A 115,343-nucleotide genomic window follows, 5' to 3' on the forward strand; every position below is an offset into this window, starting at 1 on the left:
CGGTTGCTGATCCTCCAGGTGGTTCCGAATCGCGCGCAGGGTCAGGCCACTGTCGACAATGTCGTCGACAACCACGACGTAGCGTCCGTGGACATCACGCGGCACGAGACTCCAGAGCACCTCGCCGGACGTAACGGTCCGATTCCCGTAGCTGGAGCAACGGACGAAATCAACCGTGACCGGCCTCGACAGCGCACGCACCAGATCGGCGAGAAACACGAACCCGCCGGTCAGCACTCCTACGAGATGGACGGTCTCGCCGGGAGGCGCGTCGTTTTCGATGGCCGTCGCGATCTCCCTCACGCGGTAGCGGATTTGATCCGCGGAGAAAAGAAGCGTGTGTGGCGCGGCTGCAGGAGCCATTGCGCGGGCAGGGTACTACATGGCGGGAGCGGGCCGTGCCGCTACATGCGTGGGGGGACTTCGCAACCCATCAGGGAGAGAGCCCTCGTCAACTGGTTGCGCACGTGAAGTACCGCGGCGGCGCGCCAGAGTCTGGTGGCTCGATCGGATTCGGCGACGACCGGAGCGCGGTGGTAGAAGGCGTTGAACTGCTGGGCCAGGTTGAATGCGTACTTCGCCAGTACCGACAGCTCGAGTGAGCGGATCGATTGATCGGCGACCTCGTCCAGTCGCGAGGCTTCGAGGATGAGCGACCAGGTCTCTGACTCCGGATCCGTAGTCAATGGCGTATCGGACAGATCGTTCAGGGCGGCAACCAGGGCCTTCTCGTCCGTCCCCTCCGCGTCGGCCAGCTTGCGCAGGATGTTCGTCGCGCGAACGGCAGCGTACTGCAGGTAGGGTCCGCTCTCTCCCTCGAAGCTCAGCGCTTCGTCGATGTCGAACGCGATCAGCTTGCCGCGCGAGTACTTGATCATGAAATAGCGGATCGCCGCGCAGGCAATGATGCCGGCGATCCGGTTCGTCTCGGCCGGATCCTGGGCCAGATCGTCGTGACGCGCCGCTACTTCGCTGCGTGCGGCGTCGGCAAGACGGTCGAGGAGATCGTCCGCTTTGACTCCTAGACCCTTGCGACCGGACACCTCGACGACACGCTGATTCGCATCGGCCCCGATCGCAAAACCGAGCGCCTCGGCGGTCTGTCGGGAAAGGGCGACCATTTCGTACGAGACGTGAGTCGAGCGCGCCGCCTCCTGCGGCCGCCCGGCGGCGTCGAGTGCCTGAGCGAGAAGCTGCTGCAGGTACGACTGGCGCGTATCGATCACGTTGTAGACGCTCGACGCGCTGCCGAAACGAATCTCCGGCTGTCGCGCGCCTCCAGCCGCGCCCGAGGCGTTGGATGTCGTTGTCCAGAGCGGATGGCCGGATCGCTGGATGCTGTGCGGCGCGTAGCGGAAGTCGCAGCCCAGGAGGCCGAATTTCCAGAACTGGTACGCGATGTCCTTGCCGACGTAGGTGACGGTGCTATTGGAGCGGACGATGACCTTCGTTGAGGACTTCGGTCCGCTTCGCTCTCCGGCCTCAGCGCCGTCTTCGATTGGCATCACCCAGCAGCCGGCCTGGGGCCCGGACTCTGCGAGGTGGATCGCCCCTGCCTTCTGCAGTACTTCGAATGCTCGCGCCCAGAAACGCAGGTGCAGGATGTCGCTTTCGCGGGTTAGCAGGTCGTACTCGATGTTCATCCGGGCCAGCGTCGCAAGGTGGCATCGGACGATCCGGTCGGCGATGAGTGCGCCGAGCGCGGCGGACGGGTCTGAGCCGTGCTCGAGGTCGTGCAGCGTGCGTGTGCGGTGTTCGAGGCGCGTCTCGTCCTCGTGGTACCAACGAGTCACGGCGGCGTAGAGGTCCCAGCAGTAGTGATCGAACCGCGGTTGATCGGCGAGCGCGGCGACGTCGTCGCAGGACATCCGCTCGAGCTGCTCGAAGCCGACCACGACGTCCGCTACCTGGACGCCGGTGTCATCGATGTAGTTCTGCACTTCCACGGGGAGGTCGAGGAAGCGGAGCACGCGAGCAAGTGTGTCGCCGAGGGCGGCATTGCGCAGATGACCGATGTGCGCCGCCTTGTTGGGGTTGATGGCGGTGTGTTCCACGATCGCTTTGCCCCGGGTCGGTGTCGAGACCACCGAGGCGCGGTCGGCGCCGGGGTCGGGCGAGAACAGGCGCCGGGTGAATGCCGCGCGGCGCAGGAAGATGTTGACGTAGCCGTTGGGTGCCGCAACGACATCCGAAATGCCGTCGATACTTCCCAAGGCGTCGATCAGCTCGGCCGCGATGGTCTTGGGCGCCTTGCGCAGGGTCCGCGCGAGTTCGAAGGCGACAGTGATCCCGAGGTCGCCCATCGCGCGCCGCGGCGGCGACTGGACAACGATGTCCGGCAGTTGGTCCGGCGCGAGTCCATAGAGCTTGACGAGCGCGTCGCGAACGCGTGACCGCAACTCCTGATGGACCGGGAGGATCATGCGAGGTGTCCCTGAACTCTAGCAGCCCGTGGTGAAACCCCGCGCATCGCCGCTAGAAGGTAGCGGGGGTCTCACCACGGGCTGTCAAGACTATCGGTGCGATAGGCGTCGATGGCCAGCGCCCGGGAATAGTCGGCCGGCGTATTGATGTTGAAGAGCAGCGCGCCATCCTCGTCGTAGGTTGCCAGTTCGACTTCCGTCAGAACGCGCGTCCGCAGGTCGTCCAGCAGAGCGCTCGTCTTGAGCGCACCGCGCTGGATGCGCTCTTCGATCCGGCCAAGGCACGATCTGCGGTAACAGCCACACAGTGGCTGCCATCCATCGCCGGTGCGGGGCACCACGGCATCGACCGCCGCGTCGCCCGTCCCCAGCGCGAGCAGGTGGGCGAGGAACGGGCCGGACAGGAACGGCATGTCGCCGGCCACAACCAGCGTGCAGGGTGAGGTCGACACCGACAACGCCGTGTGCAGGCCGCCAAGCGGGCCCGCGTGCGGGATGCGGTCGCTGACTACGCGGGCGTTGCCGGAAGAAAACGGCTCGGGTTCCGATGTGCCAAGAACAACGACGACATTGTCGGCGACAGAACCGAGAACCCGCAGCAGGCGGTCGATGATCCGTTGCCGTCCGAGCGGGAGCAGCGGCTTGACGTGGCCGCCGAACCGGCGCGCCTGCCCGCCGGCGAGAATGGCGGCCGTCGACATGGACGCGGCAAGTGTATGCGATAATCAAATGCCGTTTCAGGCGAGGGACAGCGCGCCAGCTTGCGCGATAATGGATCATGTCACTCAGGCATGCCCGCCGCCGAATCCGTCCGGGCCTTTGGCTAACCCTCATCAGTTGGGGCCTCCTGCTCGCGGGCGCCATCGCCCATCCCTTTCTGCAGGCGCAGGAACCAGAAGGGAATACGAGTGAAGGAAACGGTGACAGCGCTCGCCGTACCGACCGCGCGCTCGTTTACGCGGCTGACGTCGACGCGCTGATACATCCGGTCTCCGCCGAGTTCATCGCGCAGACGATCGAGAAGGCGGATGCCGATAGTGCCGACTTTGTTGTCCTGACGCTTCGCACACCAGGTGGCCTTGTCGACTCCACACGCGAGATCAATCAATCGATCATCGAGGCGGATACGCCGGTTGCCGTCTGGGTAGGTCCCAGCGGAGCGCGCGCCGCATCGGCGGGTTTCCTCATCACGATTGCGGCCGATATCGCGGCCATGGCGCCCGGCACACACATCGGCGCCGCACATCCGGTCTCCGGCACTGGCGAGGCGATGGACGAAACGGCGGCCGAGAAGGCAGCTTCCGATGTTGCCGCGTACGCCCGGTCCCTAGCCAGCCGTCGCGGACGGAATATCTCGCTGGCGGAGGAGGCGGTTACCGAGAGCCGGTCGTTCACGGAAGAAGAAGCGCTGGAGGCGGACCCACCGCTTATCGATCTGATCGCTGACGATGTCGACGATCTGATCGCTCAGCTCGAGGGCCGCGACATTCGCCGGTGGGATGGCACGTCCGTTGTAGTCCAGCTCGATGGCGCCGACATCCAGCCGGTCGAAATGACCTGGCGGCAGAGGCTCCTCAGCGCGGTGGCGCATCCGCAGATTGCCGTGCTGCTGTTCAGCCTCGGCAGCCTTGGCCTGACCATCGAGCTGTGGAATCCCGGCAGTATTGTGCCGGGTGTCGTGGGTGGTCTTTGTCTCTTGCTGGCGTTCTTCGCGTTTCAGATCCTGCCCACGAATTATGTCGGCCTCTTATTGATCGCATTCGGATTGCTGCTTCTCGTAGCCGAGATGTTTACGCCGACGTTCGGCATTCTCGCGACCGGCGGCCTCGTCAGCATGCTGATGGGGGGATTGCTGCTGTTCGACTCCGAACTGCCGGAGCTGCAGCTCGGATGGCCCTTCCTGTTGGGCACGATGCTGGCGCTGGGGTTCATAACCGCCGCGTTGGCGCACCTGGGGATTCGAGCCCACCGGATGCGCGCGGTGACGGGCCGCTCCGGTATGATCGACTCGCCGGGGCGGGCGCTCGGGCCTATCCCGGCTGGCGGGTCGGGTCGTGTGGAAACGCACGGCGAGATCTGGACGGCGGTTGCCGATGACCCGATAGGTGACGGTGATGCCGTGCGGGTTGTCGCGGTCGAGGGGATGACGTTGCGGGTCGAGCGGGCGGGAGCGAAGAAACCATGAACATCGGACCGGAACTGATCTTTCTTGTCGTCGTCCTGCTGTACCTGGCGAACTCGGTCAAGATCCTCAACGAGTACGAGCGGGCGGTCATCTTCCGGTTCGGCAAGCTCTATCCCAGGTCGAAGGGACCGGGCGTCATCCTGGTCTTTGCCCCTATCGATCGGATGGTGCGTGTCAGCCTGCGAACCATCGTCATGGATGTGCCGCCGCAGGACGTCATCACGAAGGACAACGTCTCGGTCAAGGTGAACGCGGTGGTCTACTTCCGCGTGATGGATCCGCAGCGTTCCGTCGTCGAGGTGGAGAACTTCCACTACGCGACTTCGCAGCTTGCCCAGACGACATTGCGCAGCGTGCTCGGCCAGGTCGAACTCGACGGACTGCTGTCGGAACGAGAATCGCTCAATCAGCAGCTGCAGCAGATTCTCGACACCCACACCGACCCATGGGGCGTAAAGGTGTCGTCGGTCGAAGTGAAGCATGTCGATCTGCCGGTTGACATGCAGCGCGCCATGGCCCGCCAGGCGGAGGCTGAGCGCGAGAAGCGGGCGAAGATCATCCACGCGGAGGGTGAGTACATCGCGTCGGAGAAGCTGTCGGAAGCGGCGGGGATCATGTCGCGCCAGCCGCTGGCGCCCGTCCTTCGCTACCTGCAGACACTGACCGAGATAGCGGGCGAAAAGAACTCTACGATCGTCTTCCCGATGCCGATGGACCTGCCAGGCATGCTGGGTAGCCTTGGCGGCGGCGCCGCTGGTGGCGCCAGGACGCCAGCCGAAGGCAAGACGGACAAGCCCGCGTGACGAGCGGACCACACGCCCAGGTTCGTCTCAGCCCCAAGCAGGTGGTTTTTCTCTTCGTGGTAACCGCCGTGGTTGGGGTACTCGTCTTCCTGTGCGGAGTATTGGTCGGTCGGGGAGTTCCGCTCGCGCAGATGCTGAGCGGCGAGCTTGACAATGTACGAACGGCCGCGTTCGACGCCAGCGAACCACCGGCTGTCGTCAGCACACCCCGACGGGAGCCCGCTACCGCGGCGCTGGCCGGCGCGGACCTGACGTACCCGGAGCGACTCGGCGGACCGTTCACAGCCGTCCGGGATGCGCTCGGCGCCTTGCCGGCTGCGTCCCGGGAACGGGCGCCAGCGGATGGTCCTTCTCCGACACAGCCGATCATTACCCCGGTACGGGAGAGTGGTTACGCGCTGCAGGTGTCGGCCTTACGGGATCGAACCGCCGCGGAGCAGCTGGCGAAGCGACTGACCGAGAGGGGCTACCCGGCGTTCGTCGCGATTCCATTGGAGTCCGCACCCATCGCGATGTTCACCGTGCGCGTTGGGCCGTTCGCCGACCGGCCGGAGGCCGAGCAGGTCCTTGAACGACTCGAAAGCGAGGACGCGTTCAGTCCCTGGATCACGCGCTAGGAGCCTGTGCTGGTTGGTGTAACGTTCGGACCTGCGCTGCTGGCTGCGTTCTCCGGCCTGCTGCTCGTCTTCAGTTTCCCGCATCTCGGCCACGGTACGGTGGCATGGGTGGCGCTGGCGCCGTTGCTCGTGGCGGTTGCGGGCGCCTCGCCGAGGCGGGCGCTGCGACTCGGTCTGCTGACCGGCATCGTCCATTTTGCCGGCACGGTCTACTGGATTCCCGCCGTAGTGGTCCACTTCGGTGGCCTACCGACGCCCGTGGCGTGGGGCGTACATGCGCTTCTGGTTCTGGTTCTTGCGATGTTTCCGGCGCTGTTTGCCGCCGGGTTGGCGAATCTCGTCGCACGCCATGGTCCGCTGGCGCTCTTCCTGGCGCCGGCCGTCTGGGTAACGACCGAATTGGGCCGCATGTACCTCTTCACCGGTTTCCCTTGGGCGCTGGTCGGTTACAGCCAGATGGACATGGTCATGCTTGCCCAGACCGCGAGCATCGCGGGCGTCCTGGGAGTGTCGGCGCTCGTGCTGTTGCTCAACGCGGCGGTGGCGTACCTGTTGGTCGCTGGCACGCGAGCGCGGATCGCTCCCCTCGCGGCCGTCGCACTGGTCTGGGTAGCCGCCGCCGGTTTCGGTGCCTGGCGTCTCGCCGACGGTGCACTGCTGACGGCTGGCGTGCCGCTCCGCGTTGCAGCGCTTCAAGGCAACATCGCGCAGGACGAGAAATGGGATCCGCAGAGCGCCGACGCAATCATCAACACGTATCTCGATCAGACGCGTGAGGCAGTGGAACGTGGCGCCACTCTTGTCGTTTGGCCGGAAGCGGCAACCCCGTATCCTTTCGACCGAGATCCACGCGCCGAGGACATTCGCGCGGCGGCGCGCAGCGGCGGCGCACACCTTCTGATCGGGACTACCGAGGTTTCACGGAACCAAGACGACGAAACGAACTACTACAACGCGGCGTACCTGCTGGATGCCGGCGGCGGAACGGCGGCCATCTACCGTAAACAACACCTAGTGCCGTTCGGCGAGTACGTACCGTTCAGGGACCTGCTTTTCTTCGTCTCACCTCTCGTCGAGACGGTCGGCGCCTTTACCCCGGGCCAGGACGCAACTACGCTGCCGGTGGAGGGACGGCCGATTGGCGCGGCGATCTGCTACGAGATGATCTATCCGGCGCTGGTACGCGAGTTAGTGCTCGCCGGGAGCCAACTGCTCACGACTGTCACGAACGATGCCTGGTACGGGCGCTCAGCCGCGCCGCACCAGCATTTTCAGCAGGCGGCAATGCGGGCGATCGAAGAGGGTCGATTTGTAGTTCGTGCCGCGAACACCGGCATCAGCGGCATTGTCGATCCCTATGGTCGCGTGTTGGTCCGATCAGCCTTGTTCCAGCCCGCCGTGCTGGCCGGCGAGGTCAGGCTGCTCGACGGCCTGACGGTCTATGGACGCATCGGCGATCTGCCGGCGTACGTGTTAGCGTTCACTTCGATCGCGGCTCTGGTCTGGCGCCGGCGCGAGCGTTAGCGGACAGGCACCAACCAGCGGGACGAACCGAACCACTCGTCAGCCGTGGCGAAAGAGTAGCGTGCGCCCCGTCCTCGCGATTACTATCCCATCCAAAGGAGACCCCGTCGTGGCCATCACGTTGGAAGAACAGACTCGCCGATACCAGAACCTCGTCAAGCGGGCGGCAGACCTGCGGAGCTATCTTTGACCCGGATGGGGTCGCAGATGAAATCGCCAGGCTGGAGCGGAGGGCGGGTGCCGCCGATTTCTGGAATGACCAGTCCGCCGCCCAACAAGTGCTGCAACGCCGGCGACGGCTTCAGGAAGATGCCGATCTGGCCACGTTGTTGAACACGCGTGTCGACGATCTGGCCGTCCTGATGGAATGGGCGGAACAGGGCGAAGATGTCGCATCCGATCTCGCCGGGGCCCTGGACGGATTTGCCGCCGAGGTAGAGGCGGGCGAGATCCGGAAGATGCTCGGCGGCGAACACGACCACCGCAACGCCATCGTGTCGTTCCAGCCAGGCGCCGGTGGCGTCGACTCGCAGGATTGGACCGAGATGCTGCTGCGGATGTATCTCCGCTGGGCCGAGAGGCGCGGTTTCACACGGGATGTCATAGAGGCGTCACCGGGGGAGGAGGCGGGACTGAAGAGCGCGACGGTTACCGTCAAGGGCGACTATGTCTACGGATTGCTCCTGGCCGAGGCCGGAGTCCATCGGCTGGTCCGGATCTCACCGTTCGACCAGGCGGCCCGGCGGCACACGTCCTTTGCCTCCGTCCTGGTCTGGCCGGAGCTGCCGGAAGATGTTGACGTAGAAATCGACGAGGGGGACCTCCGCATCGACACCTACCGGTCCAGCGGCGCCGGTGGCCAGCACGTCAATGTCACCGATTCCGCGGTGCGCATCACGCACCTGCCAACCGGGATCGTCGTGTCCTGCCAGAACGAACGATCACAGCATCGGAACCGGGATGCGGCGATGTCGGTGCTGCGCTCGCGGTTGTACGACCTCCGGAGGCAACAACAGCAGGATCGGTTGGAGCAACTGGGTGGAGAGAAGAAGGAGATCGCGTTCGGTAGCCAGATCCGCAGCTATGTGCTACAGCCCTATCGGATGGTCAAGGATCATCGGACAAAGCTGGAAGAAGGGAATGTCGACAAGGTCCTCGACGGAGATCTCGATCCGTTCATCAAGGCGTACCTGATGCAGAAAGCCCAGCCGGGCTAGCAGGCGCGCCGGCGCCAAGCTCTTGGCAGCTAGCGTCGAATGGCAGCGCCCGGCTCGGTGCCGGCGATGAACGCTTCCTGGATGGCGCCGCGCTGCCAGGGAGGGGCGATTGTGCCCGTGTCCGGCATCACCGAATGGAAGACGATGTTCTCGGGCGGAACGAAAGAAGGTCGAGCTTCCTGGCTTGCGACGTAGGCCTCCATGAAGTCGATCCAGATCGGTAGCGCGACGGCGGAAGCCTGCTCGCGATCGCCCAACGTCCGCTTCTCGTCGTAGCCGACCCAAACCCCAAGGGTGATGTCAGGGTCGAAGCCTACGAACCAGGCGTCCGTGTACTCGTCGACCGTCCCGGTCTTTCCGCCAAAGGGCCAATCGAACGCGAACGCAACGCGCCGGCCGGTGCCGCGCCGCACCACCCCCTGCATCAGGTTGGCGATGATGAACGCGGTGTCCTCGCGCAGTGCGTCACGCGATTGCGGCCGCCTTTCTTCGAGAAGATTCCCCTCGCGGTCCAACACCCGTTCCACCAGGAACGGCAACATCCGGCGTCCGGCGTTGGGGAAGACGGAATAGGCGCTCGTCACCTCGAGCAGCGTCGCCTCGGCGGACCCGAGAGCCACCGAAAGGAACGGCGGGATGGGAGAGCTGAAGCCCACACGGCGGGCGAAATCGACGACGGTGTCGGGCCCCACCTCGTTCATCAGCCAGACGGCGGGTATGTTGCGGGAATCCTCGAGGGCGCGGCGTATCGTGATCGGTCCCTCGTACTCGTTGTCGTAGTTGCTCGGCCTGTAGAGCGGCTGATTCGGCCCGGCCTCGAAGCTGACGGGTTCGTCCATCACGATGCTCGACGCGGTCCACCCCTGGTCGATCGCGGCGGCGTAGAGAATCCCCTTGAAGAGCGATCCGACCTGGCGCGCCGCCTGCGTCGCCCGGTTGAACCTGCTGCGCTGGAAGTCATAGCCGCCCACCATGGCGAGTATGTGTCCGGTCCGGTTGTCGATGGCCAGAAGCGACCCTTCGACCACCGGTTCCTGATCCAGAGTTGCCGCGCCGACACCGTTCGTCCCGGCCGGCAACTCGGTGAGGACGACATCCAGGAGATCCCCTGGCGCCGCCACGTCGGCGGGGGTGTCGCGCCGCGTCCAGGCGAACCCGTCGGCGTCGATCGCCAGCGCGTACGGCCCCGCGCGAACTTCGATCGCGTCGGCGGTGGTCCCGGTCACCACGGCCGGAACCATGTCGCCCGCGGCCATCGGGTAGAGCCAGCGCGTATGCCTGAACGCGTCGATGGAGTCGACGGCGTCCTCGCCCTCCAGGATATTCCGGCGCGGGCCGCGATACCCGTGCCGCTTGTCGAGGGCGCGCAGCCCCTCGGAGACGGCCTGATTGGCGGCGCGCTGCAGATCGAGATCCATCGTGGTACGGACGACAAGACCCGCTTCGTAGAGGTCGGTCGCGCCGTAGTTAGCTTCCAGATGCTGGCGGACTTCCTCGAGGAAGTACGGCGCGATGGTGTTTGCTCGCTCTCTGCGAGGCGCAATGACGATGGGCTTGGCCATCTCCGCTTCAGCCTCGGCCGTCGTGATGTAGTCCTCCTCGGCCATTCGCCGGAGTGCGTAATTGCGCCGCCGGGTTGCTGCTTCCATGTTCACCAGCGGGCTCTGCCGCGCGGGTGTCTGGAACAGGCCGGCGATCATGGCGGCCTCTCCGAGTTGGAGATCGCGAACGGACTTGCCGAAGTAGAGCTGTGATGCCGCCTCGACGCCGTCGGCCGCATGTGTCGCCGTGCCGAGAAACATCTGGTTGGCGTAGAGGGCGAGGATCTCGGGCTTCGTATAGCGCTTCTCGAGGTGGAACGTGTAGTAGGCCTCGCGCAGCTTCCGCTGCCAGGTCTTTTCGAGCCCGAGCCGGTCGCCGCCGACGGTAATGTTTCTCGCGACCTGTTGCGTCAGCGTGCTGGCGCCTGCCGCGCGGAGGTCGCCTTCCAGGATGTTGTTGAAGAGCGTGATCAGAATCCGCGGGATGTTCAGGCCGATATGGTTGAAAAACTCACCATCCTCCGCGGCAACGATGGCGTTCCGGAGCACCTCGGGTATGTCGTCGTAACCGAGGATTACGCGGCGCTGTGTTGCGAACTCCCCGATGAGCTCCCCGTTGCGCGCGTGAACCCGCGTGATCGTGCCGGGTGCGTAGTCGTCGAGGGCCGCTATTTCCGGCAGATCGGGCGAGTAGGCGAGGAGGACGCCGGTCGCTAGCCCGAAGAGGGCCACGGCGGCAAACGTCGCGAGAATCACGACGCGGCCGGCACGCCGCCTCGGGTGGGGCACGCCTGATTGTAGCAGGCTCATATGCGGCGCACTAACTGTTAGGCCCATGCAGTGACCGAATTCGCCCGATTGTGCCAATGTTGACATTACCATGCTCAACTTTTATTATTGATAACAACATAGAACTGGGTCGGATTGTGACCGGCCGTGGGTGAACACGGGGAGACGCAGTGAGCACGAACATGAGCAAGATAATCGGCATCGATCTTGGTACGACGAACTCGGTTGTCGCGGTCATCGAGGGAGGTGAGCCGACTGTCATCACCAACGCGGAGGGGCAGCGCGTGACACCGTCGGTCGTTGCCTTCGCGAAGTCGGGCGAGCGGCTGGTCGGTCAGGTGGCGAAACGGCAGGCGGTGACGAATCCGGAAAACACCGTCTTTTCGATCAAGCGTTTCATGGGACGCCGCTTCGGCGAGGTGACCGAGGAAATGACCATGGTCCCTTACGAGGTGGTTCGCGCCCAGAACGGCGACGCGCGCATCAAGGCCGGAGGTAAGGAGCTGTCGCCTCCCGAGTTGTCCGCGATGGTGCTCCAGAAGCTCAGGCAGTCGGCCGAGGAACATCTCGGTCAAAAGGTGAACCGGGCGGTCATCACGGTGCCGGCGTACTTCAACGACGCGCAGCGCCAGGCGACGAAAGATGCTGGCCAGATCGCGGGCCTGGAGGTGCTTCGCATCGTCAACGAGCCGACGGCGGCGGCGCTTGCCTACGGGCTGGACAAGAAGGCGGACGAGACCATCGCCGTCTACGATTTTGGCGGCGGCACGTTCGACATCTCCATTCTGGAGGTGGGTGAGGGAATCGTCGAGGTCAAGTCGACGAACGGCGACACGCACCTGGGCGGTGACAACCTGGATCAGCGGCTTATCGACTGGATTGTCGACGAATTCAGGAGCGACGAAGGCATCGACCTGAGCAAGGACCGTATGGCGTTGCAGCGGCTGAAGGAGGCCTCCGAAAAGGCGAAGATGGAGCTCTCCACCGTGATGGAGACGGAGATCAACCTGCCGTTCATCACCGCAGATCAATCGGGGCCGAAGCACCTGCAGAAGAAGCTGACGCGCGCGAAATTTGAGCAGCTCGTCGATGAACTGTTGCGCCGGACGGTTGAACCCGTCAAGCGCGCCCTGGCCGATGCCAGCCTCGAACCGTCACAGATCGACGAAGTGGTGCTGGTCGGTGGTTCGACGCGCGTGCCGAGGGTGCAGCAAATGGTCAAGGAACTCTTCGGCAAGGAGCCGCACCGCGGAGTCAATCCGGACGAAGTTGTGGCAATCGGAGCGGCGATCCAGGCGGGCGTGCTCGCTGGCGAGGTCAAGGACCTGTTGTTGCTTGACGTGACGCCGCTTTCGCTCGGAATCGAGACGCTGGGTGGCGTCATGACGAAACTGATCGAACGGAACACCACGATCCCGACCAAGAAGAGCGAGGTTTTTTCGACCGCGGCCGACAACCAGCCGAGTGTCGAGGTGCATGTTCTTCAGGGCGAACGGTCGATGGCGATCGACAACCGGACGCTCGGCAAGTTCCATCTCGACGGCATTCCACCGGCACCGCGGGGCATGCCGCAAGTCGAGGTGACGTTCGATATCGACGCGAACGGAATCGTCAACGTCAATGCGAAGGATCTGGGCACCGGCAAGGAGCAGCACATCACGATTACTGCTGAGAGTGGCCTCTCGAAGGACGAAGTCGAGGCCAAGGTCCGTGAAGCGGAATCGCACGCCACCGAGGACAAGACGCGCCGCGAAGCGGTGGAAATGAAGAACCAGGCGGACCAGGCGGTCTACCAGGCAGAGAAGTTGCTCGCCGACGCGGGCGACAAGCTTGGCGCCGATGAGAGGAAGCCGGTGGAGGAAGCGGTTGCGGCACTCAAGTCGGCATCAGAGAGGGACGACGTGTCTGCGATCAAGCCCGCCCTCGACTCGCTCATGGCCGTGATGCAGGGAGTCTCACAGAAGCTCTACGCGCAATCGGCGCAGGAGCAGAAGGACGCCGGTGCGACGAACGGGAAGGAGGACGGCCCCGGCACGCCTCCTGGCGCGAGCGGCGGTGACGACGATGTGATCGACGCCGAGGTGGTGGACGACCAAAAGACGTAGCTCCACGGAGCGCGCCGGATCGCGAGCCGGAGACGGACCATGGCACAGGTGGACTTCTACCTCGTACTTGGGGTGAAGCGGTCGGCAACGGTTGCCGAGTTGCGCCGGGCGTACAAGCGGCTTGCCCGGCGTTACCATCCCGACATTAATCCGGGTGATCGGGAAGCGGCGGCGTTCTACCGGGTGCTTACGGAAGCGTACGAGACACTGCGCGACCCGGACCGCCGGGAAGCGTACGATTTGCGCGGCGCGGACGCCATGGCACACTCGGATGCCGCTGCGCCCGCCACGGTGCAGTTCCGGGGATTCGACTTTTCTCCAGGTGGTCGCGGCGGAAGGCTGTCCGCCACGTTCACCGACCTGTTCGCGGAAGTGCTGCCGCACTCCGGGATTGAACCGGAGGCCCGGGATGGCGCGGGGGGACGGGGGAGCGACCTCTTCGCGGAGATCACGCTGACGTTCGAGGAGGCGATCCGGGGTGTCGAGCGACGACTGACGGTCAGGCGCCTCGACACGTGCGGCGGGTGCGGCGGCACCGGCCGTCGGCGAGGCGCGGAGGCGCGCTGCCCGACCTGTCGAGGGGACGGAACGCTTCAATGGCACCGCGGCCACATGATTTTCTCGACGCGCTGCGGAGACTGTGGCGGCGCCGGGCGTTTGCGGCACCGCGCCTGCGGTTCGTGCGACGGCAGAGGAGTCTCGGAAGTCGACGAGGAGATCACCGTGCAAGTGCCGCCGGGAGTCGACGACGGGACCCGCCTTCGGCTTCGCGCGAAGGGAAACGCCGGATTGCGAGGTGGTGCGTCGGGAGATCTCTACCTCGTGTCTCGTGTGCAGGCACATCCGCACTTTCGTCGCGACGGGACCGACCTCCGGCTCGATCTGCCGATTGCAATTCACGAGGCGGTGCTCGGCGCCGCGATCGAGGTGCCGGTGCTCGATGGCACGGCGATGCTCGAGGTGCCGGCCGGGACAACGTCGGGGCAGCAGTTCCGGATTCGCAACCACGGTGTGTCCGACCCGCAGGGCCAAGGCCGTCGTGGCGATCTGGTGGTCACGGTGAGTGTCGTTCTGCCCGCCGTTTCCGACGAGCGATCGAGAACACTGTTGCGTGAGTTCGGCGAGCTGCACAAGAACGACGTCCGGCAGGGCATGTACCGGAAGACGAGATAGGGCGCGGGAAGCGAACGCCCCGCGGGATTGCTGCGAGGCACCAAGAATGACGGAAAAGCCGACGCGCGAGGGGACGTACATGATCAGCGCCGTAGCGCGACGCTACGACATCCATCCGCAGACGCTTCGAATGTATGAGCGCGAGGGCCTGCTGACGCCGTCGCGGACCGACGGGAACACGCGCCTGTATGGCGAGGAAGACCTTGAACGTCTCGAGACGATCCTTTCCCTCACGCGAGAGCTGGGCGTCAACCTGGCTGGCGTCGAGATCATCCTCAACATGCGCGACAAGATGGACCGGATGCAGCGAGAGGTGAACGAGTTCGTCAACTACGTGAAGCAGGAACTTGCCCGCGGCGTCGGCGATTGGGAGCAGCGTCTCGACACCGCCCTCGTCAAGGTCGATCCCGGCAGCCGCGTCCGGCCCGCCAGTCCTGACGAAGAGCCCCCAAGACGCTAACGGGAAGGGGGGCTGCCGATTGTCCATTATGCTTGTCCCGAATGCCAGCTCCCTGCCCGGATTGCAACGGCACCCGGTGGCGCACCCGCGAGATCGATGGCGTGCGCCGTGCCGAACGATGCGGGTGTTGGCACGATGCGCTGACCCGAGACCTTCTGTCACGAGCGCGTATTCCAACGCGCTACGCGAAATGCGGCTTCGATACGTTCACGAGCTACCCGAACGACAGGCTCTTGAACGCCGTCGCCCGGGCCCGGGCATTTGCCCAGGCGTTCCCGGTAGTAGAGAAGGGACTGCTGTTCATCGGCCCGCCGGGGATCGGCAAGACCCACCTTGCGGTTTCGGCCTTGCGCGTCGTGGTGGAGAAGGGATGCCGCAGCGTCTACTATGACACCCGTTCGTTGCTGGCGGAAATCCGGGCGGCGTTCGACCCGGTTACCCGAGCGTCGCAGTCCGCGATACTGACCGGCGTGATGGAAGCGGACCTGCTCGTGCTGGATGATCTGGGGGCGGAGCGGCCAACAGAATGGGTGGAGGAGACGATGAACCTGATCGTGAACAGCCGCTACAACGAGCGGCGCCCGACGGTGTTCACGACCAACTACGAGGACGTGCCGGAGACTGACAACCTCGATTCGCTCCGTGTGCGCGTCGGCTTTCGCATGCACTCGCGGCTGCGCGAAATGTGCGAGTTTCTTGAGTTCGACGGCCCCGACTACCGCGGATTCGAACACCGCCCGACCTCGGACGACCTGGCGCAAGGCTGGAAGCATCGGCCCCGGCATCGATTGCCGGCCCGCGCCGGCAACGTGGTCAAGGCGCGATCCACCGGGCATGGTGGTCGCCGCAGGAAGCGTGCGGCGGGAGAGAACGAGCAGCTCGACCTCGGTTGGGGCGGAGGCCGCGCCGGGAACGGGTGAAGTGGGCCGGCATGCCTGATCGCACCCGACCCGAAGAGGTCGGGGCAGGTGCGCTCGGCCTCTATCTCCACATTCCTTTCTGCACGTCGATCTGCAACTACTGCAATTTCAACCGCGGTCTGCTCGACAAGGACCTGAAGCGGCACTACGTCGACGTGCTGCGGCGCGAGATCGGCTGCGCCGGAGATCAATCCCCGGTCGACTCCATCTTCTTCGGTGGCGGCACACCCTCGCTACTGGGCGCGGATGAGGTGGCGGCGCTGGTCTCGGCCTGCGGCGAGGCGTTCGACGTCGCGACCGACGCCGAGGTCACGCTTGAAATGAATCCGGAGTCGGCGTCGGAGACGTACGTTGCTGACCTGCTCGCCACTGGTGTCAACCGCATCAGTCTCGGCGTCCAGTCGTTCGATGACCGTGAACTTGCCCGCCTCAGCCGAATGCACGATGCCGACGGCGCACGTGAGGCGGTCGCCGCGATTCGACGCGCGGGGTGCGAGAACCTGAGCCTCGACCTCATGCTTTGGCTGCCTGCGCAGCGACCGGAAGATGTGGCGGCTTCGATCGACACGGCGATAGGGCTGACGCCGGATCATCTGTCGCTCTACCTGCTCGAGCTCTACCCGAACGCGCCGCTGCGCGAGGAGATGGCGCGGGCGAACTGGTCACTGGCGCCGGATGAGGAAGCGGCGACTATGTACCTCGAAGCGCTCGCCCGGACGGATGCGGCGGGCTACGAGCAGTACGAGATATCCAACGTCGCGCGCCCTGGCCACCGTGCACGCCACAACTTGAAGTACTGGCAGGATGGCGCGTGGCTCGGCTTCGGCTGCGGTGCGCATTCTACGCGTGACGGCGCACGGTGGCGGAACGTCTCCGCGATCGCCCGATACGCCGACGCCGTCGAACGGGGCGAGACGGTCATCGAGGAGCACAGAATGCTCTCTCGGGACGAGCGCCTGGGTGATGCTCTGTTTACCGGCCTGCGGCTCACGGAGGGAATCGACCTGATCAGTCTGGGTTGTCGCTACGGCGTCGACGTCGAGGCTCGGTTCGGATGTAGAGTGCGGCCCTACATCGACGCCGGCTTGCTCAGCGAGAACGAGGGCCGGTGGCGTCTGAGTCGACACGGCATGCTGGTTTCGAACGAAGTGCTGGGGGCTTTTGTCTAGTTGCCCCGGTACGGTAAAGTAGGCGGCTCTGCCGGAGAGCAGGGGATTCCGGAAGAGGACTTCGGGACAAGGTTCCAAGGAGGACAGGACATGCGGTGGTATCGCAAACAGTCGATGCGGCGGATTCTGCTGGGCGGCGCGTTCGCGGCGACCCTGGCCGTGGGCGTGGCGTTTGGTGCGCTGCTCACGACGAACGAGGCAGCGGCCCAGCCGTCGGTTACCTTCACCGGCCCGAATGCGGCTCTGATGTTTCATTTCGTGGATCCGGGTGCGCAGGGCGACTACGAAGGCGTGATGCAGAAGTTGAAGGACGCGCTACAGCAGAGCGAGAACACCGAAACGGATCGACAGGCGCAGGCCCGTGGCTGGCGAGTGTTCAAGGCGAACGCCGACTTCACCGGGCAAGGGGCGGTCCCCTATGTGTGGCATATCGATCCCGTGATGAATGGCGCGAATTACGCTGCCGCCACCATCATGAACGAGGTGTTCCCGGCCGACATCGAGGCGCTCTTCAACACCTACAACGGCTCGTTTACGCCCGGCCAGGTCAAGCAGCTTCCGGTCAATCTCGAACTGGTTATCGACTTCGGCAACTAGGCGCCGCACCTGTCGCGGCACCGCCAGTTCGTCCGCCCCGGCGGCTGCGTCGGGCCTGCTGCCGTGTACCCACACCTGATCGGGAGGTGACGCATGTCGTGTGTCGAGAATGGACCCGGTGCTGGCGGCTGGCGTGGGCTGAGACTCGGTGGCGCACTCTCGGTGGCCGTCGGCGTTGGCTTCGTCATTGGTCTCGCCATTCCGTTCGACGGCGAGGCGCAGGACCCGCAGACCTTCGAGGCGCCTGTCGGCCTGGTCATCAACTACATCCGGCCGGCCGGCACGGCTGATTTCGAGTCAATCATGCTGCAGCTGCAGCAGGCGCTCGTCGAGGCTGAAGACGAGGAACGCCGGGCGCAGGGCGAAGGCTGGGCTGTCTACAAGGCTCAGGAAACGGGCCCCAACAACCAGGCGGTCTACCTGTGGTTGCTCGATCCGGCGGTCTCGGGTGGGGATTACTCGGTTCCCCAGATTCTCGCGGAGGCTTTTCCTGCCGACGCCCAACAGCTCTACGAGACCTACAAGGAGTCCTTCGGCGCCGGCCAGATCTGGCTGAACCTCGAACCCCTCGCCACTGGCGACGGCGCGAGTGCTCCCGACGACACCGAGCCGAACCGCTAGGAGCCTGGCGCCGGCGCGCCCGCAAGGACGCGCTAGCGCTGGAAGTGACCGCGCCGCCGGAAATAGAGGCGTCAGCGGCGGAGCGGGCGACCGTCGGCTTCCAGTTGGCGTGCACCCGCCAGGATACCGGTCAGACCGTAGTTTCCTTCGTGACAGGCGTATTCGTAGAGCACGCCATCCAACCGCCGGAGAGGCATCAACACCGTGTACGGCGCCGTGTACACGGTTTCGTCCGTGATCGTGTACTCGTAGGCGAGTGTGTCCGCGTCGATCCGGGTGAACCGCTCGATCAGATGCATGTTCGGCCCGGTGCCGCCGCTCTGGCCACCCTTGAAGTTGGTGGTTTCCACCACCAGGGTGCCGCCTTCCCAGTGGGCGCGGGAGTCCCCGGCGTACTGCTTCAGATCATGTTTCGGCGCTTCGCTGTCGATCGGAATAATGCGGGCGTTGTGAACCATCTCGTTCACGATGACGACGTAGCCGGGCGCCTGCAGGATCTGCACGTTGTTGTTGTACGCGCCTGACCGCATCGGCGGACCGGAGTTGAATCCCATGATGCAGCGGTCGAACAGGCTGCGACTCTCGTGCGAGTCATAGCGATGCTCCTCGAGCCAGACCCGCCGTTCCTGTGCAGCCTGCGCCCCTTCCGGGGTCCGTCGCGGGAGCCGGCCGTCGGGAGGGTCGACAATCAGCGACGTCCGCTTGTCGGACGTGAGTTCAATACCGCGCTCGTACCAGAACTCGTTGTACGACAGGACTCCACCTTCGGCACGGGGCTGGTAGCCAGCCGAGGGGGCGCCCCGTTCGGGGTCGAACAGGTCCCGATTCAGCCGGATCCGCTCCGACGCTTCGAACTGCGCCGCGGTCTCCGGATCCAGGGTTTCCACGTCCTCGAACTGCGACGGCCGCTGGAACGGCGTCAGGGTCCGGAACGTGAAGATGCCGGAGATGTCTGGCTGGCCATCGGGCGTACGCATTTCCGCAGCCGCGTTGTCCTGCGCGGCAACCGGCAGCGGCGCCAGTGCTGCGAATCCCAACACGAGTGCCGAAAGAACCATCCCTCGAGATCGATTGACCATTCCGTATCGCTCCCTAATCGCGCGCGAGTGACTTCCGCGACGGCTTGAGGATAATGCCGAACCCGTAACGGGGCAAGAACTCAAGCCTGTCGGCGCCGCGCGGCCAGTATGCTGAGGCCGACGCCGACCGCAAGACCCAGGATCGCTCCCGTCAGCAGCATGTTGAAGGACGATTGGGCGACCGCCACGAGTACGGGATTCGGCTCATCGAAGGGTCCGGTGGCGCCGCGCACGATTACGGTCGAGAAGGGGAGCTGGCCGACCTCCGGCGCGGATGGCCGAAACAGGAAGCCGAGCAGGGCGCCCACCAGAGTGAGCCCTGCCACGGGGAGACGGGATTCTGTGGACGCCAGCCAGTACAGGCCGAGAATCACTGCCAGCAGGCACAGAAACGTGTAGTGGACCGTGCTGTCCGCCTGGAACGTCGCCATCTGGTATGACGGGAATAGCGCGACGACGAAGAACATCATCACGTGCAGCACGCCCAGCAGGACCCGCTGGAGCAGGTTCGCCGAACTGGAATCAATCATTATGTGTTTGTCCCCCGAGCAAAGAATGCGGTGGCGGTTCGCCGCCTGTCAAGCGGAGATCGTCGTTTGCGGGGCTATGATCGCCTGCGATGATCATCGGCCAAACCGGGATGTCGGCGGCGCCCTTCAACCTACCCGGCAGTGACGGGCGGCAACACAGCCTCCAAGACTACCGGGGTGAATGGCTGTTGCTCGTCATGCATCGCCACCTTCGTTGACTCGCCTGCCGCCGGCACCTGCTGCAGTTGCAGCAGAAGGAACACCTGTTGCGCGAGTTGAGGATCCGTGTCTGCATCGTGACGTTCGAAGGGGAAGCGGCGGCCCGTGCGTACGCGGCAGAAACGGGAACGCCCTGGCCAGTGCTTTCGGACCGCGACAAGGGACTCTACGAAGCGTACGGCATGGGACGGTTGTCGTGGCGCCAGTTGGCCCAACCGTCCGCGATCGCCCTCTATCTTGGCGAAATCCTGAAGGGCAAACTTCCGCAGCAGCCGGAGGCCGATCCGCACCAGGCGGGAGGCGACGTCCTCATCGACCCGGCCGGCATCGTCCGACTGGTTCACGCCAACAGCGGTTCAGCCGACCGGCCTACGGTTCAGCGCCTTCTGAATGCGCGGCGCGCCGCCGAACCGGCACCGCATCGTGAATCGCCGTGACCCGGTGACCGTCCGGTACAATTGAATCAGGGACATGGAAGTCAACAGGGAGACGCAGGACAAACCCGTTGCGACGGCGCAGGTGATGGACCATACAGGCGTCGATCGCATGGTGTCGTTGCGGAGGCAGTTTCACCGGCGGCCGGAATTGGCGTTCGACGAGATAGAAACCGCGCGCACCATCATGCTGGAACTGGATCGTCTCGGCATCCCCTACGACTATGGGGGAGCTGGCGGCGGCGTGGTTGGTCGCCTCGTGGGCAGCGGCCCCGGCCGGCGCATCGCACTCCGCGCGGAAATGGACGCCCTCCCGTGCGAGGAGGAGACCGGACGCCCATTCACCTCCGCCATTCCCGGCCGGATGCACGCTTGCGGACATGATGTCCACATGGCGATGGTGCTCGGTAGCGCGGCGCGACTCGCCGCCGATCCGCCGCCCGGCGAGGTGGTATTCGTCTTCCAGCCGGCCGAGGAACGGGGAAACGGTGCTCGCATCATGGTGGAGGCGGGCGCCCTCGACGGCGTAGATGCGATCTTCGCCGGTCACGTCACGACGGAGTATCCGGTCGGTCGCATCATGGTTTCGGAGGGGACCATCACCGCGCATTCCGACCGCTTCTGCATCGAGGTGCGCGGTGAGAGTGGCCATGGCGCACGGCCGCACGAGGCGGTGGATGCGGTGTTGGTGACCGGATTGCTAATCACGTCAATCCAGTCGCTGGTGTCGCGATACGTCAACCCGGTCTGGCCATCGGTGGTCACGATCGGCCAGGTGCGGGCAGGAACGGCGGCCAACATCATCGCGGGCTACGCGGCCCTGGACGGGATCATTCGCACCACCCGGCCAGACGTGCGCAGGGAGATCATCGAGGGACTCGAGCGGACCGCGTCGGCATTGGGTGAACTGCACCGCGCGCGGATTGACGTGCGGATCGACGAGAGCTGTCCGTCGGTCGTGAACACTCCGGCGGAAACGGCGCTTGCAGTGGATGCGGTAGGAGAGGTGCTGGGGGAGGACGCGGTAGTGGTCGCGGATCACCCCAGCATGGGTGCGGAGGATTTCTCCTGGTTCCTGACAGACACGCCCGGTTGCTACGTCCGCTTTGGCGCGCGGTCGGAGACGGGGGAGTACATACCCCTCCACTCACCTAAGTTCGATGTCGACGAACGGGTCCTGGCGGTGGCCGCCAGGTACTACGAAACGGTCGTGCGTCGCGCCGCTGGCCTATCGTGCGTCACACTTTCAGCAGACGTGGCAGATCTTCCATAACCGCCGCATCAGCCTGCTCCGGCGTGGCGCCCATGGCAATCACGTCGAACTTGCCGAACCGGGCCAGCGGTCCCACGTTGTAGAGGATGAAGCGGCCCCTCCGGGTTGACGGGTCGTACAACTCATCCTCCATCAGTTCCAGCACGTCCCTGAAACATGCTCCCGCCAACCCGGGGAAGGTCACATCCTGCGCCCGGTACGGATCGAAACGCCCCGGCGCGCGCCGGTAGTGCGGTGCGACGCGTTCCACGAGAGCCATAGGCAGACTGGTGCCGCCCCATCGACCGTTGCATTCGGTGAACCGAACCTGATAGTCACCTTCCGGATCGCCCGTGACGAGGTGATCGAACGAACAGCGACCGACGTAGCCCATTTCCTGCAGGGCCAATGCTATCCAGCGCCCAGCCTGCCTGAGCGTGCGGTCTACATCATCCGGCAGCGTGGACGTCCGGCTGCCGACGAACACCTTCCGGTCGCCTGCGAGGATCTGTTCATAGACTCCTTCGCACGTCACGCCGCTCGCCCGGTTGCCGATCCAGAACTGCGTCGACGGCGACACGGTGGCGCTTTCCCACGCGACCGCCAGCACCGTTTCTCCAGGCACCCATTCGGTTCGCACCAGGAACTCCGCAACCAGCCGTTCGATCTCCTCAGATGGTCGGCCGCGAAGCGTCGAGCTGTCGAACACCTGGTTGCCCATCGCCGACGCGCAGCGCGTCCGCTTCAATCCGACAGCAGACCAGGTGGTTGACAGCGCCCCGAGATGCCGGGCCAGACCCGTGGCGTCGTTCGCGGGTCGGGTCTCGGGGATCCAGTCGGGGCCGAGCACCGCTTTCACCACCTCGTTGAAGGTCCCCTTGTCGTTGGCGATCCAGGTGACGGGGGGCGCGGGCCCCAACACCTGCACCGCATTGATGGATGGGGATGTCCGGTGGAGCGCACGAGCCAGTTCCCAACACGGTTCGATCGACATGTACGGATGGACCACCACGTGCTCGCGTGCGCCAATCAAGGAGACGAGCTGATCGAGGGTGGATGCCTCAAGACAGCCGCGCGCAATGGCCAGCTGCTGGCCGGCAGGTGGTTCCACCGGGACACGGGGGTCGTTGGTCAGCCCAAGGCGTGTGGACCAGTAGGCGTCATAGTCGGGGTCAACCGGCGTCACCGTGACATAGCAGGCGGGCGAGACGCACCGGATGCGTGCCCGGTGCTGGTATTCCTCGACCCCGACGATGTCGTTCAGGAAAGGAATCGCGGAGAAATCATCCAGGCAGATCAGAAAGCGGTCTTCGCCTTGCGGCGGCCGGAACCGGCGATTCTCATAGGGTTTAACGCGGCGCGCCAGATCGAGCCCTTCCGCAATCGGTTGGACCGCCTTCCGAACGCACGCGCGGGCGTCCTCGTAGCTTGTCCAGGGAGGCAGGCGCTGGCCGCCCGCGAGCCTGCTCACGCGTGGCACGCCGGCGAAGCACGCCGGTGTCCCTTGACGCGCGTGCGGTCTGCCGCAGATGAGGAATTGGAGCGGGAGACGGGGGTCGAACCCGCGACCTTCAGCTTGGGAAGCTGACACTCTACCACTGAGTTACTCCCGCTCCTCACACGAAGCCAACTCCAGCCGTGAGGGGCCATTCTAGCAGTCCGTGGTAAGACCGCCGCTACATTCGAGCGGCGAGGCAGGCGCCCAGGCCTGCCCTGACGGGCGCACAGGCCCCTACTGGCCGCGGAGCCAGGCGATAATCTCGTCGCGCCGGCTCACCATCTCGGTTTCGGTGGTAGCTTCAAGGTTGAGCCGCAGCAGCGGCTCGGTATTCGACGGCCGCACGTTGAAGCGCCACGTGTCGTAGTCCACCGAAACGCCGTCCAGCCGCGATATGCGGCCATCCTGGTACCGTTCGGCCAAGCGGCTGATCGTCGTGTCGACCGCCGCCATGTCGGGCATCTCGGTGTTTATCTCGCCAGAAAGGAAGTACTTCGCCCTGAGGGGCGCGAGCAGTTCACTCAGGCTCTCGTTGCGCACCGACATCAGTTCGAGCAGCAACAGGGCCGGGATGAGTCCGTTGTCGGCGAAGAAGTTGTCGCGAAAGTAGTAGTGGCCGGTTACTTCGCCGCCGAACAAAGCGCCCTCTTCGCGCATGCGTTTCTTGAAGAAAGCATGGCCCACGCGGTTGATCAGCGCAGTGCCGCCGAACCGGGCGACCGTGTCGGGCACTGCCAGGCTGGCCCGGACGTCGTAGACGACCTTCGCCCCCCGGGTCTTCCGGAGAAACGCCTCGGCCAGAAGCGCCGTGATGAAATCACCCGGCACGAATTCGCCGTCGCCGTCGACGAAGAAGCAGCGATCGGCGTCACCGTCCCAGGCAATGCCGGCATCCGGGCCTTCCGCCAGCACCTGCTCCACGAGGTCACGCCGGTTCTCCTCGATGAGAGGGTTGGCTTCATGGTGCGGGAAGGTGCCATCGACGTCGAAGCAAATCCGTGTCGTCCTGCAGGGCAGCCGCGCGAACAGAGGTGGCGCCATCAGTCCCGCCATGCCGCTTCCGGCGTCGAGTACCAGATTGAACGGCTTGACGGCGGCGGGGTCAATGAACGTCAGCACGTGATCCACGTAGTCGTCGAGCAGTGACGCCTGGGTCCGGGTTCCCGGGGCGCCAGCCGGTGCGGGAATCGTCCGGCGCACGACCATGTCGCGGATCTCGCCGATCCCGGCGTCGCCGCTGAGCGGAAGCGCCTGAGCGCGCACGAGCTTCATCCCGATGTATTCCTTCGGGTTGTGCGAAGCAGTGATCTGGGCGCCGCCGTCGAAGTCATCGCGTGCGACGCCGTAGTAGAGCATGTCGGTCCCGACCAGGCCGAAGTCGGTGACGCTAGCACCCTGCGCGAGGGCTCCCTCAATGAACGCACCGGCGATCTCGGGCGCCGCGACTCGCATATCTCGGCCGACAGCGATGCGACGGGCGCCGAGGTAGTCCACGAAGGCGCGGCCGATCTGACGGGCGAGGTCTACGTCGATCTGGCGCGGGTGGATCCCGCGTATGTCGTACGCCTTGAAGATTGACGCGTCTATCGCTGCCGGCATCCGGTCAAGGTCGAATCAGTCGTACGGCCGGGCTTGCCGCGTGGAGCCCGCGAGCTCGCCCAACAGGTTCGTTCAGGCATGAGTATAGGAGGTGACGGTCGTGCTGTCGCCCAACACGGTACCGGGACCCAGTGTCGCATGGTTGCCAATGATGCAGTCACGCCCGGCGATGGCGCCTCGAAGCACGGCGCCGATGCCGATGGTGCTGCCGGGCCACACGATTGAGTCGCGCAGCTCCGCTTCGGGCTTGACGAGCACGTCCTCGCCAATGACGGCGTAAGGGCCTACTTCGGCCCCGGCACGGATGGTCGCGCCGGGCCCGACGTAACACGGGCCGTTCAGGTTCGCGCCCGGATCGACGGTCGCGCCGTCGGCCACCGTCGGCTCGCCAGTGCTAGCCGGACGGTCGCACAGGCAGGCCGAATGGCACAATCCATCCAGAATGTCGCGGTGCGCCGCCAGATAAGCCTCCGGCGTCCCGATATCGCGCCAGTAGCATTCCTCGATGTACGCGGCGACCGTCTCACCGCGTTCGATCAGTGCGGGGAAATAGCCACGTTCGATCGAGTGTTTCTCGTTCGCCGGGATCAGGTCGAAGGTGTCGGGTTCAAGAAGGTAGACGCCAGCGTTTATCGTCCGGCAGGTTACCTCCGACGGATCGGGCTTCTCGACGAAGCGGGTGATCCGCCCCTCCGGGTCGGTCTCAACCAGGCCATAACGTGTTGGATCCTCAACCGGCTTGAGGAAAATCGTTGCGTGCGCGTCGAGTGCCCGGTGCCGCTGAAGCATGGCGTTGAGATCGATATCGGTGAGGACGTCACCGTTGAAGACGAACGTCGTGCCATCAAGATGCGACTCGGCGAATTTCACGGCGCCGCCCGTGCCGCGGGGTTCGGGCTCGACGAGGTAGCGGACCGGCAGGCCTGCGTCGCCGCCGCCCCGTACGGTCGCCTCAATCCGGTCCGGCCGGTAGTTGAGGCTCAGGATCACTTCGTCGACGGCGGGGACACGCCGGAGAAGGTCTATCTGGTGATAAAGGAAGGGTCGATCAAACAGAGGCACGATCGGCTTGGGCGTGGAGAGGGTCAGGGGTCTCAACCGTGTTCCGAAGCCGCCGGCAAGGAGAATCGCCTTCATCGAATCCCAGGATCATACCCACACGTTGAGACGGGCGGTTGCCGGCAGAGGCGACCGGACCCCTCGGAAAACCGACCCGCCCCCGAGCGTGGTTAGAATACAGATGGGTCGAGACAGCCGCGGATGAACCTGCCCAATACGCTAACCCTCGCCCGGATCTTTCTGATCCCACTCCTGGTCGTCGTGCTGCTCACGCGGTTCGAGGCGGAGCGGATCTTCGGCCTCCCGAAGGAAGTTGTTGGCGCGGCGATCTTCGGTCTCGCGGCGTTCACCGACTGGCTCGACGGCTACGTGGCGCGTCGGCGCCGGCAAGTGACCCAACTCGGCCAGTTGATGGACCCGCTGGCGGACAAGCTGCTGATTACCGCCGCGCTCATCTCGCTCGTGCAGATGGGGATGGCTCCCGCCTGGATGGTCGCGGTCATCCTCGGACGCGAACTGGCTATCACGGTGCTCCGAAGCATCGCCTATACGCGTGGCGTGACGATCCCTGCCTCGCGCCTCGGCAAGGTAAAGATGGCGTCACAGGTCGTAGCGATCCTCCTCCTGATCCTGGGCAACCAGGTGTGGATCTTCTGGCTGCTCGGGACGATCGCGCTCTGGCTGGTGCTGACCGCCGCGATTTGGTCGGCGATCGACTACTACCGGCGGTATGGTGGTGTCATCACCGATCCAGGTCCATCGCAACCTTGAGTTCGGCGATCCGGCGGTTGGCGTCCTCGATGAACTCCGTATTGGGGAACTCCTCAACCAGCCGCTCGAAGTACGGCAGTGCTTCCGCTCCCCGGTTCAATTGGGCAAGCGAATCGCCAAGGTGGAAGTACACCTGATCGCGCCGGGTGTAGGCCGGGTCTTCGTCCAGGATCTCGCGGAAACGGGAGATGGCCCCTGGAAAGTAATTGGCTCGATAGTAGTAGCGGCCGACGAGGAAACTCGAGTCGCTCAGCCGGTCGCGCGCCTCACGCAGCTTTGATCGCACTTCGTCGATCAGCTCGGCTGTGGAAAACTCGGAGTAGGTCTGCATGAAGCGCTCGAACTCCTCGACGGCGAACCGGGTCTCCGACTGGTCACGCTCCGGGCGGCGCATCTGGTTGTAGTAGACCATCCCCAGTTTGTATTGGGCCTCGGGGCCCAGCGGGTGCGTGGGCGGATAGAGCCGGAGGAACTCGCGCAGTTCGGCGAGCGCAGCGACGAAGCCGGTTGCCGATCCCTCTCCTTCGTAAGTCTCCACGACGCCAATCCGCGCGTTGGCGCGCAGTTCGCTCTGCGGGTAGTTGTCGCGAATCTGAACGAAGTACTCGCGGGCAGTCGCCCATTCCTCCGCGGCCAGCGCCTCCTGGCCACGTTCGAAGAGAAGCGTGTCGGCTCCCTCGGCGGTAAACGGAACTTCCGGTTCCGGATTTCCACCGCAGGCGGAGAAAGCCGCCAGGGTGAGCATCGCGAGGGCGACTGCGACGGGCCGGAGTCGGCGCGGGCTTCGCGCCCGCAAGCCAAGCGTCATGCTACGTTGGACGGCACATTCGTCAACCATTGGTACTCTGCCAGTATCCCATCTTCCAGGGCAACAGTGGGAACGAACCCCAGGTCCGTCCGGGCGCGTGACGTGTCGGCGAACGTGTCGCGCATGTCGCCCTTCTGCGCCGCCTCGCAATGGATCTCGGGTTTGCGTCCCGTCACGTCGGCAATTACATCGAGAATCTCGTTCATCGAGACTCGGGAGCCCCCGCCGATGTTGTAAACGCCGCCGGGGCGGCCGCGGAAACCGGCGGCGACAGTCGCGGCGACCGCATCCTCGACGAAGGTGAAGTCGCGCGTCTGCTCTCCGTCGCCGTACAGATGGATTGGCTCGCCAGCCGCCACGGCGCGGAGGAACCGGTTGAAGGCCATGTCGGGGCGCTGGCGTGGGCCGTATACGGTGAAGTAGCGGAGGGCCACGGCCGGAACACCGTTCGTCGCCTGGTAGAGGAGGCAGAGGTGCTCGGCCGCCAGCTTCGTCACGCCGTAGGGTGAGACCGGCTGCGGTCGCGCATCTTCGACCATCGGCAACTCCACGCGGTCGCCGTAGACCGACGAACTCGACGCGTAGACGAACCGCTCGAGTTGGCGGCTGGCGCATGCCTCGAGCAGGATCTGCGTCGCGTCGATGTTCAACTCGGTATAGATCGCGAAGTCGCGACCCCAGCTCGCCCGGACACCGGCCTGTGCCGCAAGATGAAATACATGCGTGACGCCGTCGAGCAGGTCTGGCAAGTCAGCGTTGCGAATGGAGGTCTCGACGAAGTTGAAGGCGGCCCGTTTCCGCAGTGACGCCAGGTTCGCTTCCTTTACTTCGCGTGCGTAGTAGTCGGTGAACGCGTCAAGTCCCGTCACCTCGTACCCGCGCTCCAGTAGATGTTCGGATAGATGCGAGCCGATGAACCCCGCCGCCCCCGTTACGAGCGCCCTCATCTATCCTTCGCCTGCAACTGCGAGTCCCGACAACGCCGCCTCGCGCAGGGCATGCGTCGCGGAGGCCGGATTTTCAGCTCCATAGATGGCCGACGCCGCCACGAGAATCTCGGCGCCTGCCGCCACCAGTTCAGCGGCGTTCGCAGGGCTGACGCCGCCATCAACCTCGACCGGCGCACGGTTGCCGGCCGCATCGAGCAGGGCGCGCGCCTCGCCTACCCTCGCCGTGCTCTCGGGAATGAACAGTTGTCCTGCATAGCCCGGGTTGACGGACATCACGACTACGTAGTCCACCTGGTTCGCTACGGCCTTGAGCGCGTCAACCGGGGTTCCCGGATTGACTGCGGCGCCGGCGGCGAGGCCATGTGCACGGATCGCGGAGAGGGTCCGGTGCAGGTGAGGAGTTGCTTCGAGATGAACCGAAATCATCGCCGCGCCCGCCATCGCGAACGCCTCGATGTGCCGTTCCGGCTCGATCACCATCAGGTGGACGTCGAGCGGCACGCCGGCCACTCGTTTGAGTGCTTCGACAATCGGAATCCCTATCGAGATGTTCGGCACGAACCGCCCGTCCATGACGTCGACGTGCAGAAGGTCGGCGCCGCCGGCCTCTACCGCACGCGCGGCCTCACCCAGTGCGGCGAAGTCGCACGCCAGCACGGATGGCGCAATACGAACGGCAGGTGCTGTCACCGACTCACTTCCAGGGAGATTGCGTCGGCCTGAGTCACCTGATAGCCGGCGCTGGGCGCCTGATCGATCACGACGCCGGGGTCGATGCCCGGATACGGATGATCACCCACCACCGACACACGGAATCCGCGCGCCCGCAGGATGGCGGCGGCAGCCTCGCCATCCACACCAATCAAGTTCGGCATGACGTACGTCTGCCCGCGCTCCCCACGATTGACCAGCAGCGCGATCTGTTCGCCGCTGCCCGCCGGAGGCGGATCCTGCGCCACGACGGAGTTCGTGGGGTACCGGCTCGAACGGATCTCCGAAACGGCGTCGAGAATAAAGGCATTGTCGATCAGGCGCTGGCGCGCACCGGTTTCCGACTCGCCGATCAGCGACGGCGCTTCACCCGCGTTCGGGCCGGAGCTGATCCAGAGTTTCACGTTGCGGCGTCGGCGCGTGTTGACACCGGGCCGCGGATCCTGGGCAGCGATGCGTCCTGGTTCGATGGCAGGGTGAATCCTGCGCTGCGGATCGAAGCGGGCCTGCAGTCCCTGGTCGGACAGGATACGTATTGCCTCCTGCGGGGCAAGGCCGCGCAGGTCGGGGGTCGGCACCTCACGTGCCCGGATCGCCAGTTGTAGTCCGGCAAACGTGAAGAGCCCGAAAGTGCCGGCCAATGCGCCAGCGAGCAGGATGAGCCTGGCGACCCTATGCAGCCCGGCCGAGACCCTCATCAAACCTCCAGTTTAAGAGACACGCTCCCGCTCCGACAAGGCCGGCTCGCCTCACGCAGCCTTCCGCCGCAGGACGGCGCCGAAGAATGCATCGACACCGTCGCGGAACGGAAGCGTCCGGAAGTAGCCCGCATTGTCGACGAACGGTCGTGCGACCGGGCTCTCCGGTTGGATCAGCGTGAACGCGGTGCGGTCTTCCAGGAACTGTGCAACCACTTCCTCGTTCTCTTCGGGTTCGCTCGAGCAGGTCGAATAGACCAGCCGACCACCGCGACGCACGCACGCGGCGGCGCGGCGCAGCATCGCGAGTTGCCGATCGGCGAAGACGTGCAAGTCACGGGGTTCGCGGCGCCATTTGATGTCCGGGTCGCGGCGGACGATTCCAAGGCCGGAGCAGGGGGCGTCGAGGAGGACGTGGTCGAACCGTTCACCGAATGGGAGTGGCGCGGTTGCGTCCAGCCTGACAACCGCGACGTTGGAGAGGCCAAGGCGCTCCCGGGCGCGCTTGAGGAGCGAGACGCGATGCGGGCGGTGGTCGCAGGCGACAACCAGCGCGACGCCGTCGTCCTGGCGGCGGGCCGACGGCGCCGACACCTCCACGCGGGGCGCGGCAAGACCGGCGGTCTTGTTTCCTGGTGAGGCGCACAGGTCGAGAATCGTGCCGCCCGCAGGTAGCGTTACGAGTTCGAGAATCAGTTGCGAGGCTTCGTCCTGTATGACGAAGAGGCCCTCCGCCGCAAGCGGGGTCGAGGCCGGGTCGCCGACCTGGACGTGGAGTCCGTGAGGGGCGTGACGGGCAGGAGTCGTCCTGACGTCGTAGGCGGCGAGGGCGGTGGCGAGACCCGACGCACTGATCCGCGCGAGATTGGGACGCAGCGTGACAGGCGGAACGCCATTGTTGAAACGGGTCCAGTCGACGGCCGCGTCGAATCCGTGGCGATCGAGCCAGCGGGCAACAAGCCAGCGCGGGTGGGAAAGGGTGACGCCGAGATAGTCAAGGGCTGGTTCACGAGAAATGAGAGGATTCTCGGCGTTCTCCGGGCGCGTGTCATGCGCTGGCGCATCGGGAAGAGACAACGCCGGGGCACGCCGTGTATCAGCCAGGGCGCGAAGGACCGCGTTGACGAAGCCCGCGCCGCGAGGCTTGCCAATGACTCTGCTCAGCGTGACCGCGTCGGCGACGACAGCGTGGGGCGGTATTCGATCCAGCCAGTGGATCTGATACGTAGCGGCACGGAGCAGGTCGAGGATCGGGGGCGAGATTCTCGCGAGCGGACGTGTTGACACCTGTGTCAGAAAGTGATCGATCGCGTTGCGCCAGCGGAGAGTGCCACACGCTATCTCGCCGGCCAGCGCCCGGTCGCGCGGGTCGTTGAGTTCCCGACGCGCCGCGGCGAGGGCGGTTGCCAGATCCCGACGCAGATGCACCGCGCGCAGCACCTGATGCGCCGCGACGCGCGCGGGTGCCACCTGTCTGGTCATGGTGGAGGTCACACCGGAAGATCGAATCGGACACCGGGCCGCCAGGGGCGGCCAGCGAGGAAGGCCCGGGCCGAAAGGCGCGAGCCACCTTCCGGCTGCAACTCGTGGATGGCAACGGAATGATCGTCGCCCGCGGCAACTATCAGGCTGTCAAGATGCGCCTCCACGATGGTGCCGGGCGGTTCCGCGGGCGAGGAGCCGTCAGACGGCGGCATAACCAGTGTCGTGCGGTGGATCAGATAGCGCTTGCCGTCCAGTGCCGCGGACGCGTGTGGCCAGGGCTGCAGGCCGCGCACCTGGTTGTGGATCGCCTCCGCCGGACGCCGCCAGTCGAGAACGCCGTCCGCCTTCGTCAGGCGGGGCGCGAGAGTCGCGAGCCCGTGATCCTGTTCCTCGAAGACCGCAGTGCCAGCGGCGATGCGGTCCACTGTATCGACCAGCAGGTCGGCGCCGATCTCCGCCAGAGCCGCTTCCACCGCACTGCTCGTTTCCGACGGCTCGATTGGCCGTGCGCGCCTGGCCAGCATCGGGCCGGCGTCCATTTCCTTCACCAATTGGATGATCGTCACGCCGGTCTCGGTCTCTCCCGCCATGATCGCCCGATGGACCGGCGCTGCGCCGCGCCACTTCGGCAGGAGCGAAGCGTGCACGTTGATCGCTCCGTGCGCGCAGGCGCCTAGCAGCCACTCCGGCAACAGCCGACCGTACGCCGCCACCACCGCCAGGTCGTGCTCACAGGCGGTGAGCCGGGCGCGGAATGTCTCGTCAGTCAGGCGTTCCGGTTGAAGCACGAGAAGCTCCTTCGCCGCCGCCAGTTCCTTTACCGCCGAGGGAAACATGCGCCGCCCACGCCCGCGCGGGCGATCCGGTTGCGTAACCACGGCGACCACGTCGTGCGCGGAGGCGAGCAGCCGGTCCAGGGTCGTGGCGGCAAACGACGGTGTGCCGTAGAAGACGATTCTCAGCGCTCGATTCTCCTGGCGAGTCGGGGCTACCACCGCCCGGCGCGCCGCAACCGTTTGATCTTCCTGGCAATCAGCTCCCGCCGGATGCCGCTCAGGCGATTCAGAAAGAGGGAGCCATCCAGGTGGTCCATCTCGTGGGCAAATGCCCTAGCCAGAACACCGGTACCTTCCGCCTCGCGTGATGTTCCATCGCGGTCCAGCCCACGTACGACGGCGCGCGCCGGTCGTGTTACTACCGCGCTGAATCCCGGGATGCTGAGGCACCCTTCGTCCTCCCGCTGGGTGCCCTCGCGGGCGATCCACTCCGGGTTGACCATCACGAGAAGCGCGTTCGCATCGTGACCGCCCGACGGATCCACAACGAAGATCCGCTTGGCGACACCTACCTGCGAAGCTGCCAGTCCTATCCCCTGCGCCGCGTACATCGTCTCGACCATGTCGTCGATCAAGGCTTGCGTATCCGCCGTAATCTCTTCGACATCGACGGCCGGCCGGACGAGCAGCTCGTCGCCGAGTCGCAGGATTCTCCGAATCACGCGGCGATTGTATTGCGGACCGTACGTCCGGCGAGCCGCGCGTCCGCCTGCTGGCCACCAGGGAGAGCCGAGAGGTTCTGAGTTGGCACGGAATTTGACAGTGGCGGAGCCCCATGAGCCGACACTGGACCAAGCGTGACACGGAGAGCGGAAGACGGGTCGAGGGCGGGCTGGCGCGGCTGATGGGGAAGAGCCCGGCCATGGTCGCGCTACGCAAGGCCGTCGCGCGTGCGGCATCCGCTCCCTTTCCGGTGCTGATCGAAGGAGAGAGCGGTACCGGTAAGGAACTCGTGGCGCGGGCGCTGCACGAGGAAGGCCCGCGGCGGCACGAGCGGTTCTCGGCGGTCAACTGCGCGACATTCAGCGACGAGTTGATTGATGCGGAACTGTTCGGTCACGCCAAGGGGGCGTTCACCGGCGCCGGGCAGGCGCGCCGTGGCCTGTTGGAGGAGACTTCCGGTGGAACCGTGTTCCTCGACGAAGTGGGAGAGTTGTCGCCGCGCGGGCAGGCGAAGCTGCTGCGCACGTTGCAGGAGGGTGAGATCCGAAAACTGGGGGAGAACCGGACGCGGAACCTCGACCTGCGGGTAGTTGCCGCCACCAACCGCGGCCTCACCAGGGAGGCCGACCGCGGCTGCTTCCGCCGCGACCTGCTCTATCGTCTCGATGTGGTCCACCTCGATGTGCCGCCGCTACGCGACCGACCGGACGACATCGAGGCGCTCGCCGAGCACTATTGGGGACGGACGCTGGCGCAGACCCAGGGACACGCCCGCCTGTCACGCGACACGCTGGCGGTGCTTGTCTCGCACGAATGGCCGGGCAACGTCCGTGAACTGCAGAACGTCCTCGCGGCATTGGCGATTCAGGCGCCACCGGAAGGGGAGGTGGGACCGCACCTGCTCCCCGCGGGATTTCGCCGCACGGTTGAGGAACGCCGCCCGACGCTGGCGGAAGCGCGGCGGGCATTCGAACGGGCGTTCGTGCGCGCCGCCCTCATCCGCGCGAACGGCCAGCGGCGCCGGGCCGCCCGGGAACTGGGGATGTCGCGCCAGGGATTGAGCAAGCTGATCGACCGTCTCGGCATCGATTCCGGCGGCGGAGCGACGACGCGCTCCACTTGACGCCGCCGTCCATTAGGCTGGCGGCGGTGCCGTCCGCCAGTCGCAGCCGGCCACGCGACTCAATTCAGTATCATTCGGGACGGACGTCATCGCTTGCGTTTTCCGACGTCCGCGAGGTCGCCGTCGAGCGTCGGGAGACATGGAAGTGGGTAACCGGATCTCGCGTCGCAGATTCCTGGCCGCGGCATCTGCGGCTTCGGTGATGATCGTGCCGCGTCACGTTCTCGGCGGGCGCGGCACGCAGGCGCCGAGCGACACGCTCAACATCGCGGGAATCGGCGTGGGTGGCCGCGGACGGGCCGACGTGCGGGGCTGCGACAGCGAGAACATCGCGGCCCTGTGCGACGTGGATCTGGGCTTTGCCGCGCGCACCTTCCGCGAGTTTCCGGACGCCCGCGTCTACCAGGACTACCGGCGGATGCTCGATCTCGAACCCGGTCTCGACGCGGTAATTGTCGCGACCCCGGACCACACGCACGCCGTGATCGCGATGGAGGTGATGAGGCGGGGCAAGCACGTCTTCTGCGAGAAGCCGCTGACGCGCACGGTGGCAGAGGCGCGCGCACTGGCCGCCGCGGCTCGTGAGCACGGCGTCGCGACGCAGATGGGGAACCAGGGACACGCGGGAGAGGGGACGCGCCAGATTCGCGAGTGGCTCGAGGCGGGGACCATCGGCACGGTGCGCGAGGTGCACTACTGGACCAACCGGCCCATCTGGCCGCAGGCCATCGAACGCCCGACGGAAGCTCACCATGCACCGCCGGGACTCGACTGGGATTTGTTTCTCGGGCCGGCGCCGCACCGCCCGTTTCACCCGGCCTATCACCCGTTCCGTTGGCGCGGTTGGTGGGACTACGGCACTGGCGCGCTGGGGGATATTGCCTGTCACGCCATGGACGCCGCGTTCTGGGCTCTCGAACTCGGGCAACCGACGCGCATCGAGGCGGAGACCACGCCTCTCTTCAAGGAAACGGCACCAGCCGTCTCACGCATCGTCTACGAGTTCCCGGCGCGCGGCGAGCGACCTCCGGTCCGGGTCGTCTGGCGCGACGGCAGCCTTGCGCCGCCGCGCCCGCCCCAGTTGGCCGACGGGGAACAGCTGCCGGGAGGGTCCAGCGGTCAATTGTTCGTGGGGGACGACGGCCTGATCGGCGCGGACATGTACGGCCGCGAGCCGCGCGCGTTTCCGACGGCGCTGCACGACGAGGTGACGGCCAGCCCGCCGCCAGAAAAGTACCCGCGGTCACCGGGTGTCTATCGGGAATGGATCGACGCCTGCAAGGGCCGTGGCGCCTCTGGTTCCAGCTTCGAAGAGCATGCCGGCCCGCTGACCGAGGTCGTGTTGCTCGGCAATCTGGCCGTGCGTAGCGGAGCCGCCATCGATTGGGACTCCGAGCGGATGCGCGTCTCGAACGTGCCTGAGGCGAACGCCTTCCTCGAAGAGGAGTACCGTGAAGGCTGGAGTCTGTGACGCGTCCGGGCGTCTGGTTCTTCCGGGCAGGTAAGTGCAAACCGCGGCGCTAGCGGTTACCGTGTTGCTGATCGTCCCGACAGCCGGCGATCAGCGGATTGAGGCGGCACGGGATGCGGTCAGCTTCTGGAACGCCAGGTTGGCGGAGTTGGAAGTTGCCACCCGCCTCGACGGACCGCGCGTCGTAGTGGCCCCGCCGGAACTGCGTGACATCGAGAACTACGCGCGTCGGGTTGCTCAGCGCGCGGTCCGCCTTCCGGCAGGAGATGCGGAACCCGATGCGCCAGCGGAGGTGACGAACCTCGACGCCGATGTCATCCTGCTGCTGTCGGCGCAGGACATCCTGTCGTACGCTTGGCCGCTTCCGCGCATCGAACCGCCGCGCTACCTGGTTGTCATCCGTTCCGTCCGCGGTCCCGACCGGGGCGATGCGATGGTCACCCGACATGTCGTAGCGCACGAGCTGGGGCACACGCTCGGTCTGCTGCACAACGAGGAGCCCGATACGCTGATGTGCGGCCCATGTCAGCCGCTGCTGTCGATTCCCGACGAGACGGGTTACTTGCCCCTGACGGACAGCGAGCGGGCGCGCCTGCGCGCCCTGCACCCCTGACCGGCGAGCCCGCCTTCCGTCACCCCTGGCGAGCCCGCCGAGTGACGGCTACTCGTTGGACGTGGCGGACGTCAGCCCATGTTCACCCAGGAACCGGCGGATGGTGTTGTAGATCATCTGATTCTGGTCGGGCGTAAAGCCGCCGTGGCCACCGCCGGGGATGGTCAGCAACTGGTTCGGGGCGCCCGCGTCGTCGAGCGCTTCATGCAGGCGGGTCGCGTGGTCGTAGGGGACGATCGAATCGGCGTCGCCGTGGATCGTCAGGATGGGCGGCAGGTCGCCCCGGATGTAGTGCGTCGGGGATACGCGTGTCGCGACGTCGTTACGGTCGGGACGGCTGCCGAGCCAGGCCTCGGTGAAATTGCCGGATGTGCCGGGCGTCCGGTTTGCCAAGTCGTGGACGTCGGTGATCCCGTACCAATTGACGATCGCCGCCACCTTCAGTTCGGCGGTCGACGTGTTGCCGGTCGTCCACACCCGGCGTCGGTCTCCCGGGCACTGCGCGTCGAGGCCGGCCGAGGCGGGAAGCACGCCGGTCGTGAGCGCGAGGTGGCCGCCAGCGGAGTTGCCCGTCACGACGATTCGCTCGACATCGAAGTTGAACCCCTCGGCATTCCGGTAGATCCAGCGCAGCGCGCAACGGCAATCCTCCACTGCGGCCGGCGCGTGCGCCGCGTCGGCCAAGCGGTAGGAGACGTTCACCACGGCCCAGCCCATCTCGAGATAGGGAAGGAAGGTGAGCGCCGATGCTTCCTTGCTGCCGTTCGTCCAGCCACCGCCATGGATGTACATCAGCGTTGGGGCCGGGCCCGATGCGCCGCGCGGCCGGTAGACGTCCAGGGTCAGGTCGCGCCCGTCGGCGCGGTGGTAGACGACGTTCGGCGTGAGTTGGTAACTCGTGGCGACGCGCACGAACGCCGCCGCGGCATCGCCTCCCTGCGCCGCGGCGGACGGCGTGAAGCCTGGGGCCATCAGCAGCATGCCCACCAAACCGTAGGTCGCAGGTCGAGCAGCAGTCGTCGTTATCGCCATCGCTGTTTCTCCTTCAGGACGCCATCGGCAGATTGAGTTCCGGGGCGTGCCGGACGCAACGCCGAGGCGCCGGCAAATCTGGCGTCACCGCCGAGCGCCTCCTCGATCCGGAGCATTTCGTTCCACTTCGCCATCCGTTCCGATCGGGCAAACGAACCCACCTTGAGCTGGCCGGCGCTCCACCCAACCGCGAGATGGGCGATTGTGACATCTTCCGTCTCTCCGGAGCGCGCGGAGACGATCGTAGCGAAATCCGCGGCAACAGCTGCGTCGAGCGCGGCGCGGGTTTCGGTGATCGTACCCGCCTGATTCGGCTTGACGAGGAGGGCGTTGCAGGCGCAGGTTCGAGCCGCATCGGCGACGCGCGCCGCATTGGTCACGAGATAGTCGTCGCCGACGACCTGCACACGGTGGCCGACGGCGGCCGTGAAGCGCCGCATGCCGTCGGCGTCCGTCTCCGCGAGGGGGTCCTCGACGGAGGCGATCGGATAACGGTCGATCCAATCGATCAGCATCTCCGCCAGGCCGTCGCTGTCGACGTCCTGTCCGTCGAGACCGAGAACGTATCGCCCCCCCCGGTAGAAGGTCGACGCGGCGACGTCGAGCGAGATGGCCATTTCTTCACCCGGCCGCCGCCCCGCCGACTCGATGGCCTGGACCAGTTGCTCGATCGCGCTCTCGTTCGTGTCGAACGCGGGCCACCAGCCTCCTTCATCCGCGACGCCCTGCAGGCGTCCCGCTTCCTCCATCTGCCTTCCAGCCACACGGTAGACATCGGCCGTCCAGTCGAGGGCCTCGGCGAACGAGGTTGCGCCTACCGGCATCACCATCACATCCTGAAGGTCCGCCCGGCCGCGAGCATGTGCTCCGCCGCCGAAGATCTGTATTTCGGGCAGCGGCAGGATGGCCGGCGCATCACCCAGGAGATGACTCCAGAGCGGCAAGGGTTCGGCCGCGGCCGCGGCATGGAGGACCGCCATCGACACGGCGATTAGCGCATTGCCCCCGAGGCGGCTCCGGCTGTTCGTGCCATCGAGATCGACGAGCGTCCGATCAATGGCAGTCTGAGCGCCTGCGTCCAGCCCAAGGAGGGCTCGCCGGATTACGCCGTTGACGTTCCGGACGGCGCCGCTAACGCCGTACCCGCCGAACGCATCACCTCCGTCACGAAGGTCGACCGCCTCGCCGCTCCCGGTTGATGCTCCCGCCGGTGCGATGGCGCGGCCCACGGCGCCGTTCGACAGGCCCACCTCCACCTCTATTGTCGGCCGCCCGCGTGAGTCCCAGACGCGCCGTGCGGTCACCTGCGTGATGGATCTCGCGTCGATCGATGCTGACATCTAGCGCGCTTCTTCCAGTGTGTCGGCCCACGCGGCCGGGATCGGGGCGAGCGCCGGAACCGGCTCCAGCAGGAATCGGCGGGCCGTCCGGCGAACCTGGTTGCGACCAGTGTCGCCGGTGACGTACTCCACTGGCGACTTGCCGTCGACACGCGCCAGGAACAGCCCGGGGAGGAGATGTGCCGTCCGTTCCTCAAGTTCCGCGCTCGGCTCCCAGCTCACACCCTGAAGATAGGAGTCGGCGAGCGCCTCGAAGGCATCGAGGAAGCGCCCGCTCGCCGCGGGCGTCCAAAGACACTTCAGCAGCAGGTGGTTCAAGCAGAACGCGAGATCGAACGCCGGGTCGCCGTACCAGGCGCATTCGGCGTCGAGGAAGATCGGACCGTCCGGCCCTACCAGAATGTTTTTCGGACTGACGTCGCCATGGACCAGCGCCCGCTTCGTTGCTGCCGTCTTCGTGGCGAGGGCGCGCAGCCGCGGCGCCAATTCAGGGTGGCGGTCCGCTGTGGCCAGCAGGTACGGCTCCAGCCGGATGGCCAGGAAGATATCGTCCGTTCGAAAGCGCGCGGCGATTTCCTCCCGTCCGGCGGTGGCCGCATGTATCGCGGCAAGGCGCTCGCCGACGGCGCGGGCGGTCGATATGCGAACGTCGCCGTTTCGGAGTTGCGCCTTCCAGAGGGGGTGCGTATGTGGATCGAGGAACCCCATTGCGAAGCAGCCTGCGCGCGCGTCCTGGGCGACGAGGGGAGGTACGGACCCGGGAACGATTCGCGCCGCCTCCCGCATCCAGGCCCACTCGTACCCGTTTCGTTCCACCGGCGCCTCCCACATCGCCGCGACCTTCAAGCGTGGCAGCGCCCGCTTGACGCAGAGGGGACCGGTTGGAAGATCGACACGCCAGATATCGGAGGAGACGCCGCCCGGTAATGGCGTGAGCGGAGGAGAGGCCGTCGCATCGATCAGGTTCATGCGGCGCAAGGCGTCCAGAATGGCGTCCGGATGGGTCACGCAGCGCGTATGATACCGGCGCACGTTGACGCCTTCGGGATTGCATCCTCCCAGGCGCGCTGATCACCATGAAGGTGCTCTGCCACTACGCGGCCAGCCGTGACTTCGAACGCCGGTTCGCGAACCTGGCGCCGGACGCCGTCGAATTGGCGATCTGCCCGGTCGAGGATCTGGACCGCTACCACCGCCTGATCGGCGACACGGACGTGCTCTGGCACGTTCTGCTGCCGCTGAGCGCGGAGATGATTGAGGCGGGGCCGTCCCTCCGCCTGATCCAGAAGATCGGGATCGGCGTGAACACGATCGACCTCGAGGCCGCGCGCCGCCGCGGCATTCCCGTCTGCAACATGCCGGGAACCAACACGCAGGCCGTCGCGGAGGCAACCCTGCTGCTGATGCTCGGGGCGCTTCGCCGCGCCGCTCAGGTCGACAGGACTACACGCGTGGGGAACGGCTGGGCACTGCAGACGGCATTGCAGGACGACTGCGGGGAGGTGGCGGGCCGGACGGTCGGCCTGATCGGCTTCGGCGCCGTTGCGCAGCGGCTGGCGCCGGTCCTCGCGGCGATGGGCGCGCGCGTCCTGTACGTGAGCCGGACGCCCAAGCCGGATGCGGCGGGGGAGCGGGTGCCGCTCGACCGGCTCCTGTCGGAAAGCGACATCGTTTCGCTGCACCTTCCGATCACGCCGGAAACGGAGCGCTTGATCGACGCTGCGGCGATCGAACGGATGAAGCCGGGCGCGGTGATCGTCAACACGGCGCGAGGCGGGCTGATCGATGAGGCGGAGCTGGTGGCGGCGCTGAGCGATGGCCGGATCGCCGCGGCCGGTCTGGACGTCTACGAAGCCGAACCCGCACCAGCGACGAATCCCCTCTTTGCCATGGAGAATGTGATCGTTGCGCCGCACCTGGCCTGGCTGACGCGCGAGACGATCGAGCGGAGCCTTGCGGTGGCGCTGGAGAACTGCCGCCGCCTGGGGGCGGGAGACGAGCTGCTGCACCGCGTCGTCTAAGGACATCCGCGGCTGAAGTATCATCGCGGGAATGCCGTCCCGGCGGAGGGAGGAATGCCCATGTCCCGCATTGCAACGGCCGTCGCGCTGCTTGCTTCCCTATCGGTTGTCGCCGTCGCGCAGGAGGCGGACGTGCCCCGTTTCGAGCCTGTCACGTGGGAGCGCCTGGTGAACGCGGCCGACGAACCGCACAACTGGTTGATGTACAACGGCACCCTCGACGCCAGACGATTCAGCCGTCTCGATCAGGTCAACACCACGAACGTGGCGAACCTCGAGTTGAAATGGGCCTACAACATCCGGGCTCTCGATCGGGCCGAGACGACGCCGCTCGTGGTCGACGGCGTGATGTTCATCACGGAATCGCCGAGCAACGTCACCGCGGTAGATGCCACCAACGGGCGACCTTACTGGCGCTACGTGCATCCCCTGCCCGAGGACATTCGGATCTGCTGCGGGCGGAACAACCGAGGCGTCGCCATTCTTGGGGAAACGCTTTACATGAGCACGCTGGACGCCCACCTCGTGGCAATCGATGCGCGAAGCGGCAGCGTTATCTGGGACGCCGAGGTGGCCAACTACCAAGCCGGCTACAGCAAGACCGCGGCGCCGCTCGTCGTGAAGGACAAGGTGGTGACCGGGATCGCGGGGGGCGAATTCGGAATCCGGGGCTTCCTTGATTCCTACGACGCGGCTACGGGCGAACTCCACTGGCGGACCTACACCATCCCCGGGCCGGACGAGCCCGGCAACCAGACGTGGGCGGGCGAGTCGTGGCGGACGGGCGGATCGCCCACCTGGATTACCGGTTCGTACGATCCGGAGCTGAACCTGGTGTACTGGGGGACTGGCAACCCTGGACCCGACTGGAACGGCGATGTCCGGCTGGGCGATAACCTCTATTCCGATTCGGTACTCGCACTGGACGGAGACACCGGCGAGATGGCGTGGTACTTCCAATTCACCCCGCACGACGTGCACGACTGGGACGCCATCCAGATCCCAGTGCTCGCCGATATCGAAATGGAGGGCGAGACGCGCCAGACGATGCTCTGGGCGAACCGCAACGCCTTCTATTACACGCTCGACCGCGTTACCGGCGAGTTTCTTCTCGGCAAGCCGTTTGCGCTGCAGACCTGGGCGGAAGGGCTGGACGAGAACGGACGGCCGATCCGCCTTCCCAACACCGCGCCGACCGTTGAAGGAACCGTGGTGGCGCCGACCGCCGGTGGCGCAACGAATTGGTGGTCGCCATCGTTCAGCCCGGAAACCGGCCTGCTCTACGTCAACACCTTCGACGGCGAAGGGGAGTTCTTCACTCGGGAAGAGGAGTACGAGGAAGGGGAGCGCTACACCGGCGGCGGCGTGCAGTCGCCCATGCCCGTCGACAATTACCGGAGCGCCATCCGCGCCCTTGAGCCAGCCACCGGCGACATAGCCTGGGAGTTCCCGATGAAACCGCGGGCACGGACCGGCGTGATGGCTACGGCGGGGGGTCTCGTGTTTGCCGCAACCGTCGACGGCTACTTCTTCGCCCTCGACGCCGACGACGGCACGGAACTCTGGAACATTCCGCTCGGCGGTCCCGTCAATGCGAACCCGATGACGTACGCGGTCGACGGCCGGCAGTACGTCACGATGACGGTTGGCAACGTCGTTTACACGTTCGGGCTGGCGGACTGAACGCCCTTGTTGCGCGCCGACCCATCCCGTTCCGGCGAGGCCGGTTCCACCCTCACCGCGTGGCGGTGACCGGCGCGTGTGGTAGTGTCCGGGGAGACGAAACGGATGGAGGAAGACCATGGCGCGATGGACGATTCAGCGCACCGGTAGGCAGGTCTGGCTCGCGGCGCTCCTTTTCGCTGCGGCCACGTTCACCGTCGCGCCGGCCGAGGCCCAGGACGTCACGTTCACCAAGGATGTGGCGCCCATCATGTGGACGCACTGCGTCGAATGCCATCGGCCCGGCTCGTTCGCTCCGATGTCTCTGCTCGACTACGAGATGGCGAAGCGCTACTCCGACCGGATCAAGTTCCGCGTTCAGGAGCGCCTCATGCCGCCCTGGCACATCGACGCGAACGTCGGCGTGCAGGCGTACAAGAACGACATCTCCCTGAGCGACGATCAGATCGACACGATCGTGCGATGGGTGGACGTCGGCGCGCCTCGCGGCCAGGGCGAGTTGCCGGCGGTGCCAGATTTCCCGGAGGGGGGATCGTGGCAGCTCGAGGCGGAACTGAAGCGTCCACCGGATCTCATCGTCCGGTCCACGCCCTATGACGTCGAGGCCAACGGCCAGGACCAGTGGTGGGAGCCGACGGTGCAGGTCGAGGGGATCGACGAGCCCCGCTGGATCCAGGCTTACGAGTTCAAGCCGTCGTACCCCGGCGGCATGAAAGTCGTTCACCATGGCCACGCCTACTACCAGACGGCCGATAGCGAGCGCGGCGTCGCGATAGCCCATTACGGGGTTGGCAAGCGCTACGAGGTCTTCCCGGAGGACACCGGCATGCTCCTCCCGGCGGGCAAGGCGGACGTGAGGTGGAACCTGCACTATGCGCCGTTTGCCACGACGGAGGCTGTTCCCGATGACGTCGTGGAGGTCGGCCTTTGGTTCCATCCCGAAGGCGTGACGCCGCGGATCGCAACGGCGGGCGAGGTGCTGTTCCGGGTGGACCGGATGGGCGGCATGCCCCGCGGCGGCGACATCCTGATACCTCCCAACAGCTACAGGGTGATCCAGGGAGTCCACGTGCTCGACCGCCCCGCGCTGATCCAGAGCTTCCGCCCGCACATGCACACCCGCGGCAAGGAGATGTCGCTCGAGGCGCTTTACCCGGACGGCCGACGGGAGATGCTCGGCAAGATCGACAACTACCGCCACAACTGGCAAATCACCTACCTGATCGAGGAAGGGGCACAGCCACTACTGCCGCGGGGCACGACGCTCCTGTTCACGTCGGTCTTCGATAACACGGCGGCCAACGAGATCAACCCCGACCCAAACCAATGGGTCGTCTTCGGGCGGCGCGGCGTAGACGAGATGTCGCATATGTGGGTTGGCATTTCGTATCTGGATGAAGAGCAGTACGGCATGCTGCTGGCCGAACGCGACTAAGATGCGCGGCTGGCGAAGCCTGATCGGCCTCGGGATCCTCGGCCTGCTCATGGCGAGCGCGGAACCCGCGGCCGGGCAGGTCATCCCCCTTGAGAACCGGACGTTCGACGAACAGACGCTACGTCCGCGCGGGCAGGGCATCATCCCGATCTTCGACGGGTGGTACCGGAACGTGGACGGCTCGTCCGACATCTGCTTTGGCTACTACAGCCTCAACACCGAAGAGGCGGTGGACATCCCGATAGGGTCCGCCAATGTCGTCGATCCGGCGGAGTTCAACGGCGGGCAGCCGACCCATTTCGATCCCGTTCCCGAGACACCGTATCGGCGGTACTACTGCGTTTTCACGGTGACGGTACCGAGCGGGTTCGGCCGGCGGCAGGAAGTCGTCTGGACGATCGAGCGGGGTACGGCGCGCGCCTCCACACCCGGCCACCTGCATCCCGACTACGTGCTCGACGAGCCTGATTCCGACGGCCGGGCGGAATCGGCCCCAACGCTGCGCTTCGAGGAGAACGGACCGGGTTTCCGGGGACGTTCGGGACGGACGGCGGTAGGACGAACGGTCGCGGTGGGGGAGCCGCTCGAACTCACGGTCTGGGCGGAGCACGGAGGCGAGCGTAGCTGGCTGGGCTGGACCAAACACCAGGGGCCGGGCGACGTGACCATCACCGCCCCCGAACTCTGGGTCGAGCCGGCGGAGGGCAGCGCAACGGTCACGGCTACGTTCGATCAGCCTGGCGACTATCTGCTCCGGGTGCAGGGAATCGACGATCCGGTGGAAGACTTCGAGTTCCACTGCTGTTGGACCAACGGCTACGTGCCGGTCACCGTGACGGCGGGTGCCCGATGATGCGCGGCTGGATCACGCTCGCCACCGCGATGGCGGCGCTGACGCTGGCCGGCGCGGTTGGCATGGTGGCACAGGCCGCCTTTGGGCAGGCGCCCGGCGACGATCAGGCGTCCTACACCGCCGACCAGGCGCAAACCGGTGAAGCGCTCTATCTCCAGCAGTGCGCCTCGTGTCACCTGGTCGACCTGCGCGGTCAGTTCGAGGCTCCCGAACTGGCCGGTCCCAATTTCCGCAACATCTGGGGCAACCGAACCGTCACCGACCTGCTCACGATCATCGACGAGACGATGCCGGTGCAGTCACCCGGCTCGCTCAGCGACGAGCAGCGTTCCGCGATCGTCGCATTCATCCTCCGTGAGAACGGGATCGCCGCGTCGGACGCGCGGCTGACCGTGGCTTCCGCCGGCCTGGTCCGACCGGATGGTCGCGGCGCGACGGCCCGTGCCGAGGACATCCTCCCGCCGGTACCGGGGCGTCTCGGAACCGGACCCTCACCGGATTCAATCGACCGGCCACCGGAGGTCGTAGGCGACGTGAGCGAAACCCCGACGGGCGTCACCCGGACCTATCGACCCGCGGAGCGATTCATGCCGGTCCGGGATGCCGATCTGGCCGATCCACCCGAGGGGGACTGGCTCCATTGGCGCGGCAACCCTGGCTCCTGGGGCTACAGCCCGCTGGATCAGGTCGACACCGGCAACGTCCACCGCCTTCAGCTTGCGTGGTCGTGGGGCATGGAGCAGGGGCGGAGCCAGCAGGCGCCGCTGGTCAGGGACGGCGTTCTCTTCCTGAGCAACCCCGGCAACGTCGTCCAGGCGCTAGACGGCATCGACGGGACGCCGCTTTGGGAGTATCGCCGCACGTTTCCAGAAGGCCGGCGCGGCGGGCACCTCCGGACCCTTGCGGTCTGGGAGGACCTGATCTTCGTCGCCACGAGTGACGCCCACCTGGTCGCGCTCGACGCCCGTAGCGGCGTCGTACGGTGGGAAACCGAGGTGGCCGACGCCGAGCTCGGCTTCGGAAACACGTCGGGGCCTATCGTGATCGACGGTAAGGTCATCAACGGCATAAGCGGGTGCGGCCGATTCCACCCGGAGAGTTGCTTCATCACGGCACACGACGCGCGCACCGGGGAAGAGCTGTGGCGGACGTTTACGGTCGCGCGTCCCGGCGAACCCGGGGGCGACTCGTGGGGTGACCTCCCGATCGAGTTTCGCGGGGGCGCCGATGTCTGGATTCCGGGGAGCTGGGACGCCGAGCTTGGCCTGAGCTTCTGGGGAACGGCCCAGGCCAAGCCGTGGGTAGCGGCGAGCCGGGGACTCACGACGGAGCACGAGACGCTTTACGCCAACTCGACGTTGGCGCTGGACATCGACACCGGCGAGATCGTCTGGTACTTCACCCACGTGCCGGGCGAGACGCTCGACATGGACGAGTCCTTCGAGCGGATCGTCGTCGACCTCGACGGCGAGCGCGTCGTCCTGAGCGCGGGCAAGAACGGCATCCTCTGGAAGCTCGATGCCCGAACGGGCCGGTTCCTCGGCTTGACCGAGACTGTCTACCAGAACGTCTTCGAGACGGTCGACCGTGAAACCGGCCGGGTCGTCTACCGGGAGGACATTCGTAATGCGCAGATCGGCGACTGGATGTCGGTCTGTCCATCGACGGCGGGCGGTCACAATTGGCAGGCGGGCGCCTATCATTCCGAGACCGCCTTGCTGGTCCTGCCGCTCAGCCAGAGCTGCATGGAGATCGCCGGCCGCGAGGCGGTGCTCGAGATTGGGTCGGGGGGCTCCGCCGGCATCCGGGCCTGGCGTCCCATGCCCGGCAAGGAGGGGCTGTTCGGCAAACTCGCCGCCTACGACGTCCGCACCCTCGACGAAGTGTGGAGCGTCGAGCAGCCGGCCGCGTTCCTCACCGGCGCGCTCACCACCGCCGGAGGCCTCGTTTTCGCGGGCGACTTCGATCGTTGGATCCGCGCCTACGACGTCCGCACCGGCGAAGTGCTCTGGAAGAGCCGGCTGGGCACGGCGGTCATGGGGTTCCCGATCAGCTACGAGGCGGACGGTGTCCAGTACGTGGCGGTGGCGACCGCCCGCGGCGGCGGCAGCCCCTGGCGTATCCCTACGTTTCTGACCCCTGAGCTTGTGAGTCCGGAGGGCCACAACGCACTCTACGTCTTCCGGGTGAGCGAGCCCTAGGCGAGATGTAGAAGCGGGGCAGCCATGGAGGTGGCCGATGGTGAAGCCGGAACCTACCCGCCGCGAGTTCCTTAGGCGCGCAGGCGTGGCGGGCGCCGCCGCGGCCCTGGCAAGCCGCGCGCCACGGGCGGGGGTAGAGGCGCAGGGCCGATCCACCACACCGACGCTTCGCAGCGTCGACACCCCGGTCCTCACGGTCGGCTACGAGGAAAGCGGGAGCCCGGGCGGTTTTCCGGTCGTGCTGCTCCACGGGTTCCCCTACGACATTCGCGCCTGGGATGGGGTGGCGCCGCCCCTCGCGGAGGCGGGCTACCGTGTTCTCGCGCCCTATCTCCGCGGCTACGGCACCACCCGGTTTCGCGATCCCGACGCGCCGCGTATGGCGGAACAGGCGGCGATAGCGCAGGACTTGGTCGACTTCGTCGACGCGCTGGGACTGGAGCGGGTTGCGACGGCCGGGTTCGACTGGGGAAACCGCGCCGCCTGCATTACGTCGATTCTCCATCCCGGGCGCGTACGCGCCCAGGTGGCGATCGGTGGATACTCGGTGCAGGACACGGTTTCGACGTCAGTGCCTTCTCCCTCCGCGCTGGTGGAGGCGCGCCTCTGGTACCAGTGGTACTTCAACACGGAGCGCGGCCGGGCCGGCCTGGAGGCGAACCGCCATGCCATCTGCCGCCACCTCTGGGAGACGTGGGCTCCCCAGTGGGAGTACACCGACGACGTGTGGGAACGTTCGGCGCCGTCGTTCGACAATCCCGACTTCGTCGAGGTGGTCATCCATTCCTACCGGCACCGCCACGGCTACGCCCCTGGCGAGGAGCGCTTTCTCGATGTCGAGCGGCGGCTCGCCGAACGTCCGCCAATCACCGTGCCGGCGATCGTGCTGCGCGGGGCCGACAGCGGCTTCGGCCGGCCATCGGAGGATCCGACCGGCGATCAGCGCCGCTTTACGAACCTTGTCGCCCGCCGCATCGTCGAGGGAGCCGGCCATGATCTTGCGCCGCAACGTCCCGACGCGGTGGTGGACGCTCTGCTGGAGTTGCTGGAATAGTCCACGTTAGTCGTCAAGTCGGGGGACACGGGCGGTATACTTCGCGTCACCACAAGCCCGAAGCGGGCACGCAAGGAGGATGAAAATGAACCGGTCACTGTTGCGCACGAGCTTCGCAGCCTTTGCGTTGATCGCGGTCGCCGGACTGGCGTTCCAGTCTGCGCCCGCGGTTACGGCCCAGGGCGGCTTCACCACGCTCTTCGACGGCTCCAATCTGGACAACTTCAATCCAATCGGCGATGCCAACTGGGAGTTGGCCGACGGCGCCGTGCAGGCCAACAGCGGCAGCGGCTTTCTGGTGACGAAGGAGTCCTACGCCGACTTTGAATTGACGCTCGAGTTCTGGGTGGACGAGCCGGCCAACAGCGGGATCTTCATCCGTTGCGCCGATCCGACGACGGTCACCGACCGGAACTCGTACGAGGTCAACATCTACGACACTCGGGCGGATCAGACCTACCGGACAGGCGGCATCGTCCACATCGCGGCGCCCGCCAGCGTCATCAACGCGGGCGGTCAATGGAATACCTACGAGATTACGGCCCGCGGCACCCGCCTGCAGGTGACCCTCAACGGCGAAGAGATGGTCGACGTCGAAGACACCCAGTTCGCCGAGGGCCCGATCGCCCTGCAGTACGGCGCGGGCGTCGTCCGATTCCGCAACGTTCGAATCCGGGAGCTGTAACCCGGAGCGCGCCGTTTCGGTACGCCGGTCTGGTGCGCCGGTCCGGTGCGCCGGTTTCCAAACCGGCACGTAGACCGCAGGAGGGAGGATCGCCATGCAGACCCGACGCCACATGTACGTCGCGCTCCAGGATGACGATCGGATCGCCATCTACACCATGGATGCGTCCGGCGGCCTCCACCATCAGGAGGATGTCGCGGTGGAGGGCGGTCCAGCACCGCTGGCTCTCTCGCCAGACCGCCAGGTGTTGCATGTCGGGCGCCGGGGCGCCCAAGCCGTTTCGAGCTACCGCGTCGATCAGCGGACCGGCAGCCTCTCGCTGATTGGCACCGCGCCGCTTCAGGGCGAGCCAGTCTACGTCGCGACAGATCGGACCGGACGCTTCGTGCTGTCGGCCTACTACTACCAGAGCACGGCGGCGGTCCACCGTGTCGGCGACGACGGCGCCGTCACGTTCCCGCCGGTAGAGTGGCGCTACACGTCGCATGGCGCCCACGCGATCCTGACCGACCGGTCGAATAGCTTCGCCTACGTTCCGCACATCGCAAACCGCGGACCCAACGCAATCTTCCAGTTCCGGTTCGACGAGCGGAGCGGTCAACTGACGCCCAACGATCCGCCACGGCATGACCCGGCGGAGTATCTTGGGCCGCGCGCGCTGGCCTTCCACCCGACGCTCGACGTCGTCTATTTCTCCGACGAACAGGGGAGCAGCGTCACTGCCTATTCGATCAGCCCCACCGGCACGCTCGAGCCGGTTCAGACGATTCCGACCCTGCCGGCTGACTACACCGGCGCGAACACCTGCTCGCAGATTCGCGTTTCCGCGTCGGGGCGATTCCTTTTTGCGCCCAACCGCGGCCATAACAGTGTCGCGAGTTTCCGTGTCGATCCGTCCTCGGGCCACCTCACCTTCGTGGACCGGGCAAGTACGGATCCCGTCCCCCGCGCCTTCGGGCTCGATCCCGGCGACCAGTATCTCTTCGCGACCGGCCAGCAGACCGGCCGCCTAACCGCTTACCGGGTCGAGGAGACCGGCGTCCTGACCCCCCTCGAAACCTACGAGGTGGGCAACAACCCGATGTGGGTGCTCATGACCACCCTCGACGGGTAGCTATTGCTCGCCGTAGACCCACTCGATGGCGCGGCGTAGGCCGCTCGCCGGAGCATCAAAGTCGCTGTACCGGCTTGGCAGGCTGTAGGCGGCGACCGCCTCGTCGATGGAGCGGCCGGCGGCATGGGAATTCTCGGTCTGGTCGACCATGTCGTTGTAGAAGCCGCTGAAGTTGACGAAGTCATCCCACTCGAGCAGCGTGTCGTTGTGACCGGAGATGACGAGGTCGACGTTGCTGATGCCGGCGACCGCCTTCTCGAGGGTGGAGCCGAACTCGACCGCGCTGCCGTTGCCGTTGGCGACATCGATGAAGGGCAGGCCCTTCCGCTGGAACATGTCGCCGGTGTGGATCGTGCGCGCGGCACGGAAGACGACGAACGTGTCGCCATCGGTATGGCCCCGGCCAAAGTAGTACAGGTCGATCTGATCGTCACCGCTGAACAGCGAGTGCGTGTCGCTGTAGGTGGTCTGCGGCAGGTACTTTGCATTCTCGCCCTGGAACGCCTCGCAGTTGGTGACCGGCTCGCAGCTCGGTCGCGCCATCTGCGCGCGCGTGTTCTCGTGCACGACGAAGTCGACCGTATCCGGGAACTCGTTGTTCGCGCCGGTATGGTCATAGTGGGTGTGCGTGTTGATGATGGTAGTCACCGGCTTGTCGGTGATCTCGCGCACGCGCGCCATGATGTCCGGCCCGTAGCCGGCGATCTTCGTGTCGACCAGGGTCACGCCGTCGTCACGGACGTAGACGGCGGTGTTGCCGCCGGACCGCATTCCCTGTTGGGCCGGGTCGTTGGCGAGCATCCAGAGGTTGTCGGCAACCTCGTGGATCAGGATGTTGAAGTTCTCCTGCCGCGCCTCGAAGGTGCTGGTGGTCAGGAACAGTCCGACGAGGACGAGAGCGGACAGAACCGTGCATCGTCTCATTTCACTACCTCCTTCCGGCGCGGTCCGGACGCCGTGCGCTCGTGCCGCGTCATTGCGCTACCTGGCTGAGGACGACTACGTCACCATCCTCGTAGGTGTGTGACCTGCGGTGGATGGTCCCGTCTATGAGAAGGACAATCCCATCTCCGACCGCGACGTCACGCACGGTGCGCGGCGTCGCGTACGAACCAACCACTCGGGGAGCCTCCGGCGTCGACAGATCCACCACCGAGAGGCCGGCCGGCCCGTCGGCCACATAGGCGAGGTGGTCGCGAAGCTCGGCCCGGTGCGCATCGCCCGGCGTCCGAAACGTGGTGATTAGCGTGGGCGCCGACGGGGCGGAAACGTCGTAGATCTGCAGCGTGCCGCGCGGGTCGACAGACGGCGCATCGTCACGAAGCGCCCGGAGGGGGTCGAACGGGACGCCGCCCACGAGCACCGCAACGTGAGGCGCACCGTCCAGGATCTCGACGTGACGAGGCGCCGACGCGGATTGCAGCGACCCGACCGCCTCCAGAGGATCGGGCGCCGTCATGTCGAGCACGTAGAAGCCGGCGGGATGGTCGACGGCATAGGCGCGCGATCCGAACATGGCGACGTCACGCGCGTAGCCGTCGGTGTAGACAGAGCCGACCTCGACCGGCGCGTCCACGTCGGAGATGTCGATGATGTCGACGCCCGACATGTGATCCGCCACTACGGCGTGCCCTCCCGACACCGCGACGTTCTTCGCCTGCCCGGGAGTGGCGATAGACCCGCGCGGGCGCGGGGTGTCCGGATCGGATACGTCCAGGATCCAGAGGCCGGAGTGCCCCGCCGCCACGTAGGCGAGGGCGCCGGCGACATGGAACCCCCAAATCTCCTCCGGGAAGGCATGTTCACCGCGCCGCACGGGCGCCGCCGGGTCGGAGAGGTCGAAGATCGTCAGCTTCATGCCACGCGTCAAGTAAGCGAACGTCCCTTCGGCCCGGACCAGGTCGACTGGTCCGGGTATGGTGGCAGCCGGCGTGAAGCCCATCGACTGGGCCTTCACCGAACCCGCCGTCAGCGTTGTGACGAGAACGGCGGCGCCGAATGCTGCGGCAGACGCGAGGACGGGATGCCGCACGCTCACGCGCCGCCCCCTTTCGAGAGGCAGTAGAGACTTCGCTGAGTCCGGATGATCAGGTTACCTCCTGCCACGGCGGGGGTCGCCAACGCCATCTCATTGAGGCGGTTCACCGCGAGAATCTCGAACTCGCGGCCCGCCCGGATGACGTAGGTGTCGCCATCCTCGCTCAGGACGAAGACCCGGTCGTTGTATGCCCAGGGCGAGGCGGTGAACCCGCTGCCGGGGCGGAGCCGTGTCCGCCCGTAGATCTCCGCGCCGGTGGCGGCGTCGTGCGCCAGCAGCATCCCCCGGTCGAGCAGCGTGTAGTAGATACCCTGGTAGACCAGCGCCGACGTGACGTAGGTGCCGAGCATCGGCTGGAACCAGGCAATGTAGGGGTGGTCGGTCGGGTTGTCCGGGTCGAGCGAGATGTCGCCCGAACCGCCCGGCCGCACCGCGTAGACGGGTCGCACGGCCGAGCCGGGATAGCCGGAGCTGAGGTAAGCCAGCCCGTTGCTGGCGAAGGGGCTCGGCGCGACATTGACGGTCATCCCCTGCAGCTCCCACAACACGTTCCCGTCGAGATCGTAGGACCGTACCCTGCCGCGTCCCGTTGTCACGAGCTCGGTTCGCAGGCGGTTCTCCCACACGAAGGGCGTCGACCAGTTCTCGGTCTCGTCTCGTACGACGCGCCACACTGGTTCGCCGGTCCCGGCATCGAAGGCGGTCAGGAACGACTCGGTCGTGTTGTCGTTGACAACGTAGAGACGGCCGTCGTGGAGCACCGGCGATGCGGCAGTGCCGAACTCCTGTCCCCCGTTGAATGCGCCGACATTCCGGGTCCACACGATCTCGCCGGTCTCCAGTTCCAGTGCCGCGACCAGGCCGATGGTGCCGAAGTAGACGTAAACGCGCTCACCGTCCGTGACTGGCGTCTCGGAGGCGAAGCTCGACTTGAGGTGCCGCTTGATGGGAGGCAGGGCCGCCCGCAGTTCCTGCTCCCACCGCACCGCGCCGGTGGAGAGGTCGATGTCGAGAACCAGCCAACGGTGCTCCGCCGCCGCGTCCTGCTTGCCATGCTCGTCGCCCGGGTCGTAGAGCCCCTTGACCGGCTGCGGCTCTTCCCCGGCACTGATTGCGGTCGTCACGATGACGTGGTCGCCCCAGACGATCGGCGAGCTCCAGCCGAGGCCCGGAATATCGGTTCGCCACCGGACGTTCTCCGTCTCACTCCAGGTCTCGGGCAGGTCGGGATGAGCCGGAGCAACGCCATCATCAGCGCCCCGGAAGCGGGGCCACTCGCTGGCTGACAGGACGGGAAGCGCGATCAGCGCGATCGACAGAAGTCCGACCGCTGCGGGCAATGACCTGCGCCGCATGATTGCGCGAATTATAGTCCCGGCGCCCGCACCGTCACTACAAGTTGGGCGGGATCAGGAACATCGCGATCACGCTGATGATCGTACAGACGATGGCGACGATGCCGGTATAGCCGAGAACGTCGCCGAACTTGAGACGCGTGACCGTCAGGATGGGAATCGCCCAGAACGGCTGGATGAAGTTCGTAATCGAATCGCCGTAGGCGTAGGCCAGCACCGTGGTCGTCGGGGATACGCCCAGCTCCCTCGCCGCGGGCAGCAGATAGGGCGCTTCGATCAGCCACTTGGACCCGCCGGACGGCACGAAGAGGTTCACGAAACCGGAGTAGAAGTAGACCACCGCCGGATAGGTCTCCGTGGTGGCGAAGGTAACGAAGAGTTCGCCCAGCCAGGCGCCCAGCCCGGTGTTGTTGATGACGCCGAAGATGCCCGCATAGAACGGAAACTGCAGGATGACGCCGGAAGCAGTGCGTGCACCGTTTCCGAACGCCCGGACGATGTTGGACGGCCGGCCCTGAAGGAGCAGCGCCGTCACCAGGAAGACCGCATTGTAGGCGTTGATGGTCCACGTGGCCCCGAAACCGCGGGTGACCATGGAATAGCCCAGGGGATAACCGATCAGGATCGCGGCGAGGACTATCCAGCCTCGAAACGCCTCCATGCGGTGCGCCGGGCTCTGGGGCGGCTGTTCGTCGGGAAGCGCCGGCATCATCTGGTCGATCTGCTCGGAGCTCAACGTCTGGATGTTCCGGCGCGGATGGAGCAGCATCACCGTCCCCAGGGCGACCGCCCCGAGAATGGCAATGAAGATGAGATTGAACGGGATGAACAGGGTTTCGGTGACCGGGAGCACGCGGTCGATGATCGGCTCGCCGGCGGCCGGCGCCAACAGCGGATTCCCGGGCGTGGCGAGGATGAGGGGCGCCGATCCCGACAGGCCTCCGTGCCAGACCGTGCAGATTCCGAGATAACCCGCTGCGATGATCAGGCGGATGTCGGCTTTCGGATTGCGACGCGCGATAAACGGGACGAAGAGGGCCGAGGCCACTACGCTGAGGGCCCAGTTCATGTAGCCGGTGACCAGTGAGTAGGCGCCGATCACGGCGATCGCCTGGATGGGCCGATCGCTGTCTGGAAGGCCGGCCAGCCAATCGAGGAAGCGGTAGACCGGCCGGGAGGCGACGCAGGCGTGAGCCGCGATCATGGCGATGGAAAACTGCATCGCCAACTCGAGCAGCGCCCACATTCCGTCGCCCCAGGCCAGTACCGACTCGTTCAGGGTCGCCCCCGCGCCCACCATGGCCAGCACGATCGCCAGGACGGTCAGGATCATGCAGACGACCCACGAGTCGGGAATCCAGCGCTGGGTGAACCGGCACAGGCGGTCGCCCAGTTCGCCGACGAGCGTGATGAGGCTGCCCATCGGGGCTCAGGCGGCGCTCCGGTCCGACCCGGGTGCGGCCGGCTGCCTTGCAAGCATCAGCGAGCCTAGCGCCACCACCGACAGGCCGGCGGCGAGGTAGAACGCGTACTCGTAGGTGCCGGTGGCGTCGAAGACGCGCCCCGCGATGACCGGTCCGACGATGCCGGCAACACCCCAGGCGGAGAAGAGGAGGCCGTAGTTGACCCCCATGTTCCGCGTGCCGTAGAAGTCCGCGCACGTGGAGGCAAAGACCGATAGCAACGTCCCGTAGCCGTAGTAGATCAGGACGAGCAACAGGTAGAAAAGCACCACTTGTCCCGCGAAGAGCGGGAACAGCGGCAGCGCCGCCGCCGACAGCAGGACCATCAACCGGAGCGTGTTCAGCCGGCCGAAGGTATCCGACATCCATCCCGACAGCACGCGGCCGCCGGTGTTGCCTATTGCGCCGATCGTCAGGCCCAGCGCCGCCGCGGCGCCCAGTCCCGCTGCTTCGCCGACAGGAACGAGTTGGCTGATCACCATCAGGCCGGCTGCAGCACCGAGACAGTAGGCGACCCAGAGGAAGTAGAAGGTCGGCGTGCGGACCATCTCTCCCGTTCTGAAATCGCGCCCCGCCGCGGGAGCGGCCGCGGGCTGCGCGCCGCCCGCCGCCGGGGCCGCGGCGGGAGGCCGGTAACCCTCGGGCGGGTTCTTCAGCAGATAGGCCGCCACCAGCGTCATGACCAGAAAGATGACGGCGGAGATCTGCATCGTTCCCTGCCAGCCGTAGGCTGGAATAAGCCACTCGCGGGCGAGCGGACCATAGATGCCGGAGCCCGCGCCGTAACCACCTACGACGAGGCCGACGGCAAGGCCGCGCCGGTCGGGGAACCACTTCGAGCAGACGGGAATCGGGATGGCGTAGCCGAAGCCGTTGCCCGCCCCCGCGATGGCCCCGAAAGTCACGTAGAGCCATATGAGCGATTCGGTCTGGCTGGCGAGAAAGAAACCGACAGCGTAAAGGATGCCGCCGAACGCTGCCACCAGCCGCGGTCCGAAGCGGTCCTGGAGGAACCCTGCGACGACAAACCACGAGCCGACCGAAAGGATGGCGATGGTGAAGACCACCGAGACCTCGGTGCGGGTCCAGCCGAAGTCGGCATCGAACGGCGCCACAAAAACGCTCCAGGCATAGATGACGCCCAGCGCGAGGTTCATCAACACTCCCCCAAGGAGCGGTAGCCAGCGGTTATGGACCTGTGCCTCAGTCATGTGGCGTTCCTCCCTCGGCCGCACGAGTGGTTGCCGGCACATTCTACTCCGCGGGCGGCGTTGGGAATGACGCTACAATAGGGTCGGTCGCACGGGGCGTTACGGAACCGGCGGCCAATCCGGGCTTCTCGGGGGTAGACGTCTGTGATCAAGCTTGTTCCGGAAATCTTCGCGGTTGCCACCTTGGTGGCCGGACTGTCGACGGCGGGGCTTGCTCAGTCGGACATCAGCGGCATCTGGGAGATCACCCTGGACACGCAGACCGGTGAACAGGTCTGGACCGCGACGTTCGACCAGGAAGGGACGACACTCGAGGGCGAGATAGACATGAACGATGGCGAGGGGCCGTTGCCTCTCGCCGGCTCGCTCGAAGGCGGAATGATCAAGTGGGGCTTCATCGTCCCGGACCTCGACGGCGATATGCCGATTAACTTCTCCGGCGAGGTGCAGGGCGCCACGATGAAGGGCGACGAGGGCAGTTTTGTCTGGTACGGCACAGGCGTCTGGACCGCGGCAAAGCAGTAGGTGACCCTGCCCGCTCGGGTTGTCCGCGTCCTTTGGATCTGGTGTCACCGGGGAGTGACACAAGCGTATGGAGGGGATATGTTCGCGACGCTTCCTTCTCACGCCGGCCGGTTCCGGCCGGCGCTAACTGGCACCGCCACCTTCGTCGCGCTGCTCAGTGCGGCGCTGGTGCTTGGGCCCGGTGCTCCGGCGGCTTCGGCGCAGGACGACGCTGGCTCGATCATCGGCGCCGTCGTCGACGAGCTGGGTGGGGTGCTGCCAGGCGCGACAGTGACGCTGGAACACGAGCAAACCGGTCTGGTGCGCAGTGCCGTGACCGACGCTCAGGGCATCTACAGCATCTCACGGCTTCCGGCGGGCGACTACGGCGTAACCGTGCTGATGCCCGGCTTCCTGGGCGAGTCGACCACGGTTACCGTCGGGTCTACGGCTGCGAGGCTTGATCTCACGCTGGGCATTGCACCGATTGCCGAGACGGTGGAGGTAACCCGCTCGGCGCAGACGCTGGCGACCGTGCCGAATGCAGTAGCGGTCGTCGGGAACGAACAGATCAACTTCACGGAGCGCCGGTCGTCCCTCGACGAGGTGCTGCGCGGCATTCCGGGGCTGTTCGTGCAAAACCGGCGCAACTATGGACTATCGGGGGGCGTCGGCCTGAGCATCCGGGCGCCGCAGCCTCGGTTCGGCCTGCGCGGTCTCGCAATTATCCAGGATGGCATCCCGATTACCACGGCGGACGGAACGACCGAACCGGGCAACGTCGACCTCGGATCGGTGCGGCGCATCGAAGTGATCCGGGGCCCCAGTTCCGTTCTGTACGGCAACTCCGCCGGGGGCGTGATCAGCCTGTTCACCGAAATCGATCCGAGCCGCCGGTTCGCCATCCGGCCCGATCTTCAGTGGGGGAGCAACGGCTACCAACGCCAGCAGGTGCGGGCCGACGGACACAACAACAGCGGGACGAGCTTCATGGGGAGTTTCACCCGCTTCCAGACCGACGGCTGGCGCGATCACAGCGAGGCGGATATCCGCCAGACGAACGTAGTGGTGCGCCAGGCGGTGGGCGCCCGTTGGCACCTCACGGGGGTTTTTAATCACTACGATTCGCCGTTCGCGGAGAGCGCCAGTTTCCTGACGGCCGCGCAGGCCGGCGACCCGCGCCTGCCGGCGGCCGAGACTGCCAACGCCAATCCTCGTCAGGCCCGTCCCTGCATGGGCCGGTTCGGCTGTTCGGGGCATCGCAGCGCGACCGTGGCCGAGCAGAACTGGGGTGAGATCGCAAGGCAGGGGCAAGGCGGCGCCACTCTGGAGTACCGCTTCGCCGGCACGCAGGTTTTTCGGGCGACCGGCTGGGCATCCAATCGGAAGCTGGATGCAGGCGGCGTCGGCCAGGTGATCGACCTGAGCCGCCAGGGTCGCGGGCTCCGCTCCGAGTACCTCGGCGCATCGGAGAGCGGAGCGGTCACGTGGACCACCGGCGTCGACGTCGCCACACAGGACGACGACCGGATGGAGTTCGGATTCATGCCTCCGTTCGCCCCCGGGAGCACGTCCCACCGTGCCGAGCTCCGGCTCGATCAGCAGGAACAGGTTCTTTCGGCCGGTCCCTTTGCCCAGGTCGGCCTTTCGCCGCACGCGCGCGTAACCTTGACGGCCGGCGTCCGATACGACTACTACCGCTTCCGTGCAATCGACCGCCTGTTGGCGGACGGCGATCAGTCGGGGGAACGGACGATGGGCGCGGCGAGCCCGTCGGTCGGCCTGACGGTGGCGGCGACGGAGAATCTCAACCTGTACGGCAACGTCTCCACCGCCTACGAAACGCCGACGACCGTCGAGCTATCCAACACGCCGACCGGTGAGGGCGGGTTCAACCAGGCGCTCGATCCGGAACGGCTCCGGAGCGTCGAATTTGGTATCCGCGGCCTCGTGGAGCCGGCCCGTCTGCACTACGACATCGCCGTTTACCGCGCCCGCGTGCTTGATGCGTTCGTGCCGTTCAACCGGCCCGACGATCGGACCTTCTTCGCCAACGCCGGCGAGACGGACCGCACCGGCCTGGAGTTCTCGATCAACTGGCAGCCGGTATCCGTCTTCAGTGCGCGTGCGGCGTACACTCGCCAGCACTTCGTCTTCGATGAGTTCCTGCTCGGTGGCCACGACTTCAGTGGCAATCTGGAACCGGGGACGCCACCGCACCGTTTCTTTGCCGGGATCGACTACGCGATTCCGGGCGGACTTCGGGGCAGCATGACGGTTCGCCACGTCGCTGAGTTCACGCTGACGAACGACGAGAGCCAGTCAAACTGGGCCCACACCGTGGTCGACCTTCGTTTCGGTCTCGATCAGCAGGCGGGCGATGTCGAGATCCGTCCGTTCGTCGGAATCGACAACCTGTTCGGCGTGCGCTACAACTCGTCCGCCATCACGAACGCCTTCGGCCGCCGCTACTACGAACCTTCCCCCGGCCGGGAGATCTACGTTGGCATCACTTTCGGGGGCGGCGTCCGGTAGATAGAAACCGAGATGCTTGACATGCAAGACGGATGACATCAACTTGAATGCATGGCCAAGCTCATTCAGGTTCGGAACGTTCCGAATGATGTTCACGGTCACGTGAAGGCCCGCGCCGCGCTCGCAGGTATGTCCCTGTCCGACTATGTCTTGCGTGAGATCGAGGCGTCGCTCGCCAGGCCGACACGTGAGGAGCTCTTCGCCCGCATTGCACGGCTGCCGCCCATCGATCTCGATCCGTCGCCGGCCGATGTGGTGCGGTATGACCGCGACAACCACTGAAATCAGTGGCCGTCGTTCTGGACGCTTCGGTCGTAGTTGAACTTGTACTAGGCACGCGTTCCGGCGAGGGAATCAGGCGCGCCCTTCCCGCGCCGCAGGTTTCGTTGCACACCCTCGACTTAGTCGATCTCGAGGTGTTGAACGCGCTCCGTCGCTACGTGGGCAGCGGAACGGTTGAGGCCGGCAGAGCGGCTCTTGCTGTCGATCATCTGAACGAGTTCGATCTTCTCCGACGCAGTCACCGGGCGATGCTGCATCGCATCTGGTCGTGGCGCCACAATCTGACGCCGTACGACGCAGCGTATGTGACGCTTGCCGAGGCGTTGAGCGTCCCGCTCCTGACAATGGACCGGCGCCTCGCCCAGGCGCCCGGTCTGCCCATAGACGTTGACGTGTTTACTCCACCTTCGTGATCCCGGCCAGGCGCCTCGCGTAGGCGACATCCGGTTCGATGTCGTGCTGTCGCCAGATCGTCATCTTCTCTGCCTCGATGCTGCCTTCGGCATGGATGGCAAGGGTGGACTGGTAGCCGGCAAAATCGCTGGCCGTCAGATCCGCGATCAGGTTGATCAGCCGGAGGCGCTCCTCGGCGTTGGGGTTGGCGGCGCCGAGGTAGCGGTCGACGAGGGGACGGAGGGTCGCGTCGTCGAGATCCTCGGCGCTCGGTCCCGTCACCAGGAGACCGCCGGCGATGTCCTGGACCCAGGCAAGCGCCTGGTGGTAGTTGGTGGCGAAGTAGAGCTTCGCGATGTTGATCAACTCGGCGTCGGGCACGGCCACGCCGTCGACGACGCTGGCCTCGCGGGCCGCTTCGCGCGTCATGCCGCGGCAGATTTGGGCATAGCTGATCAGTCGGGCGAGCTTGTCGCGAACATGCCCGGCCTTCAACACCCCGTTGTACTCCGCCATCAGGTGTGAGGCGCCGACGAACAGGTCGACCAGCGGCAGCTTGTAACTGACCGCCGTGAAGCGGTGGAATTCCACGAAGGTCTTCGCGAGCGGGCCCGCCATGGCGACCTCTCCATTCAGGAAGACCCGGTTCCACGGCACCTTGACGTCGTCGAAGACAGTCAGCGTTTCCATCATCTTGTGCCGCGCGCTGAGCGGTTGCTCGAACGCGTTGCCGCGCCGGCCGTATCCGCTCGCCAGCATGGTCAGGCCGGGTGCGTTCGCCGGCACCGCGCAGGCGACCGCATAGGACTCCTCGCCTTCGGCCAGATTGCGCGTCGGGAGCACGATGATTTCGTGCGCATTGGTCGAGACAGACGTGTGCACCTTGGCGCCGCGCAAGGTGATGCCGTCGTTGTCCTTGGCGACGACGCGAACGTAGTAGTCGGGATGAACCTGTGCCGTCGGCCCACCCGCCCGGTTGCCTTTGACGTCGGTCTGAGCGACGGCGACCGCCAGGTCCCGGTCGCGGCAGTGTGCGTGGAACGCCTCCACGCGCGGGAGGTAGGTGGTGCCGAGGGTCCGGTCCATATGACCGGCGATGAGGCGAAGCGCGAAGAGGGCGTCGGTGCCGATTTCCTTGATGAGCACGACCAGCGTGCCGCCCAGCGCCGTTGCACGCTCAATCAGGGCGCTGCGCCGAAGCAGATCGTCCGGCGTGCGCGGGATCTCGTAGTAGCGGGAGTACGGCCCGTCGGGACCGTCAACCACCGCGAGTTCGCGCTCCGCCGCATCCTCGGCCATCCGGTAGTCGATCGCGGCATGTTCAACCGCCAGGCCGATTACCGGGTGCGTGGTCACGTCGTTCACCCGCTCGCCGCGGTACCAGACGTTGCGTCCGTCCCGCAGACTCTCCACGTACTGTTCCGCCGTCATCAATGGCATCGAACCTCCTTCTTCGGACGGTCATGTTGGCATCCCGACGGGAGAAACGCCAGTCGCCCGTGCCCTGCTGGCATCATCGGCGCGGTAGCGCCAAGGCACCGTCGCTGCTATGCTTGGCTGTTTTTCCGACGGAACGTGCCGCCGGTTTGCCGGACGCAGTTGCCGGCGGGGTAGGGGAGTGCCGTTGCCGATGAGTGTCGAGACCAAGCTGGCCGAGGAGAAACCGGCCATCGATCATGATCGCGCGCAGGAGGTGGTTCAACGGTTCCAGCGGGAGTCGACGAAGTGGCTCTACGGGCTGGACGACGCGGCGCGCATTCTCTCCTGGGCCTTCTTCACGCTGCTGCCCTACACGGACAAGCTGAGTCAGGGCAAGAAGCTCCGTCAGCCCCACGTCATGTTCAAGGGGCCGACCGGTACCGGCAAGACGGATCTGGTCAGCGCCTGCGCGATGGCCATCGACGCCAAGTTCGAGCGGATCCAGGGGCTCCCAACTTATATGCCGGAGGACATCCTGGGCTACGAGACCATCGTCGAGGAAGTGGACGGTACCCGCCGTATCCACTTCAAGCCGGGCAAGCTGATGGCGCACATCGTCCTGATCGACGAGGACAACCGGCTCTCCGGCAAAACGAAGGCCGCGGTGCTGGAGGGAATGGAGGAGAGCTCGGCGACGCTGAACTCCGACTACGGCGAACTGGCCGAAGGGAAGATGCTGCCCCTCTTTCCGCTCTCGTGCGACTACAGCGACATAACCGGGCCCCGCTTTTTCATGGTCATCTGCACCGAGAACATCTTCGGCGAAGAGGAGGGCACTTTCGCCAATCCGGTTGCGCAACTCGACCGGACGACGCTCTCCATCAACATGATGGATCCGGAGGACGAAGAGGACGAACTGAACATCAGCGCCCGCAACGTCGTGGGCAAGCAGGTCGAGAAGCTGACGAACCTGTACGAGGTGCTGGAAATCGCGGAGCACATCTTCGATACCGTGAAGATGTCCGACTACGGCCAGCAGTACAAGACCCGCCTGATCCGGAACACGCGTCCGCACCGGGTCCAGGGCCGGTCGACGCGAACCGTCCGCGAGTACATCCGGGTCGGCATCTCGCCCCGGGTTCATTTCCACCTGGAGGCGGTGGCCCGGACGTTCGCCTTCTTTCACGGCGACACCATCATCACGCCGGACCACATCAAGGCGGTGGCCGAACCGGTTCTCGCGCACCGCCTGGTGCTTCGGGAGGGAATGGAGTTCTCGGTCAACAAGGAGGACCTGCTCCGCCAGGTCGTTGCGGACATGGAGGTTCCGCCGTGGAAATAGAGGAGGTCTACGCGCGCTTCCGGGACATCAAACATGGGATCCGGACGCGCAAGAAGTCCCACTCGATGAACTACGGCGACCACAAGAGCACCTACAAGGGATCGGGCTACGACATCGTCGGCGTCGATCAATGGCGTCCCGGCCAGCCGCTGAAGGACATCGCATGGGTGCTCAGCCTGCGCACCTATCCCGAGAAGCTGTTCCGCATCGAGCGGATGGAGCCGAAAGAGCTCCGGACGCTGTTCCTCCTCGACCTCTCCACATCGGTCCTCTTCCAGTTGTCGAAGGCGTCGAACATCGCCTTGCTGATGCTCGACCTGATTGGCAACATCGGACTCACCCGATCGAACGGCCGCGACCCGGTCGGACTGCTGGCCTTCTCGGACCGCGTGGAGCTCTACATCAAGCCGAAACTGGGCAGTTCCCAAATCTTCTACATGGCGGCGCAGATTTTTGAGAAGTTGAAGCTGCAGAGGGAGTTTCCGGAGCGGCGAGCCGCCGACTTCAACGTACCGTTCCGGTTCGTCGCTTCCCGGCTCAAGGTCCGGCATTCGATCATCGTCGTCTCGGACGTGGTCGACCTCGTCAACGACCGCGACTCCATGGACTTTAAGCTGCTCGCCACGCTGGCCGCCAAGCACGATATGATGATGCTGTTACTGGACGATCCCGACGAGTTCAGCTTCCGCAGCCGCATGGGCTACGTCCGGATCGCCGACATGGAAACCGGCCGGCAGACCGTGATTTCTGCCCGCAAGGCAGGCGACATCCGGCGGACCATCGAGGAGCGACGCGCGGAATTGCAGTACATGCTGAAACACAAGGCGGGCATCGATTCGGTCGTGCTCACGCCAGCGAACCACATTGATGAACTCCCGAAGTTCTTCATCGCAAGGACGGCCCGATAGATGCGCGAGCGAGACACCGTGAGGCATCGTCCGAAGCGACAGCCCCCCATCTCCATGTTGCTGGCGATTCCGCTGGTCGCGGTGGCGGCAGGATGGGCGGTTCCACTCACGGCTCAGGAGACCGGCGTGCCGCCTATCGCCATCGAGACGCTGGAGATCGAGCCGACCGTCGTCAAGACGGGCGACCTGATCACGCAGACCTATCGCGTTCGGTTTCCGGACCTGATCGACGAGGGGCGCGAGCTGCTGATTCTCGAAGACCGGATGGCTCCGGAGAACCTGCCGGTCCACCCGTTCGAGGCCGTTTCGCTCGAGGTGGACAAGCGGCAGATAGAAGACGAGCACATCTGGGACTTCGCGTACGGGCTCCGTCTGATCGCGCCGGAGAAGGCCGTCTACGTTATCCCGTCGTTCGGTTTCTATTACCTGATCCGCGACTTGGGTGAAGATATCGAGGACGCGGAGATCCAGCAGGTCGACGGCGGTCAGCGGATGGTCCGCTACGTTACGACCATGAACGACCTGCCGATCCTCGATATTCGCGACACGATAGAACTGGGAGAGTTCGGTGGCTGGGCCGCGCTTTTCCGGGCTATGGCCTGGACCCTCGCGCCGCTGCCACTGGCATTCTGGTTGTTCCTGTTGTTCCGACAGGCCCGCAGGACCGAGACGGTGCCGACTGAGGTGGCTCGCGAACTCGAGGAAATCGAGCGCCTCGAGTCGCTGATGCCGGCGCCGCCATCCATCTGGGAGGCTCGCCGCACACTCCGGAAGCAAGTGCAGGCGCTGCAGGAGGTCCCGACCAGCGACAACGGCTCGCTCCAGGCGTTGACGCGCGATCTGGTGATCGCGACGCGCGAATACCTGCGGGCCGAGCTGCCCGATCTGCGCAATGGAGATACCGCGAAGGACATTCAGCGTTACGTGGACGGGCTGAAGGACGGCGGACGCAAGGAGGCGCTCGCATCGCTCTCGTCGCGCCTGGTCGTCTACCAGGCCGGTCTGGAGCGGGACGACAGCGCGACGATTGCGGATCCGATGGAGGAGGCGGAAGCCATCGACGCGTCGCTCACGGAGCTGCGACCGCACATCCAGCTCTGGCGATCGATAACCGGGTTGTTTGGCGGACGCGGATAAGCGGGGACGGCAGCGGACCAAGACGTCATGTTCTTGCCCTGGAACGAGATCGTCAGCTTCTTCACGACCAGCGTGCAGGAGCTCTTCGAGACCGAGTTCGCCCAGGTGCGCTACGGCAACATCGGCATGGCTACCTGGCTCGCGGTCGCAGTCGGCGTGGTGGCCGTCGCCTCGCTAGCCCGCCTCGTGCTTCGGCAGCGCAAGCACGCACGGCACCATTCCGGCTACCTCATCGATCAGGAGCACAAGAAGCCGCTCTGGGTTCGCGTCGCCCATTCCGTGCCAAAACTGGCCGTGGCCGCCGCGCTGGCCCTGATGGTGGCCGCCTCGGCGGATCCCTTCCTGACCGCAACCGAGGAGGTAACCGGCTACATCGAGTCGCGGGTTCGGGTAGACCTCGTCGACACGTCGGGATCGATGGCGTGGGAGTTCCCCGACACCGGCAAGTCGAAGGCGGAGGTGGCGCGCGACGCGCACCTCCGGTTCCTCGAGATGCGGAGCGGAAAGAACGACCGCGTGTCGCTCTGGCTGTTTTCCACGTATCCCTACATGGTGGACGATTTCGTCATGGACGACGAGCTGTACTACTTCCAGGTCTGGGATGCGCCCTACGTGATGACCCAGCGGCTCGACAAGGCGATGGTGGTGCCGCGCGACAAGGTACGGATTGTGCCCGCGGAGGGAGACACCAACATCATTCGGCCGCTGCAGTCGATCACGAAGCAGTTCGATCAGGACGATGCCGCCCTCGGAAGCGACGACCGGCCGAACCGCGCGGTGCTGATCGTGACCGACGCGGCGGTGGACGAATTCCCCGACTCGGAGTTCGCAGCCCTCAGCCAGCGCAACATCGTGCCCTACATCATCTATATCAACACGTCCGATGCCCGGACGGCGATGATTGGCCACCCGAGCACCCCGCGTCTCATCGAAATGATTCGCGAGTACGGCGGCGACTACTTCGACGTGACCGACGAGGACAGCCTGCAGGAGGCGTACGAGGCGATCGACGAGCGGGAGGCGGTCCGCGTGGAGCAGCGGCACCGCGCGCTGAAGGTGCCTATCTACGCCCGGTTCCTGCTGGTGGCGATGGCGTTCCTGGTAATCGGTATCCCGGCCGGGCTCCTGGCCGAGTTGGTCTGGGGGACAACGCCGTAAGCCGGCCCCGGGGACGAAGGAGAACACCACGTGCGACTGCGACTGACGGACCTGCTCGACCGCGAATCGGCCTTCCGGTTTCTGATCGGCTTCATTCTGGCCCTCGTATTCCTCGCGGCGGTTGCTGTCCCCTCCAACTCCCTCGCCAACTTCTACGACCGGTTGGACAGCCTCAGTGACGCGGTGGACCGGGGCGACTACGAGCAGGCAGACACGGAACTGGCGGCGGTAACCGGCTTCTATGAGAGTAGCCGAGGATACGGCCTCGGCTGGTTCGCCGACGCGTACCTTTTCTCCGACGCGTTCCTGCAGCAGGCTTCCTACAACTACCTCACGGGCGACTATGAAGCGGTGGTCCGCGATCTGGCCGACGAGGTCGACGACCCCCGCGCGTCGCACCTGCTCGCGAGCGCCAAGTTTCAGCTCGCGCGGCAGCGCTACCGGGCCATTCCCGAAGACGATCCCGAGATTGAGCCGAAGAAGCTGGCGATCATCCAGGAGGTCCTCGACGACGTGAACGCCGACTACGAGCGGGCGTTGCGAGGCGATACGTCCGGGCGATTCGACTTCAAGTGGAACTACGATCTGACGAGCGACCCGGAGGCGGTTCGCCGCGCTCTCGAGCCGTTGCGCGAAGCGGAGCCGCCGCAACTCGAGCAGATGCGGGGCGAAGGAACGCCGGTGCGCCGCCGGCGCGGCTGAAATGAACGCCCTGCAGTCGGCCCTGAGCGAGAGCGTCGAGTTCCAGAACCCCGAGTACCTCACCATCGTACCCATCGCCGGACTGCTGATGCTGTTCGGCGTCCTCGTGTTCCTTCTCCGGTTGCGGCTCCGGCCGGCGCGAACGGAGGGATCCATCTACCCCTGGGTCGGCCACATCAAGTTCTGGTTCATCGTGACGCTGGCCCTCGCCGTCCTCGGAGTGGCGGCCGCACGCCCCTTCTGGGTGTACGGCGCGTCGAGCTTCAAGCGCGGCGACGTGGACGTCGCCGTGATCGTCGACGCCTCCGCGTCGATGTGGGTGCGCGACCTCGGTCCTTCACGTCTGGAGCTGGGGGTACGCGAGGCGCTCGGCCTCTACACGCAGGACATCCTGACACCGGGAGACCGAGTGGCGCTGTTCGTCTTTGGGACCACCGCGCTGCGCCAGGTTCATCTTTCGTCCAACGCCGAGCGTTTTGTCGAGCAGGTGGGGCAAATCCAGCCTCCCGATCAGTTGTCGGGCGACGCGTTCCCGTGGGACAGCGACATCGCGACAGCCTTCGAACACGTTTACCAATCGCTGGACAATCAGGACCGGTTCGACAGCGGCGACGAGGAGTGGCAGCCGGTAGAGCGCGACGACCGCGTGGTGCTTCTCTTCACCGACGGCGACTTCGCGGCCGATGCCGAGCAGGTCGTGCGGCTCGACGAGGCGCTGGTCGAATTCCGGCGGCGCGGCCTGGCGATCTATCCGGTCGTGATTGGTTCGCGGACCGGTGCCGATCTGGACATCGTTCTGCAGGACTTCGTCCGCGGGGTCGACTACGATCAGACACTCGAGGCCGATTTGGAAGGGATCAGGACGCGGTTGAACCCCGAGGGGGTTGGTATGTTCGACGCGCGCTCCGGTGGCGGGTCGTTCATCCTCGACAATGCGAACCTGTCGTCGGGATCGTTCCTCCGTAACGCGATCGACGACCACCGCGCAATCACCTTCCAGTTGATCCCGGCCGAGGACAAACAGGAAGTGTGGCAGTGGGTGGTGCTATTCGCCATTCTCGTGATTGTTGCCGCGATGCTTCTTTATTGACGGCGGGTTGGGGAAGAACGCGAACGACAACCACCAGGAGCCGGAGGGACCAAGTGACTACAGGCGTGCTGGAGCGAACCGCAACGGGAGTGAACGGGATTGTCGACATTCTGGGCGAGGATGCCGCCCTGCTGGAGCACAGGTGCGACACGATCCCGGCGGCACGGCTGCACCTCCCCGGACCGGACTTCATCGACCGCTGCGTGGCGACGACGGACCGGCCGGCCCGCGTGCTCACCAGCCTGCAGTCGCTCTTCGATCACGGGCGGCTGGCAGGCACAGGTTACGTCTCGATCCTGCCCGTCGATCAGGGCATCGAACACTCGGCCGGCGCATCGTTCGCGCCGAATCCCGACTACTTCGATCCCGAGAACATCGTCCGGCTGGCCATCGAGGGAGGTTGTAACGCGGTTGCTTCGACGCTCGGCGTGCTGGGCGCGGTTGCCCGCCGCTACGCTCACCGGATCCCGTTCATTCTGAAGTTCAACCACAACGAGTTCCTGTCGTACCCCAACTCTTACGATCAAATCCGCTTCGCGAACATGGAACAGGCGTTCGACATGGGCGCAATGGGCGTCGGCGCGACGATTTACTTCGGATCGGAGGAGTCGGACCGCCAGCTCCAGGAGGTGACGGAACTGTTCCACCAGGCCCACGAACTGGGGATGTTCACCGTGCTCTGGTGCTATCTCCGCAACTCGGCGTTCAAGTCCGGCGGCACGGACTATCACGCGGCGGCCGACCTGACCGGACAGGCGAACCACCTGGGCGTCACCATCGAGGCGGACATCATCAAGCAGAAGCTGCCGGAGACGAACGGGGGCTACACGGCGCTGAAGTTCGGGAAGACGCACCCGAGGGTCTACGACACGCTTACTTCGGATCATCCGATTGACTTGACCCGCTACCAGGTCGCCAGCTGCTACCTGGGCCGGGCCGGCCTGATCAATTCGGGCGGCGCGTCCTCTGGGCAGAGCGACTTAAAGGAGGCCGTCAGGACCGCCGTCATCAACAAGCGGGCGGGAGGCACCGGCCTTATCTCCGGCCGCAAGGCGTTCCAGCGACCGATGGCCGAAGGCGTCGCCCTGCTCAACGCCATCCAGAACGTCTATCTGTCGGAGGAGATCACGATCGCCTGATCCGTTCTCGCCCGACTACGCGACCGCGCGGCAGCGCTTTCGTGTCGCGGCGCATGGCGTCGGCGCGGAGTTGGCGCACCAGCCCGTTGACGGACGCGGGCCCGACGGTGAAGCACTCACCATCGACGTAGCGTTGATGGGCGCCCGAACGCCGGAACGTGCGGTCGTTGTCTCGTCCGGACTGCACGGGGTCGAGGGCTTCATCGGGTCTGCGATTCAACTTGCGTGGCTCCGGCGGCTTGGCGGTGGGGCGGTGGCCATTCCGGCTGACACGCGCGTCGTCCTCCTTCACGGGCTCAATCCCTATGGTTTCGCGTGGCGCCGGCGTGTCAACGAACGGAACGTCGATCTGAATCGGAACTTCCTGGACGCGGAAGAAAGCTACCGAGGGGTTCCTCCCGGCTACGGACTGGTCCACGGGCTGCTCAATCCGCCCAGGCCGCCCGACCGTCTCGATGCGTTCCCCTTTCGTGCGGGATGGGCGATATGCCGGCACGGCCTCCAGACAGTGACGACGGCAGTTGCCGCCGGCCAGTACGATCACCCGGACGGCCTTTTCTTCGGCGGCCTGGAACCGGAGGAATCCACACGCCTGGTGCAGGCGCACTACGACGATTGGATCGGGACGGCAGCCACGGTCGTTCATCTCGACCTTCATAGTGGTCTTGGGCGGTGGGGCAGGGCACAGCTCATCGTCGAACCCGATCAGGGTGCGTACATCAACTGGTACCGCGAGGCGTTCAGACCGGTGCGGACGGTGCTGGCGGGAGAAGATGCCCCTTACGCGGCGCGCGGCACGATGGGGACATGGCTCGCTCGGCGCATCGGCGCGGCCAGGCGCTGCCGTACCGCCGTGGTGGAGTTCGGAACCTACTCGCAGGTGCGCGTCCTGGCGGCGCTGCGGGCCGAGCAGGCTGTCCGTCGGGCCGGAAATCAGTCGTCTCTCCGCGCGGTGGCGGTCGCACGGACACTGATGGACTGTTTTTGCCCCAACGACAGGGGCTGGCGCCAGACGACCGTGCAGGTCGGCGACCGTCTCGTCGAGCAGGCGCTGGCAGCCCGGGTTCCTCGTTGAACTGGTAGGTTCGGCGGTCGGATGCGGCTCGGGTCGGGTGCCGCTGGCAGTTACACTGAACGGATGGCGCAGACGCGCGGCATGCCGTACCTCGTTGGACGGCTCGCCGGAAAGAAGTTCAAGAAGGCGAAGTGGATCTGGGAGTCTGCGGCCGGGAGCGAGGAAGACGCGATCGTCGCGGAGCGGCAGATGGGTCTCGACCTTGCCGCCAAGGTGCGGGAGGCGTCGCGCTTGCCGGTTGCCCCGGAGGTCCAGGCGCTGCTGAATGACATTCTGGCGGCCCTGGCGGATCGCGTTGCAAACCGGGCGCACCGCTTCGAGATAACCGCGCTGGCGGATACCCAGCGGGCCGCATTCGCGCTTCCCGGTGGTTACATTTTTGTCTCGACAGCTCTGGTGGAGTTGGCGGAACGCGACCACGACGAGCTGGCGTTCGTGGTGGCCCACGAGATGGCGCACGTGATCCGTCGACACGCTATCGACCGCTGGCTCACCGACAAGGCGCTGGCGGCGGTTTCGATGGCAACTCCCGCGACACGGCGACTGTCGCCCCTGATCCGGCGGCTGGGAATGGACGGCCTGTCGAAGGCTTACTCGCGCCAACAGGAGGACGAGGCGGACGAACTCGGGGTCAAGCTGGCCAGTGCCGCCGGTTTCGATCCGGCAGGGGCAGTCCGGGTCCTTCAGCGACTCGCGGCGGCCGACGAAGGCTTCTCGTTTCTCTCGACCCACCCGCCGACCGCGGACCGAATTCGTCGCCTGCGCGTCCGGCCGGAGTGACGGCACGTGCTATCCTGCACCGCCCCGCTCCCGATTCCATGCACGGCCCGACCGAGGAACGTCCCCACCAGGTAATCAGCCGGCCCGACAAGGGCGCCACCGCGTGGTCGCGCGAGGGACGGATCCGCCGGCGTTTCGATCGGCGCCTGCAGTTGCTCCGGATCCCGGACGATCTTTCAGGCTGGTCGGTTCTGGACATCGGTGCCTGGCACGGCTTCTTTTCGTTCGAGTGCGAACGGCGTGGTGCCGACCGCGTGCTTGCCGTGGACCGTTTTGCCTGGGACCGCTTCGGCATGGAGGAGTTCCTATCGGCCCACAAACGGCTCGGTTCGCGAGTCGAATACCGCCACGCCGACGTGCACGAACTGGACCCGAGGACAATCGGAGAGTTCGACCTGGTGCTGCTGCTCGGCGTCTTCTATCACCTGCGGAACCCGCTGGCGGCGCTCGAGCGCGTCCGCGCCGTCACCAAGCGGCTGCTGATTTGCGAGACGCACGTCTTGCTGCCGGCGCTCCACGAGCGCTACCCGCTAGTGCCGTTCTTTCCGGGCGACGAGGGAGCCCGCGAGGCGAGCGACGAACTCTGTGCGATGCCGACACTGACGGCCCTGAGGCAGATGCTACAATCTGCCGGCTTCAGCGACGTCGAAACCGTGTACACGCCGTCTTTCCGCTACTGGAAGAAGTTCCTCGCGCTCGTCACCAACCGGCCGCGGTCAGGGCGCGGGATCGTTCACGCACATGTGACGGACGAAGGAGTATCGAGACCATGAAGATTGCCGTGCTGGGAATGGGCACGATGGGCGCCCCGATGGCCACCAACCTGATCAAGGCCGGGTGCGAGGTTACGGTCCACAACCGGACGCGCGCGCGTGAAGAACCGCTCGAGAAGCTGGGCGCCGCGCGCGCCGATTCACCCGCCGCCGCTGCCGCAAGCGCCGAGATCATCCTGTCGTGCGTTTCCGACACCCCGGATGTCGAGCGTGTGCTTCTCGATCCCGAAGGCGGCGCGATCAACGGTCTTGCATCGGGCGGGCTCGTGATCGACTGCTCGTCGATAGCACCCGCCGCGACGCGCCGCATCGCCGATCAGTTCCGCGAAAAGGGGATCGGCTACGTCGACGCGCCGGTATCTGGCGGATCGGAGGGTGCGATCAAGGGAACCCTCACCATCATGTGCGGCGGGAGCGAAGAGGATTTCGCCCGCGCCGAGCCGGTCCTGCAGATCATCGGCGCCAAGGTCACACGCATCGGTCCGGTCGGCTGCGGCCAGATCGCCAAGGTGGCTAACCAGGTGGCGATCACCGGAACGTTCATGGCGCTTGCCGAGGCGTTGACGCTCGCCTACCGGGCGGGCGCAAATCCGGAGCGGGTGGTAGAGGCAATCGGTGGCGGTGTCGCCGGTTCCTGGATCCTCAACAACCGGTCGGACAAGATGCTGAACGACAAGTATCCGCTGGGCTTCCGCACCCGCCTGCATCGAAAGGACCTCGGCATAGCGCTGGAAACCGCCCGCGAGTTCCAGGTTCCTTTGCCCATCGCCAGTCTCGTCGCGACGATCGAGGACGCCCTGATCGCCCAGGGCTATGGCGACGAGGATATGTCGAATCTCGCGCGCTTCGTCCGCCAGGGCGCCGGTGTGCCCGAAGGCCCGATGAAGGCGTAGCGCCGTTCACAGCCCGAGATTGACGTGCGCCGCAAGGTCTATTCCAGTTCCGCCGCCGCCCTCGACGGCCTGCTGCATGACGGAATGACTGTCATGGTCGGCGGGTTCGGCCTTTGCGGCGTTCCCCGCAACCTGTGCATCGCGCTGCGTGATTCGGGCGTCCGCAACCTCACGTGCATCAGCAACAACGCCGGAGTCGACCATGACGGCCTCGGCCTTCTGCTCGACACACGCCAGATCAGGAAGATGATCGCAAGCTACGTCGGAGAGAACAAGACCTTCGAGCGTCAGTTCCTCGACGGCAGCCTGGAGGTGGAACTCAATCCGCAGGGGACGATGGCGGAACGGATCCGGGCGGGCGGGGCCGGTATCGGCGCCTTCTTCACGCCGACCGGTTACGGGACGCCACTCGCCGAGGGGAAGGAGGTCCGCGAGTTCGACGGCCGGCCGCAAGTCCTGGAGACCGCTCTACACGCGGACCTGTCGCTCGTCAAGGCATGGAAGGCGGACGAGGCGGGCAATCTGGTCTATCGGATGACGTCGCAGAACTTCAACCCTTCGATGGCGGAAGCCGGTGTCGTGACGGTCGCCGAGGTGGAGGAGATCGTGCCGGCTGGCGCCATCGACGCGCACCACGTCCACACGCCGGGCATCTACGTGGACCGCATCGTAGTGGGCGAGGATCCGGAGAAAGTGATCGAGAAGCGGACTACCCGCGCCGGCTGATGGCATATCGGCCGGTGGCGCCGCCGGAGCAGGACTAACGACCATGGCGTTGACACGGGTACAGATCGCTGCCCGCGCCGCTCGCGAGATGCGGGACGGCGACTACGTCAACCTCGGCATCGGCATCCCCACCCTCTGCGCCAACCTGCTCCCGGACGGAGTGCAGATCCTGCTCCAGAGCGAGAACGGCCTGCTCGGCATCGGCCCCTACCCGACGGAGGCCGAAATCGACGCCGACCTGATCAACGCGGGCAAGGAAACCGTCACCGCGGTTAACGGAGCCAGCTACTTCAGCAGCGCCCAGAGCTTCGCGATGATCCGGGGACGCCATATCGATCTGGCGATCCTGGGAGCGATGCAGGTGTCAGCCTCTGGCGACCTCGCCAACTGGATGATTCCGGGAGCGATGGTGAAGGGCCCCGGCGGCGCCATGGATCTGGTGTCCGGTGCGAAACGCGTCCTGATCGTGATGGACCACGTCTCGAAGCGCGGTGACCACAAGGTCCTCGCGGAGTGCACGCTGCCGCTGACGGGCAAGGGTGTGGTCGACACCATCGTGACGTCGCTCGCCGTCCTGAAGGTCACGCCCGAGGGGCTACGCCTGCTGGAGCGCGCGCCCGGGGTCGGCGTCGAGGAGATCCGCGCCGCCACCGGAGCCGAACTGCTCGCCGACGGCGATGTCCCGGAGATCCCGACAAGCTAGCGCCGCGGCCTGACGGCAAGACTCAGCCCCCCTGCCGCTCCGTCGTGAAACGCCCTTCCGCGAGTGCTCCGGCCAGCAGGTAAGTCAGCAGTTCCTTCATCGAGCGGTTGGCCTCCGCGTAGCGCTCCGTGGGGGCCTCGCGGAGATCAGCCTCCGATTGCACATAGGGTCCCGGGACCAGCTCGTCCCGGCAGTGCTCGACCAGCGACGTCACGCTGGCGGGTGTCGTCTCCAGATGGAATTGGAGGGCGACCACGTTTTGGCCGACCTGAAACGCCTGATTCTCGCAGGCCGCGCTACGGGCCAGGCGCACGGCGCCATCGGGAAGATCGAAGGTCTCCCCGTGCCAGTGGAAGACGAGGCTCTCGGGCGGGAACTGAAAGCACGGCGCTACGCCCGGGACTCCCTGAACGGGGAACCAGCCAATCTCCGGGGCAGAACCACGGTAGACGCGGGCGCCGAGCGCGCTTGCGATCAACTGCGCGCCCAGGCAGACGCCCAGCACCGGGATTCCGCGCGCCACGGCGTCGCGCACCAGTTGTTTCTCGGGCCGCAGCCAGGGCAGCGTGTCCTCGTCGTTGACGCTCATCGGCCCGCCCAGCGCGACAAGGGCGTCGATCTCGTCGGCGCCTGGCAGTGGGTCGCCGGCGAATAGCCGGGTGGTCTCAGTGTCCACGCCTTGTGCCGCGAGCCAGTCGCCGATACTGCCCGGGCCTTCGAACGGAACGTGCTGAAGCACCTGCACCTGCTTCATTTGCCGATGTGTGTGTCCCCTGAAAACGGTGGTGCCCCGGTCGTTAATTCCATATTAACTAAATGAGTGGTACATAAGAATAAACGGGATTTGGAATTGACTCAATATTAATTTAAAAGGGTTTGCATTTAATAAGCACCCCATGCGCACCGCAATGCCGTCTGGCTCCCGCGTTAAGCTGCTACAAGATCCTCGATGACAGGACGTGCGGCCCAACAAAGTGGGGTGAGAAATGATGCGACGCGCGAGGTTCCGGGTATACCTGGGCGGACCGATTTCCGGCTGCAACGAGACCCAGCGGCGGGAGTGGCGCCAGCAGGTCAAGAAGAAATACGGAAGCCAGTTGGACTTCATTGACCCGACCGACAACCTCGTCGGCAGAGACGCGTCGCCGTACGAGTTCGTGCAGGCGGATCTGAAGGCAATCGAAGATGCGGACGGGCTACTGGTCAACATGTGGCGCGAGTCCATCGGATCGGCGATGGGAGTAGTGCATGCGCACCGACACGGTAGACCGGTGGTGGTGGCCGATCCGAACCGATTGCGACAGAAGATGCTGGAGTTCTACGCCGACGAGGTGGTCGAATTGCCGCTCAAGGGAGCGAACTCCCTGCTCGATCTGTTAAGGGCGGAGGGGAACTGGCTAGTTCTCAAGTCCGGCGGCAAGCCTGAAGAACCATTCCAGCGCCAGAAGATCATCGAGGCGGTCCGCTCCGCCTGCCGGCAGGCAAAGTCGGACTACATCGCCGGGCCGGGACTCGTGCTGCCGGGTGTGATCAAGCACTTACGCGGCAGCACGCGGCGCCTGAAGCACTCCGTGACGACCAGCGACATCAATACGGCCGTCATGGAGGTCTTGGTGAAGCTGGAAGACGACCCGCTGGCTGCCGGTGCGATACACGGCGTACGTGAGGTCTGGCACACCCGGATGGAGGAGAAGCGCAGGCCACCGATGGGTACGACTCGCGCGCGTCCGGAAACGGCGCGTGACGGGACGAGCAGCCCCTACGGTTCGCGCGATGTAGCCTTGCCCATCACCAGCCCGAAGTCGCACGCAACGATCTGGGGGAAGGGCGTCAAGAAACTCGAGGACGTTCCGTCCGCCAAGGCACGCGAAGTGCTACAAACCATCATGTCAGTGCCCGGATTGACCTCAATCACGCTCGGACCCTTCGGCCGGAAAGGAACACGGAAGCACTGCCAAGCGACCGTGACGGCGTCGCCAACGCCATACGTCGTCGAGGGCATTCTCTACGACCATGGTCCGAAAGGAACGACGCAGACATTCCAGGTGCGCGTGCAACAGGAGCATGAGAAGGCGAGCATTGCAAACGAGATTGAGCGGAGACTGAGGGGCAGCGGCCGGTGGGCGAATTAGCGCTGGACCGCTAGTGCAGGCCGGTGGAGGCGGCCAGCTTCGGATCGGAAACCGGCAGGGTTGGAAAGCGCTCGAGGAAGGAGAGATAGCACCAGGCGAAGAGTCCGCCGACGCCTGCCGTCATCAGCAGCTCTGGGATCCCCAGCGGGAGAGTCGCCTCGTGCCAGAGCGACGGGGCAACGAGGATGAAGCGCTCCAGCCACATGCCGGCGAGGGCGATGCCGGCAATCGTGGCGAGCCCCTTCGGGCGCATCTTGAGCGCGCGGCTCAACAGCGTAGCGAACGGGATCGCGAACGCGGCGGCGGCAACGGTCCAGGCGATGACGGTCCATTGGCCGTGCATCCGGTGGTAGATGAACTCGGTTTCTTCCGCCAGGTCGCCGTACCAGATCACCAGGTACTGCGACCAGAACATGTAGGCCCAGAGAATCGAAAAGCCGAAGAGCAGCTTGCCGATGTCGTGGAGCTGCTGGCGACTGACCGCGGCGCCTATCCCGATGGGTCCGCTTCCAACCGCGGCGACGATCGCGAGGAACGCCAGGCCGGAGAACAGCGCTCCGATGAAGTAGTAGCCGCCGAAAAGGGTTGAGAACCAGTGCGGTTCCAGCGACATCACGAAGTCGAAGGCGATTAGCGTATAGACCCAGCCATAGGCGATCAGCAGCGCCACCGCCAGGCGGTCCTGCGAGCGCTGGCCAGCCTCGCGCTCGCTGCCGATGCCGCGCCAGTCCGCGATGCAACGGGCGGCAAGCCCGCTGACGGGCCGCTCGCCGGATTCGTGCAGCATCCCGACGTCGGGTCGGACCGAACGGTAGATATAAACCAGACTCAGGCCGCTCAGGAGCGCGATGGCGACCACTTCGCGCGCGACGAAGAACGGGACGTTCAGCCACGCGGCCTTTGCTTCCACCGGCTCCGCGACCCACGGCGCCCAGACTCCGATGCCTGCCAGCAGGACCAGCGTCAGGATGAATGCCGCGGGCAGGAAGGCGCCGGTCGCTTCCGCGACCCGCTTCAGGGGGCGTCCCCAGCCGGCCGACGTAGCCTGGAGCAACGCGGAAAAAACCACGCCCGCCTGTGCCAGGCCGGCGAAGAAGAGAACGTTCACGAGCAACGCCTGCCAGACGCGTCCCGCATCGTCCAGCAGGACATAGGCCAGGAAGGCGAGCGCGCCCGCCCCCGCAGCGGCCAGAAACACGTTCTTCAACTGCGGCGGCGCCACGTATGGCGGCGCTAGCGCGCCGCCGGAGTCCGTCGGCGTGTGATCCGTCGCGGTATTCACGGGGACGACCTCGCCCGGGCGGATGCGCCGTCGGGGTCAAGGGTTCGGAGGTGGTGAACCAGGGCCCAGCGTTCATCGATGCTGAGCGCATCGGCGAATCGTGGCATGTTGCGCCCACCCTCGCGGATGATCGAGTAGACGAAACCGTCCGGGTAGTTGAGGACGTAACGCTGCGTCAAGTCGGGCATCCGGCGGTACCGGTCGGCGAGTTGGCCGTCGCCGGCGCCGGCGTCACCGTGGCAGAGGGCGCAGTAGGCGGCATACAGGGCGGCCCCGTCGGCCAGAACTTCCGGCGTCGGCTCCAGGGGGTTCGTCAACGCAAGACGCGCCTCGCGCCGGTTCAGCAACCGGTGCCCGTCTATTGCCATTGTGTGTTCAGGCAACGACCGCGCCGCCGTTTCCTGCGGCAGCACCGCCGGTCCGGTCCACATGTTCCGGATCCAGGTGCGAGCCTCAGGGTCGCGCGGTTCCGTCTGCGCCGCGCAGCCAGCACCTCCGGCGGCGGCGACGAAGGTGGTCAGCGCGAGGACCGACAGCTTGGTTCTATCCATCGGATCGGATCTCCAGCGCGCCCGCCGCCTCGAGCGCGGCGCGGGCGACATCGCTCTGCGCTTCGCCGTCGCACGGCACCAGGACGCCGAAGCAGTCGTGCGAGAAGCGCGGGTCGAGAGCAAGGGTTGTGGCCGGACGCGACAATCCGGGCAGCCGAGGAAGGCGCGACAGCGTCAGGAACCCGAGCATGCCGGCGAGCGCGCCGAACAGGATTGTCAATTCAAACGCAATTACGACAAATGGCGGGATCGAATAGAGCGCCTTGCCGCCGGTAATCAGCGGCCAGTCGTAGACGGTGGCCATGGGCAGCGCGAAGCCGCTGGCGCAGCCGAGGAGGGCGCCCACCAGCGTGAACGTGCGGACGGGACTGACCGGGTCGTCCAGCGCCGCTTCGATGTCGTGGTTGGGCGCCGGCGCGTACGCCGTCACGCCACCCAGGCCGTCGTCGCGGAGCCGCACAATGGCACGCGCGGCGTTTGCGCCGTCGCTGAATACGCCGATCAGGTGCGTCCCGCTAGCCAAGGTCGGACGCCTCCTTCATCTCGGTGATAGACACCGCGGGGAAGTTCTTCACGAACACCAGGAACAGGAAGAAGAACATCGAGAACGCGCCGAGGGTAATCGCACCCTCCACCCAGGTAGGCGTGTAGATGCCCGCCCAGTTGGCCGGGTTGAAGTCGTGCGACAGCGACGTCACGATGATGACGAACCGTTCTAGCCACATGCCGACGTTCACGAGGAGCGAGATGACGAAAAGCGCCGGCAGACTCGTCCGGATCCGCTTGGCGAAGAGGAACAGCGGGACGATTACGTTGCAGGTGAGCATCGCCCAGGTGAACAGCCGGTACTGCCCGAACATCCGATCGTAGAAGGCCGCTTGCTCATACGGGCTGCCGCTGTACCACGCGATGAAGAACTCCACCATGTAGGCGTAGCCGACGATCATCGACGTGAGAATGATCATCTTCGCCAGGTTCTCGAAGTGGTGGATGGTGATGTATTCCTCGAGCCCGAGCAGCCTGCGGAGCGGAATGAGCAGCGTGATCACCATCGCCAAGCCCGAGAAAATGGCGCCGGCGACGAAGTACGGGGCGAAGATGGTGCTGTGCCAACCTGGCAGGATGGACATCGCGAAATCCCACGACACGACGCTGTGCACCGACACCACCAGCGGTGTCGCCAGCGCGGCGAAGAAGGCATAAAGCGCCGTATAGTGGCGCCACCGCCGGGTCGAACCGTCCCAGCCAAGCGCGAGAACGCGGTAGATCGGCTTCCGCCAGTCGGTCGTCCGGTCGCGCGCCGCGGCAATGTCGGGAATCAGGCCGAGGTAGAGGAACATCGCGCTGACCGTCAAGTAGGTCGAGATCGCGAAGACATCCCAAACCAGCGGCGAGCGGAAGTTGACCCAGAGCTGGCGCTCGTTGGGGTAGGGGATCAGCCAGTAGAAGAACCAGGGGCGCCCTATATGGATGATCGGAAAGAGCCCCGCCGTCATGACGGCAAACACCGTCATCGCTTCTGACGCCCGTGCCACGGCGGTCCGCCACCGGGCGCGGAAGAGGAACAGCACCGCCGAGATCAGCGTGCCAGAGTGCGCGATGCCGACCCAGAAGACGAAGTTCGTGATGTAGACGCCCCAGTAGATCGGGTGCTGGTAACCGGCGACGCCCAGGCCGGCGCGCCACTGCACGGAGAAGGCGTATGCGCCAAACGTCAGGCCGCCAAGCGCCAGGGCGAGCGCGCCCAGGTAGGCGATGCCGGGCGGGCGCATCGTCCTGAGGATGTCGGCGTCGATTCGGGCGTACCGGACGCCCGCGGCCGCGGCGCCGCTCGTGATGTTGCCGGCCGCCCCCACCGCTGCGCCGGATCCGTTCACCGGAGCACCTTCCGGAGGTAAGTCACCCCCGGCCGCGTATTCGTTTCTGACAGCGCGTGATAGCCACGAGCATCCGCCGAGAGTTGCGACACGCGGCTGTTCGGGTCGTTCAGGTCGCCGAAGACAATCGCCTGCGCCGGACACGTCTGCGCGCACGCCGGGGTAACGTCGCCATCCTGCATCGGCCGGTCTTCGTCCCGCGCCAGATCGCGTCCTTCCGCGATCCGCTGCACGCAGAACGTGCACTTCTCCATGACGCCGGCGCTCCGCGGGGTGACGTCTGGATTCAATTGGAGTGGCAAGGGGTCGGGGAACTCCGCCTGGAACCAGTTGAAGCGCCGGACCTTGTAGGGACAGTTGTTGGCGCAATAGCGCGTCCCAACGCACCGGTTGTAGACCTGCGCGTTCAATCCCTCGTCGGTGTGGTACGTCGCGTATGTGGGGCAGACCGTCTCGCAGGGCGCATGATCACAGTGCTGGCAGAGCATCGGCAGAAAGCGTGTCTCTCCACCGGTCGCGCCGGTCGCCCCTGGGTCCGCCGTCGGCTCGACGAACCGATCGATGCGTAGCCAGGACATCGCCCGGCGCCATTGCATCTGGTCGGCGCCCAGCGTCGGCACGTTGTTCTCCGCGTAGCAGGCCGCGACGCAGGCGTTGCAACCCGTGCACGCGTCGATGTCGATCGCCATTCCCCAGCGGTGCTCCGGGTGAACCAGCGGTGGGTTGAGGGTGAGGTGCTCCTCCTCATGCGGAATGTCACCCGCATCGAGCGCCTGCTGCGTAACCGCCCGAGCCAGACCACGGCCATGCTGATCGAACGTACCCTGCAAACGATGCACCGGCCGGTGCAGTTCACGCGGCGTCAAATCGACCCTCGTGCCGGCAAAGCGCAGGCCGCGTGACGCGCCCGCCGGAACCGGATCGAGCAGGGCCAGGGGATTCGCTCCCCTGCCGCTGGCGTAGCGGCCCGCAGCGGTCTGTCCCTGACCAATCGGCATCGCGGCGGCCCCCGCATGGAGGTGCAGGTTGAGCAGAACTGTCGCCTCGACACGGCCGTGATCCGATTCGACGGTGACCAGTTGGTTTTCCTCGGCGCCGATCGCCGCCGCCGTCTCCGGGTGAAGTTCGATCCAGCTTCCCCAGGTCGCCTTCAGGATCGGATCCGGAATCTCCTGCAGCCATGGCCGGTTGGCGGCACGGCCGTCGTAGAAGTGAAGTGACGGGTAGGGGAGGAGCGTCAGCGCGCGTCCGTTGCCCGTGCCCGCCGCGTCGCGTGCCAGGGCGCCGAAGTCGAGACCGTCGAATGAGTCGTTCAGACTGACGGGCTCGGGTTCGACCAGCCACCAGAGCCCGCCCCGGCGAATCGCGTCGGCCCAGAAGTCCTCGAAGTCCTGCGGTTCGGGCGCTTCGGCATCGTCCGGCGCCTCGACCTCGTCGGGCGCGGCGGCCGCCTCCGCCGCGATCCGTGCCGCCTGCAGCGCCCGCCACCGCTCGCGCAGCACATCGTAGAACTCGCCGTCCGGCAACGTCGCCGGAACTTCGTTGTCCCCGGTTTCCGCGGCCGTTGCGTCCGCCTGAGCGTCCGCCAGCGCCGCGCGACCCACCGCCAGGAAGATGTCGCCCGTGTGCCGCGTGTCGTACAGCGGTCGCATCGCCGGCTGCATCAACCCCTCGACACCGGTGGCGAGCACGTGATCGCCCCACGATTCCAGCGGCGTGTGCGCTGGCAGAACGATGTCGGCGCGAGCCGTTGTGTCGTTCGGACTGGAGGCAATCGCAACGGCCAGCGGAACCTGTTCCATCGCCCCGGCGAAGTCGGCCGCCGCCGGCATCGTGTGGACCGGGTTCACCTGGTGGAGCACCAGCAGATCGATCTCGCCGGCGTGCATCGCCTCCGCGAGGGACGTCATGTCGGCGTACGTTGCGGCGCCGTCCCACATCGTCTCCGGCGCCATCCGGACGGTCGCGCCGATGTTGCCGGCAACGTAGTTCAGCAGCGCGACCGCCGCTGCCGCCTCGGCCCCATCGCTCCCCGACGCGGCGACCGCGCCGCCCGCCGCCAGCGTCCGTCCCGCGCCGGCCACGGGATCCGAAAAGGCGCGCGCCAACTCGGCAATTCGCTCCGCGGGTACGCCGCTTCGTTCCGCCGCCGTCTGGGGCGTCCAGTCGGCGACGACGCCGGCGATCCGCTCGAGCCCGGCTTCGTCCTCGACCTGCGCGCGGCCCTCGGCAACGATCACCTGCACCATCGCTGCGGCAATCGCGCCTTCGCTGCCGGGCTCAATCGCCACCCATTCGTCGGCGTTCGACGCAGTGAGCGAGAGGCGTGGCTCGAAGTGGACGGCACGCGCCCGCGCGCCGGTTGTCGAACCATCCGGCCGCCGGGCGTCGGCGTAATCGCGCGCATGCGCCACGCTGGCAAGCCAGGTCTCCAGGAAGTCCGCACTGAACGAAACCACCAGCTCCGCCCGGCTGAAGTCATGGTACGGCGCAGCCGCCCGGCCGAAGAGCGCGTCGTTGGCCGCGCGCATCGCTTCCCAGGCGTAAGTCTCGTAGCGCAGGCGACGCGCGCCGCCCACCGCCTGGCACCAGCGGTCGATCAGTGCGTCGAGGGTGCCGGTAAGCGCCGGCGTTACGACCGCGATGCGGTCGCCACGTCCCTCCGCGCGTAACGCCGCGATGCGCTCCGCCACTTCCGTTTCGGCGTCGTCCCAACTGACCGGCGCCAGGCCGTCCCGCCCTTCGCCCTCCCGGCGGCGGAGCGGTTCACGGTACCGGTCCGGGTCGTACAACCCCTGCAGCGACGACTGTCCGCGCACGCACAGCCCGCCCCGATTCACGGGATGCCGGGGATTCCCTTCTACCTTGATCGCGCGCCCTTCCCGCGTCTTCACCAGCACGCCGCAGCCGGTGGGGCACTCCCCGCAGACACTGGCATACCAGGTGGCGATGCCGGGAACGACGTCATCCGGCGGAATCACGTACGGAATGATCCGTTCCGGCGGGACCGGCGAGCAGGCTGCGGCCGCGGCGGCAGGGCCGGCGCTGCCGAGCATCCTGAGGAAGGTGCGCCGGCCGACCGTCTCCGTCAATGGTGACATATCAGGCAGTCGCGGGACGCGTCGTTGGCCTCGTGGCACTGGACGCACCAGCCCATCGTGAGTGAAGAAACCTGCCGGGCGATCGTCATCCCGCCCACGTCCCCGTGGCACTCGGCGCAGCCGAAGCCGGCGCGAAGATGCGCCTTGTGGTTGAACCGGACGTGGTCCGGCAGGTTGTGGACACGGACCCAGGGAATGGGTTGCTCGTTCTCCCAGTAGTCGAGCACTTTCAGGATCTCGGGCGCTTCCGCCAGGATGGCCTGATGGCAGCCGGCGCACCGCTGGACCGACGGAATCCCCGCTACCGGGCCGCGCCTTGCGTAGGCGTGGCAGAACTGACAATCGATCCCCGCCTGCTCGACATGGAGCGCGTGACTGAAGTCAATCGGCTGCTGCGGCGGCGCGCCCGGCTCCGTCGCTTCCGCGCCGGCAATGGCTGCTTCCGGCTGGCCATGCAGCACGACGCCCGGGATCATGCCGACGCCGGCGGCGAAAAAGGCCGCGCCGGCGGTCAGCAAGACCGCCGCGCCCACGCGTAGCGCGAGCCGGACAAGGGTGTGATGCGTCATACGGGGTCCGTGGAGTCGAGCCGTGCAGCGCAGGGTCGAAAACCGCGCGTATCTTACGGCGATCCGGGCGTTTCGGACAAGGCGGATTCGGCCGCCTTGCCCGTTCCGGCAACGATGGTGGATCATGGGCGGTTATGAGTAGTGACACGTTCGGTGTTCATCGGACGCTGAAGCTGGGCGCCGGGGCGGAAGTGGACTTCTACAGCCTTCGCGCGCTTCAGGCGGCCGGATTCTCCGGGGTGGGACGCCTGCCCTACGCGCTGAAGATACTCCTCGAGAACATGCTCCGGCGGGAGGATGGCGAGAGCGTCACCGCGGCCGACATCGAGGCGCTGGCGCGCTGGACTCCGGGAGCGGGCAAGGAAATCGCCTTCATGCCGGCGCGCGTGCTTCTGCAGGACTTCACCGGGGTACCGGCCGTGGTGGATCTGGCCGCGATGCGGGACGGCATCGCGCACCTTGGCGGCGACCCGGCCCGAGTCAATCCCCTGCAGCCGGCCGAACTGGTGATCGATCACTCGGTGCAGGTGGATCACTTCGCGACCGCCGACGCGTTCGACCTGAACGCCCAGCTCGAGTTCTCGCGCAACCGAGAACGCTACGCCTTCCTCAAGTGGGGGCAGGACGCGTTCGACAACTTCAAGGTGGTGCCGCCCGATACCGGGATCGTCCATCAGGTGAATGTCGAGTACCTTGCCCGGGTCGTCTGCCGCGACGCGATCGACCGAGGGCGGAGCGTGGCGTATCCCGACACGCTCGTCGGCACGGACTCGCACACGACCATGGTGAACGGCCTGGGCGTCGTCGGGTGGGGCGTCGGCGGAATCGAAGCCGAGGCAGCGATGCTGGGGCAGGCGATCTCGATGCTGATCCCGGAAGTGATCGGCTTCCGGCTTGCCGGCACGCTGCCCGAAGGGGCTACCGCGACCGACCTCGTGCTGACCATCACCGAGCGCCTCCGGCAGTACGGCGTGGTCGGCCGGTTCGTCGAGTTCTTCGGGCCGGGACTTGCCTCGCTCACGGTTGCCGATCGCGCGACGCTCGGCAACATGTCACCGGAGTACGGATCCACGGTGGCGATATGTCCAATCGACGGGATGACCCTCGACTACCTTTCCCTGACCGGCCGCGATCCGGCGCGGGTCGAGCTGGTGGAGGCCTATGCGAAGGCGCAGGGTCTGTTCGCCACCCCGGATGACGACCCGGTCTACAGCGACGTAATCGACTTCGATCTGGGCGCCGTCGAGCCGAGCTTGGCGGGACCCAAGCGCCCCCAGGATCGCGTGCCGCTACGGCGCGCCGCGTCGGCGTTTGCCGCCGTGCTCGAGGATCTCGGCGCGGGCCCCGACGGGGGCGCGGCAACGAACGGACGTGAGTCTGCGACACCTGGCAACGGCGCGGGCGCGCTCGACGATGGAGCCGTGGTAATCGCCGCGATTACAAGTTGCACCAATACGTCGAACCCGAGCGTCATGTTGGCCGCCGGCCTTCTCGCGCGCAACGCCGTCGCCCGCGGCCTTCGGCCGAAGCCCTGGGTGAAGACGAGCCTCGCGCCCGGTTCGATGGTGGTGACGGAGTACCTGCGCGCCGCTGGATTGCTGGAACCGCTGGCGCAGTTGGGCTTTGGACTCGTCGGCTACGGCTGCACCACGTGCATTGGCAACAGCGGTCCGCTGCCGGACGAAGTGGCTTCCGCGGTAACCGACCGCAACCTTGTCGTTGCGTCCGTCCTGAGCGGCAATCGGAATTTCGAGGGGCGCGTGCAGCCGCTCGTGAAGGCGAACTACCTCGCGTCACCACCGCTGGTCGTCGCGTATGCCCTCGCCGGGCGGATGACCGCCGATCTTGCCACCGAGCCGCTCGGGACCGACCGCGATGGCAATGCGGTCCATCTGCACGACCTCTGGCCATCGGCGGCCGAGGTCCAGTCGGCGCTCGCCTCCGCCGTCCGGACCGATCAGTTCATCAGCAAGTACGCGGCGGTCTTCGACGGCGACGCGCGTTGGCGCGGCCTCCCCGCGCCGGAAGGCGACCGCTTCGACTGGTCCTCGGATTCGACCTACGTCCGGCGTCCACCCTTCTTCGAGTCGCTGGTAGCGGACCCGGCGCCGCCGGGAGATGTCACCGGCGCTCGCGTGCTGGCCCTCCTGGGGGACAGCGTGACCACCGATCACATCTCGCCCGCGGGATCGATTCCCGCCGACGGTCCGGCGGGGCGGTATCTCACGTCGCTCGGAGTCGCTCCGAAGGACTTCAATTCATTCGGTAGCCGCCGCGGCAATCACGAGGTGATGATGCGCGGCACATTCGGCAACATCCGCCTCCGCAACCGCCTGGCGCCGGGCACCGAGGGTGGCTGGACCCGCCATCTGCCGGACGGCGAGCAGATGGCGATCTATGACGCCGCGATGCGCTACCAGGAAGAGGGAACGCCCCTCGTCATCCTCGCCGGCAAGGAATACGGCTCGGGTTCCTCACGTGACTGGGCGGCGAAGGGAACGATGCTCCTCGGCGTCCGCGCGGTCCTAGCCGAGAGCTTCGAGCGTATCCACCGGAGCAATCTGGTTTTCATGGGGGTGTTGCCGCTCGTCTTTGCGCAGGGTGAATCAACCGGGAGCCTCGGCCTGGCCGGCACGGAACGCTACGACCTGACCGGCATCGCGGGCGATGCCCTCGCTCCCCGTGCCGGTGTCCGCGTCCGTGCCACGCGACACGACGGAACGACGATCGACTTCGAGGCCACCGCCCGCATCGACACCCCGGAAGAACTCCGCTACTACCACCACGGAGGCATCCTGCCCTACGTCCTGCGTCGCCTGGCGGCGGCGTGATCGCAGAAAAGCGAGACGACCAGACAGACGGGAACGGCGATCGATCTGACGCTGGGCACCGTCATTCCGGGAGCACTGACGATGGCATCTGTCGTGACGGAACAACCAGCGCCGGCGCCCCTCGTGCCGGAGCAGATCGTGTGGGACCTGGCCGACCTCTATCCGTCAGTCGAGGCGTGGCGCGCAGCCAGGAAGGACATTGCGGGGCGGGCGGATGATCTTGCCCGGTTCCGCGGGACGCTGAGGGAGAGCGCGGGACAACTGGCCGACGCGCTCGACAGCGTGCGCAGTACCGAAAAGGACCTGGTCCGGCTCTTCGTGTATGCGTTCCTCAAGGCGGACGAAGACCGGCGCGTCTCCGAAGCCCAGGAGCGCCGCGGCGAGGCCTCGGCGCTGATGGCCAGGTTCGAGGAGGCGGCCAGCTTCATCGCACCGGAATTGCTGCAGATTGGCGCCGCGACGATTGAGCGTTTCATCACGGCGGAGCCACGCCTCGATAGGCACGCGTTCGGGTTGCGCGACACGCTTCGGCAGGCGGGCCACACGCTGTCCGACGAGTCGGAGGAAGTGCTCGCGGCGACCGGTTCGATGCGTCAGGGCCCGGAACGCATCTACGCCATGCTCTCCAGTTCGGACCTGCCGTTCCCGAGCGTGACGCTGTCGACCGGAGAGGAGGTACGGCTCGATCAGGCGGCATACGGGCGACACCGCGCGTCGCCCGTCCGTGAAGATCGGAAACTCGTATTCGACGCTTTCTGGGGAGCCTGGCGCAACTACGAGGCGACTCTCGGGCAGACGCTCGAAACGCACGTCAAGTCACACGTCTTCGAAGCGAAGGTGCGCAACTTCGACAGCGCGCTCGATCAGGCGCTGTTCGGGGCGAACATCCCGCCCGCGGTCTACCGCACGCTGATCGAAGCGGCCCACCGCCACCTGCCATCACTGCATCGGTACTTCCGGATCCGCCGGCGGCTGCTGGGTGTCGACGAATTGCGGTACTCGGATATCTATCCGCCGCTGGTGTTCTCCGACCGGGTCTACACATTGGACGAGGCTCGTGGCCTCGCCCTTGCCTCCGCCGCGCCGCTGGGGGCCGATTACCTCACGCTTCTCGGTGAGGGCCTCGCAAGCTGCTGGACGCATGTTTATCCGCAACCGGGGAAGGCGCCCGGGGCCTATATGTACGGCTCGGTCTACGACGTCCATCCGTACCTGCTGCTGAACTTCAACGGTGCCTACGATGACGTCACGACATTCGTTCACGAGTGGGGACACGCGGTCCACACCATGCTCGCCACGCGCGCCAATCCCTACGAAACGGCGGGCTACGCGACGTTCACGGCAGAAGTGGCGTCTACGACCAACGAAGTCCTGCTCCAGGAACACCTCCTTACGCGGGATCTGTCCGACGAGGAACGACTCTTCTACCTGGGCAGCGCGCTGGAAGGGATTCGCGGCACCTTCTTCCGACAGGTGATGTTCGCCGAGTTCGAGCTGGCGATTCACGAACTGGTGGAGCGGGACGAGGCGCTTTCAGGGGCCAGGCTGTCGGAACTGTACGAGCGGCTCGTCCGCCAGTACCACGGCTCTGACGAGGGAGTGCTCTCCTATGACACCGACTACGCGATCGAGTGGGCGTTCATCCCGCACTTCTACCGGAACTTCTACGTCTTTCAGTACGCCACGTCCATCGCGGGCGGGACGATGTTCGCCGACCGGTTGCTGACGGGCGACGGGACTTCCCAGGAAGCGGCTCGCCGGGACTACCTGGCGGTGCTCTCGGCCGGCGGCTCCGACTACGCCTACGACCTGCTTCGGAATGCCGGCATCGATCTCGCCACGGACGCTCCCTACGACGCCCTGATTGCCAGGATGAACCGTGTGATGGACGACATCGAGGCGATCCTGGCCCGCCGCGTCTAGCCCCTGCGCGCCGTCGTCCGTGCGCTTGGAGCCGGGCGCGGCCGCGTGGTACCATCCCCGGTTAAGCCGGGAGAGTACGGGACTGCCGACCGAGAGCGAGATTTCTTTTTCCACACCTGATGCATTCGGCCCCTACCGGGTAATGCACCAGATCGGTGTTGGCGTTCTCGGCCCCCTGTTCCGTGCCGCTGACGCCGCGGGAAACGTTGTTGCGGTCAAGTCCTTCCGGCTTGACCTGACGCCCGAGCAGGCGGAACGTTTCGGCGATGCCCTGCACGCCGTGATCGGCGTCGGGCTTTCCGATTCCTCCATCGTCCCGTTGCTCGACGCCGGTCTTGAGGCCGGCGTGCCGTTTCTCGTTTCCGAATGCGTCACCGGCAGCTCGCTCGACGTAGTCCTGCGCAACGAAGCAGGGCGTCCTGCCGGGGCGCCGGAAATCGTCGGCCGAATCGCTGCCGCGGTCGATGCCGCCCATGCCAGCGGCGTGATGCATGGCACGCTTCATCTGCGCGACGTGATCGTAGACGGCGACCGCGTCCGGGTGAGTGGTTTCGGGATCGCCAACGTGCTGGAACATGTGGGGTTGCGCGTACCCATCCGGCGCCCCTACGCCGCCCCGGAGCTGGTGGCGGGCCGACACTGGGGACCGGAGGCGGACCGCTACGCGTTAGCTGCGATCGGCTACGAACTCTTGACCGGGATGCGCGCAGCCGGCTCGGGTGAAGACGTGGTGGCGCGACTGCGTGATCTAGCCGGCATCGACGTGGCGGACCGGGCAGGGTTGCAGCAGGCTTTTCGGAATGGACTGGCCGAGGATCCGTCGCTCCGTCCTGCTTCCGCCAGGCGTTTCGCCCTGGCGTTCGCCACCGCGCTCGGCCAGCCCCTGGTCGAGCCGGACAGCGTTGGCGCGCCTCCGGCACCCGCGCCACTGGTCGAGACGGCGCCGCCAGAGGTGGACGGTGAGGCCGAACCACAGTCGTCGGGCGAGGCCGAATCCGTGTCTTCCGAGAAGGTCGAACCCACGTCGTCCGCGGAGGCCAGATTCGTATTGCCCGAGGAGACTGCATTTGAACTGGTGGCCGAACCGGCCACTCCCGATCCCGCACGAACCGCGAAGCCCATCGACTGGCCGAATGCGGCGGGAGCACCGTACCCGCCGGACGGCGCACGCGATGACCCCGACCTGCGCCCTGATGACGAGCAATTCACCGAAGAGGGCGACGAAGGGGACGGCGACACGCTTGCGGGGCCGGAAGCAGTACCGGTGAACCTGGCCTCCCGGCAAGGGGAGCACGCACCAACGGGGCGGGGACTGCTTCTACGGTCGGTGGGACCGGTGGGGATCGCGCTGGTGATCGGCGTCGGCTTGGCGTACGTCCTGGGCATGGAGGTGGGAGGGCCTGCGGAAGCGCCGAACGGCTCGTCCTCCGCTGCGACGACCGTTGCGGACACCGGCGGGGAAGCGGCGGCCCCGCCACCATCCCCGGCGGAATCCGTTAGTCCGCCTGCGGTGATGGACGGTGCGCCGCGGGCGACAGCCGGTTTCGAAGCGCCCGTACAGCGGCGGGTGACCGCGCCGGAATCGACACCGGTGGCCGTGCCGGGGGATGAGGCTCCCGCGCCAGCGCTACCGCCGACGGAAGCGTCCACGCCAGGCGAGCCGGTCGATCCCACTCCCGCGCGTCCAGCGCCCACCGCACCGACAGGCGCTGGATCGATCTACGTTCAGACGCGTCCGCCGGGCGCCATCGTGCTGCTTGACGGCGAACGGGTCGGCGTCACGCCACTGCTCTTGCCGGACGTCGCGGCGGGCCCCCACGAGGTGCGGTTCGAGTTGCCGGGCTACCTCCCGTGGGCGACTGATGTGGCAGTAGCGGCCGAGGAACAGAACCGCGTGGGCGCTTCACTGCAACCCGACGGAACCCGATGATCAAGACGGCAAAATGAAGGCGATCCTCGCGCTCGAAGACGGCACCTGGTACGAGGGAAACGCCGCTGGCGCCAGCGGTGCGGGCGACCGCGACGACGGCAGGGATTCCGCCGCGGTCCGCACCGCGTCCAATCCGCAGGCCGGCTCCGGGGCGGCCGCGGTCGGCGAGGTGGTCTTCAATACGAGCATGACGGGCTATCAGGAGATCCTGACGGACCCCTCCTACGCCGGGCAGATCGTGACGATGACCTGCCCGCAGATCGGCAACTACGGCGTCGCGCCGGCCGATGTCGAATCGGCGGGCCCGCAGGTGGCCGGCTTCGTGATGCGGGAGGAATCACCGATTCCCAGCAACTGGCGCGCCAGCGGATCGCTTCGGGATTACCTGGTGACGCACGGCATTGTCGCCGTTTCCGGCATCGATACGCGAGCGCTGACGCGTCGCCTGCGAAGCGCGGGGGTCATGCGAGGCGTCATCGGCACGGGTTCCGCCGTAGATCCAGCCGCTCTGGTGGCGCAGGCGAAGAATGCCCCCTCGATGGAGGGAGCGGACCTGGTGCGCGGGGTCACCTGCGGCGCCCCCTATGACTGGCGTCCGGACGAAGAGGCGGGAGCGCCCGGCTTCGTCCTCGACGTCGAACGGAACACCGGACGACGACTGCGCGTAGTGGCGTACGACCTCGGGATGAAACGGAACATCCTGCGCCGACTCTCCACCTATGGCTGCGACGTGCGCGTGTACCCGGCCGACGCGCCGGTGGCGGAACTGCTAGCGGAGAAGCCGGACGGTATCTTCTTCAGTAACGGCCCGGGCGATCCTGCCCCGGTCGACTACGCGATCCGGAATGCGCGCGGCGCCGTTGCGTCGGGACTTCCGGTTTTCGGCATTTGCCTCGGCCACCAGATTCTCGGCCTGGCGATGGGCGCGTCGACCTACAAGTTGAAGTTCGGCCATCGCGGCGCGAATCACCCGGTAAAGCAGCTCGATACCGGGAGGGTGGAGATCACGTCGCAGAACCACGGCTTCGCGATCGACCCGGAGTCGATTCCGGACGACGTGGAAGTAACGCACAGGAACCTGTACGACGGAACGATCGAGGGGCTGCGACACCGGAACGCCTCGGTTTCGTGCGTGCAGTATCATCCCGAGGCGTCCCCCGGACCGCACGACGCCGACTACCTCTTTGCCGGCTTCATCCAGGCGATGGAACGGCAGGCGGGTCGCCGGTGAACGGCCGATTCCCGACGCCTGCCCTGACGTAATGCCCCGCCGCACGGACCTCCAACGCGTCCTCGTCATAGGGTCGGGTCCGATCGTGATCGGGCAGGCGTGCGAGTTCGACTATTCGGGCACCCAGGCCTGCAAGGCGCTGCAGTCCGAGGGCCTCGAGGTCGTGCTGATGAACTCGAATCCGGCGACGATCATGACCGATCCGGATGTCGCCACGCGGACCTACGTCGAACCGCTGACCTGGGAGTATGCCCGCTCCGTGATCGAGCGGGAGCGGCCCGACGCGCTATTGCCGACCGTCGGCGGGCAGACCGCCCTGAACCTGGCGATCGAACTGGGCGAACGCGGCGTACTGGAAGAGTTCGACGTCACCCTGATCGGCGCCTCGCTCGACGCGATCCGCGTCGCCGAAGACCGTCTCGAGTTCCGGCGGGCGATGGAGTCGATTGGGATTGCCGTGCCCGAGAGCGCTTACGCCCGATCGTTCGACGAGGCGCTGGAGCTGGTCGAACGTTTTGGCTTCCCGGTGGTGCTCCGCCCGTCGTTCACGCTAGGCGGCGTGGGCGGCGGCATCGCCTACAACATGGAGGAGTACCGCGAGCTCGCCCGCCGCGGCATCACGCTGAGTCCGGTCGGCGAGATGCTGATCGAGGAGTCCGTCATCGGGTGGAAGGAGTTCGAGCTGGAGGTGATGCGCGACGGAGCGAACAACTTCGTCGTCGTCTGCTCGATCGAGAACATCGACCCGATGGGCGTGCACACCGGCGACAGCATTACCGTCGCGCCTGCCCTGACGCTGACCGACAAGGAGTTTCAGCGGATGCGCGACGCGGCGCGGCGCATCATCAACCGCGTCGGCGTGGAAACCGGCGGGTCGAACATTCAGTTCGCCATAAACCCGACGGATGGCCGGATGGTCGCCATCGAGATGAACCCGCGGGTCTCCCGTTCCTCGGCCCTCGCGTCGAAGGCGACCGGCTTCCCGATTGCGAAGATCGCGGCGAAGCTGGCCCTCGGCTATCGGCTGGACGAGATCCCCAACGACATCACGCGGCTGACGCCGGCATCGTTCGAACCGACGATCGACTACGTCGTCGTCAAGGTGCCGCGCTGGACGTTCGAGAAGTTCCCGAAGGCGGATCCGACCCTGACCACGCAGATGAAGTCGGTCGGCGAAGCAATGGCGATTGGCCGAACGTTCAAGGAAGCTTTCCTCAAGGGAATGCGTTCCCTGGAGATCGGTTCGAGCGGACTGCTGTTCCAGCGCAAGTCCGGCGATCGGGACGGTGGCCCGGACGACCTGCGCCGGCGGCTGATTTCACCCACCGACCGCCGGATGTGGGCCGTGTTCGAGGCCATCGAAGCGGGCTGGTCCGTCGAGCGGTTGCACGAGGCAACCGGCATCGATCCGTGGTTCCTCGCGCAGTTCACGGAGATCGTCGAATTGCGCCGCGCCGCGGCAGTGGTCGGCGCGCGCGAGATGTCGGACGAGCTGCTGCGCGTGCTCAAGCGGGCCGGCTTCGGCGACGAGCAGCTAGGCGTCATCCTGGGCATCGAGTCCCAGGCGATCTCCGCGCGGCGCGACGAAGCCGATCTGTATCCCGTCTACAAGCGCATCGATACGTGCGCCGCCGAGTTCGAATCGTTCACGCCGTACCTCTACAGCACGTACGAACCGGAGTGCGAGGCGGACCCGACGGACCGCCCCAAGGTGGTCATCCTCGGAAGCGGCCCCAACCGGATCGGTCAGGGGATCGAGTTCGACTACTGCTGCTGCCACGCCGCCTTCGCCCTGCGCGAGGAGGGCTACGAGACGGTGATGGTCAACTGCAACCCGGAGACGGTCTCGACCGACTACGACTCGGTCGACCGGCTCTACTTCGAGCCGCTTACGCTCGAGGACGTCAGCGCCGTCATCCGCCGCGAACGGCAGGGCGGCGGGCAGGTTTCCGCCATCGTGCAATTCGGAGGCCAGACGCCGCTCAAGCTTGCCCTCGGCCTGCAGGCGTCGGGCGTCAACATTATCGGGACATCACCCGACTCGATCGACCTCGCGGAGGACCGGAAGCGGTTTGCACAACTGCTTTGGGACCTCGGAATCCCGCAGGCGCCGCACGGCCTGGCTGTGTCGCGCGAAGAGGCGCGGCAGATTGCGAGCGAGATCGGCTTTCCGGTTCTGGTCCGCCCGTCCTACGTGCTGGGCGGCCGGGCGATGGCTATCGTTTACGACCCGGGCGCGCTGGACCGCTACGTCACCGAGGCGGTCGCGGCTTCGCCGGAGCATCCGATCCTGATCGACAAGTTCCTCGAGAACGCCTTCGAGCTGGACGTCGACGCGGTGGTGGACGCGACCGGCGCCGTCGTCATCGGCGGCATCATGGAGCACATCGAGGAAGCGGGGATCCACTCGGGCGACAGCTTCTGCGTCGTGCCGCCCTACCTGGTGGAGGAGCGGCACCAGGACACGATCCGCGACTACACCCGCCGGATTGCGCGGGCGCTGAAGGTGGTCGGCCTCCTCAACATTCAGTTCGCGATCCAGGATGGCACCGTCTACCTGATCGAGGTGAACCCGCGCGCGTCACGCACCGTCCCGTACCTGTCGAAGGCGACCGGCGTGCCGCTCGCCAAGGTGGCGGCGCGGCTGATGGTGGGGAAGACCCTCGCCGAGCTGGGACTCGAATCCGACCTGGACGTGGCCGGCGTGTTCGTCAAGGGTCCGGTCTTTCCGTTCGTCCGCTTCCCCGGCGTGGACACGATCCTGGGCCCCGAGATGAAGTCGACCGGCGAGGTGATGGGCGGAAGCGATTCGTTCGGAACCGCCTTCGCGAAGGCCCAGCTCTCGACGGGGCAGGGCCTGCCCGATGGCGGCCGCGCTTTTCTGAGCGTCAACGACGCGGACAAGCCGCTGTTGCTGCCAGTGGCGCGCGATCTGGCCGATCTCGGTTTCGACCTGCTCGCCTCGTCCGGCACCGCGGCGTACCTCCGGGCCCACGGCCTCGACGTGGACGTGGTCTACAAGATCAACGAGGGGCGGCCGCACGTCGGCGACCGACTGCTCGACCGTGAGGTGCAGTTGATCATCAACACGCCGCTCGGCCGCGAGTCGTTCTTCGACGACATCACGATGCGCCGGATTGCCATGTTCACCGGCGTGCCTTGCCTCACGACGATGACCGGCGCCGCCGCGACCGTCGCCGGGATCCGGGCGCTTCGCTCCGAGCAGCGAACCGTCCGGCCGCTGCAGGACTACCACGCTGGCGTCACGTCGGCTGCCGACACAGCGGGCGGCTGATCCGGTTACGGAGATGATCCGACCCGTTTGGGATCAGTAGTCCCCGGTCACGGACGCGGCTGCGGCCAGAAGTGCGGCATCCGGCGCCACATCCGTGGCGACGTCCAGTTCCAGCCCATCCCAGGCGAGCGACATGCTGTCAGGCAGCTCCGCGCAGGTCTGCGCGTGCGGGAGGTCGTGCGTCATGTGGGTGAACCAGGTCCGCCGGGCGCCGATTCGGCGCGCGGTCTCGACCGCCTCCGCCAGCGTGAAATGCGTCGGGTGCGGCTTGTGGCGGAGGGCATCCAGCACCAGCGTGTCAAGGTTCTCGAGCAGTGGCCAGGATGCCTCGGGGATGTGGTTGCAGTCGGTCAGGTACGCGAAGTTCCCGATCCGGAATCCGAGGACCGGCAGGCGGCCATGCAGGACCGGGACGGGGAGGATGGTGGCGCCGCCGAGCGTGAACGCTCCATCGAGCGGCCGGAGATCGAGCTGCGGCAGTCCGCCTCCCTTCTGCGCCGCAGCATCGAAGACATAGGCGAACATGCGCCGCACCTGCGTCAACGCGCGCTCCGCCCCGTACACCGGAATCGCCGCCCTCTGGCGGAAGTTGTAGATCCGCACGTCATCAAGGCCCAGGATGTGATCGGCATGCGCGTGCGTCAGCACGATGGCGTCGACGCGTGGGATGCGGAAGCGCAGCGCCTGCGCGCGCAGATCGGGCGAGGCATCCAGCAGGACCGAGCGGCCGTCGTCGAAGCGCAGCCAGAGGGATGGCCGTTGCCGGCGGTCGTGCGGATCGTCGGAGCGACAAACCTCACAGTCGCAGCCGATGACCGGCACGCCGGCCGAGGTGCCGGTCCCGAGGAAGGTGATCTGCATCGTAGGCCGCGGATGCCCCGCGGGCGACCTGCTAGCATACGCCACGGTGTCAACCATTCCCCCCGATGACGAGCGCGACAACGAACTGCGCGCCGCCGCCGACGGCTTCGCGCATCTCGTGTCGCTGATGCGCACGCTCCGTTCGGAGGAGGGCTGCGCCTGGGATCGCGAGCAAACGCTGGAATCGCTTCGCCCCTATGTGATCGAGGAGACCTACGAAGTGGTCGACGCGATAGATCGCGGCGACCCGGCAGCCCTCCGCGACGAGTTGGGTGACTTCCTCCTCGAAGCAGTCTTCCTGGCGCAGGTGGCGCACGAGCAGGGCGATTTCCATATCAGCGACTCGTTGCAGGCGATCTGCGACAAGCTAATCCGCCGCCATCCCCATGTCTTCCCGCCTGCTGCGGATGGGACCACCGCCGGCCACGGTGGTGTCGCGGCGGGAACATCGCTGACCTCCGATGACGTCAAGCGGCAGTGGGACGCCATCAAGTTGGAGGAACGGGCGGAGGCGGGAGAAGAACCGGGCCTGCTGGGCACGGTGCCGGAGAGCCTGCCCGCGTTGCTGCGCGCCTACCGGCTGGGCAAGCGTGCCGCGAGCGCCGGTTTCGACTGGCCCGATCCGTCCGGTGTCGAGGAGAAGGTCATCGAGGAGCTGGCCGAACTGGCGAACGCCCGTACCCAAGGTTCGCACGCCGCGATCGAAGAAGAGCTGGGCGACATGCTCTTCGCCATCGCCAATCTCGCCCGCCACCTCGGCGTCGATCCCGAAACGGCTCTGCGCAGCGCGAACCGGAAGTTCACGGAGCGTTTCACGAGGGTCGAGGCGCGCTTCCGCGATCGGGGCATAGAGCTGTCGGACGCCTCACTCGATGAGATGGAGGCGGAGTGGCGCCGGATCAAGACCGGCCTCTGAGCGGTTACCCGGTCCGGCTGTCTTCGGTACTCTCCGGTCAAGGCGCGGACAGCGTGAACCGACGGCCGCGGACGGTCGAAACGCCGACGCGGTCCCCGTCGGTGCAGAGAGCCACCGCGCCGTCGTAACCCGTCTGCAGTACTTCCACGCCGGCCCTCTCGTAGCGCGCGAGCACGTCCGGGTGTGGATGTCCGAAGAGGTTACGCCGGCCGGCGCTTACGACGGCCAGCGACGGATCGAGTGCCTGGATGAACGCCGCCGAGCTCGACGAACGGCTGCCATGATGCGGCGCTTTCAGAATCCGGAGCGCCGCAGGAACGAGAGCCGCCGCCACTGTCGGCTCCACCTCCTCGCCGATGTCACCCGGCAGGACAATCGAGACCTCGCCGTGACGCAGTTCGATGACGATCGAATCGTCGTTCCGGACACGGCGCCGCTCCCAGTCCGGGGCCGGCGGATGCAGAACGTGGAGGCCGATGTCGCCCATGGTGATACGGTCGCCGGCTCGTACCGTCCGCCACAACGCGCCCTCTTCCTCTGCGGCGGCCCGCAATCCGGCCAGAATCTCGGACGATGGCACGGGGACCCCTTCCCAGACCTCGCCCGGACGCAGGTCGCGGACGACAGCAACCCCGCCTCCCGCATGGTCCGGGTCACCATGGGTGATGGCGAGATAGTCGAGCGACCGGACTCCCAGAGCCCAGATTGCCGGCACGACGATGCGGGCGCCGATGTCGAACGGCCCCTGGAGCACGTCTCCCGCCGCATCCACCAGAAGCGTCTGCCCGTTTGGGAACCGGACCAGCGTGGCGTCCGCCTGATCGACGTCGAGCATGTGAACCCGCAGAAACCGTCGATCGGCGGGCTGGCCGACCCCGTCCCCCAGTAGCCCGCACGCATCGCCCGCCGGGGCGCCCGGCCACCCCGGAAAGGGAGCCGCGAGCATCACCACGGCGCTGGCGGTGACCATTCCCCGACCCAACCAGCGTTGCCACCAGCGGGCATCTCCCGAGAGCCAGACAATCCAACCGATGTAGTAGCCGCCGACAATGGGCAGCCACGGCGGTGGCAACCGCCAGGAGAGCGCGGGCGCCCAATCGGCGAACCGCGCCGATTCCACGATACCTGCCGACGCCAGGTGGGCCGTCCAGCCCGCGAGTGCGGCAGCGCCCACGAGGCCCGAGGCGTGCAGGCCGACCGCCGCCATCCCGGCCATCTGCGTTGCGGTCATCAACGGAATTGCCGCGAAGTTGAGCAGTAGGCCGGCGAGGGTGACCCGCGAGAAGTGGAGTACCGCAACCGGGAAGAGGGCCAGCTCCGCGCAAATGGTCGCAACCAGCAAACCGACAACAGCCGCCGCCAGATAGCGACTGCCGGTGGAGAGGCGCGAGCGGTTCGAGCCTGACGCAGGCGGAACGTCACCCGCGTTCGACTGGTCGGCCGAGGGCCACTGCGCGCCCAGCCACGCCATCATGCGCGGCACGCCGATGAGCAGGCCGGCCGTGGCGCCGAAAGTCAACTGGAATCCAGGATTGAACGGGGCGCGCGGATCGACCAGGGTCAGTCCACCAGCGGCCAGGGTCAGCGTGTTGATGGGGTCCGCACGCTGGTCGACAGCCTGCGCGGCCAGGACCACGATGGCGACGAACAGGGCGCGCGTCACCGAGGGCTCGGAAGCGACAACCTGCCCGTAGGCCAGCAGGGACACGATGACGATCACGGCCGGAAGGCGCCCCGCAAGACCCGCCAGCCGCAACAGGAGCAAGAGCAACGCGGTCAGGATGGCGATGTTGCCGCCGGAGATAGCGATCACGTGATACGTGCCGGCCCGCTGCAACCGATCCGTCATCTCCGGATCGAGGCCGGCACGGTCGCCAATCAGCACAGCCGTGACGATGGCGGCCGACTGCAGGTCGTACGTGCCGACCGTTGCGTTGATGGAATGACGTACCGCGGCCCGCATCCGTGCGCCCCACTCTTCCAGTGGAACGGCAGGCGCCAGCACGTTGACCAGCAGCGCGCTCTTGACCGATCCGATCAGGTGGATTCCGCGTGCGTAGAGGCGATCGAGCCCATCGGGTGTACCCGGATTGGCGTATCGCGCGGGTTGTCGCAGCGTCGCCGGCGCGCGGATCATGCGGCCGTTCCGCCACAAAGCGATGTGATCGGACACCAGTTCGCCGCCCACACTCAGGCGGACGACACCCTCCAAAGGGCGCCATCGGCCGTCGTGGCGAATCTGGCTCACGGCCACCGTGAGACTGCCGCCGTACGTCGTCGGCGCTGCATCCCCGACCAGCCGGCCCTCGACGACGGAGGTTCCTTCCGGTGTCTGACTCGGGTCTGGCCCGCCCCTTCCCTCGAACCAGTCGAGCAGCGACGGGCGCATTTCGCCTCGAGCGCCAATGCCTGCCGCAGCTCCCGCCATGAGCGTCCCCGCCATAACGAGCAGGAGCGTCACCCGCGGGGCTCGATCTACCTGAAGGAAGCCGCCGGCCGCCAACAGGGCTCCCGCGGCCAAGCCGACCAACGGGTGAAACCACACTTCCGGCAGCGCACCAGGGATCGCCGCAATTCCCCCACCGGTCAGAAGTGCGAACGCCAGCGGCGCCGCGGGGCGGATCACGCTCCGGGGCTGGAGCAAGATCCGGGCCAAGAACGGCAGGTGGCCTGCGCTACATCACGGCTCGAGAATCGTTGCGGCCGAATCGGTCAGCTCCACGATGTGCAGTCCGGTATCCGCCCGGTCCGCCAGGTAGATCAACCCGCGGTCATCGACCTCGACGTTGTTCGTCTGGATGGCGATCTGGCACGTCTCGACGCCATCGATGGTGGCGCAGCGCTCGGCCGTCCGTTCGGTGGTGGCAGGTATGTAGTACGCCACCTCGGCCATGTTGAACGGGTCGCGGATGTCGATGACTCTGGCTCCCGCGTTGAACCACGAGACAACCATCAGCTTCCCGTAGAACGGGGGCTCCATGGACCACTGCGGCGCATGCGGTCCGAACCGGCCGCCGCGCTCACAGAAATCGCCGCTCGATTCGTCCACCTGAAAGGTCCCGATCGGCAAGGGGTGCGCCTCGTCCGTGATGTCGAGCATGAGGGTGACGTGGCGTGTCTCCTGGCACCGGTTGGCGGTTGATTCGGAGACGACGAACAGGAAGTCGCGTGTGGCGTTGTCTCGGTTGCCGGCGTAGTCGGCAATCTCCACGTCGAGCAGCGGCATCGCGGTGTGGGCGCCCCAATAGGACGGCAGATCGACGCGGCCGATCTGCGGGTAGGCGAGGGCGCCGGGGCTCGTCCCGAGCGGCGCGGCGGCAGCGGGGTCCCCGTTCAGCAGCCGCTCGCGGTCGAGGATCTGGACGGCGCCGTCGGCGGACGTGCCGTACGCCATGTAGACGCGATTGCCCAGGATGACCGCCTCGTGCAGGCCCGATCCCCCCGGTATGGGTCCGCTCGCGTCGGGCTGGACACCGGGCAGGCTGAAGTCGCGGATCCGCCGCGGAGCGGCCGGGTCAGCCAGATCGAAGACCTGCAGTATGCGCGGCGCGCGCCAGCCGTCGACGGTCCCGACCAGATAGGCGACGCCGGTGTCGCACTCCCACCAGTTCTTGTGGGTGTGTTGTTCGCCGGACGGAGTGCGGCCCATATCGGCCGCCGTGCTCACGAACGCCGGGCTGGCCGGATCGGTGACGTCCCAGACTTCGTGGCTGATGTTCCCGTTCGACCGCAGCAGATAGAAGCGGCCGGTGTCCGCGCCGGGGAGCCGGTCGCCCTCGCACACCTGGACCATCTGCGCGCCGCTGGTACCACCGGTCGCGGGAATGTGGGCGAGGTAGACGGGAGCGGCGGGGTCGGTGACGTCGACCACCGACGTGCCATTGGCTTCAACGGCACCGGTCAGCGGATTCAGCGCCTCGCCGGCGTGGTGGCCGATGTACGCGATGCGACGCTCACCTTGCCGGACCGGCAGCGGCTGATAGGCGGAGCGCCCCTGGAGGTCGCTCATGCCGACGAGCCGGGAGTTGAAGCTCTCCTCGCCATGGCCGGTGTTTGCGGGCTGCGCGAGGGCGTGGCCGGCGACAACGACAACCAGGAACGCAGCGAGCCTAGGGAGAATCCAACGGTTCATAGTGACCTCCCGTCAGTAGATCCTGCCCAACTGTAGCGCCTTGTGCCGCAATCAACCGGCTTTGCCCGAAGCGACGTTACGGGGCATGATCACTCCTGGCATGGTACCGAAAAGGGCTTCTGCTTCGTCGAAGTCCTTCCACCAAACGGACACCGGCAATTCAAGTGAAGGGCACCTGCTGGCACAGGCCCGGCGCGGCAATCGATCAGCCTTGGACGCGCTGTTTGAGCGGTACAGATCCTGGCTCCGCCGGTGGGCGCGGGGCCGCCTGCCGGGGTGGGTGCGCGATGGTATCGATACCAGTGACGTGGTCCACGACGCACTCTGCCGCACCTTCGCCCGTCTGGAGTCGTTTCGGTCGAATCGGAGCAGCGCCTTGCGTGCGTACCTGCAGCACGCAGTGGAAAACCGTATTCATGACCAGTTGCGGCGTGCTCAACGACGCTCGGTCACGAACATCCAGGATGACGTCGTCTGGGTTGCCGGGGGTGGCGGATCGCGCCACGACCAGGTTCTCGACGACGAAGGGTGGCAAGCCTACCGGCATGGACTGGCGCGCCTCACGGACCGCGAACGCCGTCTGATTGTGGGTCGCCTGGAGATGGGCTACAGCCACCGCCAGCTTGCCTTCATAGAGGGTCTTCCAAGCAGTGACGCGGCGCGCAAGGCTCTGGGGCGGGCATTGAGAAGACTCATTGACGTCGTCGATTGAGTGAGCGCAACGGAGGCAACCACCCTCCGAGCCCCACCGCAGCCCCCGATTTGCGCATCGACCCGGACCGGCGGTTGGCCTGCGCCCTCTAACAAGGCGCCGGCCGTCCGGTTCCAGTTGGGTTGGACGTCAATACAAGTAGATCCGGGTAGTGCGAGTAGTCGCTGGGGGGTAGGGTCCGCCGGATGTCAGACAGCGATACCAGGGACGTCGTGGACGACGCGATCGATGCCGTCACCCTGAATCAGGACGTTCAGTGGGAGCGGTGTGCGAGGCTTGCCACACCCGTTGAACGTCGCGCGCTCGACAGGCTCCACCGGTTTACCCGGCTCTTCAGGTCCAGCGAGGCCACCGGACCCGGGTCGGCGACCTCGTCAGCCCCGCTCCGGTTCTCAAGCGGTTTCGCTCGCCGTGGCGTCCACATCCTCATGGCCCTTGCCGCGGTCGAGCTGCTCTTCACGCTGTCGCTGCTGCCGTGGCACTGGGACAACTACCATCAGGCGCACGGCGAAGTCGCCGTCTTCATGACGCTGCTGTTCGCCAGCCATGGCGTCAGTGCGGTCCTGCTGCTATGGGCCGGCCGCGATGACCAGCGGACCTGGTTGCTGGGCAGCTATTTCCTGTTCAGGGCCACGGTAGCGCCGCTCCACATGCTCCCGGCTTTTTGGGGACAACTGCCGTCGGCCGAATTGCTAGAGGCATCGGTTTTGGATGTGCCCGCGCCGGCCAGGATCTTCCGGCTCCTGTTCGCGTATCCCCTGGCGTTCGCCGTCGCGCCCGCGTTCCTCTGGGCGTTCGCCAGACAGTGCCCGCGGATCCATCGCAGGACCGGACTTGACGACCTCGCGCGCCACATGGTTCCCGTCAGCGTGGCGCTCGGTTGCGCCATATGCATCGCCTTGACGTTGGTGTACCTGGCCGGGACGGTCACGGACGCTGTCAACGATTCGCACTACTTAGCGGTTCTCGACGTAGCCATCGCCACCCCGAACGTCCTGTCGCTGGCCGCGGTCTTCGTCATCGCGTTGCGTGCGCGCACGGCGGCGGCCGACGAGGTTAGGCGCGTCATTCTGTTCAGCGCCGCGTTTCTGATGTGGATGGGCCTGGCGACGGCATACGACGTCGTCGAGGCATTCTCGCCGGGATTCTGGCTGTCCAACTATCAGCCGGGTTCGGTCCCCCAGCTTGTTCAACCGTTGCGTTTTCCCGGGATGATCCTGCTCTGGTACTCCGTGCTCGCGGTGCGCGTGCCCCACCCTCGCGAGTTGATTCGAGCGGGCTACAGGCGGCTGCTACTACGTCCGGGCCTGCTCGGCCTAGCGGTAACGGCGCCGCTGTTTGGCCTCGGCTGGCTACTGGTCAGCACTCCCGAGCGCGAGGTCGGCGCGGTCATCGCCGATCCACTGGCCCAGGCATTGGTCGTCGCCGCCGGAGTCATGTTGTTGGTCGTGCTCGGCCGCGAACGACTCCTGCAACGCCTGGATGCATGGATCGATCCCGCGACCGTGGATCAGGCGCCGGTACTTGCAGCCGCTGCCACTTCCTTGGCGAGAGCGGAGCGCGTAGCCGAGATCGGCCGAACGGTGACAAGGGCGGTCAAGCACGGCTGCGGCTCGCCCTCGACACTGCTCGTCGCCGACGAGGCACGGCACCGTTTTCAAGGGCCGGATGCCGCCGTTGCAGCGCTGCCGAGGACGTCGGCAATCGCCCAGATGCTGGAAACGGGCGGTGGCGCGTTGCGTGTCTGCCCCGGGAACCCGGAATCTGTCTTCGATCTGCTGCCGCCCGACGAGGCGGCATGGGTATTGGAGACGGCCGCCGACGTGCTCGCGCCGGTTCCCGGACCCGGCACTCAGATCGTCGGGATCGTCCTCGTGGGACGGCGTTTCGACGATCGGATTGTCCGCGCTGCCGACGTTCCGTTTCTCGAAGTCGTGGCGTCCGCAACTGGGCAAGCGGTCACGCGTCTGCAATTGCAGCAGGGAACGCAAACTCGGCTGCCGGAGGTTGCACTAGCGCTTGAATGCCCCGACTGCGGCTGCGTGACCGGGGGCGATGAACTGCCCGCGTGCGACTGTGGGGCGGTGTATGTCGTGACAGAGGTTCCGAGGCTTCTCGCAGGTAAGTATCGACTGACGCGGCGGCTGGGCGCTAGCGGAATGTCGTCGGTCTATCTGGCGTGGGACTTCAGCCTGCAGCGCGACGTGGCAGTAAAGACGCTGGGCAGGCTATCGGAGTCGGGCCTTCTCACGCTGAAACCGGAAGCGTGGGCCATGGCGAGGGTGGCGCATCCCGCGTTGGCCGAGATTCACAGCGTCGAGTCCTGGCGGGGACGCCCGTTCCTCGTCGTCGAGTTCCTACGCGGGGGCACGCTCGCCGATCGGCTTTGCAAGGGGTCGATTCCGGGACCCGAGGCGGTTGCCCTCACCATCACTCTTGCCGAGGCTCTCGGCACCTTGCACGAAGCCGGCTATCTCCACGGCGACGTCAAGCCGAGCAACATCGGGTTCACGTCGAACGGCTTGCCGAAGCTGCTCGACTTCGGTCTGGCCCGAGGGCCGAACGATTTGAGAGTCGCAGGTGGCACGCTGCGCTATCTGTCACCCGAGGTTCTGGAGGGGCGGCCAGCCGACGAACCGGACGATGTGTGGTCCCTGTGCGTGGTCTTGTACGAAATGGTGGCCGGTGGTCATCCGTTTGCCGCGAACGATGTTGACGGCGTGGTGGACCGCATCCGGCATCAGCGGGTGAACTCACAGGCACGTCCGGCCTCGGGTTCGGACGCGTCGTTGCGCGTGGCAACGTTCGCGGGATGGCTGCTGACGGCGCCCCGCTCGGCGCGACCGACATCCGCACGCGCGCTTGCCGACGCGCTTCGGGAGGCACCAATCGCATGACCACTCCACTGCGAATCGTCTTGATGGGCCTGCTTGTGCTGCCGCCGTTCGCCGCAGCGCAGGTCGAAGAGATCGACACCGTGCCGCGCCTGCCAGGGGGGGCGCCGGACCTTCAAGGCATCTGGCTTCGGCAGAGCAGCACACCGCTGGAACGCGAGGCCTCCGTTGCTGACAAGGCAGTCCTGACGCCGGAGGAAGCAGAGGCGTATTTGGCGGAGCGCCATGCCGCAATCAACCGCTATCTTGCGCTGGATCTTAATGCCGACTGGCCGTCACTCGGCGAGCTCACGGACCGCCGCACGTCGTTGATCGTCCGGCCTGCGAACGGGCGTCTTCCACCACGAACGCCTGCGGGGCAACGCCGAGCGGACACCCTCGGCCGCGGCCTGCGGGCCCGCGGCGCCGACGATCCTGAAGACCGTGAGTACTTCGAACGCTGCGTCATGGGGCGGTCGATCCCCTTCATCGCGCCCTCATGGGATGAGCGACTTCAGATCTTCCAGACCCCCGACCATGTCGGCCTCCATGATGAAACGGGCGAGTTGCGCCTCATTCCAACCACGCGGCAGGCGGCGCCGCCGCAGTCCATCCGGCAGTGGACCGGAGTCTCACGCGGGAGGTGGGAAGGCGACACACTGGTGATCGAGACCAGCCACTTCAACGGGAAGTGGACGTTCCACGGGGCCGGGCCAAACATGCGCCTCGTCGAGCGCTTCACCAGGGTCTCTGCGACCAAGCTCGACTATGGGTTCACCGTTCACGACGTCGAGTCCTTCGCCGAACCGTGGACCGTAGCCTTCCCCCTCACCCTGGATCCGGGTCCCATCTTCGAGGCCGCCTGCCACGAAGGCAACTACAGCATGGCCCTGATGCTCAGCGTTGCTCGTGCGCAGGAACGCGGCGGAGAGGATAGGTAGCCCCGCCCACCGAACCGACGCCACGACGTCAACTAGCGCCGCGCCGTCGGGCTTGCTCGTCTGACCGCTCCTGCTACTCGTGTCTGGCGAGCCAGTCGCGCAGGTGGGCGACCTCCTCGCCGGCGGACGGATCGAGCTCGGCCTGGTATAGCCGGCTGCGAACGACGAAACGGTCCAGGTCGCCGGGCGGTGTTTCCCGGACGAGGGTCTCCTGAACCTTCCGCCGGAAGAAACCACCCCAGTCCGGCTGACGTCCGTCGACGTCCGTGAACCCGTACTCCTTCGCCAGGGCCCAGCTTGACAGCAACTGGCCGCTCTTCCGTCTCACCCGGGGATCCGCGGCCAGCGCCGCCACAGCGCGACCGACGTAGCAGGGCGTCTCCGACTCGGCGAAGTACGGATCGTCGTCGATGGCCTCACGCCAGTTCGCCTCGGTGACGCCGAAGTGGTCGAGCACCTGTTCCGAGCGCAGAAACCCCGGTGTGATGGCGACAGCCGTCACCGGGTGGGCGTGAAGATCCGACGCCATCGCATAGGCGAGACGGATGACGGCGTTCTTGGCCAGGTCGTAGAACAGGTTGCCGCGGTATCCGAACGTGTCGCCGTCGGTCACCTCCACGATGAGTCCGGCGCCCCGCTCGACCATCAGCGGCGCGCCGTGCCGACTGGTGATGATGTGGCTGTGCACGGCCCGTTCGAGAAGCGTCTGCCCCTGGGAAGTGGAGAGCGTCCAAAAGGGCGATCCCCACTCGGTCAGCGCGTCGCCGCCCCAGATGTCGTTGACCAGCACGTCGAGCCGGCCCTCGTCCGAGCGGACGCGGTGAAACAGACGTTCGACTTCCGCCTCGACCGTATGGTCCGTCCTGATCCAGATGCCGCGGCCACCCTCCGCCGTGACCATCTCCGCCGTCTCCTCGATGGTCTCGGTCCGACCCGCGGTGGCGGGACGGCCCCGGACACTGCGCCCCGTGCAGTAAACGGTGGCGCCCGCCGCGCCCAGCATGCGCGCGATGCCGCGCCCGGCGCCGCGCGTGGCGCCGGCAACGACGGCCACCTGGCCATGAAGGGGTTTGTCGGACATGGTGCGCGGCGGGCGTGGCGTCATTTCGATGGGCGCGAGCCCGCGAAACTACGCGACGTTCAGCGTACCACGCTGCGGCACACACGGGGCGGTGACGCTATTCCGTTGAACCCGAGTCGTTACGGTCCACGGTTGCGACCCGCTCCACCAGGGCGTAGCATGGCCGTAGGGTTGCACAGGTCAGGGAGGGGCAACATGAAGAACCGATCTATCGTCGCGGCAGTCACTGTCGTACTCGCCGGCGGCGTGTTCGCACCCCTTTCGGCAACGGGCCAGGAGACCGCGCCGCGCACCCCGTGGGGGCATCCCGACCTGCAGGGCACGTACACCAGCAAGACCATCACGCCGTTGGAGCGCCCCGCGGGGCTTGCCGACCGCGAACGTCTGACCGCGGAAGAGGTGGCGGACCTGGAGCAGGAAGTCGTCGACCGTAACGCGGAACTGGCGGCCCGGCCGGCGCGGCGGACCGAGGTCACGGAAAGCGTGGACGTCGGAGAAGACGGCGCGCCCGGGTTCTACAACAACTTCTGGCTGGATCGGGGCGTCACGTCGACCGGCCGGACGTCGATAATCGTCGACCCGTCCGACGGCCGACTCCCATCCCTGACGCCGGAGGCGCAGCGGGACGAGGACGCGCGCCTGGCCGAGCGCGCAACCCGGGGGCCGGCCGACACCTGGACCGACATGGACCTCAACGACCGGTGCATGCTCTGGTCGGTGGGGCCGCCGATGTTGCCCACCGGCTACAACAACAACTACCTGATCCTGCAGACGCCCGACTACGTCGTCATCCACGTCGAGATGATCCACGACACACGCATCATTCCGCTCGACGGCCGGCCGCGCCTCGACCGCCCGATCCCGCAGTGGCTCGGCGAGATGCGCGGCCGCTGGGAGGGCGACACGCTCGTCGTCGAAACCCGCAACATCGCCCGCAGCGAGGAAGGCTCGTCGTTCGGCAACGACGTCGTCCGCATTCGCGCGGCCAACGGAGGCCGCACCGAGAGCCTGCGCGTGATCGAACGGTTCACGCGGGTCGACACCGACACACTTCGTTACGAATTCACCGTCGAGGACCCGACGCGCTGGACCCGGCCATGGTCCGGCGAGTTGCCGCTGCGGCGCACCGGCGACTCGCTCTTCGAGTACGCCTGCCACGAGGGCAACTACAGCATCGTCAACATGCTGAGCGGCGCGCGGGCGCAGGAGCTGAGATGAAGTTGCGCCGACCCGGTACATGGCCAACGGTGCTTCTCACCACATCCACTCGAACATGAAGATGACGAGCGGGACGCAACTTGCAATCGGATACAGCGCCGCCGCCTCGCACAGCATCTCCATCGTCGCATCGGGCTCCTCGCGCTCCTGCTCGAGACCTTCCAAGTGACGCAATAACCGATTCTCGGCTGCGAGGGAGCCGGAGATCCAAAAGACAAAGCTAGCTGTCATAGCCACGCGGAACATCGAAGACAAGCCCGGCCCCGCTACGGCGTAGAACAGGATCGCCCCCAGCGCCACGCCGAACAAGATGTAGGCCTGGATGCGGACGCTTCGCAGCGTGCCCAGCTTGTACCGCATTGATCAGTCGGAATATCACGGCCCTGCGGAGCGATCAACCAGCAACACGCGGCGTTCGTTCTCCCCGTAGCCGCCTGCGGTTGCGACGCATCACCTCGAGGCGAGCATGGCATCAGCGAAGGCTCTGTGCGACATCGCGCACGGCACCCTGCGGTACCGATGCAACGTCCGCGAATCCGGTGCCGGCTGACCCGCCAGCACGCGGGCGGGTATCATCCCTGCGACCGTGGACGTCATTCACTACCCGGACGATCCGGCGCCGGCCGTGCGCTGGTCGCAACCCGTTGTCGCACTCGGCAACTTCGACGGCGTGCACCGCGGCCACGCGAAGATCCTGGAAGAGGTGTACCGCCGGGCGGCGGCCCGTCGGACGACGCCGGCGGTCCTGACGTTCGATCCGCATCCGTCCCGCGTGGTCCGGCCCGATCGGGCGGCGCCGCTCATCATGACGATGGCCCAGAAACTGGAGGCGTTCGCGGCGGCGGGCATGGCTGGAACCGCGATCGTGCGCTTCACCAAGGCGCTGTCACAGTGGGATCCCGATCGCTTTGTCCGGACCGTGCTGGTGGAATGGCTGCAGGTGGGGGAGGTGTGCGTCGGCGCTAACTTCCTTTTCGGGCGCAACCGGAGCGGGAACTTCACGCTGCTGCGCGAACTGGGCGCCCAATACGGATTCGAGGCGGAGAAGGTCGAGCCGGTTCGCTACAAGGACTTCGTCGTGAGCAGCACGCGGCTGCGACGGCTGATCGCCGACGGCCGGGTCGACGAAGCCGGCGCCCTGCTGGGGCACCACTACACCCTGGACGGCAGGGTAGAGCAGGGCGACGGCCGGGGACGCGGCCACGGCATCCCGACGGCCAACCTCCGGACCGACAACGAACTGCTTCCCGCGGACGGTGTCTACGCAACGACCGCCGTGATTGACCGCGTGCTGCACCCATCGGTGACCAACGTCGGTGTCCGTCCGACCTTTGGCGAGGGCGGGCCGCGGACCATCGAAACCCACCTTCTGGACGGTGGCGGGGATGGCGCACCGGTCGATCTCTACGGAGTGCCCCTACGCCTCGCGTTCGTGCAGCGCCTGCGGGACGAGCGGACGTTCGCTGACGCGGCGGCCCTCCGGAGGCAGATAGACGACGACTGCGCGCGGGCGCGCACCCTGTTCCGACAGATTTCCCTATGACCGTGACGCCGCTTCGTCTTTACAACACGCTCACGCGCCAGGTCGAACCGTTCGCGCCCCTGCGCGACGACACCGTCCGCATGTACGCCTGCGGCCTGACCGTCTACGCGCGGGGACACATCGGCAACTTCCGGACGTTCGTCTGCCTCGATCTGCTTCGCCGCACGCTCCGGCATGTCGCCGGCTATCGGATGCAGCAGGCGATCAACTTCACCGACGTGGACGACAAGACCATCGCGGGGGCCCGGAAGGCGGGGGAAGAGCTGCGCGCGTACACCGACCGCTACATCGACGCCTGGCGGGAAGATGCGGAGGCGCTCGGCCTCGAGCCGGTCGAGGAGAACCCCCGTGCCACCGACGACGTGAACCTGCGGGCGATGGGCGAGATGGTGCAGCAGCTCGAGTCGCGCGGCCACGCCTACCGGAGCGACGGCTCGACCTACTTTCGTATCGCATCGCTGCCGGAATACGGCAAGCTGGCCCGCCTCGACCATGCCGGCATGCAGGACGGCGCGCGGATCGACAGCGACGAGTACGCCAAGGAGACGGCCCGCGACTTCGTGCTTTGGAAGGCCTCAGGGCCGGACGAGCCGAGCTGGGAGGTCGGTGTGGGGCCAGGCCGTCCAGGCTGGCACATCGAGTGCTCGGCAATGGCGCTACGCCTGCTGGGCGGACCGCCCATCGACATCCATGCCGGCGGCGTCGACCTGATCTTCCCCCACCACGAGAACGAGATCGCGCAGGCGGAAGGGGCGACGGGGGAGCCCTTCGCCCGCTGGTGGGTCCATGTCGAGCATTTGCTGCTCGGCCGGGACGTAAAGATGTCGAAGTCGCTCGGCAACGTCCTGACGGTACGCGACATCCTCGATGAGGGACATCGCGCCTCGGCGCTTCGCTACGTCCTACTGTCGACGCACTACCGTAAGCAGTTGCGCTTCGACTGGAGCAGTCTCGCGCAGGCGGAAGAGGCGCTCCGGCGACTGATGGACTGTCTCGCCCGCGTGGAGGCGGTGACCGCGCCGGGCGGACATCCCGAGACCGCCCAACTGCTGGCCGCGGCACAGGAGGCGTTCGCGGCCCGGCTGCGCGACGACCTCAACGTCCCGGGAGCACTGGGCGCGGTTTTCGAGCTGGTTCGCGAGGTCAACGGAGCCATCGATCGCGACGAACTGGGCACGGACGACGCGGCGCGCGTGGGCGAGACGTTCGACCGGTTCGACGACGTGCTTGGGGTGATTGCCCTACGGAAAAGGGAAGAAGCGGCCCCGCCAGTGGATGCCTCGGAGATCGAAACATTGATCGAGACGCGCCGGCAGGCGCGGCGGAACCGTGATTTCGCCGAGGCGGACCGGATCCGAGACGATCTCGAATCACGCGGGATCGTCTTGGAGGATACGCCCGCAGGCACGCGCTGGAAGCGAAAATAGCTGCCGCGCCCTGACTCCTCGGACGGGAATCCGTAGCCGGAACGGCCCGCTGGCCAAGCTCTGGCACGCTTCTTGCGTCAACCCTCGGCGTCATGCCGGGCTCGCAGCAGGATCGTCTCGGTCGCCGGGGGGAAGACCTTGCCTGCGAGGAGTTGCGTCGCCGCGGATACGCCATCCTGGCACGCCGCTTCCGAACCCGTCACGGCGAGATCGACATTGTCGCCAGAGAAGGCGATGTACTCGTGTTCGTCGAAGTAAAGGCGCGCTCATCCTCTCGATTCGGTGGGGCACGTTCGGCAGTCAACTGGCCAAAGCAGCGGAAGATCGCGATGATGGCGCAGCGCTACTTGAAGCGCGTTGGATGGTCGATGCGCCCATGCCGCTTCGATATCGTGGCGATTCAGCAGCACAAGGACGGACGCCCGCCGGAGGTGGCGCTGATTCGGAATGCGTTTACCGCGGAGGGAGCCTGGTAACCGTGTGTGTTGGAGGCGGCTGTGCCGTCCTTGCTGGCGGACCGCTGGTGTGGTAGGTTGAATCCACGTGGCTCGGGACGGGCGGGAATAACTCAGTGGTAGAGTGCGACCTTGCCAAGGTCGAAGTCGCGGGTTCGAATCCCGTTTCCCGCTCCATTCTCCGTCGCCCGTTCAGCCCACGCTTCCGGTTCGACGGCGCCGTCGCCAAGTGGTAAGGCAGAGGTCTGCAAAACCTCCATCCCCGGTTCAAATCCGGGCGGCGCCTCCATTCCATCCAGGCTCGTAACGCTGGTTGACAAATGACGGTGACACCCTTCGTGCCTGCTCCGACTGTAATTGCCGCGACGAACGGCGCCAGCCGAACGGCGGAGTGGGCAACCGTGGTTGCCGACAGGGGAACGTCAATTCGCCAGCAACGCCATGGCACCCGCCGACAAATGCACCGCGCCGCCGGGCTGACGATCGTCGCGACCCTCACGCTGGCCGCGCCGGCCGCTTCGCAGCCCGACGAGCAGAGGCTCGTTGCCGATGCTCAACGCCTTTTGGCGCCCTCCAACGCCGAGCGGATTGCTGCTCTCGAAGCACTGCTCGACCAGCGTGGTCTGTCCTACGTCGCGCACGAGTTTCCCGGCCCGCGCGACCGGAACGACTCGCGACAAGTTGGGCGTAACCTGGTTCTGACCTTTGGGACGGGCCTCCCGGCGATCGTCGTCGGGGCGCACGCGGATGCGGCGCAACTTCAGGACGGTTCACTCAGCCACGGCATGGTGGACAACGCCGCGGGCGTCGTTGCCCTCCTCGAATTGGCCGAGTCGCTCCGCGACGATCCACCGGACCGCCAGGTGCGCGTCGTGTTCTTTGACATGGAGGAACTGGGGCTGGTCGGTTCGGAGGCGTTCGTCTCGACCCTCCAGCCGTCCGCGGTCGCCGGCATGATCAACGTGGACATCGTCGGCTACGGGGACACCGTGCTGTTCGGACCTGACGGATCGGACCGCGCCGAACCGCCCGGCGCCGGCGGCATGACGCTGGCGGACCGTGTCCGGCACGTCTGCGCCGGGCAGTCACTCGTCTGCGTGAGCACGCCACGCATGCCGCCGAGCGACGACCGGAGCTTCACCGGCGCCGGCATTCCCAGCGTGTCGATTGCGATGCTGCCGGCAGCTCAGACGCACCAGATCTGGCTGTTGCTCAACGGCGGGGAGCAAAGCGGGCTGCGGGAGGGCTGGGTACCGGAGATACTGCAGACCATCCATACCGACCGGGACACCACCGACCGGCTGGAGCCGCAGACACTCGGCCGCGCGGCGCGGTTACTGACTCAGCTCGTTCGGGACTTCGCGGCAGACGGCGGCTGACCGCGGCTGGATTCGAGGTCCCCAACCCTGCCAGGGGGTACAGGATGATGTCACCGGCGCGCGCGCGCATCGGGGGGCTCGCGCTGTTCGCGATCAACCTGGCTTACGCTGCCGGCCTGTTCGCCGCCATGTTCGGACCGAACGGGACCGGAACCCTCAATCTGGGGCCGGTGCTGGGAGCACCCCTCCTGCTGGTGCCATTCGGGCTGCTCATGCTGCGGCCGGTCGACCGGAACGCGTGGCTGCTGGCCCTGATGTGCAGCGGGTTCTTCGTCTTCGTCGGCGGGATCACGACGGGGCTGACTCCCGGCGCCACCGTGGCGATGGCCATGTACCGCAGCTTGGTGATGACGATGTCGCCGGCGCTGTTCGCCTGGCTGTTCCTAGTGTTCCCCGCCCGGACCCCTCTCGACGACCACGCCCCGGGTTTCAAATGGGGGCTCCTCGTCGTTGGAGCGGCCCTCGTGCTGACTTCCGATATATGGCCAGTGCTGCTCGGCGCGGCCCGGCCGGCTGACGCCGACGGCATGCTGCAGGTGCCCCTCATACAGGGGAACCTGCGTCGCGCAATCGATTTCCTGTACATCATGGGAGCCTTCGGCGCCGGTCTCTACGGCCTGATCTGGAACGCGTCGCGATCCCCTCGGTCGGACGTGCGCCGCAAGACCACGGTGCTGGCAACCGGCACGGCCCTCACCGTGGTCCCCTGGGTACTAGTCGTGATGGCGGAATTGCTGGGCATCCCAGCTCCACAATGGCTGGGAATCGTGGCTGTGCTGAACACACCGTTCCTCCCGGCCGCCGTCGCGTACGCCGTCGTCCGCCATCGGGTCATGGCAATACCGGTATTGCTGCGTCGAAGCGCGCGGTACCTGCTGGTGCAACGGGGACTGGCGATCGCGAGCGTGCTGGCGAGCATCCTGGTGGCCATCCTGCTCGTGGGGGTGGTGCAACGGCTGCTGCCGGAGGAGTCGGAATTCGGCGTACCGGGCGCGGTGGTGCTGGCGGTCCTGACGGGTGTCACGCTGGCGCGCACCGGCACGCAGGTCGAACGCCAGGTTTCCGGCCGGATCGACCGGCTGTTCTTCCGCGAGAGCTACAACGCGCGCAACGTGCTGGAAGCACTCGCCGAACACGCGAACTCCGCCGCGGGACGCGACGAGCTCGCGGAGATGCTGGAGGCCGAGATCGACGAGGCGCTTCACCCGGCAACCATCGCCATCTACTTGGAGGACCAGCACGACCGGCTGACGATGATGGCGTCCAAACCCGACGGTTCACGGGCGCCCCGGTCGCTGGATCCGCGGATGGAGACTTGGGCTCCTTTGGCTGGACGGCGGAAGTCGGTGCTTCTGCCCATCGGCCCCGGGATGTTGGTCGCGCAATCGGCCGGCGGGGATGGAGGAGTGGCCGGGCGGCTCTCCAGCCTGCTCCATCCCGTCGAAGCCGAATGCCTGGCGCCGCTCGCGGCGCGGCGCGACCACCGCCTGGTGGGATTGATCGCGCTCGGACCGCGGCTGTCGGAGGAGCCGTACTCGCGGGAGGATCTCCAACTGCTCGACTCGATCGCGGACCATGCGGCGCTGACGGTCGAGAACATCGGCCTGAGCGAAGAGATGGCCGAGCGCCTCGAGGCGCAACGGGCCGCAGAACGGGAGATCGAGGTTGCACAGGACGTACAGCGCCAGCTCCTTCCCGCCAGAGCGCCCGAATTGCCCGGCTTCGTCTGTGCCGGACATTGCACGCAGGCAAAGTCGGTCGGCGGCGACTACTACGACTTCATCCCGACGGGATCGGACGGCCTTACGCTGGTGCTGGCCGACGTGGCCGGCAAGGGGATCGCCGCCGCGCTGCTGATGGCCAACCTTCACGCCATTCTCCGTGGGCACCATGACCTGACGCGAAACGACCCGATCGGTCTGCTGGAACGGGTAAACCGGCAGTTCTACGCCTCGACCCCCGGCAATCGGTACGCCACGCTGTTCCTAGCCAACTTCGACCGCCCGAGCGGCCGCCTGCTATACGTCAACTGCGGCCATGTCCCGCCCCGTGTAACGCGGGCGGACGGCGGGATCGACAAGCTAGAGACGACCGGGTTGACGATGGGCATGTTCGACACGTGGATCGGCGAGTCCGCCACGACGACCCTGCACCCGGGTGAAACGCTGGTGGTCTGTTCCGACGGTGTGCCGGAGGCGATGAACGACGCCGACGAGCTCTTCGGCGACGAACGCTTCGACGACCTGCTGTGCACGCACGCCCACTTGCCGGTGCCCGAGCTGATTACCGCCATCAAGTCCGACGTGCAGGCCTTTGCCGGCGACCGGCGAAGCGACGACCTGACGCTGCTCGTCGCCCGGGTTACGGCGTAATCCTGCGCTCGACGAGGGCGTCGAGGGCGATCCGGAACCAGACCGTGAACGTCTCGGGTTGCTCCGCGACGGTGCGGCGCACGTCCTCCAGGGACATCCACTTCCAGCCGCCCACTTCATCCGTGTTCGGGACCGGCTCGCCCGCGTAGCGTCCGATGACGACATGGTCGTACTCGTGTTCCGTCAGGCCGTGATCCAGGTCCGTGCGATAGATGAAGCCGAAGGCCGTCTCGAGCGGACAGTCGAAACCCATCTCCTCGCGCAGCCGGCGGTGCGCCGCGTCCAGCACCGATTCGCCCGGCCGCGGATGGCTGCAACAGGTGTTCGACCAGAGCCCCCCCGAGTGGTACTTGCCCGACGCCCGCTGCTGCAACAACATTCGACCGGCGTCGTCGAAGACGAAGACGGAGAACGCCCGGTGGAGAAGTCCCTTCCGGTGCGCGGTCATCTTCTCCGCGACACCGGTTTCGCGATCCTGCGCGTCGACCGTCACGACCTCTTCGATCACGGACTGAACCATGGCGCCAAGACGCCAGCGTACAGCATGGCGCCAGTAACAAGGCCAGCCATCATCGCCGGAATCGCGATGGCCCTTTGTCCTGACGGGAAGAAACGCAAGAGCCACGTTCCGCTCACGGCCAGTATCGCGACGCCGAAACCGATCGGCCACTCTACAGGCACTCCCGTCAGGTAGCTGAATTGCAGCTCATCGAACACTCTGTTGTCCGGGATGGGCCTGCCCAGCAGCTCGTCGGCGATATGCCGAACGCCGGCCACGACACGGACCTGCGAGAGGTAGGCAATCGCGACAAAAACGGGAAGCGGCTTCCACCAGGCACATGCCCAGCAGCACAAGGCCACGACGAGATACGTCACAACCGGACCCGCCAGATGCGCCAGCGCCACCGCCCTGATGGGCGCGATGGCTGCCGCCGCTGCCAGATCGCCCGTGGCAATCGCCGTCCGGAACGGGATATTGGTCCACCCGACCGCCATCGGGTAGAAGCGCAGGTCCGGAACGTCAAGCAGCCAGTACACGACGTAGTGGCCTGCCTCGTGGGGCAATACCGCAAGCGGCGCGGCCGGAAGGCTCGCCAGGAACCACGGCAGTCCGATCCGCCAGAAAGGCCCGTTGGTTGCGAGGGTTGCCCGTTCCATCTGTTGCTATCGATCGAGGAACGTCAGTTCCCGAGCGCGGCACGATTCGCGACACGTCCGGGCGCGCTATGACACAGGTACGACAGCAACAGGTAGGCCTTCACATCGAAGGTGGCGTCGCCGTCGAGAACGAACTTCAAGTGGTTGACGCGCCGGTCAATCAGGCTCCACCAGAGTTCGTGCGGCAGAACGGCCACCGATCGCCCGGGCCATTCCAGGAGCGCGTCGCGCTTGTCGCTCGTGCAGGCGCCAAACCGATTGAGCAGCGAGAGCAACTGCCGGTCGTCATTCGAGATCCGCCCGGCGCGCTGACACGGGCGCGAGAACAGCCTTTCCAGGCCGACTCGCGGCAAGACGCCCTGGACCGGGTTGACATCGAGATGGAGCATCGGCACGCACGGCGTGCCGTCCAAACTGTACCGGAACGCGGAAAGCCGGACCGCCGCGTCGAGATGCCGGTGACGCGTCGACGTGAGGCCGGTGACATATGACATCACCGCGTCAGTTGGCACGTTGGCAAGGCAGACGCGAATGGTCGGCGTCGGGCGGTGCATCATCAAACCGAT

Annotated in this window: 99 protein-coding genes and 3 tRNA genes (2 of these 102 only partly in view); 61 read left to right on the forward strand and 41 right to left on the reverse strand. The window is 66.2% G+C overall.

The annotated features are described in order from the left end of the window. The 3 genes from hpt to F4Y45_08125 all read right to left on the reverse strand — a co-directional run. Window positions 1-363, reverse strand: partial view of a hypoxanthine phosphoribosyltransferase gene (gene hpt / locus F4Y45_08115; GenBank protein MXY24472.1) — the 5' portion only. It extends 225 nt beyond the left edge of the window; only the first 363 of its 588 coding nucleotides appear in the window; the start codon lies at window positions 361-363; the stop codon falls past the left edge of the window. Window positions 364-404: 41 nt separating this feature from the next. Continuing rightward, window positions 405-2,423 (reverse strand): arginine--tRNA ligase, encoded by a 2,019-nt coding sequence (locus F4Y45_08120; protein ID MXY24473.1) that lies wholly within the window; start codon window positions 2,421-2,423, stop codon window positions 405-407. A 71-nt stretch (window positions 2,424-2,494) separates the two neighbouring features. Then, entirely contained in the window at window positions 2,495-3,124 is a 630-nt protein-coding gene (locus F4Y45_08125; GenBank protein MXY24474.1) for a molybdenum cofactor guanylyltransferase, read from the reverse strand. Between the two features lie 77 nt (window positions 3,125-3,201). Here F4Y45_08125 and F4Y45_08130 point away from each other — a divergent pair, with 77 nt between their 5' ends. The 5 genes from F4Y45_08130 to F4Y45_08150 all read left to right on the forward strand — a co-directional run bounded on the left by F4Y45_08130 (window position 3,202) and on the right by F4Y45_08150 (window position 8,769). Then, on the forward strand, window positions 3,202-4,608 hold the full coding sequence (locus F4Y45_08130) for a nodulation protein NfeD (protein MXY24475.1): 1,407 nt from the start codon (window positions 3,202-3,204) through the stop codon (window positions 4,606-4,608). Further along, a complete protein-coding gene (locus tag F4Y45_08135; protein MXY24476.1) occupies window positions 4,605-5,411 on the forward strand; it encodes a slipin family protein in 807 nt (268 codons plus the stop codon). The genes F4Y45_08130 and F4Y45_08135 overlap by 4 nt, the downstream gene beginning before the upstream one ends. Then, on the forward strand, window positions 5,408-6,028 hold the full coding sequence (locus F4Y45_08140) for an SPOR domain-containing protein (protein MXY24477.1): 621 nt from the start codon (window positions 5,408-5,410) through the stop codon (window positions 6,026-6,028). The genes F4Y45_08135 and F4Y45_08140 overlap by 4 nt, the downstream gene beginning before the upstream one ends. A gap of 6 nt (window positions 6,029-6,034) precedes the next feature. Then, window positions 6,035-7,552 carry an apolipoprotein N-acyltransferase gene (gene lnt / locus F4Y45_08145; GenBank protein MXY24478.1) on the forward strand — a complete coding sequence of 506 codons (1,518 nt, stop codon included), beginning with the start codon at window positions 6,035-6,037 and terminating at the stop codon, window positions 7,550-7,552. A gap of 212 nt (window positions 7,553-7,764) precedes the next feature. Beyond that, window positions 7,765-8,769, forward strand: coding sequence for a peptide chain release factor 2 (locus F4Y45_08150; protein ID MXY24479.1), 1,005 nt, complete (start codon window positions 7,765-7,767; stop codon window positions 8,767-8,769). 29 nt (window positions 8,770-8,798) lie between these two features. Here the strand turns inward: F4Y45_08150 and F4Y45_08155 are convergent, their stop codons facing one another. Beyond that, window positions 8,799-11,192: a PBP1A family penicillin-binding protein gene (locus tag F4Y45_08155; protein MXY24480.1), complete on the reverse strand. Its 2,394-nt coding sequence runs from the start codon at window positions 11,190-11,192 to the stop codon at window positions 8,799-8,801. A gap of 89 nt (window positions 11,193-11,281) precedes the next feature. On the opposite strand from F4Y45_08155, the gene dnaK reads away from it, so the two are divergent. From dnaK to F4Y45_08190, 7 genes are all read left to right on the forward strand, one after another. After that, entirely contained in the window at window positions 11,282-13,204 is a 1,923-nt protein-coding gene (dnaK, locus tag F4Y45_08160; protein ID MXY24481.1) for a molecular chaperone DnaK, read from the forward strand. A gap of 39 nt (window positions 13,205-13,243) precedes the next feature. Further along, on the forward strand, window positions 13,244-14,377 hold the full coding sequence (locus tag F4Y45_08165) for a J domain-containing protein (protein ID MXY24482.1): 1,134 nt from the start codon (window positions 13,244-13,246) through the stop codon (window positions 14,375-14,377). A 46-nt stretch (window positions 14,378-14,423) separates the two neighbouring features. Further along, window positions 14,424-14,837: a helix-turn-helix transcriptional regulator gene (locus F4Y45_08170; GenBank protein ID MXY24483.1), complete on the forward strand. Its 414-nt coding sequence runs from the start codon at window positions 14,424-14,426 to the stop codon at window positions 14,835-14,837. Window positions 14,838-14,878: 41 nt separating this feature from the next. Beyond that, window positions 14,879-15,757 (forward strand): AAA domain-containing protein, encoded by an 879-nt coding sequence (locus F4Y45_08175; protein ID MXY24484.1) that lies wholly within the window; start codon window positions 14,879-14,881, stop codon window positions 15,755-15,757. Between the two features lie 11 nt (window positions 15,758-15,768). Further along, window positions 15,769-16,926, forward strand: a complete 1,158-nt coding sequence (gene hemW, locus F4Y45_08180) for a radical SAM family heme chaperone HemW (GenBank protein ID MXY24485.1) — start codon at window positions 15,769-15,771, stop codon at window positions 16,924-16,926. Window positions 16,927-17,040: 114 nt separating this feature from the next. After that, entirely contained in the window at window positions 17,041-17,523 is a 483-nt protein-coding gene (locus tag F4Y45_08185; protein ID MXY24486.1) for a hypothetical protein, read from the forward strand. Window positions 17,524-17,685: 162 nt separating this feature from the next. Next, window positions 17,686-18,144, forward strand: a complete 459-nt coding sequence (locus F4Y45_08190) for a hypothetical protein (GenBank protein ID MXY24487.1) — start codon at window positions 17,686-17,688, stop codon at window positions 18,142-18,144. Window positions 18,145-18,215: 71 nt separating this feature from the next. Here F4Y45_08190 and F4Y45_08195 read toward each other — a convergent pair whose 3' ends face one another. After that, entirely contained in the window at window positions 18,216-19,202 is a 987-nt protein-coding gene (locus F4Y45_08195) for a hypothetical protein (GenBank protein MXY24488.1), read from the reverse strand. Window positions 19,203-19,303: 101 nt separating this feature from the next. Beyond that, window positions 19,304-19,549: a hypothetical protein gene (locus F4Y45_08200; protein MXY24489.1), complete on the reverse strand. Its 246-nt coding sequence runs from the start codon at window positions 19,547-19,549 to the stop codon at window positions 19,304-19,306. A gap of 440 nt (window positions 19,550-19,989) precedes the next feature. Between F4Y45_08200 and F4Y45_08205 the strand changes: the two genes are divergently transcribed. Together F4Y45_08205 and F4Y45_08210 are read left to right on the forward strand one after the other, a co-directional pair. After that, window positions 19,990-20,409: a redoxin domain-containing protein gene (locus F4Y45_08205; protein MXY24490.1), complete on the forward strand. Its 420-nt coding sequence runs from the start codon at window positions 19,990-19,992 to the stop codon at window positions 20,407-20,409. Window positions 20,410-20,494: 85 nt separating this feature from the next. Next, window positions 20,495-21,679, forward strand: a complete 1,185-nt coding sequence (locus tag F4Y45_08210) for an amidohydrolase (GenBank protein MXY24491.1) — start codon at window positions 20,495-20,497, stop codon at window positions 21,677-21,679. On the opposite strand, the gene F4Y45_08215 is transcribed toward F4Y45_08210, so the two are convergent. The 4 genes from F4Y45_08215 to F4Y45_08230 all read right to left on the reverse strand — a co-directional run bounded on the left by F4Y45_08215 (window position 21,645) and on the right by F4Y45_08230 (window position 25,892). Beyond that, a complete protein-coding gene (locus F4Y45_08215; protein ID MXY24492.1) occupies window positions 21,645-23,129 on the reverse strand; it encodes a hypothetical protein in 1,485 nt (494 codons plus the stop codon). The two genes, F4Y45_08210 and F4Y45_08215, sit on opposite strands and share 35 nt — an antisense overlap. Before the next feature lie 67 nt (window positions 23,130-23,196). Beyond that, window positions 23,197-23,271: transfer RNA gene (locus tag F4Y45_08220), tRNA-Gly, on the reverse strand. 119 nt (window positions 23,272-23,390) lie between these two features. After that, on the reverse strand, window positions 23,391-24,755 hold the full coding sequence (locus F4Y45_08225) for a phosphomannomutase/phosphoglucomutase (GenBank protein ID MXY24493.1): 1,365 nt from the start codon (window positions 24,753-24,755) through the stop codon (window positions 23,391-23,393). 72 nt (window positions 24,756-24,827) lie between these two features. Continuing rightward, window positions 24,828-25,892: an NDP-sugar synthase gene (locus tag F4Y45_08230; GenBank protein ID MXY24494.1), complete on the reverse strand. Its 1,065-nt coding sequence runs from the start codon at window positions 25,890-25,892 to the stop codon at window positions 24,828-24,830. Window positions 25,893-26,015: 123 nt separating this feature from the next. Between F4Y45_08230 and pgsA the strand changes: the two genes are divergently transcribed. Next, window positions 26,016-26,585 carry a CDP-diacylglycerol--glycerol-3-phosphate 3-phosphatidyltransferase gene (pgsA, locus tag F4Y45_08235; GenBank protein MXY24495.1) on the forward strand — a complete coding sequence of 190 codons (570 nt, stop codon included), beginning with the start codon at window positions 26,016-26,018 and terminating at the stop codon, window positions 26,583-26,585. Here pgsA and bamD read toward each other — a convergent pair. From bamD to def, 7 genes are read right to left on the reverse strand one after another with little or no spacing between them, the layout of a single operon-like run. Beyond that, window positions 26,557-27,423 (reverse strand): outer membrane protein assembly factor BamD, encoded by an 867-nt coding sequence (gene bamD, locus F4Y45_08240; GenBank protein MXY24496.1) that lies wholly within the window; start codon window positions 27,421-27,423, stop codon window positions 26,557-26,559. The two genes, pgsA and bamD, sit on opposite strands and share 29 nt — an antisense overlap. Next, window positions 27,390-28,340, reverse strand: a complete 951-nt coding sequence (locus F4Y45_08245; GenBank protein ID MXY24497.1) for an NAD-dependent epimerase/dehydratase family protein — start codon at window positions 28,338-28,340, stop codon at window positions 27,390-27,392. Before F4Y45_08245 ends, bamD begins: the two co-directional genes overlap by 34 nt. Next, complete coding sequence (rpe, locus tag F4Y45_08250; GenBank protein MXY24498.1) at window positions 28,341-29,033, reverse strand: ribulose-phosphate 3-epimerase; 693 nt, start codon at window positions 29,031-29,033, stop codon at window positions 28,341-28,343. It abuts the gene before it with no gap. Continuing rightward, a complete protein-coding gene (locus F4Y45_08255; protein ID MXY24499.1) occupies window positions 29,030-29,752 on the reverse strand; it encodes a PASTA domain-containing protein in 723 nt (240 codons plus the stop codon). Before F4Y45_08255 ends, rpe begins: the two co-directional genes overlap by 4 nt. A gap of 51 nt (window positions 29,753-29,803) precedes the next feature. Further along, a complete protein-coding gene (locus tag F4Y45_08260) occupies window positions 29,804-31,234 on the reverse strand; it encodes a 16S rRNA (cytosine(967)-C(5))-methyltransferase RsmB (GenBank protein ID MXY24500.1) in 1,431 nt (476 codons plus the stop codon). Between the two features lie 8 nt (window positions 31,235-31,242). Continuing rightward, window positions 31,243-32,343 carry a methionyl-tRNA formyltransferase gene (locus F4Y45_08265; protein MXY24501.1) on the reverse strand — a complete coding sequence of 367 codons (1,101 nt, stop codon included), beginning with the start codon at window positions 32,341-32,343 and terminating at the stop codon, window positions 31,243-31,245. After that, window positions 32,226-32,972, reverse strand: coding sequence for a peptide deformylase (gene def, locus F4Y45_08270; GenBank protein ID MXY24502.1), 747 nt, complete (start codon window positions 32,970-32,972; stop codon window positions 32,226-32,228). The genes F4Y45_08265 and def overlap by 118 nt, the downstream gene beginning before the upstream one ends. Between def and F4Y45_08275 the strand changes: the two genes are divergently transcribed. The 3 genes from F4Y45_08275 to F4Y45_08285 all read left to right on the forward strand — a co-directional run bounded on the left by F4Y45_08275 (window position 32,849) and on the right by F4Y45_08285 (window position 35,943). After that, complete coding sequence (locus tag F4Y45_08275; GenBank protein MXY24503.1) at window positions 32,849-33,859, forward strand: sigma-54-dependent Fis family transcriptional regulator; 1,011 nt, start codon at window positions 32,849-32,851, stop codon at window positions 33,857-33,859. The two genes, def and F4Y45_08275, sit on opposite strands and share 124 nt — an antisense overlap. Before the next feature lie 139 nt (window positions 33,860-33,998). Further along, window positions 33,999-35,330: a Gfo/Idh/MocA family oxidoreductase gene (locus tag F4Y45_08280; GenBank protein ID MXY24504.1), complete on the forward strand. Its 1,332-nt coding sequence runs from the start codon at window positions 33,999-34,001 to the stop codon at window positions 35,328-35,330. 61 nt (window positions 35,331-35,391) lie between these two features. Continuing rightward, window positions 35,392-35,943: a matrixin family metalloprotease gene (locus F4Y45_08285; protein ID MXY24505.1), complete on the forward strand. Its 552-nt coding sequence runs from the start codon at window positions 35,392-35,394 to the stop codon at window positions 35,941-35,943. A 48-nt stretch (window positions 35,944-35,991) separates the two neighbouring features. On the opposite strand, the gene F4Y45_08290 is transcribed toward F4Y45_08285, so the two are convergent. The 3 genes from F4Y45_08290 to F4Y45_08300 are packed head-to-tail and all read right to left on the reverse strand — an operon-like array spanning window position 35,992 to window position 39,284. Continuing rightward, window positions 35,992-36,924, reverse strand: a complete 933-nt coding sequence (locus F4Y45_08290) for an alpha/beta hydrolase (GenBank protein ID MXY24506.1) — start codon at window positions 36,922-36,924, stop codon at window positions 35,992-35,994. Window positions 36,925-36,965: 41 nt separating this feature from the next. After that, window positions 36,966-38,303: a phosphopyruvate hydratase gene (locus F4Y45_08295; protein MXY24507.1), complete on the reverse strand. Its 1,338-nt coding sequence runs from the start codon at window positions 38,301-38,303 to the stop codon at window positions 36,966-36,968. 12 nt (window positions 38,304-38,315) lie between these two features. Then, window positions 38,316-39,284: an aminoglycoside phosphotransferase family protein gene (locus F4Y45_08300; GenBank protein ID MXY24508.1), complete on the reverse strand. Its 969-nt coding sequence runs from the start codon at window positions 39,282-39,284 to the stop codon at window positions 38,316-38,318. A 107-nt stretch (window positions 39,285-39,391) separates the two neighbouring features. Here F4Y45_08300 and F4Y45_08305 point away from each other — a divergent pair, with 107 nt between their 5' ends. The 8 genes from F4Y45_08305 (at window position 39,392) to F4Y45_08340 (ending at window position 49,361) form a co-directional block, all read left to right on the forward strand. Continuing rightward, on the forward strand, window positions 39,392-40,336 hold the full coding sequence (locus F4Y45_08305) for a hydroxyacid dehydrogenase (GenBank protein ID MXY24509.1): 945 nt from the start codon (window positions 39,392-39,394) through the stop codon (window positions 40,334-40,336). 60 nt (window positions 40,337-40,396) lie between these two features. Further along, entirely contained in the window at window positions 40,397-42,019 is a 1,623-nt protein-coding gene (locus F4Y45_08310; GenBank protein MXY24510.1) for a PQQ-dependent dehydrogenase, methanol/ethanol family, read from the forward strand. A 118-nt stretch (window positions 42,020-42,137) separates the two neighbouring features. Then, window positions 42,138-43,454: a hypothetical protein gene (locus F4Y45_08315; GenBank protein MXY24511.1), complete on the forward strand. Its 1,317-nt coding sequence runs from the start codon at window positions 42,138-42,140 to the stop codon at window positions 43,452-43,454. Window position 43,455: 1 nt separating this feature from the next. Further along, window positions 43,456-44,307 (forward strand): hypothetical protein, encoded by an 852-nt coding sequence (locus F4Y45_08320; GenBank protein MXY24512.1) that lies wholly within the window; start codon window positions 43,456-43,458, stop codon window positions 44,305-44,307. After that, entirely contained in the window at window positions 44,304-46,508 is a 2,205-nt protein-coding gene (locus F4Y45_08325; GenBank protein ID MXY24513.1) for a PQQ-binding-like beta-propeller repeat protein, read from the forward strand. Before F4Y45_08320 ends, F4Y45_08325 begins: the two co-directional genes overlap by 4 nt. 37 nt (window positions 46,509-46,545) lie before the next feature. Continuing rightward, window positions 46,546-47,562: an alpha/beta hydrolase gene (locus F4Y45_08330; protein MXY24514.1), complete on the forward strand. Its 1,017-nt coding sequence runs from the start codon at window positions 46,546-46,548 to the stop codon at window positions 47,560-47,562. 85 nt (window positions 47,563-47,647) lie between these two features. Continuing rightward, the gene (locus F4Y45_08335; GenBank protein ID MXY24515.1) at window positions 47,648-48,247 is read left to right on the forward strand and encodes a DUF1080 domain-containing protein; all 600 of its coding nucleotides are present in this window, start codon (window positions 47,648-47,650) and stop codon (window positions 48,245-48,247) included. Window positions 48,248-48,341: 94 nt separating this feature from the next. Next, window positions 48,342-49,361 carry a lactonase family protein gene (locus F4Y45_08340; protein ID MXY24516.1) on the forward strand — a complete coding sequence of 340 codons (1,020 nt, stop codon included), beginning with the start codon at window positions 48,342-48,344 and terminating at the stop codon, window positions 49,359-49,361. Here the strand turns inward: F4Y45_08340 and F4Y45_08345 are convergent, their stop codons facing one another. The 5 genes from F4Y45_08345 to F4Y45_08365 are packed head-to-tail and all read right to left on the reverse strand — an operon-like array spanning window position 49,362 to window position 55,470. Next, window positions 49,362-50,285: an MBL fold metallo-hydrolase gene (locus tag F4Y45_08345; protein MXY24517.1), complete on the reverse strand. Its 924-nt coding sequence runs from the start codon at window positions 50,283-50,285 to the stop codon at window positions 49,362-49,364. A 49-nt stretch (window positions 50,286-50,334) separates the two neighbouring features. Further along, window positions 50,335-51,399 carry a hypothetical protein gene (locus tag F4Y45_08350; protein ID MXY24518.1) on the reverse strand — a complete coding sequence of 355 codons (1,065 nt, stop codon included), beginning with the start codon at window positions 51,397-51,399 and terminating at the stop codon, window positions 50,335-50,337. Next, a complete protein-coding gene (locus F4Y45_08355; protein MXY24519.1) occupies window positions 51,396-52,754 on the reverse strand; it encodes a PQQ-binding-like beta-propeller repeat protein in 1,359 nt (452 codons plus the stop codon). The genes F4Y45_08350 and F4Y45_08355 overlap by 4 nt, the downstream gene beginning before the upstream one ends. Before the next feature lie 37 nt (window positions 52,755-52,791). After that, window positions 52,792-54,177 (reverse strand): short-chain fatty acid transporter, encoded by a 1,386-nt coding sequence (locus F4Y45_08360; GenBank protein MXY24520.1) that lies wholly within the window; start codon window positions 54,175-54,177, stop codon window positions 52,792-52,794. 6 nt (window positions 54,178-54,183) lie between these two features. Then, window positions 54,184-55,470 carry an OFA family MFS transporter gene (locus F4Y45_08365; protein ID MXY24521.1) on the reverse strand — a complete coding sequence of 429 codons (1,287 nt, stop codon included), beginning with the start codon at window positions 55,468-55,470 and terminating at the stop codon, window positions 54,184-54,186. A 102-nt stretch (window positions 55,471-55,572) separates the two neighbouring features. On the opposite strand from F4Y45_08365, the gene F4Y45_08370 reads away from it, so the two are divergent. The 4 genes from F4Y45_08370 to F4Y45_08385 all read left to right on the forward strand — a co-directional run bounded on the left by F4Y45_08370 (window position 55,573) and on the right by F4Y45_08385 (window position 59,162). Further along, entirely contained in the window at window positions 55,573-55,953 is a 381-nt protein-coding gene (locus F4Y45_08370; GenBank protein ID MXY24522.1) for a hypothetical protein, read from the forward strand. 78 nt (window positions 55,954-56,031) lie between these two features. After that, the gene (locus F4Y45_08375; protein ID MXY24523.1) at window positions 56,032-58,467 is read left to right on the forward strand and encodes a TonB-dependent receptor; all 2,436 of its coding nucleotides are present in this window, start codon (window positions 56,032-56,034) and stop codon (window positions 58,465-58,467) included. Window positions 58,468-58,518: 51 nt separating this feature from the next. Then, entirely contained in the window at window positions 58,519-58,749 is a 231-nt protein-coding gene (locus F4Y45_08380) for a hypothetical protein (GenBank protein MXY24524.1), read from the forward strand. Further along, window positions 58,746-59,162, forward strand: coding sequence for a type II toxin-antitoxin system VapC family toxin (locus tag F4Y45_08385; GenBank protein ID MXY24525.1), 417 nt, complete (start codon window positions 58,746-58,748; stop codon window positions 59,160-59,162). The genes F4Y45_08380 and F4Y45_08385 overlap by 4 nt, the downstream gene beginning before the upstream one ends. Here the strand turns inward: F4Y45_08385 and F4Y45_08390 are convergent. Further along, window positions 59,146-60,582: a gamma-aminobutyrate dehydratase gene (locus F4Y45_08390; GenBank protein MXY24526.1), complete on the reverse strand. Its 1,437-nt coding sequence runs from the start codon at window positions 60,580-60,582 to the stop codon at window positions 59,146-59,148. The genes F4Y45_08385 and F4Y45_08390 overlap by 17 nt on opposite strands. A 109-nt stretch (window positions 60,583-60,691) precedes the next feature. On the opposite strand from F4Y45_08390, the gene F4Y45_08395 reads away from it, so the two are divergent. The 13 genes from F4Y45_08395 to F4Y45_08455 all read left to right on the forward strand — a co-directional run bounded on the left by F4Y45_08395 (window position 60,692) and on the right by F4Y45_08455 (window position 72,987). After that, on the forward strand, window positions 60,692-61,903 hold the full coding sequence (locus F4Y45_08395) for a MoxR family ATPase (protein ID MXY24527.1): 1,212 nt from the start codon (window positions 60,692-60,694) through the stop codon (window positions 61,901-61,903). Further along, window positions 61,894-62,811, forward strand: coding sequence for a hypothetical protein (locus tag F4Y45_08400; protein MXY24528.1), 918 nt, complete (start codon window positions 61,894-61,896; stop codon window positions 62,809-62,811). The genes F4Y45_08395 and F4Y45_08400 overlap by 10 nt, the downstream gene beginning before the upstream one ends. Window positions 62,812-62,829: 18 nt before the next feature. Further along, window positions 62,830-63,948 carry a hypothetical protein gene (locus tag F4Y45_08405; protein MXY24529.1) on the forward strand — a complete coding sequence of 373 codons (1,119 nt, stop codon included), beginning with the start codon at window positions 62,830-62,832 and terminating at the stop codon, window positions 63,946-63,948. Window positions 63,949-63,975: 27 nt separating this feature from the next. Continuing rightward, window positions 63,976-65,106, forward strand: a complete 1,131-nt coding sequence (locus F4Y45_08410; GenBank protein ID MXY24530.1) for a VWA domain-containing protein — start codon at window positions 63,976-63,978, stop codon at window positions 65,104-65,106. Between the two features lie 30 nt (window positions 65,107-65,136). Further along, window positions 65,137-65,808 (forward strand): hypothetical protein, encoded by a 672-nt coding sequence (locus tag F4Y45_08415; GenBank protein ID MXY24531.1) that lies wholly within the window; start codon window positions 65,137-65,139, stop codon window positions 65,806-65,808. A 1-nt stretch (window position 65,809) separates the two neighbouring features. Further along, on the forward strand, window positions 65,810-66,898 hold the full coding sequence (locus tag F4Y45_08420; protein MXY24532.1) for a VWA domain-containing protein: 1,089 nt from the start codon (window positions 65,810-65,812) through the stop codon (window positions 66,896-66,898). Between the two features lie 65 nt (window positions 66,899-66,963). Beyond that, entirely contained in the window at window positions 66,964-68,037 is a 1,074-nt protein-coding gene (locus F4Y45_08425; protein MXY24533.1) for a class I fructose-bisphosphate aldolase, read from the forward strand. Beyond that, window positions 68,009-69,112 (forward strand): DUF2817 domain-containing protein, encoded by a 1,104-nt coding sequence (locus F4Y45_08430; protein MXY24534.1) that lies wholly within the window; start codon window positions 68,009-68,011, stop codon window positions 69,110-69,112. Before F4Y45_08425 ends, F4Y45_08430 begins: the two co-directional genes overlap by 29 nt. Before the next feature lie 21 nt (window positions 69,113-69,133). Next, a complete protein-coding gene (locus F4Y45_08435) occupies window positions 69,134-69,892 on the forward strand; it encodes a M48 family metallopeptidase (protein MXY24535.1) in 759 nt (252 codons plus the stop codon). Continuing rightward, window positions 69,889-70,665 carry a DUF1698 domain-containing protein gene (locus F4Y45_08440; GenBank protein MXY24536.1) on the forward strand — a complete coding sequence of 259 codons (777 nt, stop codon included), beginning with the start codon at window positions 69,889-69,891 and terminating at the stop codon, window positions 70,663-70,665. The genes F4Y45_08435 and F4Y45_08440 overlap by 4 nt, the downstream gene beginning before the upstream one ends. Then, window positions 70,662-71,558, forward strand: a complete 897-nt coding sequence (locus tag F4Y45_08445) for an NAD(P)-dependent oxidoreductase (protein ID MXY24537.1) — start codon at window positions 70,662-70,664, stop codon at window positions 71,556-71,558. Before F4Y45_08440 ends, F4Y45_08445 begins: the two co-directional genes overlap by 4 nt. Window positions 71,559-71,582: 24 nt before the next feature. After that, window positions 71,583-72,284, forward strand: coding sequence for a CoA transferase subunit A (locus F4Y45_08450; GenBank protein ID MXY24538.1), 702 nt, complete (start codon window positions 71,583-71,585; stop codon window positions 72,282-72,284). Window positions 72,285-72,327: 43 nt separating this feature from the next. After that, the gene (locus F4Y45_08455; GenBank protein ID MXY24539.1) at window positions 72,328-72,987 is read left to right on the forward strand and encodes a CoA transferase subunit B; all 660 of its coding nucleotides are present in this window, start codon (window positions 72,328-72,330) and stop codon (window positions 72,985-72,987) included. Between the two features lie 22 nt (window positions 72,988-73,009). Here F4Y45_08455 and F4Y45_08460 read toward each other — a convergent pair whose 3' ends face one another. Continuing rightward, window positions 73,010-73,741: a type 1 glutamine amidotransferase gene (locus F4Y45_08460; GenBank protein ID MXY24540.1), complete on the reverse strand. Its 732-nt coding sequence runs from the start codon at window positions 73,739-73,741 to the stop codon at window positions 73,010-73,012. Between the two features lie 232 nt (window positions 73,742-73,973). Between F4Y45_08460 and F4Y45_08465 the strand changes: the two genes are divergently transcribed. Next, entirely contained in the window at window positions 73,974-75,119 is a 1,146-nt protein-coding gene (locus F4Y45_08465) for a hypothetical protein (protein MXY24541.1), read from the forward strand. Between the two features lie 10 nt (window positions 75,120-75,129). Here F4Y45_08465 and F4Y45_08470 read toward each other — a convergent pair whose 3' ends face one another. From F4Y45_08470 to F4Y45_08495, 6 genes are all read right to left on the reverse strand, one after another. Further along, window positions 75,130-76,401 carry a hypothetical protein gene (locus tag F4Y45_08470; protein MXY24542.1) on the reverse strand — a complete coding sequence of 424 codons (1,272 nt, stop codon included), beginning with the start codon at window positions 76,399-76,401 and terminating at the stop codon, window positions 75,130-75,132. Next, a complete protein-coding gene (locus tag F4Y45_08475) occupies window positions 76,398-77,003 on the reverse strand; it encodes a c-type cytochrome (GenBank protein ID MXY24543.1) in 606 nt (201 codons plus the stop codon). The genes F4Y45_08470 and F4Y45_08475 overlap by 4 nt, the downstream gene beginning before the upstream one ends. Continuing rightward, entirely contained in the window at window positions 76,945-77,475 is a 531-nt protein-coding gene (locus F4Y45_08480) for a DUF3341 domain-containing protein (GenBank protein MXY24544.1), read from the reverse strand. Before F4Y45_08480 ends, F4Y45_08475 begins: the two co-directional genes overlap by 59 nt. After that, window positions 77,468-78,724: a hydrogenase gene (locus F4Y45_08485; GenBank protein MXY24545.1), complete on the reverse strand. Its 1,257-nt coding sequence runs from the start codon at window positions 78,722-78,724 to the stop codon at window positions 77,468-77,470. The genes F4Y45_08480 and F4Y45_08485 overlap by 8 nt, the downstream gene beginning before the upstream one ends. A gap of 101 nt (window positions 78,725-78,825) precedes the next feature. Next, on the reverse strand, window positions 78,826-81,930 hold the full coding sequence (locus F4Y45_08490; GenBank protein MXY24546.1) for a molybdopterin-dependent oxidoreductase: 3,105 nt from the start codon (window positions 81,928-81,930) through the stop codon (window positions 78,826-78,828). Beyond that, a complete protein-coding gene (locus F4Y45_08495) occupies window positions 81,918-82,625 on the reverse strand; it encodes a cytochrome c3 family protein (protein MXY24547.1) in 708 nt (235 codons plus the stop codon). Before F4Y45_08495 ends, F4Y45_08490 begins: the two co-directional genes overlap by 13 nt. A gap of 8 nt (window positions 82,626-82,633) precedes the next feature. Between F4Y45_08495 and acnA the strand changes: the two genes are divergently transcribed. The 5 genes from acnA (at window position 82,634) to carB (ending at window position 93,709) form a co-directional block, all read left to right on the forward strand. Then, a complete protein-coding gene (gene acnA, locus F4Y45_08500; GenBank protein MXY24548.1) occupies window positions 82,634-85,330 on the forward strand; it encodes an aconitate hydratase AcnA in 2,697 nt (898 codons plus the stop codon). Between the two features lie 81 nt (window positions 85,331-85,411). After that, the gene (locus tag F4Y45_08505; protein MXY24549.1) at window positions 85,412-87,253 is read left to right on the forward strand and encodes an oligoendopeptidase F family protein; all 1,842 of its coding nucleotides are present in this window, start codon (window positions 85,412-85,414) and stop codon (window positions 87,251-87,253) included. A 142-nt stretch (window positions 87,254-87,395) separates the two neighbouring features. Continuing rightward, window positions 87,396-89,183 carry a PEGA domain-containing protein gene (locus F4Y45_08510; protein ID MXY24550.1) on the forward strand — a complete coding sequence of 596 codons (1,788 nt, stop codon included), beginning with the start codon at window positions 87,396-87,398 and terminating at the stop codon, window positions 89,181-89,183. Window positions 89,184-89,196: 13 nt separating this feature from the next. Further along, on the forward strand, window positions 89,197-90,414 hold the full coding sequence (carA, locus tag F4Y45_08515) for a glutamine-hydrolyzing carbamoyl-phosphate synthase small subunit (protein MXY24551.1): 1,218 nt from the start codon (window positions 89,197-89,199) through the stop codon (window positions 90,412-90,414). Between the two features lie 31 nt (window positions 90,415-90,445). Further along, window positions 90,446-93,709: a carbamoyl-phosphate synthase large subunit gene (carB, locus tag F4Y45_08520; GenBank protein MXY24552.1), complete on the forward strand. Its 3,264-nt coding sequence runs from the start codon at window positions 90,446-90,448 to the stop codon at window positions 93,707-93,709. Between the two features lie 33 nt (window positions 93,710-93,742). Here carB and F4Y45_08525 read toward each other — a convergent pair whose 3' ends face one another. After that, window positions 93,743-94,570 (reverse strand): MBL fold metallo-hydrolase, encoded by an 828-nt coding sequence (locus F4Y45_08525; protein MXY24553.1) that lies wholly within the window; start codon window positions 94,568-94,570, stop codon window positions 93,743-93,745. Here F4Y45_08525 and mazG point away from each other — a divergent pair. After that, on the forward strand, window positions 94,521-95,486 hold the full coding sequence (mazG, locus tag F4Y45_08530) for a nucleoside triphosphate pyrophosphohydrolase (protein MXY24554.1): 966 nt from the start codon (window positions 94,521-94,523) through the stop codon (window positions 95,484-95,486). The genes F4Y45_08525 and mazG overlap by 50 nt on opposite strands. Before the next feature lie 37 nt (window positions 95,487-95,523). On the opposite strand, the gene F4Y45_08535 is transcribed toward mazG, so the two are convergent. Together F4Y45_08535 and F4Y45_08540 are read right to left on the reverse strand one after the other, a co-directional pair. Next, entirely contained in the window at window positions 95,524-98,112 is a 2,589-nt protein-coding gene (locus F4Y45_08535; GenBank protein MXY24555.1) for a DUF4131 domain-containing protein, read from the reverse strand. Window positions 98,113-98,166: 54 nt separating this feature from the next. Continuing rightward, window positions 98,167-99,618 (reverse strand): hypothetical protein, encoded by a 1,452-nt coding sequence (locus tag F4Y45_08540; GenBank protein MXY24556.1) that lies wholly within the window; start codon window positions 99,616-99,618, stop codon window positions 98,167-98,169. A gap of 85 nt (window positions 99,619-99,703) precedes the next feature. On the opposite strand from F4Y45_08540, the gene F4Y45_08545 reads away from it, so the two are divergent. From F4Y45_08545 to F4Y45_08555, 3 genes are all read left to right on the forward strand, one after another. Further along, window positions 99,704-100,330, forward strand: a complete 627-nt coding sequence (locus F4Y45_08545) for an RNA polymerase sigma factor (protein ID MXY24557.1) — start codon at window positions 99,704-99,706, stop codon at window positions 100,328-100,330. A 185-nt stretch (window positions 100,331-100,515) separates the two neighbouring features. Further along, window positions 100,516-103,227, forward strand: coding sequence for a serine/threonine protein kinase (locus F4Y45_08550; GenBank protein ID MXY24558.1), 2,712 nt, complete (start codon window positions 100,516-100,518; stop codon window positions 103,225-103,227). Further along, complete coding sequence (locus tag F4Y45_08555; protein ID MXY24559.1) at window positions 103,224-104,144, forward strand: hypothetical protein; 921 nt, start codon at window positions 103,224-103,226, stop codon at window positions 104,142-104,144. Before F4Y45_08550 ends, F4Y45_08555 begins: the two co-directional genes overlap by 4 nt. Before the next feature lie 73 nt (window positions 104,145-104,217). On the opposite strand, the gene F4Y45_08560 is transcribed toward F4Y45_08555, so the two are convergent. Beyond that, entirely contained in the window at window positions 104,218-105,225 is a 1,008-nt protein-coding gene (locus F4Y45_08560) for an SDR family NAD(P)-dependent oxidoreductase (GenBank protein MXY24560.1), read from the reverse strand. 195 nt (window positions 105,226-105,420) lie between these two features. Here F4Y45_08560 and F4Y45_08565 point away from each other — a divergent pair, with 195 nt between their 5' ends. Continuing rightward, window positions 105,421-106,443 carry a hypothetical protein gene (locus tag F4Y45_08565; protein ID MXY24561.1) on the forward strand — a complete coding sequence of 341 codons (1,023 nt, stop codon included), beginning with the start codon at window positions 105,421-105,423 and terminating at the stop codon, window positions 106,441-106,443. Between the two features lie 36 nt (window positions 106,444-106,479). Here F4Y45_08565 and F4Y45_08570 read toward each other — a convergent pair whose 3' ends face one another. Then, window positions 106,480-106,803, reverse strand: coding sequence for a hypothetical protein (locus F4Y45_08570; protein MXY24562.1), 324 nt, complete (start codon window positions 106,801-106,803; stop codon window positions 106,480-106,482). 211 nt (window positions 106,804-107,014) lie between these two features. On the opposite strand from F4Y45_08570, the gene F4Y45_08575 reads away from it, so the two are divergent. The 7 genes from F4Y45_08575 to F4Y45_08605 all read left to right on the forward strand — a co-directional run bounded on the left by F4Y45_08575 (window position 107,015) and on the right by F4Y45_08605 (window position 113,619). Continuing rightward, complete coding sequence (locus tag F4Y45_08575) at window positions 107,015-107,986, forward strand: bifunctional riboflavin kinase/FAD synthetase (GenBank protein MXY24563.1); 972 nt, start codon at window positions 107,015-107,017, stop codon at window positions 107,984-107,986. Continuing rightward, window positions 107,983-109,413 carry a cysteine--tRNA ligase gene (locus F4Y45_08580; protein ID MXY24564.1) on the forward strand — a complete coding sequence of 477 codons (1,431 nt, stop codon included), beginning with the start codon at window positions 107,983-107,985 and terminating at the stop codon, window positions 109,411-109,413. Before F4Y45_08575 ends, F4Y45_08580 begins: the two co-directional genes overlap by 4 nt. A gap of 92 nt (window positions 109,414-109,505) precedes the next feature. Then, entirely contained in the window at window positions 109,506-109,889 is a 384-nt protein-coding gene (locus F4Y45_08585; protein ID MXY24565.1) for a YraN family protein, read from the forward strand. An 81-nt stretch (window positions 109,890-109,970) separates the two neighbouring features. After that, window positions 109,971-110,045 (forward strand) — tRNA-Gly (locus F4Y45_08590). Window positions 110,046-110,083: 38 nt separating this feature from the next. Next, a tRNA-Cys gene (locus tag F4Y45_08595) sits at window positions 110,084-110,157 on the forward strand. A gap of 31 nt (window positions 110,158-110,188) precedes the next feature. After that, entirely contained in the window at window positions 110,189-111,247 is a 1,059-nt protein-coding gene (locus F4Y45_08600; protein MXY24566.1) for a Zn-dependent exopeptidase M28, read from the forward strand. A 44-nt stretch (window positions 111,248-111,291) separates the two neighbouring features. Beyond that, complete coding sequence (locus F4Y45_08605) at window positions 111,292-113,619, forward strand: SpoIIE family protein phosphatase (protein MXY24567.1); 2,328 nt, start codon at window positions 111,292-111,294, stop codon at window positions 113,617-113,619. Here F4Y45_08605 and F4Y45_08610 read toward each other — a convergent pair. The 3 genes in view from F4Y45_08610 to F4Y45_08620 are tightly spaced (at most 23 nt apart) and all read right to left on the reverse strand, a layout consistent with a single transcriptional unit that may run on beyond the window. Next, window positions 113,609-114,139, reverse strand: a complete 531-nt coding sequence (locus tag F4Y45_08610) for an isopentenyl-diphosphate Delta-isomerase (protein ID MXY24568.1) — start codon at window positions 114,137-114,139, stop codon at window positions 113,609-113,611. The genes F4Y45_08605 and F4Y45_08610 overlap by 11 nt on opposite strands. Next, a complete protein-coding gene (locus F4Y45_08615; protein MXY24569.1) occupies window positions 114,124-114,777 on the reverse strand; it encodes a hypothetical protein in 654 nt (217 codons plus the stop codon). The genes F4Y45_08610 and F4Y45_08615 overlap by 16 nt, the downstream gene beginning before the upstream one ends. Window positions 114,778-114,800: 23 nt before the next feature. Then, on the reverse strand, window positions 114,801-115,343 hold the 3' portion of the coding sequence (locus F4Y45_08620) for a hypothetical protein (GenBank protein ID MXY24570.1). The gene runs 468 nt beyond the window's last position; 543 of the gene's 1,011 nt are visible here — the last part of the coding sequence; the start codon falls outside the window, past its right edge; it ends in the stop codon at window positions 114,801-114,803.

The organism is Acidobacteriota bacterium (assembly GCA_009838525.1).
Lineage (GTDB): Bacteria > Acidobacteriota > Vicinamibacteria > Vicinamibacterales > UBA8438 > VXRJ01.

Bases quoted from the DNA above. Each gene is read 5' to 3' on its own strand.
- F4Y45_08120 (MXY24473.1), bottom strand. From the start codon at position 2,423: ATGATCCTCCCGGTCCATCAGGAGTTGCGGTCACGCGTTCGCGACGCG.
- F4Y45_08125 (MXY24474.1), bottom strand. From the start codon at position 3,124: ATGTCGACGGCCGCCATTCTCGCCGGCGGGCAGGCGCGCCGGTTCGGC.
- F4Y45_08130 (MXY24475.1), top strand. From the start codon at position 3,202: ATGTCACTCAGGCATGCCCGCCGCCGAATCCGTCCGGGCCTTTGGCTA.
- F4Y45_08135 (MXY24476.1), top strand. From the start codon at position 4,605: ATGAACATCGGACCGGAACTGATCTTTCTTGTCGTCGTCCTGCTGTAC.
- F4Y45_08155 (MXY24480.1), bottom strand. From the start codon at position 11,192: ATGGTAATGTCAACATTGGCACAATCGGGCGAATTCGGTCACTGCATG.
- dnaK (MXY24481.1), top strand. From the start codon at position 11,282: ATGAGCAAGATAATCGGCATCGATCTTGGTACGACGAACTCGGTTGTC.
- F4Y45_08165 (MXY24482.1), top strand. From the start codon at position 13,244: ATGGCACAGGTGGACTTCTACCTCGTACTTGGGGTGAAGCGGTCGGCA.
- F4Y45_08170 (MXY24483.1), top strand. From the start codon at position 14,424: ATGACGGAAAAGCCGACGCGCGAGGGGACGTACATGATCAGCGCCGTA.
- F4Y45_08175 (MXY24484.1), top strand. From the start codon at position 14,879: ATGCCAGCTCCCTGCCCGGATTGCAACGGCACCCGGTGGCGCACCCGC.
- hemW (MXY24485.1), top strand. From the start codon at position 15,769: ATGCCTGATCGCACCCGACCCGAAGAGGTCGGGGCAGGTGCGCTCGGC.
- F4Y45_08185 (MXY24486.1), top strand. From the start codon at position 17,041: ATGCGGCGGATTCTGCTGGGCGGCGCGTTCGCGGCGACCCTGGCCGTG.
- F4Y45_08195 (MXY24488.1), bottom strand. From the start codon at position 19,202: ATGGTTCTTTCGGCACTCGTGTTGGGATTCGCAGCACTGGCGCCGCTG.
- F4Y45_08210 (MXY24491.1), top strand. From the start codon at position 20,495: ATGGACCATACAGGCGTCGATCGCATGGTGTCGTTGCGGAGGCAGTTT.
- F4Y45_08225 (MXY24493.1), bottom strand. From the start codon at position 24,755: ATGCCGGCAGCGATAGACGCGTCAATCTTCAAGGCGTACGACATACGC.
- F4Y45_08230 (MXY24494.1), bottom strand. From the start codon at position 25,892: ATGAAGGCGATTCTCCTTGCCGGCGGCTTCGGAACACGGTTGAGACCC.
- pgsA (MXY24495.1), top strand. From the start codon at position 26,016: ATGAACCTGCCCAATACGCTAACCCTCGCCCGGATCTTTCTGATCCCA.
- bamD (MXY24496.1), bottom strand. From the start codon at position 27,423: ATGGTTGACGAATGTGCCGTCCAACGTAGCATGACGCTTGGCTTGCGG.
- F4Y45_08245 (MXY24497.1), bottom strand. From the start codon at position 28,340: ATGAGGGCGCTCGTAACGGGGGCGGCGGGGTTCATCGGCTCGCATCTA.
- F4Y45_08255 (MXY24499.1), bottom strand. From the start codon at position 29,752: ATGAGGGTCTCGGCCGGGCTGCATAGGGTCGCCAGGCTCATCCTGCTC.
- F4Y45_08260 (MXY24500.1), bottom strand. From the start codon at position 31,234: ATGACCAGACAGGTGGCACCCGCGCGCGTCGCGGCGCATCAGGTGCTG.
- F4Y45_08275 (MXY24503.1), top strand. From the start codon at position 32,849: ATGAGCCGACACTGGACCAAGCGTGACACGGAGAGCGGAAGACGGGTC.
- def (MXY24502.1), bottom strand. From the start codon at position 32,972: ATGCCGCACGCGCGACGGCCTTGCGTAGCGCGACCATGGCCGGGCTCT.
- F4Y45_08280 (MXY24504.1), top strand. From the start codon at position 33,999: ATGGAAGTGGGTAACCGGATCTCGCGTCGCAGATTCCTGGCCGCGGCA.
- F4Y45_08290 (MXY24506.1), bottom strand. From the start codon at position 36,924: ATGCTGCTGATGGCCCCAGGCTTCACGCCGTCCGCCGCGGCGCAGGGA.
- F4Y45_08300 (MXY24508.1), bottom strand. From the start codon at position 39,284: ATGAACCTGATCGATGCGACGGCCTCTCCTCCGCTCACGCCATTACCG.
- F4Y45_08305 (MXY24509.1), top strand. From the start codon at position 39,392: ATGAAGGTGCTCTGCCACTACGCGGCCAGCCGTGACTTCGAACGCCGG.
- F4Y45_08310 (MXY24510.1), top strand. From the start codon at position 40,397: ATGTCCCGCATTGCAACGGCCGTCGCGCTGCTTGCTTCCCTATCGGTT.
- F4Y45_08315 (MXY24511.1), top strand. From the start codon at position 42,138: ATGGCGCGATGGACGATTCAGCGCACCGGTAGGCAGGTCTGGCTCGCG.
- F4Y45_08320 (MXY24512.1), top strand. From the start codon at position 43,456: ATGCGCGGCTGGCGAAGCCTGATCGGCCTCGGGATCCTCGGCCTGCTC.
- F4Y45_08325 (MXY24513.1), top strand. From the start codon at position 44,304: ATGATGCGCGGCTGGATCACGCTCGCCACCGCGATGGCGGCGCTGACG.
- F4Y45_08330 (MXY24514.1), top strand. From the start codon at position 46,546: ATGGTGAAGCCGGAACCTACCCGCCGCGAGTTCCTTAGGCGCGCAGGC.
- F4Y45_08335 (MXY24515.1), top strand. From the start codon at position 47,648: ATGAACCGGTCACTGTTGCGCACGAGCTTCGCAGCCTTTGCGTTGATC.
- F4Y45_08340 (MXY24516.1), top strand. From the start codon at position 48,342: ATGCAGACCCGACGCCACATGTACGTCGCGCTCCAGGATGACGATCGG.
- F4Y45_08345 (MXY24517.1), bottom strand. From the start codon at position 50,285: ATGAGACGATGCACGGTTCTGTCCGCTCTCGTCCTCGTCGGACTGTTC.
- F4Y45_08355 (MXY24519.1), bottom strand. From the start codon at position 52,754: ATGCGGCGCAGGTCATTGCCCGCAGCGGTCGGACTTCTGTCGATCGCG.
- F4Y45_08360 (MXY24520.1), bottom strand. From the start codon at position 54,177: ATGGGCAGCCTCATCACGCTCGTCGGCGAACTGGGCGACCGCCTGTGC.
- F4Y45_08365 (MXY24521.1), bottom strand. From the start codon at position 55,470: ATGTGCCGGCAACCACTCGTGCGGCCGAGGGAGGAACGCCACATGACT.
- F4Y45_08375 (MXY24523.1), top strand. From the start codon at position 56,032: ATGTTCGCGACGCTTCCTTCTCACGCCGGCCGGTTCCGGCCGGCGCTA.
- F4Y45_08380 (MXY24524.1), top strand. From the start codon at position 58,519: ATGGCCAAGCTCATTCAGGTTCGGAACGTTCCGAATGATGTTCACGGT.
- F4Y45_08390 (MXY24526.1), bottom strand. From the start codon at position 60,582: ATGCCATTGATGACGGCGGAACAGTACGTGGAGAGTCTGCGGGACGGA.
- F4Y45_08395 (MXY24527.1), top strand. From the start codon at position 60,692: ATGCTTGGCTGTTTTTCCGACGGAACGTGCCGCCGGTTTGCCGGACGC.
- F4Y45_08410 (MXY24530.1), top strand. From the start codon at position 63,976: ATGTTCTTGCCCTGGAACGAGATCGTCAGCTTCTTCACGACCAGCGTG.
- F4Y45_08420 (MXY24532.1), top strand. From the start codon at position 65,810: ATGAACGCCCTGCAGTCGGCCCTGAGCGAGAGCGTCGAGTTCCAGAAC.
- F4Y45_08435 (MXY24535.1), top strand. From the start codon at position 69,134: ATGCGGCTCGGGTCGGGTGCCGCTGGCAGTTACACTGAACGGATGGCG.
- F4Y45_08445 (MXY24537.1), top strand. From the start codon at position 70,662: ATGAAGATTGCCGTGCTGGGAATGGGCACGATGGGCGCCCCGATGGCC.
- F4Y45_08455 (MXY24539.1), top strand. From the start codon at position 72,328: ATGGCGTTGACACGGGTACAGATCGCTGCCCGCGCCGCTCGCGAGATG.
- F4Y45_08460 (MXY24540.1), bottom strand. From the start codon at position 73,741: ATGAAGCAGGTGCAGGTGCTTCAGCACGTTCCGTTCGAAGGCCCGGGC.
- F4Y45_08465 (MXY24541.1), top strand. From the start codon at position 73,974: ATGATGCGACGCGCGAGGTTCCGGGTATACCTGGGCGGACCGATTTCC.
- F4Y45_08475 (MXY24543.1), bottom strand. From the start codon at position 77,003: ATGTCGCCCGCGCCGCGCTCGAGGCGGCGGGCGCGCTGGAGATCCGAT.
- F4Y45_08485 (MXY24545.1), bottom strand. From the start codon at position 78,724: ATGCGCCCGCCCGGCATCGCCTACCTGGGCGCGCTCGCCCTGGCGCTT.
- F4Y45_08490 (MXY24546.1), bottom strand. From the start codon at position 81,930: ATGTCACCATTGACGGAGACGGTCGGCCGGCGCACCTTCCTCAGGATG.
- F4Y45_08495 (MXY24547.1), bottom strand. From the start codon at position 82,625: ATGATCCACCATCGTTGCCGGAACGGGCAAGGCGGCCGAATCCGCCTT.
- acnA (MXY24548.1), top strand. From the start codon at position 82,634: ATGAGTAGTGACACGTTCGGTGTTCATCGGACGCTGAAGCTGGGCGCC.
- F4Y45_08505 (MXY24549.1), top strand. From the start codon at position 85,412: ATGGCATCTGTCGTGACGGAACAACCAGCGCCGGCGCCCCTCGTGCCG.
- F4Y45_08510 (MXY24550.1), top strand. From the start codon at position 87,396: ATGCACCAGATCGGTGTTGGCGTTCTCGGCCCCCTGTTCCGTGCCGCT.
- carA (MXY24551.1), top strand. From the start codon at position 89,197: ATGAAGGCGATCCTCGCGCTCGAAGACGGCACCTGGTACGAGGGAAAC.
- carB (MXY24552.1), top strand. From the start codon at position 90,446: ATGCCCCGCCGCACGGACCTCCAACGCGTCCTCGTCATAGGGTCGGGT.
- mazG (MXY24554.1), top strand. From the start codon at position 94,521: ATGACCGGCACGCCGGCCGAGGTGCCGGTCCCGAGGAAGGTGATCTGC.
- F4Y45_08525 (MXY24553.1), bottom strand. From the start codon at position 94,570: ATGCAGATCACCTTCCTCGGGACCGGCACCTCGGCCGGCGTGCCGGTC.
- F4Y45_08540 (MXY24556.1), bottom strand. From the start codon at position 99,618: ATGAACCGTTGGATTCTCCCTAGGCTCGCTGCGTTCCTGGTTGTCGTT.
- F4Y45_08545 (MXY24557.1), top strand. From the start codon at position 99,704: ATGATCACTCCTGGCATGGTACCGAAAAGGGCTTCTGCTTCGTCGAAG.
- F4Y45_08550 (MXY24558.1), top strand. From the start codon at position 100,516: ATGTCAGACAGCGATACCAGGGACGTCGTGGACGACGCGATCGATGCC.
- F4Y45_08555 (MXY24559.1), top strand. From the start codon at position 103,224: ATGACCACTCCACTGCGAATCGTCTTGATGGGCCTGCTTGTGCTGCCG.
- F4Y45_08560 (MXY24560.1), bottom strand. From the start codon at position 105,225: ATGTCCGACAAACCCCTTCATGGCCAGGTGGCCGTCGTTGCCGGCGCC.
- F4Y45_08565 (MXY24561.1), top strand. From the start codon at position 105,421: ATGAAGAACCGATCTATCGTCGCGGCAGTCACTGTCGTACTCGCCGGC.
- F4Y45_08570 (MXY24562.1), bottom strand. From the start codon at position 106,803: ATGCGGTACAAGCTGGGCACGCTGCGAAGCGTCCGCATCCAGGCCTAC.
- F4Y45_08580 (MXY24564.1), top strand. From the start codon at position 107,983: ATGACCGTGACGCCGCTTCGTCTTTACAACACGCTCACGCGCCAGGTC.
- F4Y45_08585 (MXY24565.1), top strand. From the start codon at position 109,506: ATGCCGGGCTCGCAGCAGGATCGTCTCGGTCGCCGGGGGGAAGACCTT.
- F4Y45_08600 (MXY24566.1), top strand. From the start codon at position 110,189: ATGACGGTGACACCCTTCGTGCCTGCTCCGACTGTAATTGCCGCGACG.
- F4Y45_08605 (MXY24567.1), top strand. From the start codon at position 111,292: ATGATGTCACCGGCGCGCGCGCGCATCGGGGGGCTCGCGCTGTTCGCG.
- F4Y45_08610 (MXY24568.1), bottom strand. From the start codon at position 114,139: ATGGTTCAGTCCGTGATCGAAGAGGTCGTGACGGTCGACGCGCAGGAT.
- F4Y45_08615 (MXY24569.1), bottom strand. From the start codon at position 114,777: ATGGAACGGGCAACCCTCGCAACCAACGGGCCTTTCTGGCGGATCGGA.